Genomic DNA, 99,077 nt, shown 5'->3' on the forward strand with positions numbered 1-99,077 from the left:
CGCTACGAATCAGAAGGGTGGCAGCTATGCGCAGGTTAGTAGACCGGGGTCATTCGAATCCGGCGCGCCCGAAGACGCCCTGCGCATAGCGGCCATCAAGGGCAGGTATAGAAAATACCTGCCTATCAGGAGCGCAAATGCGCTTCGAACAACCTCGGGCTACTAAACCCGATCACTGACCATCAGTGACACGAATCAAGTTAGCGATGCCCCTCAAAGCGCACAAGCCGGCGGATTCTGGAGTAGTTGTAGGCAACGCCGCAAGGCGCTGTAGCCTGTCCTGGATAGTTCAGAAATGTCCCACGGGCAGCGGAGAAAACTCTGATCTGTAGGAGCGAGCTTGCTCCGGGCGGCGCTCCGACGACGGTCGCTAACGATGGCGCGTGTTTCCTGGATGAGCGTGGCGTTCTTTAGTCCATCGCGAGCAGGCTCGCTCCTACAGGGTTCAGCGGTGTGAACACAATGCTTGCCACGCCACCAATCCACTGTAGGAGCGAGCCTGCTCGCGATTGACGGCGCAGCCGTCACGGCTTCAATGGCTCAACCTTACGGGTCAACAACGCCACAAACGCTTTGGCCATCGCCGACTTCTGATCCTTTCGCTGCACCAGCCACACCGCCGACACCGCCTCCGGATCCAGCAACGGTCGATAGACCACACCGTCGATACGCATCCGCTGATAAGACGCCGGCAGCACCGACACACCGAGCCCCGCCGCCACCAACCCGATGATGGTCATCGCCTCGCCGGCCTCCTGGGCGAAGTGTGGGCTGAAGCCGGAGTCCCGGGCCAGGCTGAGCAGCTGCGCATACAGGCCACTGCCGTAGCTGCGTGGAAAAAACACAAAGGGCTCAAGCGCCAGGGCTGACAGGAACAAGCCCTCCTCGCTGCCCTCTACCAACGGATGCTTGGAGCTGAGAACCGCGACCAGCGGCTCGCGCATCAGCTCGACCACACTGAGGCAGTCAGGCAGCCCGAGCGGGCGCATGATGCCGACCTCGATCGATTCGTCCACCAGCGCATCGGCCACTTGGGTGCTGCTCATTTCCCGCAGGTTCAGGTGCACTGCCGGGAAGCGCTGGCGGAAAGAGAAAATCGCCTGGGGAATGGTCGAGTTGAAGGGGGCCGACGAGGTGAAGCCGATTTTCAGCTCACCCAACTCGCCCAATTGCGCTCGTCGCGCGACATCCGCCGCTTTGTCGACCTGCGCCAGCACCAGCCGCGCCTCTCCCAGAAACAGCCGACCGGCCTCGCTCAGCTCGACCCGACGATTGGTACGTTCGAACAGCCGTGCGCCGACTTCCTGTTCCAGCGCCTGAATTTGCTGGCTCAGCGGCGGCTGGGAGATGCCCAGCACCTGTGCGGCGCGGCCGAAGTGCAGTTCTTCGGCGACGGCGATGAAGTAGCGCAGGTGACGCAATTCCATGGAAAACCCCATTAGGTCGTTAAAGCTATCAAACAGGTCGAACAATATATTGGATTGAATCATTAGCCAGCTATATGCTTTTTTCATTGCCTGACCGGCTGCGTCCTCCGAGGTCCAACGTGAAAACTGCTGTCGCCCCACTCGCCCATGAAGTTCCTCCCGCAGCAGCGGACGCTATCGCCGCTGAGCGGGCAGAGATCTACATCGAAAAAGGCACGCCGGCGTTCATGCGCACGGTGCTGGCGTTGTTCTGCGGCGGCTTCGCGACTTTCGCCCTGCTCTACTGCGTGCAGCCGATGATGCCGCTGCTGTCCCACGAGTATTCCATCAACGCGGCACAGAGCAGCCTGATCCTGTCGATCGCCACCGGCATGCTTGCCATCGGCCTGCTGATCACTGGCCCGATTTCCGATCGTATCGGGCGTAAACCGGTGATGGTGGCCGCACTGTTCGCCGCGGCGCTGTGCACCATGGCCAGTGCGATGATGCCGAGCTGGCACGGTGTGCTGCTGATGCGTGCGCTGATTGGATTGTCGTTGAGCGGTCTGGCGGCGGTTGCGATGACGTACTTGAGCGAAGAGATCCACCCACAGCACATCGGCCTCGCCATGGGCTTGTACATCGCTGGCAACGCGATTGGCGGGATGAGCGGACGCTTGATCACCGGGGTATTGATCGACTTCGTCAGCTGGCACACGGCGATGCTGGTGATCGGTGGCCTGGCGCTGATTGCCGCGGCGGTGTTCTGGAAAATCCTCCCGGAATCGCGCAACTTCCGCGCCCGCTCGCTGCACCCGCGCAGCTTGCTCGACGGTTTCACCATGCACTTTCGCGACGCCGGCCTGCCGCTGTTGTTTCTTGAAGCCTTTGTGTTGATGGGCGCGTTCGTCACGCTGTTCAACTACATCGGCTATCGCCTGCTGGCGGCGCCTTACCATATGGAACAGGCCTTCGTCGGGTTGCTGTCGGTGGTGTACCTGTCGGGCATCTACAGCTCAGCGAAAATCGGCTCGCTGGCCGACAAACTCGGTCGCCGCAAAATGCTCTGGAGCACCATCGCGCTGATGATCGGCGGCCTGGCCCTGACGATGTTCACGCCCTTGCCGCTGGTGATCATCGGCATGCTGGTGTTCACCTTCGGCTTCTTCGGTGCCCATTCGGTAGCCAGCAGCTGGATCGGCCGCCGCGCCACCAAGGCCAAGGGGCAGGCGTCGTCGCTCTATCTGTTCGCCTACTACGCTGGGGGAAGCATCGCCGGTACGTCGGGCGGTGTGTTCTGGCATTTGGGCGGATGGAACGGCATAGGCTTGTTCATCGGCGCATTGCTGGTGGTGGCGCTGCTGACGGCGTTGAAACTGGCGAAGTTGCCGCTGTTGCCGGGTACTGCACAGGTTTAGCCATAACGGCACCCTAGCGAGAACCGTGGACCGAGGTACACTGACGGTATTCGTCAGTCTTGGTAAAGGAAAGCCAGAATGCGTCTGGACCGTCTCCACATTCAGAATTTTCGTTGCTACGAGGACGCCACTTTCGACTTTCAACCGGGTTTTAATCTGGTAGTAGGGGTGAATGGGAGTGGTAAGACTTCGTTGCTGCAAGCAGTAGCCCTATGCTTCAGAAACTTCCTTAATTCCATGGGAAAGCAATCTTCGCAAATCCCAGATGAAGATGTACGGTTTGTCATTCAAAAATTCGATGACCGCCTTCGATTTGAGAGAGCTTATCCACTCAATGTTAGTGCAACAGGCACCGCCTTCGGCTTTAAAACCTGGAGCATATCTAAAGATCGCAACGGTGTTTCTGGAAGTTTCGACGTTGAAATCAACATAGCAATCTCTAAACAATTGGAACTTATAGATAACGGAAGCACCGTCGAGCTTCCGTTAATTGCATTGTATCGAGCTGATCGCAGGTGGCTTTCTAGCAAGACCTCTGCTGAGTCCGCCGTCAAGCAACAATCATCACGACTTGATGCATACTTAAACTGGCTTGACGCAGCGGCAAACCTTCAAGAATTTGAAAACTGGATAATCGGTAAAACCTTAGAAAGACTACAGAGAATGTCGCGTTCCGGACCTCGAAAAAATTTCGACGACGAACTGCAATGGGTAAACTCCGCACTAAAAGTTGCACTACCAGAATCGCAGGGCATTGAGTACGACCTAGAACTACGCAACTTAGTCGTAAATATTGAAGGCAAGTCATTCCTCTTTAGTGATTTAAGTGACGGGCAGCGGGGAATGATCGCACTTGTTGCCGATATTGCACGGCGCATGTGCCTTTTGAATCCTCAATTTGGAAGCAAGGTACTAGAGTTGACTAGCGGAATCGTCGTCATAGATGAATTAGACATTCACCTTCACCCAGCATGGCAGCGCAGCATAGTGACGACGCTCAGGAATGCATTTCCTAAAATTCAGTTCGTGGCGGCCAGCCATTCTCCCCAAATCATCGGCAGCCTAAAGCCTGAAGAAGTCATTGTACTGAATGACGGACATTCATCTCACCCGCGCGTCACGTATGGTTTAGACTCAAGCAGCGTGCTTGAGGAGGTCATGGATGTTGCTCAGCGTGAACCCAAAATTGAAGCGTTGCTCTCTGAATTGTTCTCCACTTTGGAGGACAACAATCTCGAAAAAACCAAATCGTTACTCCATACACTCAAAAAAATAGCCCCCGATTTACCTGAGTTTCTAAGAGCCGAAGCCTTGCTTAAGCGCAAGGAGACTATTGGCCGATGAAGCGAGTGATCAAAGGAACTGAGCCAGCTTTATTTACCCAGTGGAAAGCGTTAGCGAATGAAGGTTGGACACCCTCTTACTCGATACTACGTAACCCTGAAAAACAAGCTCTACACGATAGCTTGCTTCGTGAGCAAGGCTATGTTTGTTGTTACTGCGGAAACAAAATTACTCGTGAGTCCAGTCATATAGAGCATTTCCGGCCGCAACATCACTTTGTTCACTTAGATCTTGAGTACACCAACCTTCACGCCTCCTGCCAAGGCGAAACCGAAGATCCAAAACCTGCACATTGCGGGCACAGCAAAGGCAATAAGTTCGACGAAAACTCCAATGTATCTCCTCTGGACGAGGACTGCGAAAGCCGATTCAGGTTTACGTTGATCGGCCGCATAGAGGCAACGGATACCGACAAACCTGCTGAGAACATGATTAACATTCTCGCCCTCGATATCAGTTTTTTGAACAATCGGCGTAAAGAAAAGCTGGAAGGCATCTTCGATAATGAGTTTCTGGCTAGCTTTTCCATAGAAGAACTCGAAGCAATTATTCAACGATACCGCCACCCCCGAGACGGCCAGCATGAAGCTTTCGACCACGTCATTGCTCGCTACGCAGAACAGCTCTTGGGACGCTGATACGCTGAAAACGAATAAAAATAACGTCCGGTATAAACCGGGCGTTCGTTTCATTAAGCAATGATTACTCCGGATTTTTTGTCAACACCTCATGTACTACGACACAACTACCTGAGCACCACCCGTGCCTCCAGGGCATCGTCGCGTTTTTCCAGCGTCAGCGATTGCAACGCGACACCGCTGCGCTCGATCCCATCGAGCCACTGCATCAAGGGCTGCGCATTGCCATTAACGGTCAGGCGCAGCAGATCGCTATCACTCTCCATCTGACGGATTTCCAGCCCCGCCGCCGCGGCGCTTTCACTGATGCGCAGCGATAGCGGTTGATTGGTATCGACGGGGACATGGCGGCGCGGTAAAGCCCGTTGCAGTTGCGCAGCCAGCCCTTTCTGCTGTTGATACTGTCGCTCGACAGTTTCCAGCCGCTGCCGGGTCGGTTCCCAGATCAGGCTGAAAGCCACAACTGCCAGCAAAAAAGCCCCCAATACCTGCAACAACCGTTGTTCGCGCACGGAAATGCGCCGCCATGCCTGCTTCATGCCTCGTCCTCCACGGTGAGGGTGGCGTGCACCCGGTCAGCGGTTTTATTCGCGCTATCGAGCCGCACGGGCATGCCTTGTTGTCGTCCGCGTTCACGCAACTGCTCCAGCTCGGCAAAGCCGCTGGCGGTCAGCTGGATTTTCCAGCCTTCGCCTGTTCGAAACTCGATGCGCTGGACCTCGACCGGACTGGCGCCGATCACCTGGTCAATCAACTGGACCAGCCCTGCAATGCGGGTGTTTTGCGAATCCACAGGCTGGCTTTGCAGGGCCTTGAGTTGCGCTGCCATATCGACGATGCGGCTTTGCTCCGGGTAAAGCGCCTTGAATCGCTGTTCATTCTGGGTGGCGAGGCGGCGGGTTTCGCTGTCGAGGAAGCCGATCCGCATTTCGCTGGCACCCCAGGTCAACAGCGCCAGTATCATCAGCGCCCACCCGCCGGCACGCCAGGGCAGACGCTTGCCGCGCGGGGCGAATGCGCCTTGCAGCAGGTTAATGGCCCGGGTTGGACGGTGGGTCAGGCATTGGTCGATGATGGCGGGGGCCTCACGTTCGTCCAACCATTGCATGTCGTTGGGCAATAACGGGGCGAGCAGCGCCAGGTGGTCTTGCGACAACGCCAGGCGCGCAGGCAAGCCTGCCCCCAACAACCAACGACCGAACCACCATGCACCGCACGGCTGATCGCCGGACAACACATCAGCATCGACGAACACCCCACGCACCTCGATACCCGCCTCGCGCAGCAAGTCGAGCACCGCGGCCAAGCGTTCGCGGCCAATGACCATGACCGGGTAGCAGCCGTCACGATCACGAGCGCCAACGCTCAGATGCACCCTCTCCAGCGCTTCACTCAGTTGATCTTCCACAGCGAAGGCCATGGCCTGGGCTTCGGGCCTGCGTCGCGATGGCCATGGCTCGCTGAGAACCCAACTGCACATTTCCATGGGCAGCAGCATATCAACCGCCTGCCCCTGCAATGCCGAGCCCGCCTGATTCAGTGGCATCGACAGGCGTTGACCGGTTGGCGACCACAGGACGCAGGGCCAGAGGCCCGATGGCGCGTCCTGCCCCTCGGCGGTCAGGTAAAGCCAAGTGTTCATCGCTGCCTCTCGTGGCTATTCAGGGGAAGAAAACGTCGTTGCAGTACCGTCAGTTGTCGGGTCTTGGAGTCGTGCCCGATATCCGTGGCCAGGTGCAGTTCGCGCCCGTCGCGGCTCACCTGCACGCTGATCCGATACCAGCGGCTATGGGTGCCAAGTCCGTGACTGCTCAAGCCCTGCCCGGAGAGCAATGGGTCCTGGGTAAACGCCTGGACACTCGCCCAAGGCGTTTTTGCGGCCTGAATCGCCAGCGCATCGGCGGTCGCGGCGTCCACTTCGCCGAGCGTTCTCAACAGCAGCGCCGGTGCGGTGTTGATGTTCAAGGCGGCGTCGGTGGGCAGCAACGCCACCCAGGGCTCCAGCCGCTGCAGCAAGCGAGCGTCAATGCCGGGCAGCAAGCGCAGCTGGCTGAGTTCCCGCAGCGGCCCGACCTGGCTCAGTTGCACAGGAGGAAGATCGAGCAACTCAAGCAGGCGCGCCCAACGGTTGAGGGTGACCTGATCCACCTGCCCCTGGCGTAACAATGCATTGAGATTGAAGCGCCCGGCGAGGTCATCGATATCGATGCGGATCTGCGCATCTTCAACGTCGAAACCCGGTGCCATGGCCGTCCAGCCTTGAATCCGCTCGACGGGTTTTTTCGCGTCCTGCAACGCGTCGCGCAACAGCAACAACGCCCAGGTTTCCCCGCCCGATGCAAGTTGCCGTAGCTGTATCTGCTGCAACTGTTGCCCACTGCTTTGCAGCGAAAGGTGATGGCTGCGCAACAAGCCACCGGTGATCAGCAGTGCCAGGCTCATGACCAGTAATACACTGATCAACGCAATGCCGCGTTGGTGCCCGTTCATGGCAATGCACCCGGCATTGGCAACACCCGACGGATCGATTCGAAGCGCCCGACAGAGACTTGCACCTCCAGCGCCAAAGGCGCCTTTGCATCCTGCCCTGCCGGCCAAAGGGCGACCCAGCCGGACTGGCTGTCGAACAGCCGCCAGCGCAACTCGCGCACACCTTCCAGCAGTTTTTGACGCTGCACGAACTCCGTACTTTCGCCCTGGCTTTCGCGCCACAGCACACCGTCATCGATTCGATAGGTCAGCGCCTGACGCTCACTGCGCGGTTGGTCCAGAGGATTGCGCCAGTGACTGCGCTGGAACTGCAAAAGCGCCGGTGCGAGCACCATCGGCTGTGCGGTGACGTGCAGCAGATCCCGCTCGATCGCCGCCACGGCCCGTTGCAGGCTCCTCAGTTCTCGTTCGTGAGCCGTCGCGCCCTGTTGCACTCGCAGCACGCTTTCGAACAAACCCCAGCTGGCCAGCCCCAGCACGGCGAAGATGGCCATGGCGATAACCAGTTCCAGCAAGGTGAACCCGCGCTGCTTATTCATGAACCGCAAGTATCCAGCCGCTGGCACGATACAAACCGTGAGCGCTGTCCGCCGGGCTGACCAGAATGTCGACCTGGAGCAAACGCGGATCGCGGGTGGCGCTGATGTGCTGTTGCAGCACCCAGTCGCGCTGATCCATAGACACGATCTGTTGTTGCTGGCCGGCTACCAGGCCGGATTGCAGGCGCAATTCGTTCAACCGGTTGTCCGCCAGCCACGCCGCGAACAGGCGATTCTCAACGGCACCGCGCTGCTTCACCGCATATTGACTGGCCGACAGCACGGCTGCCGCCAATGTCGCGAAGACCGCCAGGGCCACCATGATTTCCAGCAGCGTGAAACCGCCCATGGCGGATCGGGATCGCGGGCTAGCCATCGATCGTCACCTCGCCGAGGCCATCGCCGGACAGGCTCAACCAAGCCCTGTTACCGGACTCGAATGTCAGGGTGAAGGCACTGGTTTCATCGTTGCTGAGTATCAGCAATTGCGGCGGTCCTTCGTCGGCGTCCAGCTCTACCGCATAGCCGTCCTGCTGAAAACGTACTCGCACGCTCAGGGGCCAGCGAGAAAGCGCCGCCACCGGCTCCCACCCGCGCACCTCCTGGCGCATCGCCCGGTAGCCATCGGTACTCAGCCTCAGGCCGTACTCTTGACCTTCGAACACGGCGCGCTGGCGCAACTGATGGACCACCTGCATCATCGCCTCGGCTTCCTGCTTCACCTCCCGCCCCGGACTGCCCCCGCTGGCAAGGCTCACCATGCCCAGCAGAACGCCGACCAGGACCATCACGATCATCAGTTCCAGCAAGGTAAACCCCCGACAGCGGTAGCCCACGGATCAATGGCCCCAATTGCCGATTTCGGCTGCAAACCCTTCGCCGCCCGCTACGCCATCGGCACCCAGGGAATACAGGTCGTAAGTGCCGTCTACCGATCGCACACCCGGATTGAGGTACTGATAAGGCGTGTTCCACGGGTCGACCGGCATGCTCTTGAGGTAACCCTGAGGGTTCCAGCCACGCGCCACGGGCTGTCCGGAGGGTCGTTTGACCAATGCTTCCAGGCCTTGCTGGGTCGAAGGGTAATGGGCGTTGTCGAGACGATACATTTCCAGGGCAGTGGCGATGGCCTGGATATCGATTCTGGCAGCGGTGACCTTGGCTTGATCGGGGCGGCTCATGAACTGCGGCACCACAATGGCCCCCAGCACGCCGATGATGACTACCACCACCATGATTTCGATCAGGGTAAAACCGCGTTGCGCGCGGGAAAGGCTTCTGCGGACAGTTTGCATGGATCAATTCACCAATTGGTTGAGGCTGAGAATCGGCAGCAGGATGGCCATGACGATCAGCAGCACGACGCCGCCCATCAACACCAGCATGGCCGGCTCGAAGAGGCTCACCACCAGTGCAATGCGCGCGGCGAGGCTGCTTTCCTGTTGTTCGGCGGCCCGGGCCAGCATGCGGTCGAGCTCGCCGGCACGTTCGCCGCTGGCGATCATGTGCAGCATCATCGGCGGGATGTCGCCACTCAATTCCAGGCCACGGGTCAGCGTTCCGCCTTCGCGAACGGAACGGGCGACATCGACCATCCGCGCGCGAATGGTCAGGTTGCCGATGACCGCGGCGGCAATTTCCAGCGCGTCCACCAACGGCACGGCACTTTTGCCGAGGATCGCCAGGGTGCTGGCAAACCGCGCGGCTTCCATGGCACGCAGCACTTCGCCGATGACTGGCGCATTCAGCACCCAACGATGCCAGCGCAGGCGCCACTGCGGCTGATGCCAGCTCCAGCGCCACAGGCCGAACAGCATCGCCAGCACGCTCATCAACAACAGGAAATGGTTGCGCAGGCCGTTGCTCACGCCGATCAGCGCCTGGGTCAGCCAGGGCAACGGCTGGCCGCTGTCGACGAAGATCTTCACCACATCCGGCACCACATAGCCGAGCAGAAAACCGACGATTGCTGCGCTGGCCAACATCAGGATCAACGGGTAAACCAGGGCCATCTGGATTTTTTGCCGAGAGGCCTGGCGAGCCTGGGTGTAGGCTGCCAGTTGCTCCAGCACATGACCCAGATGCCCCGAGCGTTCTCCAGCGGCAACGGTGGCGCGGAACAACTCGGGGAAGGCCCGGGGAAATTGTCCCAGCGCCGAGGCCAGGGCGTGGCCTTCCATCACCCGGCTCCTGACCGCCGAGAGCAGGCCCGCGACCTTGCGCTTTGAGCTCTGCTTCGCCACCGCATCGAGCGCTTCCTCAAGGGGCAGTCCGGCCTGAACCAGCGTTGACAGTTGCAAGGTCAGCAGTGCCAGATCAGCCGCACTCAAACGCCCACCACGGGGTTGTTTGCCCGAGCCGTTGCTGACGTTCACTTCGTTCAATGCTCGCGGCCACAAACCACGCTCACGCAACAGCTGCCGCGCATGACGAGGTCCATCGGCCTCCAGTCGCCCCTTGCAGGAGCGTCCCTGGGCGTCGTGGGCGCGGTAGTCGAAGGTCGGCACCGGTCAGTTCTCCTGCGTCACACGCAGCAACTCATCGAGGCTGGTCAATCCTTCCAGAACCCGCTGGCGCCCGTCCTGGAACAGGCTGCGCGAGACCTTGCGCGTTTCGTCGACGAGGATTTGCTCACTGGCACCCTGATGGATCAGCGCCGAGACGGCGGGTGTCACGCTGATCAGTTCGTAAATGCCGATGCGCCCGCGATAGCCGTGCTGGCACTGTTCACAGCCCGAGGCTTTGAACAGGGTGTGCGGCGTGCTCATGTCGAGCCCCAGTCGCTGGCAGGCTGCCGCGGCGGCGATGTACGAAACCTTGCAATGGGGGCACAAGGTGCGCAGCAGTCGCTGGGCCAGAATGCCCACCAGCGAGGACGCCAGCAGATAGGCATCGACACCCATGTCTACCAGCCGCGTGACCGCGCCGGCCGCGCTGTTGGTGTGCAGGGTCGAGAGCACCAGATGCCCGGTCAAGGATGCCTGGACAGCGATTTCGGCGGTTTCGCGGTCGCGGATTTCGCCGACCATCACCACGTCCGGGTCCTGGCGCAAAATCGCCCGCAGGCCCCGGGCAAAGGTCATGTCGACTTTTGGATTGACCGGCATCTGGCCGACACCCGGCAGGTGGTATTCGATCGGGTCTTCGACCGTCAGGATGTTGCGGGTCTGGTCATTCAGACTGCTCAGCGCGGCGTACAGGCTGGTGGTCTTGCCGGAGCCGGTCGGCCCGGTCACCAACAGGATGCCGTGGGGTTTGCCCAACAACTGGCGCAGGGCCCCGAGGGTATCGTCCGGCATGCCCAGCCGATGCAGGTCCAGGCGCCCGGCCTGCTTGTCGAGCAGGCGCAAAACCACCCGTTCACCGTGAGCCGAAGGCAGCGTCGAGACCCTCACATCGACTTCATGCCCGGCCAGGCGCAAGGCCATTCGCCCATCCTGGGGCACGCGTTTTTCCGCGATGTCCAGGCGCGCCATGACCTTGATCCGCGACACCAGCAGCGTCGCCAGTTCGCGCTTGGGCCTGAGCATTTCACGCAGTTGGCCATCCACCCGCATGCGCACCGACAGGTACTGCTCGAAGGTTTCCAGATGCACGTCCGAGGCGTGCTCACGCACCGCTTCACCGAGCAGCGCGTTGATCAGGCGAATGATCGGCGCATCGCCCTGTTGCTCCAGCAGGTCGGCGGTTTGCGGGACCTGATCGACCAGGCTGAGCAAGTCCAGTTCTTCGTCCAGCCCTTGGGCTACCTGCTCCACTGCGCTTTGCCCCTCGCGATAGGCTGCCGCCAGGCGTGAGGCGTATTCTTCGACGTCGACGATGACAAACGGCAGCGTCGGCCCGCACACCCGGCGCGCTTCAGCCAGGGCGGTGAGCGGCGCGTCGTTGCGCAGGACAAGGCGCAGGTCGTCGCCGTCATGCTCCAGCAACACGCCAAAACGCCGGGCGAAGCTGAAGGGTAATTGTTCGCAGAGTTCGCTCATGAATTACTGCGCCTTGCCGCGCAAATCGAACACTGGCGCATCGCTGGCCGGCTCGAACAACCCGCGCGCTTCGGATGGCAGCAACAACGAGTTGTTTTCCCCCGCCCCTGATTTGCTCAAGTCACGCAGCGCGTTGTATCGCTGCTGGCTGACCTGAGACAGGTCCTCCTTGCTGCGCACAATGGTCGGGCGCAAGAACACCATGAGATTGCTTTTGGTCTGGGTGTCGCGGCTCCAGCGGAACAACGCGCCGAGGTAGGGAATGTCTCGCAGCAGCGGCACGCCGCTTTTCTGGGTGCGCACGCTGTCCCTGATCAGGCCGCCGATCACGATGATTTCGCCATCGTCGGCAAGAATGGTGCTTTTGAGCGCTCGCTTGTTGGTGATCAGGTCCGAGGAGTCGATGCCCGACACTGACGGCGCGATGTCCGACACTTCCTGCTCGACCTCCAGGCGCAACGTCGAGCCTTCGTTGATGTAAGGCTTGATTTTCAGGCTGATGCCGACGTCCTTGCGCTCGACGGTGGTGAACGGATTCTCCGCACCGTTGCTGTTGGTGGCGTAGGAGCCGGTCTTGAACGGCACGTTCTGGCCAACGATGATTTCGGCTTCCTGATTGTCCAGGGTCAACAGGCTCGGTGTGGACAGCAGGTTGCTGTGGGTGTTGCTGGCCAGGGCCGAAATCAGCGCGCCGAAACGGTCACCGCCCAATTGCAGGATCGCTCCTTCCGGCGCCGATCTTTTCTCGTCGAACTTCAGCCCGCCGACGATCGGAATGTCGGTGCCGGGAAAGTTGATGAAGCCCTTGGCGTCGCCCGTGTTGAGGTTCCACTGCACGCCGACGGCCTCGGCGATGTCGCCGGAGATTTCGACGATAGCGGCATGGATCAACACCTGGGCCCGTGGCTGGTCCAGCTGACGCACGATGCTTTCGATGGTCCGCACCTGCGCCGGTTCAGCAATCAGCACCAATGCGTTCTGGCTTTCGTCGGCCTTGATCATGAAGCTTGCACCGCCAGACGTGTCCTTGGCGCTGCCGACGGTGGACGCCTGTTTTCTGCCCTGCCCCATCGTCTCCAGAATCTCGGCCAACTGCTTGGCATCGCTGTGCCGCAGGCGAATCACCCGGGCATTGTCGAGCGTCGTGGTGGCCGGTGTATCGAGACTTCGGGCCAATTCGATCAAGCGCTGGCGAACGACCGGCGGGCCAATGAAAATCAGGCGATTGGTCCTGGTGTCAGCCAGTACCTGTATGGCTGATTCGGCATTGCGCTTGCCCATGGAGGCCTCGATCACCGGTGCGACATCGCCCGCCTGGGCATGCTTGAGCTGAACCACCGCGTGCAGGTTGTTCTGACCGGAGTCCAGTTCGCGGATCACCCTGGCGATACGTTTCACATTGGCGGCTGTATCGGTCAACACCAAGGCGTTGGCCGACACCGAAGGGCCGACATAACCATTGGCAGACACCAACGGCCGCACCAGCCCGGCAATATCGGAGGCACTGCTGGTGTTCAAGCCGATGACTTCGGTCACGAACTGCGACGCCGTGGTGGTTTTAACCGTGCCCTGGCCAGCTCGGGTCCTGGCCTCGGCAACCGGGGTGATGAGGATCCGGTCGCCTTCATCGATCACCGTAAAATTGTGGGCGTTGAGCACCGAATAGAACAACCGACGCACCCCTTCACGATCGAGGGCCTGCCGGGACATGACCGTGACTCGACCGGAGACTTTGGGGTCCAGCACCACGGTGGTCCCCAGAATGTTGGAGATCTCTTCGACGATATCGCGCAGCTCTGCGTTGTTCATTGCCAGCTGCCATTTTTCTTCGGCGCCTCGAAGCGTGCCCGGGAAGGCTGCACCCGCCAAAATGGCGAGCACAAGCATGGAGCGCAACCAATGCGCGCCGAAGTAGCTGCTCATGAAATTCATCACTCTGGTTGCCCGGTGAGCGGGCGTAGAAAATGCGTGGTCGTGGTAACCGGTTGAGAATCGACGGATGATTCGAGTCCCTTCAGAAAACGGGCGCCTGAGGGTGCAAACGTCAGCAGCTCTTCTCGCCCCTTGTTCCACAGCGCAACCTGGTGGGTCTCGATACGACGCAGGACGCTGCCGCCAGGCAAGCGCTCACCCACCTGATAGAGACGGGAGCCTTGTGCATTGGCCAGCAGTGCCTTGGATAGTCGGTTGCTGACAAAGCTCGCCTGCAAAGTCAGCGGTTCGGCGCTAGCCTGCGGTGTGGCCTCTGTCGTCAGGCCGAACACGATGGCAATCGATGCCGTTTCGAAGGGCTGACGTTCGAGCGGTCCACGTACGGGCACCATTGCCAAGGTTGCAATGTCAGATGACCGCGAAATCAGATGCTCGCGAAATTCCCTTTCCTGCCACGCCAGAAACACCGCGTAACCCACTGGCAACGCGAGCCAACAAACGCTGCTCAGGCATGCCCGAAAGCGTTGTCTGGAGAATTTCGAAACCTTCATTTTCAACTCGATACTCAACAGAGGCGCCTGGCTTCAGGCGACCTTTTTGGAGTCGCCTGAAGCCAGTTGCGAGGACTTACAACTTGTCCCACGCCATGTGCCAGTGAGCACCGACACCCGGTTCAAAACCGTTGGCAGTCGGGCTGTACTGCTTGCAGAAACCCGACTCGGGGAATGGCTTGCACTCAAAGACTTCGTTGGTCTTCGGTTGCAGCACCTTGGTACCGGCGGTATAGCCGCTGAAGCCTTCAGGGAAGACGAAATCGTATTCGACGCCCGCGCCTTCACCGGTCAGTTGGATGGTCTGGGTGTCCTGACGGGTCGTGCGGCCATCCAGGGTGGTGCCGACCAGGGTCAGGGTGTGTGCACCCGGGTTGCTGCGCACATCCATGGACAGCGTGGTGGAGCCACTGGTCACTTGTGCCGAGGTGGTGCCTACCGGTTTGTTGTTCTGGTCGAACAAGGTGGCTTCGACGTTCATCGGGCGGTTCGCCAGCATGCTGAAGCCGACGTTCGCCCGGCCTTTATCCAGAACGTATTCGGCATGTTGCGAGGACAACGACATGCGCGCAGCAGTGTCTTCCTTCATGTCCAGCTGCACTTCGTAACGGACTACCCCGCTTTCTTTTTGTGCGTAGAGGCTGTTGGTGCCTTTGACCGGCTCGACGTTGCCACTGTCGTCGCGGATACCGGCGCGAACGAGGGTGTGGGTCTGGTTGATTTTTTCGGCCAGCTTGAACGACCAGTTTTGCGGCGTGCCGTCTTCAGCGCTATCGATGCTGATTTCCACGCTGTAGTCCGGGCTCTCGCCATTGGCGGTGAATGCGCGGGCCTTGACCTTGTCGCCCACCAGCAACGCAGTCGATGGCGCAATGCTGCCCACCGAAGACCAGCCGCCCGGCAGCTCAGGTTCGGCCAGGATGTTCACGTCTGCCGCGTTGTAAAACGCTGCATCGGTATCACCGACGGTCCAGATACCCAGGATGACGTGGTGACCGGATTTGTCCGCAGGGATAGTGCAATTGTGTTTGTCGCTGTCGGACGGCAACTTATTACCGCCGTCGACGGTGCAGAACGAGGTACTTTCGAAAGTGGCTCGCTTCAGCGGTTCGTTCGGATTCCAGCCGTTGCGGGTGATGAAGTACTCGTGCTTGGTAGCCGGGTGAGCCGCGGTGTAACGCCATTGGAAATCAATGTTGCGATCCTTGATTTCCGTCAGGTGCCAGCGGGTGGCGGATTGTGCGTCCATGGCGGAGAACAGCGCGTGACCGCCACTGGCAATCTTGCCATCGACCGGGCCCTGCGACGGTGCACCGCCAACGCCGGCCGGAAAGCCCTTGAAGGTTTCACCAACACTCTGTGGCTCGTACTGCGCACCACCGCAGTTGGTGTTCAAGCCTGTCTGACACGCCAATGCACGCGAAGGCGGTACTTCCAGGTAGCCATGGGCGGAAACGGTTTGAGAGGCCAGCATTGCCGATAACAGGATCATCGATGAAGTGCAGGCTGTTAGAGCACTTCTTTTATCAAAGGTAATTTTCATGATGTATTCCAGACTGCTTATCGAAAACAGGGGCGCCTTGTGGGCACCCCTGTTCGCTTCGTGATTGTTCGGCGATACGCCGGACAAGGGCCTGGAACCTTACGGGGATGGAAGAAAGTTCTATGTAGGAGTAATCACCATACGAGGCAGGAACAGTCTCTCCATTCCTCGAACCGACAAAGAAAGAAAACATTCTTACAACTAGGGAGCATTCTCGACTGAGCTTTTAGACGGCACAAAAAAACCTGTCCGGCACGAGGCGGGACAGGCTTTGTGGAAGCGGGAAATCGTTATTCGTGATACTGCGCCGACAGCTCATGTACCGCGCGCAGGAATGCGCCGGCGTGCTCCGGGTCGACTTCCGGCGTGATGCCATGACCGAGGTTGAACACGTGGCCGCTGCCTTTGCCGTAGCTGGCCAGAATACGCCCGACTTCTGCGCGGATGGCTTCCGGTTTAGCGTAGAGCACGGTCGGGTCCATGTTGCCTTGCAAGGCAACCTTGTCGCCGACACGGGCGCGGGCGCTACCAATATCGCAGGTCCAGTCCAGGCCCAGCGCATCTGCGCCAGCCTCGGCAATGCTTTCCAGCCATAGGCCGCCGTTCTTGGTGAACAGGATGACCGGCACCTTGCGGCCTTCGTTCTCGCGAATCAGGCCGCTGACGATTTTGCGCATGTAGGCCAGGGAGAATTCCTGGTACGCCGCCGCCGACAGGTTGCCGCCCCAGGTGTCGAAGATCTGCACCGCTTGCGCGCCGGCCATGATCTGGCCGTTGAGGTAGCTGGTGACCGACTGCGCGAGTTTATCGAGCAGCAGGTGCATGGCTTGCGGGTTGTCGTAGAGCATGGCCTTGGTCTTGCGGAAGTCTTTCGACGAGCCGCCTTCGACCATGTAGGTCGCCAGGGTCCACGGGCTGCCGGAGAAGCCGATCAACGGCACACGGCCGTTCAGTTCGCGGCGGATGGTGCTGACCGCGTCCATCACATAGCCCAGGTCTTTCTGTGGGTCAGGAATCGGCAGGGCTTCGATGTCGGCCAGGGTGCTGATGACTTTCTTGAAGCGCGGACCTTCACCGGTTTCGAAATACAGGCCCTGGCCCATGGCATCGGGGATGGTCAGGATGTCGGAAAAGAGGATCGCCGCATCCAGCTGTGGATAACGGTCGAGCGGTTGCATCGTGACTTCGCAAGCGAACGCCGGGTTCATGCACAGGCTCATGAAGTCGCCGGCTTTGCCACGGCTGGCGCGGTATTCAGGCAGGTAGCGACCGGCCTGACGCATCATCCACACAGGGGTGACGTCTACGGGTTGCTTGAGCAGGGCGCGCAGGAAACGGTCGTTCTTCAGGGCAGTCATGTCGGCATCCGGAAAAAAAGTGAGGGCATTTTCTCAGAGCCGGGAGCAAAAGGCACGGTTGCAGGTCAGCCTTTTGTCTATCGGGTCAATTTGTCGCGGTGGAATGCAGTATTTGACTCACCACAAAACGACTGTGGGAGCGAGCTTGCTCGCGATGAGGGCTTCACATTCAACATCTCTGCTGACTGATCCACCGCTATCGCGAGCAAGCTCGCTCCCACAGGGGGTATTACATTTAGTTCCGGGGCGGGGTTACACGCCCAGGTAATCCAGGATCCCTTCGGCGGCATTACGGCCTTCGAAAATCGCCGTCACCACCAGGTCGGAACCGCGCACCATGTCGCCACCAGCAAAGATTTTCGGATTGCTGGTCTGATGCTTGTACTGACCTTGTTCCGGCGCCACTACGCGGCCCTGGCTGTCGGTCTGGATGCTGAACTGCTCGAACCATGGCGCCGGGCTCGGGCGGAAACCGAAGGCGATGACCACGGCGTCGGCCGGGATGATCTCTTCGGAACCCGGGATCGGTTCAGGGCTGCGACGGCCACGGGCATCCGGTTCGCCGAGACGGGTCTCGACCACCTTCACGCCTTCGACCTTGTCTTCGCCGACGATAGCGATCGGCTGGCGGTTGTAGAGGAATTTCACGCCTTCTTCCTTGGCGTTCTTCACCTCTTTGCGCGAGCCCGGCATGTTCGCTTCGTCCCGACGATAGGCACAGGTCACCGACTTGGCGCCCTGGCGGATCGACGTACGGTTGCAGTCCATCGCCGTGTCGCCGCCGCCCAGGACCACGACCTTCTTGCCTTTCATGTCGACGAAATCTTCCGGCGACTTTTCAAAGCCCAGGTTGCGGTTGACGTTGGCGATCAGGAAGTCGAGCGCGTCGTACACGCCTGGCAGGTCTTCCCCGGCAAAGCCACCCTTCATGTAGGTGTAGGTGCCCATGCCCATGAAGACCGCATCGTATTCTTCGAGCAGTTGCTCCATGGTCACGTCCGTGCCCACCTCGGTGTTGAGGCGGAACTCGATGCCCATGCCGGTGAAGACTTCGCGACGATTGCTCAGCACGGTCTTTTCCAGCTTGAACTCGGGGATGCCGAAGGTCAGCAGACCGCCGATTTCCGGGTTCTTGTCGAACACCACCGGGGTCACGCCGCCGCGCACCAGCACGTCGGCACAACCCAGGCCTGCAGGCCCGGCACCGATGATCGCAACACGCTTGCCGGTCGGCTTGACTTTGGACATGTCCGGGCGCCACCCCATGGCGAATGCGGTGTCGGTGATGTACTTCTCCACCGAACCGATGGTCACCGCGCCAAAGCCGTCGTTGAGGGTGCAGGCACCCTCGCACAGACGATCCTGCGGGCACACCCGGCCGCAGACTTCCGGCAGGGTGTTGGTCTGGTGCGACAGCTCGGCGGCCTGGAGGATGTTGCCCTCGGCCACCAGTTTCAACCAGTTGGGAATGAAGTTGTGCACCGGGCACTTCCATTCGCAATACGGGTTACCACACCCCAGGCAGCGGTGGGCCTGGTCGGCCGACTGCTGGGGTTTGAAGGGTTCGTAGATTTCCACGAACTCTTTCTTGCGTTGACGCAACAGTTTCTTCTTCGGATCCTTGCGCCCGACCTCGATGAACTGGAAGTCATTATTCAGACGTTCAGCCATTTTAAAACCTCATCAAACTCTTCAGGCGCATATCACTGCGGATTGGCACGGGTGCTGGAAAGCAACGATTTCAGGTTGGCAGCCTTGGGCTTGACCAGCCAGAAACGGCGCAAGTAGTCATCGAGGTTTTCGGCGAGTTCACGACCCCACTCGCTGTCGGTTTCCGCGACGTACTCGTTCAGCACGTTTTGCAGGTGACTGCGATAGGCCTCCATCGCCTCACCGCTGATCCGCTGGATTTCCACCAGTTCGTGGTTGACCCGGTCAACGAAGCTGTTGTCCTGGTCGAGCACGTAGGCGAAACCGCCGGTCATGCCAGAGCCGAAGTTGTAACCGGTCTTGCCCAATACGCAGACGAAACCACCCGTCATGTACTCGCAGCAGTGATCGCCAGTGCCTTCCACCACAGTGTGGGCACCGGAGTTACGCACGGCAAAACGCTCGCCCGCGGTGCCGGCGGCGAACAGCTTGCCGCCAGTGGCACCGTACAGGCAGGTGTTGCCGATGATGGCACTGTCCTGGGTGCGGTAGACGCTGCCTTTGGGCGGTACGATCACCAGCTTGCCGCCGGTCATGCCCTTGCCGACGTAGTCGTTGGCGTCGCCTTCCAGGTACATGTTCAGGCCGCCGGCGTTCCACACGCCAAAGCTCTGCCCGGCAGTGCCCTTGAAGCGGAAGGTGATCGGCGCATTGGCCATGCCCTGGTTGCCGTGCTTGCGCGCGATTTCACCGGAGATCCGTGCACCGATGGAACGGTCGCAGTTGCAGATTTCCAGGTCGAACTCGGCACCGCTCAGATCATTGATCGCCGAGGTGGCCATAGCGACCATTTTCTCGGCCAGCAGCCCCTTGTCGAACGGCGGGTTGCGCTCCACGCCACAGAACTGCGGCTTGTCCGCCGGCACGTGATCGCTGCCCAGCAACGGGGTCAGGTCCAGGTGATGTTGCTTGGTGGTCTGACCTTCGAGGATTTCCAGCAGATCGGTACGGCCGATCAACTCTTCGAGGGAACGCACGCCCAGCTTGGCCAGCCACTCACGGGTTTCTTCGGCGACGTAGGTGAAGAAATTCACCACCATGTCGACGGTACCGATGTAGTGATCCTTGCGCAGCTTCTCATTCTGGGTCGCGACGCCGGTGGCGCAGTTGTTCAGGTGGCAGATGCGCAGGTATTTGCAGCCCAGGGCGATCATTGGCGCAGTACCGAAACCGAAGCTTTCAGCGCCGAGAATCGCGGCCTTGATCACGTCGAGACCGGTTTTCAGGCCGCCGTCGGTCTGTACCCGCACTTTGCCGCGCAGGTCGTTGCCACGCAGGGTCTGGTGGGTTTCGGCCAGGCCGAGTTCCCACGGTGCGCCCGCGTATTTGATCGAGGTCAGTGGCGATGCACCGGTACCGCCATCGTAGCCGGAGATGGTGATCAAGTCCGCATAGGCCTTGGCCACACCGGCAGCAATGGTGCCGACGCCCGCTTCTGCCACCAGCTTCACCGAGACCAGCGCCTTCGGGTTGACTTGTTTCAGGTCGAAAATCAGCTGCGACAAGTCTTCGATCGAGTAGATGTCGTGGTGCGGCGGCGGCGAGATCAGGGTCACACCCGGCACTGCGTAACGCAGCTTGGCGATCAGACCGTTGACCTTGCCACCCGGCAACTGACCACCTTCGCCCGGCTTCGCGCCTTGGGCGACCTTGATCTGCAGTACTTCAGCGTTGACCAGGTATTCCGGGGTCACACCGAAACGGCCAGTCGCCACTTGCTTGATTTTCGAGCTCTTGATGGTGCCGTAGCGCGCCGGGTCTTCGCCGCCCTCGCCGGAGTTGGAACGCGCACCGAGGCGGTTCATGGCTTCGGCCAGGGCTTCGTGAGCTTCCGGCGACAGGGCGCCCAGCGAGATGCCGGCGGAGTCGAAGCGCTTGAGCACCGATTCCAGCGGCTCGATTTCGCTCATATCCAATGGAGTATCGAGGGTTTTGACTTTCAGCAGGTCGCGGATCATCGATACCGGGCGTTTGTCCACCAGTGACGTGTATTCCTTGAACTTGCTGTAGTCGCCCTGCTGCACAGCGGCCTGCAGAGTGCTGACCACGTCCGGGTTGTAGGCGTGGTACTCGCCACCGTGGACGAACTTCAGCAGGCCGCCTTGCTGGATCGGCTTGCGCGGGCTCCAGGCTTCGGTGGCCAAAGCTTTCTGCTCGGCTTCGATGTCGACGAAACGCGCACCCTTGATGCGGCTCGGCACGCCACGGAAGCTCAGGTTGCAGACCTCCTCGGACAGGCCGATGGCTTCGAACAACTGCGCACCACGGTACGACGTGATGGTCGAGATACCCATCTTCGACAGGATCTTGAGCAGGCCTTTGGTGATGCCTTTACGGTAGTTCTTGAACACCTCGTAGAGGTCGCCCAGCACTTCACCGGTACGGATCAGGTCGCCGAGCACTTCATAGGCCAGGAATGGGTAAACGGCAGAGGCGCCGAAACCGATCAATACGGCGAAGTGATGCGGATCGCGGGCGGTGGCGGTTTCCACCAGAATGTTGGAGTCGCAACGCAGGCCCTTTTCGGTCAGGCGGTGGTGCACCGCGCCGGTAGCCAGGGACGCGTGGATCGGCAACTTGCCCGGGGCAATGTGACGGTCACTCAGTACGACCTGGGTACGACCGGAGCGCACGGCTTCTTCAGCCTGATCGGCAACATTGCGGATTGCAGCTTCCAGGCCGACGCTTTCGTCGTAGTTGAGGTCGATGATCGCGCGCTCGAAGCCCGGACGATCGAGGTTCATCAGCGAGCGCCACTTGGCCGGGGAAATGACCGGCGAGCTGAGGATCACGCGCGAAGCGTGTTCCGGCGACTCCTGGAAAATGTTGCGCTCGGCACCGAGGCAGATTTCCAGCGACATGACGATGGCTTCACGCAGCGGGTCGATCGGCGGGTTGGTGACCTGCGCGAACTGCTGGCGGAAATAGTCATACGGCGTGCGCACGCGCTGGGACAGCACGGCCATCGGCGTATCGTCGCCCATCGAGCCCACGGCTTCGTAGCCCTGTTCGCCGAGTGGACGCAGCACCTGGTCGCGCTCTTCGAACGTAACCTGGTACATCTTCATGTATTGCTTGAGCTGATCGACGTCGTAGAACGCCGAACCGTGGTCGTTGTCTTCCATGGTCGCCTGGATGCGCAGGGCATTCTTGCGCAGCCATTGCTTGTACGGATGACGGGACTTGAGGCGGTTGTCGATCGCATCGGTGTCGAGGATCTGACCGGTTTCGGTGTCCACGGCAAAGATCTGGCCAGGTCCCACACGGCCCTTGGCGATCACGTCTTCAGGCTGGTAGTTCCAGACACCGATTTCCGAGGCCAGGGTGATGAAGCCGTTCTTGGTGGTGACCCAACGCGCCGGACGCAGACCGTTACGGTCGAGCAGGCACACCGCGTAACGACCGTCGGTCATCACCACGCCGGCCGGGCCGTCCCACGGTTCCATGTGCATCGAGTTGTATTCGTAGAACGCACGCAGATCCGGGTCCATGGTCTCGACGTTCTGCCACGCAGGCGGAATGATCATCCGCACGCCACGGAACAGGTCGATACCACCGGTGACCATCAGCTCGAGCATGTTGTCCATGCTCGAGGAGTCGGAACCGACGCGGTTGACCAGCGGGCCGAGCTCTTCCAGGTCCATCAGATCGTTGCTGAACTTGGTCCGACGGGCCACGGCCCAGTTGCGGTTGCCGGTGATGGTGTTGATCTCGCCGTTGTGCGCCAGGAAGCGGAACGGTTGGGCCAGCGGCCATTTCGGCAGGGTGTTGGTGGAGAAGCGCTGGTGGAACACGCAGATCGAGGTTTGCAGGCGCTTGTCGCTGAGGTCCGGATAGAAGGCGGTCAAGTCCGCCGGCATCATCAGGCCTTTGTAAATGATGGTCTTGTGCGAAAAGCTGCAGACGTAGTGGTCGGTGTCAGCGGCGTTGGCCACGGACGAGCGACGACGGGAGGTGAACAGCTTGACGGCCATGTCCTGATCGCTCAGGCCTTCACCGCCGATGAACACTTGCTCGATCTGCGGCAGGCGCTCAAGGGCCAGGCGGCCGAGGACGCTGGTGTCGATCGGCACTTTGCGCCAGCCGACCAGTTGCAAGCCGGCGGCCAGGATCTCGCGGTTCATGTTCTCGCGAGCAGCTTGGGCTTTGACCGGGTCCTGGTTGAAGAAGACCATGCCCACGGCGTATTGCTTGGGCATTTCGACGCCGAAGGTTTCCTGGGCGATGGCTCGCAGGAACACGTCCGGCTTTTGAATCAGCAGACCGCAACCGTCACCGGTCTTGCCGTCGGCATTAATCCCACCGCGGTGGGTCATGCAGGTCAGGGCCTCGATGGCCGTTTGCAAAAGGGTATGACTGGGCTCGCCCTGCATATGGGCTATCAGGCCGAAACCGCAGTTATCCTTGAATTCATCTGGTTGGTACAGACCTGCTTTCATAGACACTTTCTCACCAGGCTGCCTCTGATCGAGGCAAATTTCTTTTCAATTCAACCACTTGCCATCCGCGCCGAACGCACGCCAGCTTTGCGGAAACAAAAGGGAGGTCATTGTACACACCGACACTTGGCCTCACAAATTTGACGACGAAATGTCGCAAATCTATGTCGCATTTGTGAAAGGTTTAAAGCGATCTGCTGTGCTAGTCAAAACTTTTTTTAATTTTGACCGCTACGACTCAAAAGCTACTATGACGCAGACACCACAAGGCACGCAGCCCGGAAGGCGGCGCGCACTTGTAGAAATTTTGAGGTGCTTGGAGAGGCGGCCTGGGTAAGGCCGCCGAATCTTCAGCGAGTTGTTGCCAGTTCCTGTTGGACGCTGGCGACAGTGCGAGGCCAAGGTTTACCAGCCTGAACCTTCGCTGGCAAGGCCTTGATGGCGGAAACAGCTGCATCACGATTGGCAAAGTTGCCATAGGTGATCACGTAGAGTGGCTTGCCGTTGAGGACTTTCTTGAAGTAACGGTACTCACCGCCCTGCTCCTTGACGAAGCTTTGCGCGCTCGCTTCGGAGCTGGTGCCGAGAATCTGTACCACGTAGTTGCCCGGTGCTTGCCCTGCGTACCAGGTGCCACCAGCCGCCTTGGCCGCCGGAGCCGGAGCCGGTTTCTCGGCAGGCTTGGCTGCAGCAGCAACGGCTGGCTTGGCTGGCGCTGGAGCAGGCTTGGCCACTGGAGCAGGCGCAGGCTTGGCGGTGGCGACCTGAGTCGGCGCAGGGGCAGGCTTGGCGGCTGGCGTCGGCGCTGGACCGGCAGGAACACCCACAGGCGGTGCAGTGGTGGTCACCGTCGGTGGCGTAGCGCTGGAGCCTTCGACCGGCACGCCGTCGTCGCCTTCGGTGATACCACCCGCCGCTTCAGCCAGCGGAGCGCGCATGACCGGCTGCGAATTGCCGACCAACGGCAATGGCATCGGCTGCGTGTTGCCGGCGAATTCGACGGCCGGAGCACCGCCATTCGCTGCTGGCTGACCCTGGCCAAGCGGCAGTTGCGCCTGTTCGTTGGCCGGTGCACCCGTGGTCGGTGCCTTGTTGCGGCCCGGCATCAACCAGGCGGCAGCTACCGCGACCACGACCACGGCGGAAATCGCCAATACGTGTTTTTTCGGCATATTGAACCCCATTTTTGGACGCTTGACCGCTGAGCGGCTGGCGATCATGGCTTCGATCATTGCATCGCGGGCGACCTGATTGATGCTGCCAGGCCAGCCTTCGGAGCTTTCGTGAATATCAGAGATCTGATCTGCGGTGAAAAGTTCGATACCGCGACCAGCGCCTTCGAGCCGCTGTTCCAGATATTCGCGGGTTTCTTCCTCGGTGTAGGGTTGCAGCTCGATGACATGGAAACGTTCTTCCTCGAGATGCAAAGCCTCAAGCTGAGCAATCAGCGAGGTTTCACCGAACAGGAACACATGCGGGCGGCCCTCAGGCGCGCCGGCAGCGAGGATCATCAGCGCCTCAAGGGCGGACTCGTCGAGTTGTTCGGCGTCATCGACCAGCAGATAGACTTCCTGCCCGGTCAGTGCAAGCTGTACCACCTGGGCCAGAATAGCGTCGGCATCAGCTTGGGCGACGTTCAGCGCCTGGGCCACCTGACGCAACACTCCGGCCGCATCGCCGGCGCCACGGGCGGACACCACCAGACTTTGTACCGATTGCTTGTTGGTGCTGGCGACCAGGGCCTGACGCAACAGGGTCTTGCCACTGCCCTCGGGGCCAGTGACCACCAGCAGCAACTGGCTGTAACGCGCCAGGTGATGCAGTTGTCCCAGCACGGGTTTGCGCTGGGCCGGGAAAAATTTGAAGCCAGGCACCCGTGGAGCAAAAGGGTCATGACTCAACTGGTAATGGCCGAGGAAAGCCTCGTCGGCATGCAAACTAGTCATCGTGTTCTTATTAACCTTTAAGCTGGGCCAGGGCGCGGTAGTCTGCCCCCAGCGTGGCCTGTAGAACCTCTTTCGGATAATCGTCGGTCACCACCGCTTCACCCATGTGGCGCAGCAGCACCAGGCGCAAACGACCGTCGATCACTTTTTTATCAATGGACATGTGTTCGAGGAAATCGGCTTCTGTCATCTCTTCTGGCGGTACCACCGGCAGCCCCGCACGCTGGAACAGGCGAATGCCGCGATCGCGCTCTTGTTCGCTGATCCAGCCCAGTCGCGCGGACATTTCCAGCGCCATTACGGTGCCAGCAGCCACAGCTTCACCATGAAGCCATACACCATAGCCCATGTGGGTTTCGATGGCGTGGCCAAAAGTGTGGCCCAGGTTCAACGTGGCACGAACACCGGTCTCTTTCTCATCGGCACCGACCACCGCCGCCTTGGCCGCGCAGGAGCGCTCGATGGCATAAGTCAGGGCTTGTTGATCCAGATTGCGCAGACGGTCGACGTTGTCTTCGAGCCAGGTCAGGAACGGCTCATCGCAGATCAGCCCGTACTTGATGACTTCGGCCAATCCGGCGGACAGCTCGCGCGCCGGCAGGGTATTGAGGCTGGCGGTATCGATCAGCACCACGTTCGGCTGATAGAAGGCGCCGACCATGTTCTTGCCCAGCGGATGGTTGATCCCGGTCTTGCCGCCCACCGAAGAGTCGACCTGTGACAACAGTGTGGTCGGAACCTGGATGAAATCGACGCCGCGCTGGTAGCAGGCGGCGGCAAAGCCGGCCATGTCACCGATCACACCGCCACCGAGGGCGATCACTGTGGTGCGGCGGTCATGCCGGGCAGTCAGCAGGCCGTCGAAAATAAGTTGCAGGGTTTCCCAGGTCTTGAAGGCTTCGCCGTCGGGCAGCACCACGGAAATCACCGAGAACTGCACCAGGCTGCGGGTCAGACGCTCGAGATAGAGCGGCGCAACAGTCTCGTTGGTAATGATCGCTACTTGCCGTCCGCGAATGTGCGGGGCCAGCAGCTCAGGCTGATCCAACAAACCTTCGCCAATATGAATCGGGTAGCTGCGCTCGCCTAGATCGACCTTGAGTGTCTGCATGTGTCCCCACAGTGAAAATGAATCAGGCATCCTGCCCTGAGTTTACGGATATCCACGGCCTCTGCTGGTGTGACGCCGTTCGCAAGCCATCCGCCACAACCTTGAGCGGTCATGGCGCGACGTCGAGGATAGCGCATTTCGCGCGGCGCTTTAACGGGGTGGCAACTGCTGCAAGCGCTCTAGAATGTCGAGTACGACCATTCGTGGCGGGCGCTCATCGGTTTCGACCACCAGGTCGGCAATTTCCCGATAAAGCGGATCGCGGATCGCCAGCAGATCCCGAAGGGTCTTGGCCGGATCGGCAGTACGCAATAATGGCCGATTGCGGTCGCGGGCCGTACGGCCGACCTGCTGCTCGACCGACGCATGCAGATAAACCACCCGCCCACCGGCATGCAGTGCCCGGCGATTGGCTTCGCGCATGACCGCGCCGCCGCCTGTCGCCAGCACCACACCGTCGTAATCGCACAGCTCGGCAATCATTGCCTGTTCGCGATCACGAAAGCCCGGTTCGCCTTCTTTATCGAAGATCCAAGGGATATTGGCGCCCGTGCGCAATTCAATTTCCTTATCGGAATCTTTGAATGGCAGGCGCAGCTCTTTGGCCAGCAACCGGCCGATGGTGCTTTTTCCAGCACCCATCGGTCCAACAAGAATCAAATTTCGCACAGAATCAATGACTCACAGCAATCGCCTGGTTATTCATGATACGCGGAGTGAGGAATACCAACAGCTCGGATTTTTTCTCCGAAACCACATCACGCCGGAAAAGGCGGCCAAGATACGGCACATCGCCAAGAAATGGCACCTTATCTACGACCTTGCTCTGAGTATTTGAGAAAACACCGCCAATGACGATGGTCTCGCCATCGTTGACCAGGACCTTGGCGTTGACTTCGTTTTTCTTGATGGGCGGCACATCCTGGACCTTGTTCAGGAAGTCCGGTTCGTCCTTGGTCACCTTGACCTCCATGATGATCCGGTTGTCGGGCGTGATCTGCGGCGTCACCTCCAGCGACAGCGACGCCTCCTTGAACGACACCGAAGTCGCGCCACTGGAACTGGCTTCCTGATAGGGAATCTCGGTGCCTTTGAGGATTTTTGCGGTTTCCTTGTCGGACGTGACCACCTTGGGTTGCGAGACGATTTCCCCGTTGCCGGTTTTCTCCATGGCCGTCAGCTCCAGATCCAGCAAGACGTTATCGGTGATGAACGCGATGCCGATGCCCGAGGTGTTATTGACCGTGCCCATGTCGACGAACGGTGAGTTGGTGCTGGTACTGCCCGGTGTGCCAATGGTCGATGATCCATTGAGTCCATTACTGACGCCAGAGGTGTTCCAGTTGCCCTTGTTCTGTATCGAGCCACCCCAACGCACCCCGAGGCTTTTGTCATAGTCGACGTTGGCTTCGACAATGCGCGCCTCGATCATCACCTGACGCACCGGGATATCCAGTTGCGTGACGATCCTGCGCAGCTCGTCCAGCCGGTCCTGGGTCTGGTAGGCAATGATGTTGTTGGTGCGCTCATCGACGGTGATCGATCCCCTTTCGTCGGGTTTCGCTTCGGCACTGGTCACCGACTGGAAGAGCTTGGCGATGTCCGCCGCCTTGGCGTAGTTGACCTGCAACAACTCCCGACGCAATGGCGCCAGATCGGCAATCTGCTTCTGTGATTCCAGCTCCTGGCGCTCACGGGCAGCAATTTCATCGGCCGGCGCAACAAGCAGGACATTGCCGACCTTGCGCTTATCCAGCCCCTTGGTTTTCAGCACCAGATCCAGCGCCTGATCCCACGGCACGTTCTGCAAGCGCAAAGTGATGCCACCCTGCACCGTGTCGCTGGCCACCAGATTGAGGTTGGTGAAATCGGCGATCAGTTGCAGCACCGAACGTACATCGATGTCCTGGAAATTCAGCGAAAGCTTCTCGCCGCTGTAGGCCTGTTGCCCGGCATTGCGCTTTTGCAGGTCGTCGACCGTCGCCGGACGAACGCTGACCGTGAGCTTGTTGTCGGTCTGATAGGTCGAGTAATCGAACCTGCCACCGGGCTCAATGCTGATGGTGGCTCGATCGCCGCTGGCGCTGGCGTTGACGAACTGCACTGGCGTGGCGAAATCCTTCACATCCAGACGCACGCGCAACGGCTCAGGCAATCGGGTTTTGGCAAAGCCAACGATGATCTTGCCCTCGCGCTCTTGTATGTCGGGCGCCATCGATGGATCCGACAAGTCGATCACCACGTTGCCTTCACCCTGGGTTCCCCGTTGGAAATCCACCCCCCGAATGGACTTGCCTGCCGGCGCTGCGGCTCTTGCCGGAACCGGTACTGCCGGGGCTACTGGCCTGGATGTCGACGGTTTGACACCCTGCCCGACAACTAACAGCAAATTGTTGCCTTCAATTCGCGAGTCGTATGGGGCCGGCTGGGTCAGGTTGATGATCAATCGCGTACGGTCCCGGTCTTCCACCACCGTTGCACTACGGGCATTTCCACTGCCGAGATCGCGAGTCTTGCTGGCCAGCTGACTGGCGACGCCCGGCAAATCCAAGGCAATCCGGGCCGGAGATTCCGTCGTGTAGCCGTGGGGCACTGGGGGCGGTGCATCGAACGACAACTTCAACTCGACACGGTCACCCGGCAGCGCAGCGACATCCAGCGCCTTGAGATTGACCGCTTGTACCATCGGCGACAACAACGCTATCCATAGCGAAAGGCCAACGGTGGAAAGAATCCTGTTCATTATTGGAGTTCCACTATGAATGCTCTTTCAAAGGAATGGTCCGGGGACGCTCCAGCCACGCGCCCTGACCATCAGGGACAATTTCAACCACATCGACCTGCGAGCCACTGATCGCAACGATCCGTCCATCGTTACGCCCCAGGTAATCGCCGACTTTCAACCGATGGACCCCACCCGCCCCGCGCAGCAAGGCATAGGAGCCCTTTGCACTGGAAAGGGTGCCGACCATTTCAAACTGCTCGATGTTGAAACCTTCGAGGTATTGCTTGACCCGACCAGGGTCGGGCTTGACGTTAGGTGAACCCCGCCGCCGGGCCGCCAGATCAGTGCTGATGTGCGGTGAAAACGGGCTGCGCAGATTCGCCGCGTTGTAAGTGAATGTCGGGTAAGACCGGAATACCGGCGTTGGTTCAATCCTGCCCGGCCCACGCAGGCGCATTTCGTCCATGTACGCGTCCAGATCGTTGTAGTCATCGCCTGCGCCACAACCGGACAGAGCAGACAGCACCACCACTACCGAAAAACGCTGCGCCGGGCTCATTGATGCTGTCCCTTGTCGTTGTAGCGGTAGGTCTTGGCGAGGATGCTCAAGCGCAGTTTCGGACCACCCTGGGGGCTGACGGGGGCAAGGTCGAAATCGTGCAAGGTGACGATTCGCGGCAACCCGGCCACACCACTGACGAAGGTGGCCAGGTCGTGGTAATCGCCAGTGACCGTGATCTGGATCGGCAGTTCGATGTAGAACGGCCGGGCGACCTCCGGCAGCAGCTTGATCTCTTCGAACTCCAGGCCACTGCCCAGACCAGTACGAGTGATGTCTTCCAGCAAGCCGGGCACTTCGGTGTCGCCGGGCAATTGTCGCAGCAGTACGACGAAGGCGTTCTCCATCTCCTTCAGTTGCCGGGTGTAAAGATCCAGATTCGCCGCCTTGCGGGTTTTGTCGGCGAACTGCTCCTTGAGTGTCGACTCCTCCTCGCGCTTGAGATCGAGCTGGCTCTCAAGGTCGCGAGTGGAAAAGTTGTAGCCCAGGGCCAGCACCAGAAGCATGAGCAACCCGGCCACCAGAAACTTGATCGGCGGCGGCCAGGAACCCATGTTGCTGGTATCCAGCTCATTGATGTCGATCTTGCGCAGCCCTTCGAACCATTCGGACGGACTCATTTGCCCTCCTCCGGTGTTGCGGGCTGAGTCTGACGAACGGTCAACTGGAAGACGTTGGCCTGCTCCACCTGGCCGGCAGCTGTGGCCTTGACTTCGGTCAGGTTCGGCGCATCGAACCAGTCTGATGCCTCGAGGTTGCGCATCAAGTCTGAAACACGGTTGTTCGATTGCGCAGCGCCGGTGATGGACAAGGTCTTTGCGGTCATTTTCACTTCGGTGAAATACACGCCGTCGGGCAGTGCTCGCGCCAATTGGTCAAATATTCGCCCGCTGATTTGGCGATTGCCTTGCAGGTCCTGGATGATGCGCATGCGCTCGACCAGTTGCTGACGGCGCGCCTTGAGATCATCGATCTGTTTGATCCGTTCATCGACCACGGCGACTTGCTTGCCGATGTAGTCGTTACGGGCGACTTGCCGGTCGATGGCGCCGCTGATGGCCTGGTTCGCGACCAGCACCGCGCCCATCGTGCCCACCATCACGGCCACCAGGATCAGCAGCAAGCGCTTGCGACGGGCTTCACGCCGCTCCTCGCGCCAGGGTAAAAGATTGATCCGTGCCATCAGTCGAAGCTCCTGAGGGCCAGACCACAGGCGATCATCAACGCCGGGGCATCACTCGCCAGAGCAGCACCATTGACCTTGCTGCCCAGCGTCATTTCGAAAAAAGGATTCGCAACCTGGGTCGGCGTGCCCAATTGCTGCTCGATCAATCGGTCCAGCCCCGGGATCGACGCGGTACCGCCGGCCAACAGGACATGGTCGACGGCGCTGTACTGGCCTGAGGCGAAGAAGAACTGCAACGAGCGCAACACCTGCTGCACCAGCGCCTCTCGAAATGGCTGCAAGACCTCACTGGCATAGTCATCCGGCAGGCCGCCCTTCTTTTGCGCCAGCCCCGCCTGCTCCAGCGTCAGGCCATAGCGACGCTGGATTGCCTCGGTCAATTGCCGACCGCCGAACAATTGTTCGCGGGTGTAGATAATCCGCCCGCTGTGCAGCACGCTCAGGGTGGTCATGGTGGCACCGATATCCACCACTGCGACTGTCGAAGGCTCCCCGGAAACCACGAGTCGGCTGGCCAGCAGTTCGAATGAACGCTCCAGCGCATAAGCCTCGACATCGACCACGCGGGCGGTCAGCCCCGCCAGGGCCAGGGCCGCCTCGCGGACTTCGACGTTTTCCTTGCGGCAAGCGGCGAGCAGCACGTTGACACGTTCAGGATTGCGCCCGGAGGTGCCCTGGACTTCAAAGTCGATCGCGACTTCATCCAGGGGATATGGAATGTACTGATCGGCCTCGATCTTCAGCTGGCTTTCCATCTCGTCCTCGGAAAGACCGGACTCCATCTCGATGGTCTTGGTGATCACCGCCGAGCCCGCCACGGCCACGGCCACGTTCTTGAGGCCGGTTCTGGCCTTGGTCAGCGCGCGGGCGAGGGTCAGCCCCACGCCTTCGAGCTCGGCGATATTCTTTTCGATCACCGCGCCGACCGGCAACGGCTCGACCGCATAGGCCTCGACCCGGAAGCGCTCGCCCTGACGGCTCAACTCCAGAAGCTTCACCGAGGTGGAGCTGATATCGATTCCCAGCAGCGTATTGGATTTTTTGCTGAAGAGTCCTGGCACTACCAATTCCCTATGACTTTCCGTGAGTTACGGACTCTGCAATGTCGATTGCGTTCAATCCACCCGTCTTGACAGCAGCGCCAACCACGCTCCCGAGCAGAAAAAATGCTTATAATGCCCAGCGCTTTTTTTCCGTATTTGCTCAATGCGCGGGTCGTTCTCATTTAGCCTGAACCCTGTTGCCCAATTCATTTTTTGCCCTGGATATCCAAAAGCCTTGATTCGTCTGCTGAAGTTTTTCGGTTGGTCCATCGTCGCGGTTTTCTGCGGACTCCTTCTGGGTCTGAGCGGGGCGTACCTCTACCTTAGTCCCGGGCTGCCGTCCGTGGAGGCACTGAGAAGCATCCAGTTGCAGATCCCTTTGCGGGTCTACAGCAGCGATAACAAGTTGATCGCAGAATTCGGCGAAATGCGCCGTACACCGATCCGTTTCGCCGACATTCCCCCCAATTTCATCAATGCGTTACTAAGTGCTGAAGACGACAATTTCGCCAACCACTACGGCGTCGATCCGAGCAGCCTGATGCGTGCCGCGACCCAGTTGGTCAAAAGCGGACACATCCAGTCCGGCGGCAGCACGATCACCATGCAAGTGGCGAAGAACTTCTTCCTGAGCAGTGAACGCAGCTTTTCGCGCAAGACCACCGAGATCCTGCTGGCCCTGCAGATCGAACGGCAGCTGACCAAGGACGAGATCCTCGAGCTGTACGTCAACAAAATCTATCTGGGTAACCGTGCGTACGGCATCGAGGCGGCAGCACAGGTCTATTACGGCAAATCGATCCGTGATGTCAGCCTGGCGCAGATGGCGATGATTGCCGGCCTGCCCAAGGCACCGTCGCGCTTCAATCCGCTGGCCAACCCGGCGCGCAGCAAGGAGCGTCGCGACTGGATCCTGGGGCGCATGTACAAGCTCGGGAAAATCAGCGAGGCCGACTACACCGCTGCGATCAACGAGCCGTTGAACGCCAGCTATCACGTGCCGACCCCGGAAGTGAACGCCCCGTACATCGCCGAAATGGCCCGCGCCGAAATGGTTGGCCGTTATGGCAGCGACGCGTATACCGAAGGCTTCCGCGTCACCACCACGGTGCCGAGCAACCTCCAGGAACTGGCCAACAGCGCGGTCCATGAAGGTCTGATGACCTACGATCAGCGCCATGGCTATCGCGGACCCGAGTCGCGGCTGCCAGGCAAGACTCGCGAAGCCTGGGCCACCGAGCTGACCAAACAACGCACCATCAGCGGCCTGGAACCGGCCATCGTGACCCTGGTCGATAAGAGCGGCCTGCAAGTGCTGACCCGCACCGGCCAGGAACACGTGAGCTGGGACACCATGAAATGGGCCCGCCCGTTCCTCAATACCAACAGCATGGGCGCCAATCCGAAGCAGCCTTCGGACGTGGCTCAAGTGGGCGATCTGATTCGCGTGCAGCGTCAGCCGGACAACTCGCTGAAGTTCAGCCAGATACCGCAAGCCCAGGGCGCGCTGGTGTCCCTGGACCCGCAGAACGGCGCCATTCGCTCGCTGGTCGGCGGTTTCGCCTTCGAACAGAGCAACTACAATCGCGCACTGCAAGCCAAGCGCCAGCCGGGTTCGAGCTTCAAACCGTTCGTCTACGCCGCCGCACTGGATAGCGGCTACACCGCCTCCAGCCTGGTGAACGACGCACCGATCGTGTTCGTCGACGAGTACCTGGACAAAGTCTGGCGCCCGAAGAACGACACCAATACCTTCCTCGGTCCGATTCGCCTGCGTGAAGCGCTGTACAAGTCGCGCAACCTGGTATCGATCCGCTTGCTGCAAGCGATGGGCGTAGGCAAGACCATCGACTACATCACTCGCTTCGGCTTCAACAAACAGGACCTGCCACCCAACCTGTCCCTGGCGCTGGGCACCGCAACCCTGACGCCTATGGAAATCGCCACTGGCTGGAGCGCCTTCGCCAACGGCGGCTACAAGATCACCCCTTACATCATCGACAAGATCGAAAGCCGCAACGGCGACACACTGTTCGTCGCCAACCCACCAAGCGTGCCTCTGGGCAGCGCAGCCAGCGATGGCATTGCCGCGCCAACCGCCCCTCAAGCCTTCACAGTCAACGCAACGGTGGGCGAAACCCCAGGCACTACGTCGACGCCACAAGCACCCGCCGTGGCTGAACGCATCATTGACGGGCGCACCACGTACATCCTCAACAGCATGCTTGAGGACGTGATCAAGCTCGGCACCGGTCGCCGCGCACTGGCCCTGGGCCGCCCGGACATTGCCGGCAAGACCGGTACGACCAACGAATCCAAGGACGCCTGGTTCTCCGGTTACAACGCCGATTACGTGACGACCGTGTGGACCGGTTTCGATCAACCGGAAAGCCTGGGCCGCAAGGAATTCGGCGGCACGGTCGCGCTACCGATCTGGATGAACTACATGGGCCCCGCGCTCAAAGGCAAACCGCCGCATACGCAGCCGGAGCCGGAAGGCATCCTCAGCCTGCGAGTCGATCCGGTCAGTGGCCGCGCAGCCACCCCGGGCACGCCAGGGGCCTATTTCGAGCTGTTCAAGGCCGAAGATACGCCGCCGTCGATCAACGAGATCAGCAATGGCATGGCACCGGGCAGCCCGCTGCCGGCGGATGAAGCGGCGCCGATCGATTTGTTCTGATCGCCGCAATACTGAAAAGCCCCGTCTTCGAAAGAAGTGCGGGGCTTTTTATTGCGCATCGATTGTTATGTTGCCTGACACGGCCTCTTCGCTGGCAAGCCAGCTCCTACAATGACTGCGCGAACCTGTAGGAGCTGGCTTGCCAGCGAAGAGGCACCAACAGCCAACGCAAAACATCAGGCACAAAAAAACCCCGACTCTCACGAGCCAGGGCTTTTCGTTGAAGCGCTACAACGGCTTAGCCGTTGAACACATCATCCACGCTTTTGAGCGGGTAGTTCTTCGGATACGGCAGGGTTGCCACACCGGTCTCGATGGCGGCTTTAGCCACGGCATCGGAGATCAGGGTGATCAGACGGGCATCCATTGGCTTCGGAATGATGTACTCACGACCGAATTCCAGCTTGATGCCGCCGTAGGCGTCGCACACTTCCTGAGGCACCGGCAGCTTGGCCAGTTCGCGCAGGGCGTTGGCCGCAGCCACTTTCATTTCTTCGTTGATGCGCTTGGCGCGAACGTCCAGGGCACCACGGAAGATGAACGGGAAGCCCAGTACGTTGTTGACCTGGTTCGGGTAGTCGGAACGACCGGTGGCCATGATCACGTCGTTACGGGTGGCGTGCGCCAGTTCCGGGGCGATTTCCGGATCAGGGTTGGAGCAGGCGAACACGATCGGGTTAGGCGCCATCGACAGCAGGCCTTCAGCGCTCAGCAGGTTCGGACCGGACAGGCCTACAAACACGTCAGCGCCTTGCAGAGCGTCAGCCAGGGTGCGCTTGTCGGTCGCGTGAGCGAACACCGCCTTGTACTGGTTCAGGTCGTCACGGCCGGAGTGGATCACGCCGGTACGGTCGACCATGTAGATGTTTTCGATGTTGGCGCCCATGCTCACCAGCAATTTCATGCAGGAGATGGCGGCGGCGCCGGCACCCAGGCAGACGATCTTGGCTTCCGGCAAGGTTTTGCCAGCGATTTCCAGGGCGTTGATCATGCCGGCCGCGGTCACGATAGCGGTGCCGTGCTGGTCATCGTGGAATACCGGGATATCGCACTGCTCGATCAGAGCACGTTCGATTTCAAAGCACTCTGGTGCCTTGATGTCTTCCAGGTTGATGCCACCGAAGGTAATGGAGATACGCTTGACGGTGTCGATGAAGGCTTGCGGGCTTTCGGAGTCGACTTCGATGTCGAAAACGTCGATGCCGGCGAAGCGCTTGAACAGTACGCCTTTACCTTCCATCACTGGCTTGGAGGCCAATGGGCCGAGGTTACCCAGGCCGAGAATCGCGGTGCCATCGGAAATAACTGCAACCAGGTTGCCTTTGCCGGTGTACTTGTAGGCCAGTTCAGGATCGCGGGCGATCTCGCGTACTGGTTCGGCTACGCCCGGGCTGTAGGCCAGCGACAGGTCGCGAGCGGTAGCAGTGGCCTTGGTGAGCTCGACACTCAGCTTCCCTGGACGAGGATTGGCGTGATATTCGAGAGCGGCAGTTTTCAGATCAGACATTTTGGCATTCCGCTTTTTACTGTTGGACAGACTGGTCAGCGAGGATACGCCCCTCGCAAAGTCCCCACAAGACTGACCGGTCACCCCTGTCAAGCGCCCGGCCCTACGACTTTGGGCCAAGAGCCACGGCACACAAGGGTCGGACTGTTCACAATTGACAGAAAAAATGTCTACAATTTTTTATCACTGCGCCGCTTGCAGCATCGCCGGATCGGTCAAGGGCAACATCCAGCGCGCCTGGCCATCCTTGAGACCGCCTTTGCGCGAGCGATCCAGCACCCAGCCGCGCGCCTCGACCTGCTTGCCCTTGAGGCTTTCCAGTGAGCTCACATCGAAACGCCCCAGCAGATTGGGTGCAACGCGCAATACAACCGAATCCTGCAACTCGATCCAAACCCCGCCGCGATTGCGCTGAACCTTGCTCACACGACCGCTGAGCACGGCAAAGCCGGAGGCGCTGATCTGCTCCGCTTTCAGTACAGGTGACTGGCGCCACAACCCGAGCCCGGCCTGACGCGCACTGCGCTCGGCCGCTTGCTGACAGGCGACCAGATCGACATTCGGCGCCACGGCCACCAGAAAGCCCAGGCCTTCGGCGAGCATCTGCGCCTCGAGGTTGGCGCCATTGGCACCGTAGACATGGGCCAGGGTGCGGCCGTAATGGTCCTCGCTTTCTTCGCCAGGCACCAACCCGACCCGTCCGTCACTCGCCGCCACCAGGGCTTCGAGGCGTTTGCGCGCGGCCACGGCAAATGGTTCATCGGAACGGCCCTTCTTGCCCAGCTCCGGCGTGTTCAAGCCGATCATGCGCACGCTGCGGCCATCGCTCAGGCGCAGGGTGTCGCCGTCCACTACCCGCTGCACCGCGACGGACGTCAAGCCGCTGGGTGCCGGGCAAAACGCCTGGGCGCCAGACAGCCAAATCGCGGACACAAAAAAGGCGCCCGCAAGGGACGCCTTTTTTAACTGCAAGGAAAAGCCCATAAGGCTCTTTAACCTTACTCTGCAGCAGCTGGAGCTTTCTTGCCGAAAGCACCGAAACGGTCGGCGAAGCGCTGAACGCGGCCGCCAGTGTCCAGAGTCTTCTGCTTACCGGTGTAGAACGGGTGGCATTCGTTGCAAACGTCGATCGCCAGGGCTTTGCCGAAGGTCGAACGGGTTTCGAACTTGTTGCCGCAGCTGCAGGTAACAGCAACTGCCGGGTATTCTGGATGGATATCAGCTTTCATGGTGTCTTCCTCAGGCTAGCGTGCCGCCACCCAACACTATTGTTGAATACCGCACGTAATTAGGCCGCGGATTCTACCAGACAATCCTGATCACGCAAGCTGTCCCTGAAACCAGTCGTCTGCTAGGCTCCCGGCCCAATACGCGATCCCCTGTAGGAGTGAGCCTGCTCGCGATAGCGGTCTGCCAGTCGCCGCAATGTTGAATGCAAGACCGCTATCGCGAGCAGGCTCACTCCTACAGGTTATATGTCACGCCCCCCTATTGTTTGTTGATCGAGATCCCCCCGCGTGCCCAACGCCATTTTGCGCCTCGCCCTGCCTTCGCCGCTGCGCCGCCTGTTTGACTACCGCGCTCCGGCCGGCGTCCTGCGCGCGCAACTGCACCCCGGCATGCGCCTGCGGGTACCGTTCGGCCGGCGCGAGATGATCGGGATTCTGGTGGAAGTCACCAACACCAGCGAAGTCCCGGCCGAGAAACTAAAGCCGGCCCTGGCCTTGCTCGACGCTACGCCACCACTGCCGCCCGCGCTGTTCAAGCTGTGCCTGTGGACCTCCCAGTATTACCAGCACAGCCTCGGCGACACCTTGAGCTGGGCGCTGCCGGTTTTGCTGCGCCAGGGTGAGCTGGCCGAAGCGCGCCAGGAGCGCTTCTGGTCCGCCGCGCCTGGCGCCAGCCTTGATGATCCGCGCATCGCCCGCGCCCCGCGCCAGCGCGAAGCCCTGGCCACGCTGGCCCAGCATCCCCACGGCGTCGCCCATCAGTTGCTGAGCAAACTGATGCTGAGCAAGGACAGTCTGGATTTACTGCTGGCCAAGGAGCTGGTGCAGGTCGAGATCCGCCGCCACGCCCCGGGCGTACGCCACGAACACTGGCTGGCGCAACCGGAACTGCCGCTGAACCCCGAGCAACGCGCCGCCTATGAGGCGATTCGCGCCGGCTTCGACAGTTATCACGCGTTCCTGCTGGCCGGCGTCACCGGCAGCGGCAAGACCGAAGTCTATTTACAGTTGATCCGCGAAACCCTCGAGGCTGGCAAGCAAGCACTGGTGCTGATCCCGGAAATCAACCTCGGCCCGCAGACCCTGGCGCGCTTCGAACAGCGTTTCAATGCCCGCATTGCGTTGATCCATTCGGCGGTCAATGACCGCGAACGCCTCGAGGCCTGGCTGGCCGCCCGGGACGGTGAGGCCGACATTATTATTGGCACCCGTTCGGCCCTGTTCACACCGATGAAGAACCCCGGCCTGATCATCATCGACGAAGAACACGACGGTTCCTATAAACAGCAGGAAGGCTTGCGCTATCACGCCCGCGATCTGGCGCTGGTGCGGGCGCGACAGGAAAACATCCCGATCGTCCTCGGCTCCGCCACCCCTTCACTGGAAAGCCTGCACAACGCCTACACCGGCCGCTACGGGCTGCTGCGCTTGAACGAGCGCGCCGGCGGTGCCAAACAGCCGCGCTTCCTGCGCCTGGACGTCAAAAGCCGTCCGCTGGACAGCGGCATTTCCGGGCCGATGCAACAGGCCATTGGACAGACCCTGGCTGCCGGGCAGCAGGTACTGGTGTTCCTCAACCGCCGCGGCTTCGCCCCGACCCTGTTGTGCCATGACTGTGGCTGGATGTCCGAGTGCCAGCGTTGCGACGCGCGGATGACCGTGCACCAGCGTCACGGTGAATTGCGCTGCCACCATTGCGGCTACGTCGAGCGTGTGCCGCGCCAGTGCCCCAAGTGCAACAAGGTCGATCTGCGCCCCGTGGGCGCCGGCACCGAACGGGCCGAGGAGCGTCTGGCGATTCTGTTCCCGGACTATCCGGTGCTGCGGGTCGACCGCGACAGCACATCGCGCAAGGACGCGATGAACCAGTTGTTCGCGACCATTCAAAAAGGTCAGCCGTGCATTTTGATCGGCACGCAAATGCTTGCCAAAGGCCACCACTTTCCACGGGTGACGCTGGTGTCGATCCTCGACGCCGACGGCGGCTTGTTCTCCGGCGACTTCCGCGCCAGCGAGCGCATGGCTCAGTTGATCGTGCAGGTCGCCGGCCGCGCAGGCCGCGCCGAAGAGCCGGGTAAAGTGATTATCCAGACGCACCTGGCCGACCACCCACTGCTGGTGCAATTGACCGAGCAAGGCTATTTCGCCTTTGCCGAACAGGCCTTGAGCGAGCGCCGTGCGGCCGGTTTGCCACCGTTTGCGCACCTGGCGCTACTGCGAGCCGAAGCGCACAAACCGGGTCAGGCCGAAGGCTTCCTCGATGAGGCGTGCAGCGAGGCGGAACGCTTGCTGGCCGAGCAGAATCTGACGGGGATCGAGCTATTGGGACCGGTCCCGGCACCGATGGAGCGCCGGGCCGGGCGCTATCGTGCGCAGTTGTTGTTGCAGGCTACGGCGCGAGCCCCTTTGCATCGATTGCTGGCCAGTTGGTTGCTGGTGCTGGAGCAGATGCCGAGCGGGCGGGCGGTGCGCTGGTCTTTGGATGTAGACCCCGTAGATTTGTATTGATTGGAAGATTGCCTTCGCGAGCAGGCTCGCTCCCACAGGAGTTTTGTGTCGATAGCAAAATGTGTGAACACAGCTGAACCATTGTGGGAGCGAGCCTGCTCGCGAAAGCGGCCAAATTGTCACCACACATCCACATCCTGCCTGCTAAGGTTGGCAAGCCCGTCTTCGCAACGGATAATGCCCAGTTTTTCCACCAGCGCATGATGCGCCGCCGCGCCTGCGGTCGAAAGAGAAGACCATGAAAGACACCATTCGCCAGCTGATCCAACAAGCCATCACCCAACTCGTCAACGAAGGTGTGTTGCCTGAAGGCCTGTCGCCGGCGATCCAGGTGGAGAACTCCCGCGACAAGAAAAACGGCGACTTCGCCAGCAACATCGCCATGATGCTGGCCAAGCCGGCCGGCATGAAGCCCCGCGATCTGGCGGAAAAAATCATCGCCGCGCTGCCGGCTGACGAAAACGTCGCCAAGACCGAAATCGCGGGTCCCGGCTTCCTGAACTTCTTCCAGAACACCGATGCCCTGGCGACCCGCCTGGACGCCGCCCTGGCCGACGCCCACATCGGCGTGCGCAAGGCCGGCCCGGTACAGCGCACCGTGGTCGACCTGTCGGCGCCGAACCTGGCCAAAGAAATGCACGTCGGCCACTTGCGTTCGACCATCATCGGCGACGGCGTGGCCCGGGTACTCGAATTCCTCGGCGACACCGTAATCCGTCAGAACCACGTCGGCGACTGGGGCACCCAGTTCGGCATGCTGATGGCTTACCTGCAGGAAAACCCGATCACCAGCGATGAACTGTCGGACCTGGAAAACTTCTACCGTGCCGCCAAGCAACGCTTCGACGAATCCGCAGAGTTCGCCGACCGCGCCCGTGGCCTGGTGGTCAAGCTGCAGGCCGGCGACGCCGATTGCCTGGCACTGTGGACCAAGTTCAAGGACATCTCGCTGTCCCACTGCCAGAAGATCTACGAACTGCTCAACGTCAAACTGACCATGGCCGACGTGATGGGCGAAAGTGCCTACAACGACGACCTGATCAACGTGGTCAACGACTTGAAGGCGGCGGGCATGCTGGTCGAGAGCAACGGCGCCCAGTGCGTGTTCCTCGACGAATTCAAGAATGCCGATGGCGACCCGCTGCCGGTGATCATCGTCAAGGCTGACGGCGGCTACCTCTACGCCACCACCGACCTGGCGGCCGTGCGCTACCGCAGCGGCAAGCTCAAGGCCGATCGTGCGCTGTATTTCGTCGACCAACGCCAGGCCCTGCACTTCCAGCAAGTGTTCGCCGTGGCACGCAAGGCCGGTTTCGTGACCCATCCGATGGAAATGGAACACATGGGCTTCGGCACCATGAACGGCGCTGACGGCCGTCCGTTCAAGACCCGTGACGGCGGCACCGTGAAGCTGATCGATCTGCTGACCGAAGCCCAGGAGCGCGCCTACACCCTGGTCAAGGACAAGAACCCGGAGTTGGCCGAAGCCGAGTTGCGCAACATCGCCAAGGTCGTGGGCATCGGCGCAGTGAAATACGCCGACCTGTCCAAGCACCGCACCAGTGACTACAGCTTCAACTTCGACCTGATGCTCAACTTCGAAGGCAACACCGCGCCGTACCTGCTGTACGCCTACACCCGCGTGGCCGGCGTGTTCCGCAAACTCGGCAAGGACTTCAGCGAAGTCGACGGCCAGATCGTTCTGGAAGCGGCGCACGAACACGAGCTGGCGGCGAAACTCGCGCAGTTCGGTGAAGTCCTGAACAACGTGTCCGAAAAAGGCACCCCGCACATCCTTTGCACTTACCTGTACGACGTCGCGGGCCTGTTCTCCAGCTTCTACGAGAACTGCCCGATCCTCGCCGCCGATACCCCGGCACAAATGCAGAGCCGCCTGCGCCTCGCCGCGCTGACCGGACGCACCCTCAAGCAAGGCCTGGAACTCTTGGGCCTGGAAACTCTGGAGCGTATGTAAGTTGGCTGCCAAGAAAAAACCTGCACCCAAGCGTGGCGCCAGCCGTTACCAAGCTCCTGCAAAGCAACCGATTCCGGGCTGGCTGTGGATGGCGATCGGCCTGACAGTCGGCGCCTTCATCGTATTTCTGATGAAGCTGGAGCCGGGCAAGGGCAGCGACACGGTCAAGCGTGAAAAGGTCGAACAACAGCAACAGCAGAAAGCCAGCAAGATCGCCGAGGCCAACAAGACCCCGCCGAGCCCGACGCAACCGGTGAAGCCAAAGTACGACTTCTACACCTTGCTTCCGGAATCGGAAGTCATCGTGCCTCCGGATGCCGTGCCGGAAAAAACCCTGCCGACGCCACAAGTGCCGGTCATCCCGACCACGCCGGTTACCCCGGCCGAAGCGGCGAAGATCGACACGGCTCGCGCCCAGGCAGCCCTGGCCGGAATCACGCCGCCACCCGCACCTGCGGTCAAGGCCGCGCCTGTGACGAAGTTTTTCCTGCAGGCGGGCTCGTTCCGCAAAGAGACTGATGCAGACAAGGTTCGGGCGCAGATCATCCTGCTGGGCCAGGCTGTAGCGGTTGAATCGGGCACGGTGAAGGATGAAACCTGGTATCGGGTGCTGGTCGGTCCGTTCAGCAATCGCGAACAACTGACCACGGCCCAGAAACAACTGGCGGGTGCGGGCTTTAGCAATCTTTTGTTACAACAACGCCAGAGCCGCTGATCCCGTCAGAACCACCGCGTCATCGTTCTTCGCTGGCAAGCCAGCTCCTACAGAATATTCGACAAACCCTGTAGGAGCTGGCTTGCCAGCGAATGCGCCTGAAAGGGCACTATATCCAGAACTCGATTCACACCATTCGTCCCTCGTCTCGCCCCGCAGTTGAAATCCACTCCAGCACCCCCATATGGATGGGCATAAGGCATTTTCGCCCCGCTGCGTGGAGACTCTTCCCTTGACCACCATCGTTTCAGTTCGCCGCCACGGCAAAGTCGTCATGGGCGGCGACGGCCAGGTTTCCCTTGGTAATACCGTGATGAAAGGCAACGCGAAAAAAGTTCGTCGCCTGTACCACGGCCAGGTCCTCGCCGGTTTTGCCGGTGCCACCGCTGACGCCTTTACCCTCTTCGAACGCTTCGAAGGCCAACTTGAGAAACACCAGGGCCACCTGGTGCGCGCCGCTGTCGAACTCGCCAAAGAATGGCGCACCGACCGCTCCCTGAGCCGCCTCGAAGCCATGCTCGCGGTCGCCAACAAAGACGCCTCCCTGATCATCACCGGCAACGGCGACGTGGTCGAACCTGAAGAGGGCCTGATCGCCATGGGTTCCGGTGGCGCCTACGCCCAGGCCGCCGCCAGCGCGCTGCTGAAAAAGACTGATCTGTCGGCCCGGGAAATCGTCGAAACCGCCCTCGGTATCGCCGGCGACATCTGTGTATTCACCAACCACACCCAGACCATTGAGGAGCAGGACTGCGCCGAGTAAGCCCGTGCAGCCCACCGCACCACGGCTCATTCTTGCTTGAGGTCCACAGAATATTATGTCCATGACTCCCCGTGAAATCGTCCACGAACTCAACCGCCACATCATCGGCCAGGACGATGCCAAGCGCGCCGTCGCCATTGCCCTGCGCAACCGCTGGCGCCGCATGCAGCTGCCTGAAGAGCTGCGCGTTGAAGTAACACCCAAGAACATCCTGATGATCGGCCCGACCGGTGTCGGTAAAACCGAGATCGCCCGACGCCTGGCGAAACTGGCCAACGCACCGTTCATCAAGGTCGAAGCGACCAAGTTCACCGAAGTCGGCTATGTCGGCCGCGACGTCGAATCGATCATTCGTGACCTGGCCGATGCCGCGATCAAGCTGCTGCGCGAGCAGGAAATCGTCAAGGTTCGTCACCGCGCCGAAGATGCAGCAGAAGAGCGCATCCTCGACGCACTGCTGCCACCGGCACGCATGGGCTTCAGTAGTGACGATGCCCCGACTGCCGACTCCAACACCCGTCAGTTGTTCCGCAAGCGCCTGCGCGAAGGTCAGCTGGACGACAAGGAGATCGAAATCGAAGTCGCCGAAATGGCTGGCGTCGATATCTCCGCGCCACCGGGCATGGAAGAGATGACCAACCAGCTGCAAAGCCTGTTCGCCAACATGGGCAAGGGCAAGCACAAGAGCCGCAAGCTCAAGGTCAAGGATGCGCTCAAGCTGGTGCGCGACGAAGAAGCCAGCCGCCTGGTCAACGATGAAGAGTTGAAGGCCAAGGCCCTGGAAGCGGTCGAGCAGCACGGCATCGTGTTCATCGACGAAATCGACAAGGTCGCCAAGCGTGGCAATTCCGGTGGCGTCGATGTGTCCCGCGAAGGGGTGCAGCGCGACTTGCTGCCGCTGATCGAAGGCTGCACCGTCAATACCAAACTGGGCATGGTCAAGACCGACCACATCCTGTTCATTGCTTCCGGTGCGTTCCACCTGAGCAAGCCGAGCGACCTGGTGCCCGAGCTGCAAGGTCGTCTGCCGATTCGTGTCGAACTCAAGGCCCTGAGCCCGGAAGATTTCGAACGCATCCTCAGCGAGCCGCATGCCTCGCTCACCGAGCAATATTGCGCCCTGCTGAAAACCGAAGGCCTGGGCATCGAGTTCCTGCCGAGCGGCATCAAGCGCATCGCGGAGATCGCCTGGCAGGTCAACGAGAAAACCGAAAACATCGGTGCCCGTCGCCTGCACACCCTGCTCGAGCGCCTGCTCGAAGAGGTGTCGTTCAGCGCCGGCGACCTGGCCAGCGTCCATGACGGCAAGGTCATCCAGATCGATGCCGACTATGTCAACAGCCACCTGGGCGAATTGGCGCAGAACGAAGACCTGTCCCGTTATATCCTGTAAGCCATACTTACAGCGATAGATATCCTGTGGGAGCGAGCTTGCTCGCGATGAGGCCATCTCATTCGACATAGATGTTGAATGTGATACCGCTATCGCGAGCGAGCTCGCTCCCACAAGGTTCCGCACAAGACGGAAATCCGGTCATGATCCCCACCGACATCAAGCTGCACAAAGCCTCGAAAACCCTGACGCTCAAATACGCGTCCGGCGAGGAATACACCCTGCCCGCCGAGTTCCTGCGCGTGCACTCTCCTTCCGCCGAGGTCCAGGGCCACGGCAAACCCATCCTGCAATTCGGCAAGATCAACGTAGGCCTGACCAAGGTAGAACCGGCCGGTCAGTACGCACTGAAACTGACCTTCGACGACGGCCACGACAGCGGCTTGTTCACCTGGGAATATCTGTACGAGCTGGGGCGACGTTATGACGCACTCTGGGAAGATTATCTGGCCGAGCTCAAAGCCGCCGGAAAAACCCGCGACCCGAACGAATCCGTCGTCAAGCTGATGCTCTAATCCGAGCCTCTTGCTCTTTAGAGGGCATTTTCTAATTTCATCTGTTTGAATGCTCCGCTTCAGGGCCACCGACTGGCCTGCTTGCGAAAAAAATTAAACTCGGGTAACCAATGGAACTGGCAAGTTCCCTGCAGTGCTCTCTGCATTAAAAAAGCAGCGATGCAGTATTAACGGTCACCCCGAGCAGTAGTACCTGGCATTGGCTGTGTGACTGCACAGCAGGACCCGGTACTCGTCTCAGGACAATGGAGCGTCGTAGATGAGTAAACAGAATAACGATGACTTGAAGTATCAGGCCTCGGAAAACACCTTGGGGCTGAATCCTGTCGTTGGGCTGCGTGGAAAGGATCTACTGGCATCTGCTCGCATGGTACTCAGGCAGGCCATCAGGCAACCCGTGCACAGCGCGAAGCATGTTGCGCATTTCGGCCTTGAACTCAAGAACGTACTGTTCGGCAAATCCGAGCTGCAACCGACCAGCGATGACCGTCGCTTCGCGGATCCGGCCTGGAGCCAGAACCCGCTCTACAAACGTTATCTGCAAACCTACCTGGCGTGGCGCAAGGAACTCCACGCCTGGATCGACGACAGTAACCTGCCAGCCAAGGATGTCAGTCGCGGGCACTTCGTGATCAACCTCATGACCGAAGCTTTCGCGCCGTCCAACACGGCGGCCAACCCCGCGGCGGTCAAGCGTTTCTTCGAAACCGGCGGTAAAAGCCTGCTCGATGGTCTCTCGCACCTGGCCAAGGACCTGGTGCACAACGGCGGCATGCCGAGCCAGGTCAACATGGGCGCCTTCGAGGTCGGCAAGACCCTTGGCGTGACCGAGGGTGCTGTGGTCTTTCGCAACGACGTGCTGGAACTGATCCAGTACAAGCCGATCACCGAGCAGGTGCATGAACGCCCACTGCTGGTGGTACCGCCGCAGATCAACAAGTTCTACGTCTTCGACCTGAGCCCGGACAAGAGCCTGGCGCGGTTCTGTCTGCGCAACAACGTGCAAACCTTCATCGTCAGCTGGCGCAACCCGACCAAGGAGCAGCGTGAGTGGGGCCTGTCGACCTATATCGAAGCGCTCAAGGAAGCGGTCGATGTGGTCACCGCCATTACCGGCAGCAAAGACGTGAACATGCTCGGCGCCTGCTCCGGCGGCATCACCTGCACCGCGCTGCTGGGCCACTACGCGGCAATCGGCGAGAGCAAGGTCAATGCCCTGACCCTGCTGGTCAGCGTGCTCGACACCACTCTGGACAGCGACGTGGCCCTGTTCGTCGACGAGCAAACCCTTGAAGCCGCCAAGCGTCACTCCTACCAGGCCGGCGTCCTCGAAGGCCGCGACATGGCGAAAGTCTTCGCCTGGATGCGCCCCAACGACCTGATCTGGAACTACTGGGTCAACAATTACCTGCTGGGCAATGAACCGCCGGTGTTCGACATTCTGTTCTGGAACAACGACACCACCCGATTACCCGCCGCGTTCCACGGCGACCTGATCGAGATGTTCAAAAGTAACCCGTTGACCCGTGCCGATGCACTGGAAGTGTGCGGCACGCCGATCGACCTGAAGAAAGTCACCGCCGACATCTTCTCGCTGGCCGGCACCAACGACCACATCACCCCGTGGCGTTCCTGCTACAAATCGGCGCAACTGTTCGGCGGCAACGTTGAATTCGTGCTGTCCAGCAGCGGGCACATCCAGAGCATTCTGAACCCGCCGGGCAATCCGAAATCGCGTTACATGACCAGCACCGAAATGCCCGTCAATGCCGATGAATGGCAGGAAGAGTCAACCAAGCATGCCGACTCCTGGTGGCTGCACTGGCAGGCATGGCAGGCACAACGTTCAGGCAACCTGAAAAAAGCTCCGCTGAAACTGGGCAACAAGGCCTATCCAGCGGGTGAAGCGGCGCCAGGCACTTATGTGCATGAGCGGTAACTGACACACCTCGCCCCACACTGTGGGAGCGAGCCTGCTCGCGATGACGGCGATACATTCAGCCATTGTGTTGACTGGCACACCGCAATCGCGAGCAGGCTCGCTCCCACAGGGGATTGGGGATGAAATGGAAAAAGCGACCCACAGGGCCAGAAGCATGCCGCAACCCTTCATATTCCGTACCGTCGATCTGGATGGCCAGACGCTCCGCACGGCGGTACGCCCCGGCAAGCCTCACTTGACGCCCCTGCTGATTTTCAACGGCATCGGCGCCAACCTGGAGCTGGTGTTCCCGTTCATCGCGGCGCTGGATCCGGACCTGGAAGTCATCGCCTTCGACGTACCCGGCGTCGGCGGTTCGTCGACACCAAACCGGCCTTATCGGTTTCCGAGCCTGGCGAAACTCACGGCGCGCATGCTCGACTATCTCGACTACGGGCAGGTCAACGTCATCGGCGTGTCCTGGGGTGGCGCCCTGGCCCAACAATTCGCCTACGACTATCCGGAGCGCTGCAAGAAACTCGTGCTGGCGGCGACGGCGGCGGGAGCGGTGATGGTGCCGGGCAAGCCGAAAGTGCTGTGGATGATGGCCAGCCCGCGACGTTACATCCAGCCATCCCATGTGATCCGCATTGCGCCGATGATCTACGGCGGCTCTTTCCGTCGCGACCCGACGCTGGCCGCGAGCCATGCGGCCAAGGTGCGTTCAGCGGGCAAGCTCGGTTACTACTGGCAGCTGTTCGCCGGCCTCGGCTGGACCAGCATCCACTGGTTGCACAAGATCCGCCAGCCGACCCTGGTACTGGCCGGCGACGATGACCCACTGATCCCGTTGGTCAACATGCGCTTGCTGGCCTGGCGGATTCCCAACGCCCAGTTGCACATCATCGATGACGGGCATCTGTTCCTGATTACCCGGGCCGAAGCGGTGGCCCCGATCATCATGAAATTCCTGGAAGAGGAGCGCCAGCGCGCGGTGATGCATCCGCGTCCAGCGCCATTGGGCGGCTAAAGCGCTGCATCAGCGGTCGGCAGGACGCCGCGCCGCGCAACAACCCGTTACAGCGTCTATGGTGTTCTGGTTCGGTGAATTTGTTTTTTGGCCTGAAGACGAAGGAGTGTTGACTCATGCGCGAGAAACCAGCGAGGGATTCCCTACCGACTCCCGCCGCGTTCATCAATGCACAGAGTGCGATTACCGGCCTGCGCGGCCGGGATCTGTTGTCGACCCTGCGCAGTGTGGCCGCCCACGGCTTGCGCAATCCGGTGCACAGCGCCCGACACGCCCTCAAGCTCGGTGGTCAGCTCGGCCGTGTGCTGCTGGGTGAAACCCTGCACCCGACCAACCCGCAGGACGCTCGCTTCGCCGACCCGGCGTGGAGCCTCAACCCGTTTTATCGCCGCAGCCTGCAGGCCTATTTGAGTTGGCAGAAGCAGGTCAAAAGCTGGATCGACGAGAGCGATATGAGCCCGGACGACCGTGCCCGCGCCCACTTCGCTTTCGCCTTGCTCAACGACGCCGTATCGCCCTCCAACACCCTGCTCAATCCACTGGCGGTCAAGGAACTATTCAATTCCGGCGGTAACAGCCTGGTGCGTGGCATCAGCCATTTAGTGGACGATCTGCTGCACAACGATGGCCTGCCCCGACAAGTCACCAAGCAAGCGTTCGAGGTCGGCAAGACGGTCGCCACCACCAACGGTGCCGTGGTGTTTCGCAACGAACTGCTGGAGTTGATCCAGTACAAGCCGATGAGCGAAAAGCAGTATTCCAAACCCTTGCTGGTGGTACCGCCGCAAATCAACAAGTACTACATCTTCGACCTCAGCCCCCACAACAGCTTCGTCCAGTACGCCCTCAAAAACGGCCTGCAAACCTTCATGATCAGCTGGCGCAACCCGGATGTGCGCCACCGCGAATGGGGACTCTCGACCTACGTGGAAGCCGTGGAAGAAGCCATGAATGTCTGCCGGGCGATCACCGGAGCACGCGAGGTCAACCTGATGGGCGCCTGCGCCGGCGGGCTGACCATCGCCGCGCTGCAAGGCCACTTGCAGGCCAAGCGGCAGCTGCGCAGGGTGTCCAGCGCGACTTACCTGGTGAGCCTGCTCGACAGCCAGCTGGACAGCCCCGCTTCGCTGTTCGCCGACGAACAGACTCTGGAGGCAGCCAAGCGCCGCTCCTATCAGAAAGGTGTGCTGGACGGCCGCGATATGGCCAAAGTCTTCGCCTGGATGCGCCCCAACGATTTGATCTGGAGCTACTTCGTCAACAACTACCTGTTGGGCAAGGAGCCACCGGCGTTCGATATCCTCTACTGGAACAACGACAACACGCGTTTGCCGGCCGCCCTGCATGGCGACCTGCTGGACTTCTTCAAGCACAACCCACTGACCCACCCGGGCGGGCTGGAAGTGTGTGGCACGCCGATCGATTTACAGAAGGTCACCGTCGACAGCTTCAGCGTCGCCGGCATCAACGATCACATCACACCGTGGGATGCGGTGTATCGCTCGACGCTGCTGCTCGGTGGCGAGCGCCGCTTCGTGCTGTCCAACAGCGGTCATGTGCAGAGCATCCTCAACCCGCCGAACAACCCGAAAGCCAACTACGTCGAGAACGGCAAACTGAGCAGCGATCCCCGCGCCTGGTACTACGATGGCAAGCATGTCGACGGCAGTTGGTGGACCCAATGGCTGAGCTGGATTCAGGAACGCTCCGGCGCGCAGAAGGAAACCCACATGGCGCTTGGCAACCAGAACTACCCACCGATGGAGGCAGCACCCGGTACTTACGTGCGCGTGCGCTGACGTTCAACGCGCCGCGGCCTCTGCCGGCCGTGGCAAGACCCGATCAATAAGAAGACTGGATGAAAACCCGCGACCGGATCCTCGAATGTGCCCTGCAGTTGTTCAATCAAAAGGGCGAACCGAATGTCTCCACCATGGAAGTTGCCAATGAAATGGGCATCAGCCCGGGCAACCTCTATTACCACTTCCACGGCAAAGAACCGCTGATTCTCGGGCTGTTCGAGCGCTTTCAGGGCGAACTGGCGCCCTTGCTCGATCCACCGGCCGATGTCGAACTGGCGCCCGAAGATTACTGGCTGTTCCTGCACCTGATCGTCGAGCGCCTGTCCCACTACCGGTTCCTGTTCCAGGATCTGTCGAACCTCGCCGGACGCCTGCCGAAACTGGCCAAGGGCATTCGCAATCTGCTCAATGCACTCAAGCGCACACTGGCATCGCTGCTGGCACGATTACAGGCGCAAGGGCTGCTGGTCAGCGATACCCAGGCATTGGGGCAACTGGTGGAGCAGATCACCCTGACCCTGCTGTTCTCACTGGACTATCAGAGGATTCTCGATCGTGAGGGTGAAGTGAGGCTGGTCGTGTACCAGATCATGATGCTGGTGGCGCCGCACTTGCTGCCGTCGATGAAGGCTGCGACCGAACAGATGGCGATGGAGTATCTGAAGGACCACGAATAACCCTGACACCCACTAACCCTGTGGGAGCGAGCTTGCTCGCGATGAGGCCAGCACATCCAACATTAAAAGTGACTGTAAGGCCGCCATCGCGAGCAAGCTCGCTCCCACAAGGGTACTGCGGTGTTCAATGAATCGCGCACAAACAAAAACGCCCGACCTTCACAGGCCGGGCGTTTTCTTGAGCCCTGAATATCAGGACTGACTGGTTGGCGTCGATGGAGCTGGCGCGGCAGTCGGGGTGACAGCAGGGGTTGGCGCGGCAGCGGAGTTCGATGCGCTGACCGGAGCTGCCGGGGTCGTCGGTTTGGCAGCTGCCACTGCTGGTTTTGGCGCGGCGGCTTTTGGAGCTGCCGGCTTTTTCACTGCAGGTTTTTTCGCCGCAGCAGGTTTGGCTGCTGGCTTGGCAGCAGCGGGTTTTGCCGCAGCCGTTTTAGCGGCTGGTTTGGTTGCTGGCTTCGCCGCTGCAGGTTTTGCAGCAGCGGTTTTAGCAGCAGGCTTGGCCGCCGCTTTTGCCAGTGGCTTGGCAGCAGTTTTGGCTGCTGGCTTGGCGGCAGCAGCCTTGGCAGCAGGTTTGGCCGCCGCGGTTTTCGCCGCAACAGGCGCAACCTTGGCACCCGTGAGTTTTTCGATTTGCTTGGTCAGGGAATCGACCTTGCTGTGCAGTGCCTTGACTTCGTTGCGGCTCGGCACGCCCAGACGCGAAATGGCGCTGTTCAGACGCTTGTCAAAAGCGCCTTCCAGCTCATCCCACTTGCCCAGTGCGCGATCTTTCACACCGCTGATGCGCGATTTGGCCGAGGAAGCAGAGTCCTTGGCGGCGTCGACAGTCTTGCCAACAGCGCTCTTGGTGAGCTTCTCGGCTTTCTCGCCGTCCTTGACCAATGTATCGAAGAGCTTGCTGCCGTCAGTGTCGATCTTCGAGTACACGCCTAAACCAGCCAGCCAGATTTTTCGGGAATATTCTTCAACCTTCCCGATCCACGAGCTGCCTTCTTTTTCGGTTTTCTTTTTAACAGCCATCCCGTTCTCCTTAAGATTTACGCGCGACACGTTCGAGCAATGCCGTCAGCTCATCGAGCTTAGCAGAGAGTGTCTCAACGTCATGTTTAGACGGAATGCCGATACGATTCAAGGCACTTGCGACACGCGTGTCGAACGCCTTCTCGACCTTGTCGAGTTGAACTTCGACACGGCCTTTGAAAGTGCTGACTTCACTCTTGGCTTCATCGATTTCGGCATTGGCCGCTTCCAGTTTTTCGGCGACTACCTTTTTGCCTTTCTTTTCAACAACCTGACCAGCCTTGATCAGTTCTTGAAAGTACTCGCTGCCCTCTTGACCGATCTTGGCGTAGGCACCCAGGCCTGCCAGCCAGATCTTGCGGGCGTAGGATTTGACGTCGCTCGGCGTGCCGGTCGACGGATCGATTTTTTTCTTCAATATAACTTTGGCCATGGTGCACCTCACGCGCAGAAGGTTTGAGGAACCGCCCGGACAAGTGTCGGGCACTGGCACAAAGTAGGGAGAAAAATTAGAAACGGCACCCTAACAAATGACATAAACCGTCGGGCGCGCCACATAAAAATGTAGGAGTGAGCCTGCTCGCGATTGCGGAGTATCAGCCGACATCAATGTTGACTGGTTAACCGCTATCGCGAGCAGGCTCACTCCTACAAGGGATGTGATTTCAATCGGAAATCAGACCAGGACCTTATCCAGCGCCTTTTCGATTTCCGCTTTGATCATGCCGCTCATGGCCGACATCATCAGGCCCAGTTCCACTTCGACGCGAATAGAATCCTCGGCGACATGCACCGCGCCCTTCACACCCGAGCGTTTGAGGTTCAGGGTGTCGCCGGACCACTGCGGCTCCAGGCCATACTGATCGGAAAGTTTCTGCGCCAGCTTGTCGGCCTTCTCGCGAGCCGCTTCCTTACCCAGGCCATGGGCACGTTCAACACTAATACGGGCCATCGAATGACTCCTGCTTTATGAATGCTTTCCCGAGGCATCTTGACCCCTGCTGCGTCAAAACGTCCCGATGGTTACCCATCTTACCTTCAGCCTTGCCAAGACAAAGCATGCCTTGGGGATTAGAATGTCGCGCATTCTCTTTTGGTGACAGCGATATGACTGATCAGCGCAAAGGCAGCGATGCCGAACCCACCACTCACTTCGGCTTCAAAAACGTTCCGGAAAGCCAGAAAGCGGAAAAAGTCGCTGAGGTATTCCACTCGGTAGCCGCCAAGTATGACCTGATGAACGACCTTCTGTCGGGCGGCATGCACCGTCTGTGGAAGCGTTTCGCGATCGAACTGTCGGGCGTGCGCACCGGCAACCGCGTGCTGGATATCGCCGGCGGTACCGGCGACCTGACCCGCAAGTTCTCGCACCTGGTAGGCCCCACCGGCCAGGTCGTGTTGGCCGACATCAACGAGTCCATGCTCAAGGTCGGTCGTGACCGCCTGCTGGACCTCGGTGTGTCCGGCAACGTTGAATTCGTCCAGGCCGATGCGGAAAAGCTGCCGTTCCCGGACAACCATTTCGACTGCGTGACCATCGCCTTCGGCCTGCGCAACGTGACCCACAAGGAAGATGCCCTGCGCTCGATGCTGCGCGTGCTCAAGCCTGGCGGCCGTTTGCTGGTGCTGGAATTCTCCAAGCCGACCAACGCGTTGATGTCCAAGGCCTACGACGCCTACTCGTTCGCCTTCATGCCGCTGATGGGCAAGCTGATCACCAACGACTCGGAAAGCTATCGCTACCTGGCTGAATCGATCCGCATGCACCCGAATCAGGAAACCCTGAAGTCGATGATGGTCGAGGCCGGTTTCGACCGCGTGACCTATCACAACATGACCGCAGGCATCGTCGCCCTGCACCGCGGCATCAAGCCCTGATGCTGCTCGCCGGCCTGCTCGCCAGCGTTGAGCTCGGCCTGAACCGGGTGCTGCGTCTCGACAGCACGGCGCTGCCGCGGCTGGCGCATTTGACCGGCAAAGTGATTGCCGTCGATTGCCGCAGCCCGGCGCTGCAATTGTTCATCCTGCCCAGCGACGAAGGCCTGATGCTCGCCTCCCAGTGGGAAACCGGCGCCGACTGTACCCTGCGTGCACCGGCTTCAAGCCTGCTGAAACTGGCCATGAGCAAGGACAAGACCTCGATCCTGCACAGCCCTGAAGTCGAACTCGACGGCGACAGCGGCGTGCTGCTGGAACTGGCGGCGATCCTCCAGGACCTGGAGCTGGACTGGGAGTACGAACTCGCGCGCGTGCTGGGCCCGGTGACCACGCAACTGGTCGGCGGTCACCTGCGCAGCCGCGCCCGCTGGTATCAGCAAGGCTTTGCCAGCCTGGGCCAGAACCTGGGCGAGTACCTGGCCGAAGAGTCGCGCACCCTGGTCGGTCAGCGCGAAGCCGAAGCCCGATTCAGTGAACTGGACCAGATCAAGCTCGATCTGGAACGTCTCGAGGCGCGTTTCGAGCGCCTTTCCCGATCCCTCGACCCAAGCGATAACGCATGAAGCTGCTTGCCGTCCGCCGTTTGTTGCGCATCCAGCGCGTCGTGATCCGCTACCGCCTCGATGACCTGCTGTTCGCCCTGCCACTGCCCTGGTTCCTGCGGGCGCTGCGTTATGTCCTGCCGTGGCGCTGGTTCCCGCGCAAGACCCTGGACCTGAGCCGTGGCGCACGCTTGCGCCTGGCGTTGCAGGACCTGGGGCCGATTTTCATCAAGTTCGGACAGATCCTGTCCACCCGCCGAGATCTGTTGCCCGAAGACATCGCCGACGAACTGATGAAGCTGCAGGACCGCGTTCCGCCGTTCGACTCGCAAGTGTCGATCAAGCTGATCGAAGAACAACTCGGCAAGAAAATCAGCGAAGTGTTCAGCCGTTTCGATGTCGAACCGCTGGCCTCGGCCTCAGTGGCGCAGGTGCATGCCGCGCAACTGAAAACCGGTGAAGAAGTGGTGGTCAAGGTGATCCGCCCTGGCCTCAAACCGGTGATCGCCCAGGACCTGGCATGGCTGTTCATCCTCGCTCGCGCCGCCGAAAAACTCTCGGCCGATGCGCGCCTGCTGCACCCGGTGGACGTGGTCAGCGATTACGAAAAAACCATCTACGACGAACTCGACCTGCTGCGCGAAGCGGCCAACGCCAGCCAGTTGAAGCGCAATTTCGACGGCTCGCCGCTGCTGTACGTGCCGCAAGTCCATTGGGACTGGTGTCGGCCGAAAGTGCTGGTGATGGAACGCATCTACGGCATTCAGGTTACCGATCTGGCGACCCTGGCCGATCAGCGTACCGACATGAAAATGCTCGCCGAGCGTGGCGTGGAGATTTTCTTCACCCAGGTGTTTCGCGACAGCTTCTTCCACGCCGACATGCACCCGGGCAATATTTTCGTCAGCACCGTGAATCCGTGGAGCCCGCAGTACATCGCCATCGACTGCGGCATCGTCGGCAGCCTGACCCCGGAAGACCAGGATTACCTGGCGCGCAACCTGTTCGCCTTCTTCAAGCGCGATTACCGTCGCGTGGCGCAGTTGCACATCGATTCGGGCTGGGTGCCGGCGGAAACCAAGCTCAACGAATTCGAAGCGGCGATCCGCACGGTGTGCGAGCCGATCTTCGAAAAACCGCTGAAGGATATTTCCTTCGGCCAGGTGCTGATGCGCCTGTTCCAGACCGCGCGCCGCTTCAACATGGAAGTGCAGCCGCAGCTCGTGCTGCTGCAGAAGACCCTGCTGAACATCGAAGGCCTGGGCCGCCAGCTGTACCCGGACCTCGACCTGTGGAACACCGCGCAGCCGTTCCTCGAACGCTGGATGCGCGAGCGGGTCAGTCCCAAAGCCCTGCTCGGCAACGTGCACAGCCAGTTCGAACAGATCCCGCACCTGGCCAACATGGCCCGCGACCTGCTCGAACGCATGTCCCAACCCCACGCCTACGACCCGCCGCCAGCGTGGCATCGACGCCGCGATGACTGGTTCCTGCGCCTGCTCGGCACGGCCCACCTGGCCGGAGGCGCAATCCTTGCCGCTGGCGGCCCGCTGAACCAGTTGGCTTACTGGCCGGCCGGCATCATGATGGCGGTCGGTTTGTATCTGGTCGTGCGCCGATAGCCAGTCGCGCAACACGCTGGCACACTGTTTGGACGCTGCATTGAACGTAGGCCCCCGACTTTGTAGTGCGGGCCCGTATCGGAGTCGTAGATGAAGAATTGGCTGGACGAGATCAAGTGGGACGCTGACGGCCTGGTACCGGCCATTGCCCAGGATCACAAGACCGGGCGCGTCCTGATGATGGCCTGGATGAACCGCGAAGCACTGGAACTGACCGCTGCCGAGAACCGCGCCATTTACTGGTCACGCTCCCGTGGCAAGCTGTGGCGCAAGGGCGAAGAGTCTGGCCATGTGCAAACCCTGCACGAGATGCGCCTGGACTGCGACGCCGATGTCATCATCCTGATGGTCGAGCAGATCGGCGGCATCGCCTGCCATACCGGCCGCCAGAGCTGCTTCTACCGCGTCTTTGAAAACGGCGACTGGACAACGGTCGACCCGGTGCTCAAAGATCCGCACGCCATCTACTGCGCAGGGCATACACATGAGTGACACACTGACCCGTCTGGCCGAAGTACTGGAAGAGCGCAAAGGCGCCGCCGCCGACAGCTCGTATGTCGCCAGCCTGTATCACAAGGGTTTGAACAAGATTCTGGAAAAGGTCGGCGAAGAGTCGGTCGAAACCATCATTGCCGCCAAGGATGCCGCCGTCAGCGGCGACTGCAGCGATGTGATCTACGAAACCGCCGATTTGTGGTTCCACAGCATGGTCATGCTCGCCCAATTGGGGCAGCATCCACAGGCTGTACTCGATGAACTGGACCGTCGCTTCGGTCTCTCCGGACACGCCGAGAAAGCCTCGCGCCCGTCCGCCTGAATAACGATTAGAGAGGAGCAGCAGCATGGGCATTTTTGACTGGAAACACTGGATCGTCATCCTGGTTGTCGTGGTACTGGTGTTCGGCACCAAGAAACTGAAAAACCTCGGCACCGACGTCGGCGAATCGATCAAGGGCTTCAAGAAAGCCATGAACGACGACGAAAAACCGGCCGACCCGAATGCGAACCCGGCCCAACCGGTGCCACCTGTTCAGCCTCAAGCCTCGGTGAACCAGCCGCATACCATCGACGTGCAGGCCCAGAAAGTCGAAGAGCCGATCCGCAAAGACGTGTGAGCACTGACTAATGTTTGGTATCAGCTTCTCTGAACTGCTGCTCGTCGGCCTCGTCGCCCTGCTGGTGCTGGGCCCCGAGCGCTTGCCGGGCGCTGCGCGCACCGCTGGCCTGTGGGTCGGGCGTCTGAAGCGCAGCTTCAACGCAATCAAACAGGAAGTTGAACGTGAAATCGGTGCCGACGAGATTCGTCGGCAACTGCACAACGAGCACATCCTGTCGCTTGAGCAGGAGGCGCGGAAAATCTTCACGCCGACCCAGCAGGAGCCGACGCCGGTGGAGCATGTGGGAGAGCAGACGATTCATGCGCCTGCCGCTGCTGTCGACCCGACACCTGCGCCTGTTGTTGCAGCCACACCCGTTGAACCCGTTACACCTGCGGCTGCGCCCGTTGCGCCGGCCCCTCATGACCCAACACTGCCGCCGCGAGCCCCATGAGCGATCTCCCTGAAAACGACCAGCACATGCCGCTGGTTTCGCACCTCACCGAGTTGCGTACCCGACTGCTGCGCTGCGTAGCGGCGATTTTCATCATCTTCGCCGGCCTGTTTGCCTTCACCCAGCAGATCTACACCTTCGTCTCCACACCGCTGCGCCAGTACCTGCCGGCCGGCGCGACGATGATTGCCACCGACGTGTCGTCGCCGTTCCTCACGCCACTGAAACTGACGATGATGGTCTCGCTGTTCCTGGCGATTCCGGTGATCCTGCATCAGATCTGGGGTTTCATCGCCCCCGGCCTGTACAAGCATGAAAAACGCATTGCCGTGCCCTTGCTGGTCTCCAGCATCTTTTTGTTCTACACCGGCATGGCCTTCGCCTACTTCCTGGTGTTCCCGCTGATCTTCAAGTTCTTCGCCTCCGCCACTCCGGCCGGCGTGGAAATGATGACCGACATTACCAGCTACCTCGACTTCGTCATGACGCTGTTCTTCGCTTTTGGCGTGGCGTTCGAAATCCCGGTGGCCGTGGTGCTGCTGGTGTGGATCGGCGTAGTCGACGTCAAATACCTGAAGAAAATCCGCCCGTACGTGATCATTGGCTGCTTCGTGGTCGGCATGATCCTGACGCCGCCGGACATCTTCTCGCAGACCCTGCTGGCCGTGCCGATGTGGCTGTTGTTCGAGATAGGCATCCTGTTTGGCAGCCTGATCAGCAAACGTGGCGAACATCCGGACGACCAGCCGGCTGACGACCACAACGACCAGCCACCAGCGACTCAACCGTGAACCTGCTGCTGCTCGAAGACGCCGATTTCATTGCGGCCGACCGGGTGATCCTGCGTGATCGCCGGTTGACCCACATGCAGGAAGTCCACCGCTGTGAAGTGGGTGACAGCATGCGCGTCGGGCGGATCGGCGGACTGATGGGCTCGGCCGAAGTGCTGCGCCTGGACGCTGGCGAAGCGGAATTGCGCGTCACCCTCGACCAGCCACCACCAGCCAAGCTGCCATTGACCCTGGTATTGGCCCTGCCACGGCCCAAGATGCTGCGCAGGGTGTTCCAGACCGTGGCGGCCATGGGTGTGCCACGGATCGTGCTGGTCAACAGCTATCGCGTCGAGAAGAGCTTCTGGCAGACCCCGTTCCTGGAGCCCGAGGCGATTCGCGAGCAGTTGATCCTCGGCCTCGAACAGGCACGGGACAGCGTGCTGCCGGAAGTCGTCATCGAGAAGCGCTTCAAACCCTTCGTCGAAGACCGTTTGCCGGCGATCACCGACGGTACCCTCGGCCTGGTGGGGCATCCGGGCAATTACCCACCCTGCCCTCGCGCACTCAGCGAACCGGTGACCCTGGCCATCGGCCCCGAGGGTGGCTGGATTCCCTACGAGATCGACCTGCTGGGCAAGTCCGGCCTGCAACCGGTGCAACTGGGCGAGCGCATTCTGCGGGTCGAAACCGCCGTGACGGCGCTGCTGGCCCGACTTTTCTAATCCCAGACACTTTCCCTTGTGGGAGCGAGCTTGCTCGCGATGACGGTGTATCAGCCACTTCATTGTTGACTGACATGCCGCTATCGCGAGCAAGCTCGCTCCCACAGGTCTGCCATCTGCCCTGGATGATCAGCCACCCGTACTACAGAACCCCGCCCGCCGGCCGATAACCTCCCCATAAAACCAAATTGCGGTCCGGGGAGTTTCAGCATGTATCAATGGCTAGCCGAGAATCTGGGAAACGTCAGCGTCAAACGCAAGCTGGGGATCGGCTTCGGTCTGGTGCTGTTACTGACCTTGCTGATCACCTTCACCGGCTGGAGTGGCCTGAGCGGCGTGACCAGCCGTGGCGATAAACTGGGGTTCATCGCCAGTCTCAACGACCTGACCAAGGACCTGCGCATCGCTCGCCTGGATTACGAGATGCGTCGCGGCGAACAAGGTCCCGGTGCCGTCAACGATCTGTTGGGCAAACTCGAAAGCGGCCTGCAGACCGCCCGCGGCCTGATCGAGCAACCGGCTGATACGGCCATGGTCGATCAACAACTGGCCGCTGTCGCCGAATACCGCCGTGCCTTCAGCGACATGACCCAGGCCGGCGCCCAGCGTGAAGACGCCCGCAGCAAACTCGGCGCCACCGCCGACAATGCCGTGGCTCGCGTCGCCGAAGTGGAAAAATCCATGCTGCAAGGGGACAGCGTGGCGGCGTTCAACAGCGTGACCGACCTGAGCAAACTGATCCAGCAGGCGCGTTTCCAGGTGCGTGGCTACACCTACAGCGGCAAGAGCGAGGCCGAACAACCGGCCCTCGACGCGATCGACAACGCCCTGAAGAACCTCGAGAGCCTGCCGGCCAAACTGCCTGAAGAACACATCGCCAACCTGCAACAGGCGACTGATTCACTGAAGGCCTACCGCGCCGCTGTCAGCCAGTTCCGCGACTCCCAGGGGGCCAGCGCCAAGGCCCTGGCCCGCATGTCTGCCCAAGGCGACATCCTGTCGGGCATGAGCCAGAAACTCACCGTCTCGCAAACCGTCGTGCGTGACACCGACGCCGCCCATGCCAAGAACATGCTGACCCTCGCCACCGTGCTGGCCATCGCTTTCGGCCTGCTGGCCGCTTGGGCGATCACCCGGCAGATCATCATTCCGTTGAACCAGACCCTGGCCGTCGCCGAGCGCGTCGCCAGTGGCGACCTGACCCACAACCTGACGTCGCAGCGCCGCGACGAACTCGGCCAGTTGCAGCGTGCCATGCAGAGCATGACCCAGGGCCTGCGCGAACTGATCGGCGGCATCAGCGATGGCGTCACGCAGATCGCCAGCGCCGCCGAAGAGTTGTCCGCCGTCACCGAGCAGACCAGCGCCGGGGTCAACAGCCAGAAGGTCGAGACCGATCAGGTCGCGACTGCCATGAACGAAATGGCCGCCACCGTGCAGGAAGTCGCGCGCAACGCCGAAGAAGCCTGTGAAGCTGCCGTCGCCGCCGATCAGCAGGCCCGCGAGGGCGACAAAGTGGTGGGTGAAGCCATCGCCCAGATCGAACGCCTGGCCAAGGAAGTCGGCCACTCCACCGCTGCCATGGGCGAACTCAAGCGCGAAAGCGACAAGATCGGCAGCGTGCTCGACGTGATCAAATCCGTGGCCCAGCAAACCAACCTGCTGGCGCTCAACGCGGCGATTGAAGCTGCCCGCGCCGGTGAAGCCGGGCGTGGTTTTGCCGTGGTGGCAGACGAAGTCCGCAGCCTGGCCCAGCGCACCCAGAAGTCCACCGAAGAGATCGAAGAGCTGATCGTCGGCCTGCAAAGCGGCACGCAGCAAGTGGCGACCATCATGGACAACAGCCGCAACCTGACCGACAGCAGTGTCGAACTGACCCGCCGCGCCGGCGGCTCACTGGAAAGCATCACCCGCACCGTCTCGGCGATTCAGGCGATGAACCAGCAGATCGCCGCTGCCGCCGAACAGCAAAGCGCCGTGGCCGAAGAGATCAATCGCAGCGTGCTGAACGTGCGGGATGTGTCGGACCAGACCTCGGCAGCCAGTGAGGAGACCGCAGCCTCCAGCGTTGAGCTGGCGCGACTGGGTACACATTTGCAGATGCTGGTGGGCAGATTCAAGATTTGAGGTGATGCGCATGGCTCGGCCTACTAAAGACCGAGGTGATGCCTTCGCGGGCAGGCCCACACACTGACCTGCTCGACCATAATATCTGTGCCAGGCACTACCCCCTGTGGGAGCGAGCCTGCTCGCGATGGGAGCGACGCGGTATAACTTTTGAAGCCATAAAAAAACCCGCTTTCGCGGGTTTTTTCATTACGCCACCTGAGGCTGCACACTCATCGGCTTGAGCGGCAGCAGCGGTGCATGGGGGTCGGCCTTGACCGACTTGCGCCATGCGCCCAGCCACTCGGCGTGGCCTTCGCTCCAGACCTGCTCATGCAGGCGGGCCAAGGCCACCGGGTCGCTCAGCAGTTGCACACGCTCGTTGTTGGTCAAGCCTTCAGGTCCGGCTTTCATCGCGTGGCGCACCCGCTCGTTGCGCAACCATTCGATCGGCTCGGCCTGACGGTGACGCGAGGTCGCCAGCGAGCACGCCAGGGCGTTCTGCTGTGGATCGACCACCGAACGGACGAAGCCGTCGTTCAGCGCGTGCCAGCGGTTTTCGTGGGTGTACTGGTCGGTGGCCAGCAACGCCTGCGGCGGATTGTATTCCTCAGGGATCAGGAACAGGCTCTCGTCACGGGACTTGAGGCCCAGGCCAACGCGACTGGAGATCACCGACACCGGAATCGACAGCATCAACGAGCCGACGATCGGCACCAGCCACCACAGGAAGCTCGGGTTCAGCCAGATCACCAGCATGGCCCAGAAGAAGCCCAGCAGGGTTTGCGGGCCGTGGCGCTTGACCGCTTCGCTCCACGGCGTGGAGTCGTCGTCACGTTGCGGCGAGTTCCAGGTCGCGGCCCAGCCGAGGAACGCAGCGAGGACAAAACGGGTGTGGAAGATCATCCGCACCGGCGCCAGCAGCATGGAGAACAGCATCTCCAGCAGCATCGACAGGGTCACCTTGAACTTGCCGCCGAACTCTTTCGCACCCTTGGCCCAGATCAGGATGATGCTCAACAGTTTCGGCAGGAACAGCAGCACGATGGTGGTCGAGAACAGCGCAATCGCCTTGTCCGGGTGCCATTGTGGCCACAACGGGTAGAGCTGGCGCGGTTCGAGGAAGTACTGCGGCTCCATCAGCGTGTTGACCGCCAGCAGCGCAGTCGACAACACCAGGAAGAAGAACCACAACGGCGCCGACAGGTAGGACATCACGCCGGTCAGGAACACCGCGCGGTGCACCGGGTGCATGCCCTTGACCAGGAACAGGCGGAAGTTCATCAGGTTGCCGTGGCACCAGCGACGGTCACGCTTGAGTTCGTCCAGCAGGTTCGGCGGCAGTTCTTCATAGCTGCCCGGCAAGTCGTAGGCAATCCACACGCCCCAGCCGGCACGGCGCATCAACGCGGCTTCAACGAAGTCGTGGGACAGGATCGCACCGGAGAACGCGCCTTTACCCGGCAACGGCGCCAGGGCGCAGTGATCGATGAACGGCTTCATGCGGATGATCGCGTTGTGGCCCCAGTAGTGCGACTCGCCCAGCTGCCAGAAGTGCAGGCCGGCGGTGAACAACGGGCCATACACACGAGTGGCGAACTGCTGCATGCGCGCATACAGGGTGTCCATGCCCGACGCCCGTGGCGCGGTCTGGATGATCCCGGCGTCCGGCGTGGCTTCCATCAGGCGCACCAGACTGGTCAGGCACTCGCCGCTCATCACGGAGTCGGCATCGAGTACGACCATGTACTTGTAGTCACCGCCCCAACGACGGCAGAAGTCATCAAGGTTGCCGCTTTTACGTTTTACGCGACGACGACGGCGGCGATAGAAGATCTTGCCGAAGCCCCCGGCTTCGCGGCAGACATCCAGCCAGGCCTGTTGCTCGGCGACACAGATATCGGCGTCATTACTGTCGCTGAGGACGAAGAAGTCGAAGCGGTCCAGGTCACCCGTGGCCGCGACAGACTCGAAAGTCGCGCGCAGACCGGCGAATACCCGTGGCACGTCTTCGTTGCAGATCGGCATCACCAGGGCGGTGCGCGCATCCTTTGGAATCGGCTCATTGCCGGCACTTTTACCGGAGATACGGTATTTATCGTGGCCGGTGAGCAGTTCGAGGAAGCCCATCAGTGCGGTCCAGAAACCAGCCGAGACCCAGCAGAACAGAATCCCGAACAGGATCAGGATGCTGGTCTGCAAGGCATACGGCAGCACTTGCGTGGCGGTTTGCAGCAGCGGTTGGTGCAGCACTTCGTCGAGGTCGACGAACGACCAGCCCTGGTACGGCATGATGCCTTTCATGTACCAGCCGGCGACGATGGTCTGACCGAGCATCAGCAGCAACAGAATGTAGCGACGGATCGAACCCACGGTGCGCCAGCGCGCAGCAGGCAACACCCGCTCGTCCTTCGGCGGCTTCGGCGGGTTGGTACGACCGGTCATCCGACGCCAGCCACGCACCAGAATGTTGGTGCGCCACGGCTCCGGCACGACCTTGGTCCGCCGGATCGGCGGGGTCGCCTTGAGGCAGACCCGGCCGTTGGCGTCGAGCACCAGCATTTCCGCGTCCTGCAGCTCCTCGGCGGTGCTCAGGGTCAAGCGTTTGCCGACCGAAGCCTGGGCGGCTTCGGTCGGGGCATCGAACGTCGATGACGACAGGCGTTCGTGCAATTCGCTGAAAGACTGGCAGCCCGCGAGTTCCGCGCGCTGCTGGTCGGTCATCGGCAGATGCGCCAGATACTCGGAGAGAGTTTCTGGCCGTACTTGAGAGTTACTCATCGGCAGGCAACTGATAGCTCCAGGTTTCGGTCAGGACTTCTTCAGTCGGCGCCGATTCCGGTGTGGCTGGGGCCGCGTCGGCAGCGGCAGGCTGCTTGGCGTCTTGATTGGCCTTGTCCTTGGCATCTGTAACAGGCTTCGCTTCGGCCTGCTTGGCCTCCACTTGCCTGGCTTCCTTGTCTGCTTTCTCCTGTTGCTTGGCGGCAACCTTGTCGGCCTTGGCAACCGACGAGTTCGACGACGGAATCGAAGTCTTGGCCAGGTCCGCAGGCACTATGTTCTGCACCAGCGCGGCACGCATCTCGGTGGACTTGCCCGGATCCTTGATCTTCATCCGCAGGGTCAGGCGCCAGCCCTTGGTTTCAGGGTTGAAGCGCACGCTGTTTTCCACCAGTTCGGCGTTGTCGCCGACGCTGACCTGGCTGCGAACCTCCGCATCGGCGGGCAATGCCGCCAGGGATGGGCCTTCGAAGTCCACCAGGTAGGCAACGCTGCCGTCCGGCTGACGAATCAGGTTGGACTGCTTGACGTCACCAGTGGAGCGCAGGGTCTGTTTGACCCAGGCGCTGTCCGGTGCGTGAATCGCCGCTTCATCCATGGTCCAGTGCATACGATAAGCGACATCGAGCGGCTGGCCAGGTTCCGGCAATTTTTCCGGATTCCAGAAGGCTACGATGTTGTCGTTGGTCTCGTCGGCGGTCGGAATCTCGACCAGGTCGACAGTGCCCTTGCCCCAGTCACCCTTCGGCTCGATCCAGGCGCTTGGGCGCTTGTCGTAGCGATCGTCGAGGTCTTCGTAGTGGCTGAAGTCGCGGCCACGTTGCAGCAGACCGAATCCGCGCGGGTTTTCCACGCTGAAGTTGCTCACGGCCAGGTGTTTCGGGTTGTTCAGCGGACGCCAGATCCACTCGCCGTTGCCGGCATGGATCGCCAGACCACTGGAGTCGTGCAGTTCGCGACGGTAGTTCAGTACCTTCGACGGCTGGTTGGCGCCGAACAGGTACATGCTGGTCAACGGGGCGATACCCAGCTTGCCGACCTTGTCACGCAGGAACATCTTCGCCTTGACGTCGACGATGGTATCGCTGCCCGGACGCAGGATCAGGCGATAGGCACCGGTGGCACGCGGAGAGTCGAGCAGGGCGAAAATCACCAGGTGCTTGTCGCCTGGCGCGGGCTGCTGGATCCAGAATTCGCGGAAACGCGGGAATTCTTCGCCGGACGGCAACGCGGTATCAAGCGCCATGCCGCGAGCGGACAAGCCATAGACGTGACCCTTGCCGACGACGCGGAAGTAGCTCGCGCCGAGCATGGTCATGATTTCGTCTTGCTTGTCGGCCTTGTTGATCGGGTACAGCACACGGAAACCGGCATAACCCAGTTGTTCGGTGGCCTTGGGATCGAACTGCACGTCGCCGAAGTCGAAGCGACTCGGGTCGTACTTGATCTCTTCGACGGTGTTCGCAGTGATTTCGTTGATTTTCACCGGCGTATCGAAATGCATGCCCTGATGATAGAAGGACAGCTTGAACGGTGTCTTCTGGTCAGCCCATTCAGCTTTTTCCGTCAGAAAGCGAATTTTCTGATAGTCCGCGAATTTCATGTCGCGGAACTCGTTCGGCAGGTTACTGCGCGGCGCCTCGTATTTCTGCGCGGCCAGCTCTTTTGCCTTGACCGATACATCATCCAGACTGAATGCCCAAAGCTGGCCGGCGCTGAGCAGGCAGAGCAGTGCAGAGCCCGCTACCAGGGCGCTGCGTAACCGTTTGGCAGACAATTTTGGTGCATTACAGGGACTAACAATCACGAGCAACCCTCGCCGAAAACAGATCAAAAAACCAACGGCCAGTTAAAGGGTCTGCTCGGTGTACGGTATGAAAAAACCGCCCTTGCAAACCACTCTTGCCAAGTTGGCGAGCATTGTTCCGACTCCGCTGGGGCGAAATGATTCCCCAATCGGATCCGGACAATTCTCTACCTAAGTCAAAATGGACCAACGAACGCTGATCCCCGTAGCGCGCGATTATCTAGTAGGCCGCGTTACAACGCATCAGGGGTAACAAAGTATTTATCGCGAAAAAGTCCTGTTTTCAGTCGAATTGAGCGTAAAAACTTGTTTCAAACGCTTTCAGGTCTGTAACAGGAAGGTTACCGGGCCATCATTGACCAGGTGCACCTGCATATCCTCGCCGAATCTACCTGATGCCACAGTGCCATGCACCTGTTTCGCTTTGCTTAATAAATAGTCGAATAGCTCCTCGCCCAGCGCCGGAGGGGCCGCAGTCGAAAAACTCGGACGCAGCCCGTTTTTAGTATCGGCAGCCAGAGTGAACTGAGAGACCAGCAGCAGCCCGCCGCCCACATCCGCCAGGGACAGATTCATCTTGCCCTCAGCGTCACTGAACACCCGATAGTTAAGCAGCTTATTGAGAAGTTTGTCGGCGCTGGCCCGCGTGTCGTCGGGCTCGACGGCTACCAGGACCAGCAATCCCTGATCGACGGCACCTACGACTTCGCCCGCGACCTCGACCCGCGCGCCGCGCACCCGTTGCAACAGGCCCTTCATGCTTCTTCAGGCGGCAGGTCAAGCAGGCGCCGGGCCATCTGATTGGCGGCGCGCACCAGCGCGTCGGTGATGCCCGGTTCGGAAGCGGCATGACCGGCATCGCGGATGACCTGCAGTTCGCTGTTCGGCCAGGCTTGATGCAGTTCCCAGGCGTTATCCAGCGGGCAGATCACGTCATAGCGACCATGGATGATCACGCCGGGCAAATGGGCGATCCTGTCCATGTTGCGGATCAACTGGTTCGGTTCCAGGAAGGCGTGGTTGCTGAAGTAGTGGCATTCGATACGGGCAATCGACAATGCACGTTGTGGCTCGGAGAAGCGATCCACTACCAGCGGGTTAGGACGCAGGGTCGCGGTGCGGCCCTCCCAGGTGGACCAGGCCTTGGCCGCGTGCATCTGGGCAATCTGGTCGTTACCGACCAGACGCTTGTGGAACGCGGTAAGCAAGTCGTTGCGCTCGTCCAGAGGGATGGGCGCGATGTAGTCCTGCCAGTAATCGGGGAACAGGCGGCTGGCGCCGGACTGGTAGAACCATTCGATTTCCTGCGGACGGCAGAGAAAGATCCCGCGCAGGATCAGACCGTGTACACGTTCAGGATGGGTTTGTGCATAGGCCAGCGCCAGGGTCGAACCCCATGAGCCGCCAAAAAGTACCCACTTGTCGATGCCCAAGTGCTGGCGAATCCGCTCAAGGTCGGCGACCAGGTCCCAGGTGGTGTTGTTTTCCAGGCTGGCGTGGGGGGTGGAGCGACCGCAACCGCGCTGATCGAACGTGACAATGCGATAGAGATTGGGATCGAAGAAGCAACGACTCTGGGCATCACATCCGGCACCGGGACCACCATGGATGAACACCACGGGCAAACCTTCCGGTGAACCGCTTTCGTCGACGTACAGGGTGTGGGTCGCATCGACGGCCAGATCGTGCCGGGCGTAGGGTTTGATCTGTGGGTACAAAGTCTGCATTGCGCACTCCGTAAGGGGTCAAGGTCATCCCTGGGGGGACTTCTATTGTTCTGCCGTCCGGCATCATAAACCCGAATTACGTCAATGAGCATGCCCATGCAGAGTCAGAGTCTTGCCGACAGATATCCGAACAAGGTTTCGTACAGCGCATCGACCTCGGCTACCTGCCCGCGGGCTCGCAAACAGCCATGAACCAGACCCTCGCCGACATAGAGCGTGGTAGCCACGCCCGCAGCTTTCAGTCGCCCGGCATACAGCACGCCGTCATCGCGCAACGGGTCGAATTGCGCCACGGCGATCCATGCCGGTGGCAGACCGCTGAAATCCGTGGCGAGCAATGGCATGGCGTAGGCGTTCGGATGGCGGGTGCCTTGCAGGTAGAGCGCGTGATAATAATCGACGTCACTGCTGCCGAGTAACGGCGCGTCGATGCACTCGCTGCGCGACGGCAACCGGTGGTCGCCGCCCAACCCCGGATAGATCAGAACCTGCGCGCACGGCAGCGGCTCGCCGGCATCGCGCAGCGCCAGGCACAACGCCGCCGCGAGGTTGCCACCGGCACTGTCGCCGGCCACCAGCATGCGCGCAGGGTCAAGTTGAAGCGGCCTGGCGAGCAGTGCTCGCCAGACCTTCAGGCAATCATCGAACGCGGCGGGAAACGGATGCTCCGGCGCCCGGCGGTAATCGACGGCGACCACCCGTACACCCAGTGTCGATGCCCATTCGGCGCAAATGAAATCGTGGGAATCGAGGTCCCCCACCACCCAGCCACCGCCATGCAGGTAAACGATGCACGACGCACCACTGGCCGGTGGTTGATAGCAACGAACCGCAACACCGGCCAACTCGAAATCATCCACAGACAACCCGGCGGGGCGTGCCGGGGTAAACGCCCGGCACATCTCGCTGTAGGCCTGGCGCAACCCGGTGATACTGCTGTCGGTGCTGTTGAAGCTGACGGTTTTCTCGACGAAAGCCGTCATTTGCTCGGAAAGCGGGTAAGGAGCCATGAGCCTGGTGCCCGTTCAGGGAGATGTGTGGTGACCACCCTGTGGGAGCGAGCTTGCTCGCGATAGCGGTAGGACATTCAAAATTGATGTCAACTGATACGCCGCCATCGCGAGCAAGCTCGCTCCCACAGGTCTTGCACGGAGCAGACAGGGGTCAGTTCTTCAGGCTGGCCTGAACCGTCGCCACGCCATCCTTGCCATCGACACTGCTGACACCCGCCAGCCAGCGCTGCAAGTCTTCGGGATGGTCACGCAACCATTTTTTCGCGACATCCTGAGCCGTCTGGCGCTCCATGATCGGCACCATCAACTGGCTTTCCTGAGCGGCGCTGAACGTGAGGTTTTCCAGCAGGCGATTGACGTTCGGGCAACGTTGGGCGTAATCCGGCGCGGTTACGGTGGAAACGGTCGCAGCACCTTCATTCGGGCCGTACACGTCTTCACTGCCGGTCAGGTAGGTGATTTTCATGTTGATGTTCATCGGGTGCGGGGTCCAGCCGACGAACACCACGAATTCCTTGCGATTCACCGCCCGCTGCACGGCCGCCAGCATCCCGGCCTCACCGGACTCGATCAGTTTGAAGTCCTTCAGGCCAAAGTGATTGGTTTCGATCATGGTCTTGATCGTGGTGTTGGCGCCACTGCCCGGCTCGATGCCGTAGATCTTGCCGCCGAGCTGATCCTTGAACCTGGCGATGTCGGCGAAGGTTTTCAGTCCGGCCGCTGCCACATAGTCCGGGACCGCGAGGGTGGCCTGGGCATCGGCCAGGCTCGGTTTGTCCATGACCTTGACCTGATTGGCAGCCACGAACGGTGCGATGTTTTTATCCATCGCCGGTTTCCAGTAACCGAGGAAGATGTCCAGGCGCTTGTCGCGGATGCCGGCGAAGATGATTTGCTGCACGGCGCTGGTTTGCCTGCTTTCGTAGCCAAGACCGTTAAGCAGCACATCCGCCATGCCACTGGTGGCGATCACGTCGGTCCAGTTGACCACGCCCATGCGCACGGTTTTGCAGGATGCGTCGTCCGCGGCCATGGCGCCGGCGCTCAACAGAGCGGTGCCGCAGAAGATTGAGAGACAGCGGGTGAACAGACCTTTGGGGCTTGTCATAGAGAGCATTCTCGTGCGGCAGCGGATTATTGTCGGGGCGGTGTCTTTGTGCACCGTGGCCAGAACATTACGCAGCAGACGAGCGGTAGAAGCGACCTGTGGCGACCGTGTTTTGCACGGAGGCGACTCATGTGGGAGCGAGCCTGCTCGCGAAGACGGCGTGTCAGGCAACTTGTATGCTAGCTGACCCACCGCTTTCGCGAGCAGGCTCGCTCCCACAGGGTTATGTGGCGGGGCTCAACGTTTGTAGTGCTTCTCGCCCCAGGCCAGCAACCCTTGCAGCAATTCCTTCAACACCACCCGCGTCGGCTCTGCCAGGTCCGGGCGATAACGGAACGGCTCGAACTCTTCCATGTACGTGCACTGCCCCAGCTCCAGCTGCACGGCGTGGATGTTCTCGACCGGGTTGCCGTAATGGCGGGTGATGTGGCCCCCCTTGAAGCGTCCGTTCAGCACGTGGGTGTAGTTGTCGTGACGCGCGCAGATCACTTCCAGCTGGGTCGCAAGCTGTGGATCGCAACTGGCGCCATTGAAGGTACCAAGGTTGAAGTCCGGCAGTTTGCCGTCGAACAGGTGCGGGATGATCGAGCGGATCGAGTGCGCATCGAACAGCAGCGCGTAGCCGAACTCGGCTTTCAGTCGCGCCAGCTCCTGCTGCAAGGTGCTGTGGTACGGCGTCCAGATCTGTTCCAGGTAAGTCGCACGCTCATCGGCAGAAGGCTCCAACCCTTCGCGGAACAACGGCACGCCATCGAACAGCGTGGCCGGGTACAGGCCGGTGGTCGCGCCCACGTACAGTGGCTTGTCGTCAGATGGACGGTTCAGGTCGATGACGAACCGCGAGTACTCGGCAGCCAGGGTGCTGGCACCCAGCTCCTCGGCGAAATCGTACAGCTGCGGGATGTGCCAGTCGGTGTCCGGCAAACTCTTGGCTTGCGGGATCAACCCGGCCTCGACTGCTGGCGTCAAGCGCACACCAGCGTGGGGCATGCTGATCAGCAGCGGCACGCGGCCTTGTTTGAAGTTCAGAACCTTATCCACAACAGATCTCCTACAGACTTGATTCGACGCCGTGGCGCACGACGCGTTTTTCCAGGTCACCACCCAGCCAGTACGACAGGTCGGCCGGGCGATCGATTTGCCAGGCGACGAAGTCCGCGACCTTGCCGGCCTCCAGCGAACCATGGGTGGCGGCCATGCCCAGTGCGGTGGCAGCGTGAATCGTCGCGCCGGCCAGGGCTTCTTCCGGGGTCATGCGAAAACAGGTGCAAGCCATGTTCAGCATCAGGCGCAACGACAGTCCCGGCGAGGTGCCCGGATTGAGGTCGCTGGCGATGGCGATTTTCACGCCGTGCTTGCGCAGCGCTTCCATCGGCGGCAATTGGGTTTCACGCAGGAAGTAAAAGGCGCCGGGCAACAGCACCGCGACCGTACCGGACTTGGCCATGGCGATGGCGTCGTCCTCGGTCATGAACTCCAGATGATCGGCGGACAACGCGTGGTAACGCGCCGCCAGGCTCGAACCGTGCAGCGACGACAACTGCTCGGCGTGCAGCTTCACCGGCAAGCCCAGTTCCTGGGCGGTGATGAATACACGCTCGACCTGCGCCGGGGAGAACGCCAGGTATTCACAGAAGGCATCCACCGCGTCGACCAGCCCTTCAGCGGCCAGGGCCGGCAGCATTTCGGCGCAGATGTGATCAATGTAGTCATCGGCGCGATCGACGTATTCCGGCGGCAGGGCGTGAGCGGCCAGGCAGGTGCTGCGCACGCTGACCGGCAGTTCGGCGCCGAGGCGACGGGCCACACGCAGCATCTTGCGCTCGTTGGCCAGGTCCAGGCCGTAGCCGGACTTGATTTCGATGCTGGTGACGCCATCGCGCATCAGGCTTTTCAGGCGCTTGGCGGCACTGGCGAACAGTTCATCTTCGCTGGCTGCACGAGTGGCGCGCACGGTGCTGGCGATGCCGCCACCGCTGGCGGCGATTTGCGCGTAGCTGACGCCTTGCAGGCGCTGCTCGAATTCGCCGCTGCGGTTACCGCCGAACACCGTATGGGTATGGCAGTCGATCAGGCCCGGTGTGACCCAGGCTCCGTTCAAATCATTGACGGCCGGATACTCGCCCGCCGGCAATTCACCGCGCGGACCGACCCACTCAATGTGCGCACCTGACGTCACGATGGCCGCGTCCTCGATGATCGAGTAGACGCCTTGTGCCATGGTTGCGACGTGACAGTGTTGCCAGAGAGTTTTCATCCTTGGCCTCCATTAGGTTATCGATGAGAAAAAACAGGGTCCTGTGTCACCAGGGCTGCCTGACCCGCCGCTGGTTTCACCCACGTCAGGTAAGCCAGCACCAGCAACACGATCCAGACCACGCCGACAATCAGCGCTGCCTGGGTGTCCGGGAAATAGCCGAGCACGCCGAAAATGAACAGCATGAAGGCAATCGCCGCCGCCGGCGCATAGGGCCAGAGCGGTACCGGGAATTTCAGTTGTGCAACCTGTTCGGCGCTCATGGACCGGCGCATGGCCACTTGGGTCACCAGAATCATCAGCCAGACCCACACCGTGGCAAAGGTCGCGATGGAAGCGATCAACAGGAACACGTTTTCCGGGATCAGATAGTTCAGCAACACGCCCAGCAACAGCGCGGCACTCATCACCACCACGGTCATCCATGGCACGCCATTGCGCGACAGGCGGGCGAAGCCCTTGGGCGCATGGCCTTGTTGGGCCAGACCGAACATCATGCGGCCAGCGCCGAAGATGTCACTGTTGATCGCCGAAATCGCCGCCGTGATCACCACGATATTGAGGATGGTGGCCGCCGAGCTGATCCCCAGCTTGTCGAAAATCTGCACGAACGGGCTACCCTGGCTGCCGATCTGCTGCCATGGAAAGATCGACATCAGCACCAGCATCGTCAGCACGTAGAACAGCAGGATCCGCAACGGTACGGCATTGATCGCCCGGGGCAGCACGTGCTGCGGGTCCTTGGCTTCACCCGCCGTTACGCCGATGATTTCAATACCGCCAAACGCAAACATCACCACTGCGAACGAAGCAATCAGACCGCCCATGCCATTGGGCATGAAGCCGCCGTGGTTCCAGAGGTTGCTGATGTCGGTCACCTGGCCGGGGGCCGAGCTGATGCCGAACCACATGATGCCGAAACCGCCCAGGATCATCGCGATGATGGCCGCGACCTTGAGCAGCGACAGCCAGAACTCCATTTCACCGAAGACTTTGACGTTGCACAGGTTCAGGCCGCCGACGATGGAAACGACACCCAGCACCCAGATCCAGCGGGAAACCTCCGGGAACCAGAAGCCCATGTAGATACCGAACGCGGTGACATCGGCCATGCCGACGATGACCATTTCGAATGCGTAGGTCCAACCGAGGATGAAGCCCGCCATCGGCCCCAGGTAGGTGCTGGCGTACTGGCCGAAAGAGCCGGCCACCGGGTTGTGCACCGCCATCTCACCGAGGGCGCGCATGACCATGAACACCGCCGCGCCACCAATCAGGTAAGCGAGCAGTACCGCAGGCCCGGCCATTTGAATGGCCGAGGCAGATCCATAAAACAGCCCGGTGCCGATCGCCGACCCCAGCGCCATGAAGCGAATATGTCGGGCAGAGAGCCCGCGTTTCAAACCCTTTTCCGGCTGTTGCATTTCTCGTCCCTAGTTATTGTTATGCGACGCAAAATCGAATCGCGAGCGAGCTCGCTCCCACATAGGATTGCACGAATCCTGTGGGAGCGAGCCTGCTCGCGAAGGGGCCATTACAGGCTAGGCAAAAGCTTGGTCGTGATCAGCTCGTTCAGGCAACGCGAGGCCAACAATTCAGTCGCCGCATTGATGTCCGGCGCGAAGAAGCGGTCTTTCTCATAGAAAGGCACTTCGTTACGCAGAATGGCACGGGCCTTTTCCAGTTTTGGCGAAGTTTTCAGACCGTTGCGCAAATCCAGACCCTGAGCCGCTGCCAGCCATTCTACGGCGAGAATCCCGCGGGTGTTCTCGGCCATTTCCCACAGACGCTTGCCAGCCGCCGGCGCCATCGATACGTGGTCTTCCTGGTTGGCGGAAGTCGGCAGGCTGTCCACCGAATGCGGATGGGACAGGGCCTTGTTCTCGCTGGCCAGTGCCGCTGCGGTCACCTGGGCGATCATGAAGCCGGAGTTCACGCCACCATTGGCCACCAGGAACGGCGGCAGTTGCGACATGTGCTTGTCCATCATCAGCGAGATACGGCGTTCGCTCAGGGAACCGATTTCAGCGATGGCCAGCGCCATGTTGTCAGCGGCCATGGCCACCGGCTCAGCGTGGAAGTTACCACCGGAGATCACATCACCTTCAGCGGCGAACACCAACGGGTTGTCCGATACGGCGTTAGCTTCGATGGCCAACACTTCGGCGGCCTGACGGAACTGGGTCAGGCAGGCGCCCATGACTTGCGGCTGGCAACGCAGGGAGTATGGATCCTGGACCTTTTCGCAGTTTTCATGGGAGTCGGAGACTTCGCTGCGCTCGCCCAACAGATCGCGGTACGCGGCGGCGGCATCGATCTGGCCTTTCTGGCCACGGGCAGCGTGGATGCGTGCGTCGAACGGCGAGCGCGAACCCAGCACCGCTTCAACAGTCAGGCCGCCCAGCGCCAAGGCACCGGCGAACAGGTCTTCACCTTCGAACAGGCCACGCAGGGCAAACGCGGTGGAGACTTGAGTGCCGTTGAGCAGCGCCAAACCTTCTTTGGCAGCCAGGGTCAGCGGAGTCAGACCGGCGACTTTCAGCGCTTCGGTGGCTTCCATCCACTCGCCTTTGTAGCGTGCCTTGCCTTCGCCCAGCAGCACCAGCGACATGTGGGCCAAAGGCGCCAGGTCACCGGAGGCACCGACCGAACCTTTCAATGGAATATGCGGGTAAACCTCGGCGTTGATCAGGGCGATCAGCGCGTCGATCACTACGCGACGGATACCGGAAAAACCACGGCTCAGGCTGTTGACCTTGAGCACCATGATCAGGCGTACCAGCTCGTCGCTGATTGGCTGACCGACACCGGCGGCGTGGGACAGCACCAACGAGCGCTGCAGGTTTTCCAGGTCTTCGCTGGCGATGCGGGTCGAGGCCAGCAGGCCGAAGCCGGTGTTGATGCCGTAAGCGGTGCGGTTCTCGGCGAGGATCTGCTCCACGCAGGCAACGCTGGCTTCGATCTGGGCCGAGGCGCTGTGGTCGAGGGTCAGTTTCACCGGCTGCTGATAGACGTCACGCAGTTGGGCGAGGCTCAGTTGGCCGGGAATCAGGTTTAGCGCAGTCATTTTGTGCTCCTTTTGAGAGTTGTTGTTAACTCACCAGACGCTCCGGAGATGTCCGTTGTCCGTCGCGTCTGCCTTTTAGGGAGCCGCGCCTTGGCACGCTGGTGTTGTGGAAGTCAGTTCAGTTCTGGAAAAGCGTTGTGCAGCAAAATCGGGTCTTTCAATACCGCAGCAGCGGCGGCAATGTCCGGGGCCAACCAACGATCCTGATCGTAGGCCGGAACACGTTCACGCAGCAGGCGCCAGGCCGCATCGGTGCCTGCGCCGAAGCGTTGTTCTTTCAAAAATTCAAACGCCTGGGCCGCCAGCAAATACTCGATGGCAAGGATTTGCGTGCAGTTTTCCAGCGCACGATGCAGCTTCAGCGCGGCGTTGGTGCCCAGGCTCAGGTGATCTTCCTGCAGGCCCGACGTCACGTAGTTATCCAACACTGCCGGTTGCGCCAGTTGACGGTTTTCCGCGCACAGCGAAGCGGCGACGTATTGCACGATCATCATCCCGGAGTTCACACCCGGGTTGGCCACCAGGAAGGCCGGCAGGCCGCTGACGTGCGGGTTGATCAAACGGTCCAGGCGACGTTCGGCGATGGAGCCGATTTCCGCCATGGCAATCGCCAGCAAGTCCGCCGCCATTGCCACGGACTGGCCGTGGGGGTTGGCTTGGGACACCACGCGGTAATTGTCAGCGGTGCCCAGCACCAGCGGATTGTCGGTGGCGCCGTTGAGTTCGGTTTCGATCTGTCTGGTCGCATGCACCAGTTGATCGCGTGCGGCGCCGTGCACCTGCGGAATCGAGCGGATGCTCAGCGCGTCCTGGGTACGAATGCCTTTGCTCTGGGCGATCACTTCGCTGCCGTCGAGCAGTGCGCGCAGGTTGATCCCGACCTGTTGCATGCCCGGGTGCGGTTTGAGCGCGATGATCTCGGCGTCGAAGGCGTCGATTTGCCCGCGTTGGGCTTCGAAGCTCATGGCGCCGATCACGTCGGCCCATTCCAGCAGGCGCGTGGCATCGGCAATGGCCAGGCAGCTCAGGCCAGTCATGCACGGTGTGCCGTTGACCAGGCACAAGCCGTCCTTGGCGCCGAGCTTGACTGGTTGCAGGCCTTCTTCGGCCAGCGCTTGCTGCGCGGAAACGACCTGACCGCGATAGCTGACATTGCCGACGCCCAGCAGCGCGATGCCGATGTGAGCCATGTGGGTCAGGTAGCCCACGGAACCCTGGGACGGCACTTGCGGGGTGATACCACGGTTGAGCAGTGCCAGCAGTGCTTCGACGACCTGACGGTGCAGGCCGGACTTGCCGTGGCTGTAGTTGACGACGGCGGCGCACATGATCGAGCGGGTCTGCTCGTTGGTCAGCGGTGTACCCACGCCGCAAGCGTGGCTGAGCAAGGTGTTGCGCGACAACTGGCTGAGTTGTTCGTCCTGCAGCGAGACGTTGCACAGCGCGCCCAGGCCGGTGTTGATGCCATAAGCACGTTCACCGCTGGTGACGATGCGCTGGACGATGGCCTGCGCGTTTTCGATGCGCGCCCAGATCGGCGCCGACAGCTCAAGCTGTGCGCCATCGCGGGCCACGGCGACCACGTCCTGCCAGGTTACCTGCGCTTGGGTGATAACGATTTTTTCAGCCTGGGACATCTTCAACCTCTGCGTACAAACCTGAATTTTGATGCAGCTTTTCCGGCCTCATCGCGAGCAAGCTCGCTCCCACAGGTTTTGTGAACACCGGGGATCCCCTGTGGGAGCGAGCTTGCTCGCGATGGGGCCAGCACAGCCGGCACAAACCTTTTAAACCACCGCCGCCCGACGCTGCACAAAGCGGTCGACGTACTCATCCGCCGGCGAGTGCAGGATCTCTCTCGGCGTACCGACCTGGATCAGGCGGCCATCCTTGAGGATCGCGATGCGGTTGCCGATGCGCACGGCCTCGTCGAGGTCGTGGGTGATGAAGACGATGGTCTTGTGCAGAGTCTTTTGCAGTTCCAGCAACTGGTCCTGCATCTCCGCGCGGATCAATGGGTCGAGGGCACTGAAGGCTTCGTCCATCAGAATGATGTCGGTGTCCGCCGCCAGGGCACGGGCCAGGCCCACGCGCTGACGCATGCCGCCGGAAAGCTGATGCGGGTATTTGTTTTCGTAGCCCTTGAGGCCCACGGTGTTGATCCAGTGCTGCGCACGCTCGGCGCACATGGCTTTGCTTTCGCCGCGGATTTTCAGGCCGTAGGCGACGTTGTCCAGCACGCTCTTGTGCGGCAACAGGCCGAAGCTCTGGAACACCATGCTGATCTTGCGCCGGCGAAATTCGCGCAGGGCTTCCATGTCGTATTGCAGGATGTCCACGCCGTCCACCAGGATCGCGCCGCTGGTCGGGTCGATCAGGCGGTTGAAGTGGCGCACCAGGGTCGACTTGCCGGAACCCGACAGGCCCATGATCACGAAGATCTCGCCGCTGCCGATGCTCAGCGACAGGTCGTTCACGCCCACCACGCAGCCGGTTTCGGCCAGCACCTGATCCTTGGTCTTGCCTTGGCCGACCATGGCCAGCGCGTCCTTGGAACGGTTGCCGAAAATCTTGAAGACGTTTTTGACTTCGATCTTGCTCACGGTTGCGTTGTTCATTTGCTCACCTCATGCCGTGCGCGACCGTACGCCTGAGTAATGCGGTCGATCACCACAGCCAGAATCACGATCGCCAGACCGGCCTCAAGGCCACGTCCGACGTTGAGGGTCTGAATCCCCACCAGTACGTCTTCACCCAGACCACGGGCACCGATCATCGAGGCGATCACCACCATCGACAGGGCCATCATGGTGGTCTGGTTGATCCCCGCCATGATGCTCGGCAGGGCCAGCGGCAGTTGCACGCCGAACAGTTGCTGCCAGCGGTTGGCACCGAAGGCGTTGATCGCTTCCATCACTTCGCCGTCGACCTGGCGAATGCCCAGATCGGTCAGGCGGATCAGCGGCGGCGCGGCGTAGATCACGGTAGCGAAAATCGCCGGGACCTTGCCCAGGCCGAACAGCATCAGCACCGGAATCAGGTACACGAAGCTCGGCATGGTCTGCATGATGTCCAGCAACGGCATCAGCACCGAACGCAGGCGGTTGCTGCGCGCCGAGAGAATGCCCAGCGGGATGCCGATCAACACCGAAATGATCGTCGCCACCATCATCAGCGCCAGAGTCTGCATCAGCTTGTCCCAGAGGCCGACTGCACCCACCAGGAACAGCAAGCCGACGATGACGGCGGTGGTCACGACTTTACGGGTCGCGTGCCAGGCCACGCCCGCCACGATTGCCAGCATCAGCCACCAGGGCGCTGCACGCAGCAGGCTTTCAAGATTGACGATGGCCCACAACAGGGTATCGGAGATGTGCCGGAACACGTCGCCGTAGTTGGTGACCAGCGAATCGACCCAACCGTTGACCCAGTCGGCGATGGAAAAGGTAAAGCTTTCGGGAAACATAAGAGACTCTCAATCAAGGGGTTGCGATCAAGCATCCGACTGCCGTCGCCGGCAGTCGGAGAAGCCCGACCTACAAGGCCGCGTCGATTTTCTTGGCTGCGTCTTCGCTCACCCATGCGTGCCAGACTTCAGGATGTTCCTTCAGGAAGATCTTGGCCAGTTTTGGTGACTCGATCCGCTCTTTGGTCATGCGCCCCAGGTTCTGGTTCAGCAGGTCGATCGGCACGTTGACCTTTTCCAGCACGGCCACCAGTTCCGGCGCTTCGTCGTGGAAAGTCTTGGACAGGCCGACCTTGATATCCACGGTCTTGTTCACGCCTGGCTTCTCTTCGAGCTTGACCACGTCGACCTGGCCCATCAGCGGCGTTGGCGACCAGTAGTAGAACAGGATCGGCTCGCCACGCTTGTAGCTCGACAGCACGGCGGCATCCAGCGCCGGGCCGGTGCCTGGGCGGAAGTTGGTGTAGGTGCTTTCCAGGCCGTAGCTTTTCAGCATTTCGCTGTTGTCCAGCTCACAGGTCCAACCAGCCGGGCAGTTGTAGAAACGGCCCTTGGACGGCTCTTCGGCGTCCTTGAAGATCGCCGAGTACTTGCCCAGGTCAGCAATGTTTTTCAGGTCCGGCGCCTTGGCTTCGAGCTTGCGCTTGGCGTCGCCTTCGATCACGTAGCGCGGCACGTACCAGCCTTCAATTGCACCAACAACCGGCGCGCCGACACCGACGACCTTGCCGGCCTTCTCGGCCTTGTTCCAGACTTCGCTGCGGCCGACCCACTCCTCGGCAAACACTTGAATATCGTTGCTGCTCAGGGCGTTTTCCATGGTGATGGAGTTACCCGGCAGGCTGTCGGTCTTGCAGTCGTAGCCTTTCTCCAGCACGACTTGCAGCACGTCGGTCAAGAGCATGGCGCTTTCCCAGTTCAGGCCGGCAAATTTCACCGGTTTGCCCGACTCGCACCAACCCGCCGCCTGAGTGGCGCCGGCGCTGGCCAGCAGGCCCATGGAAAGCAATGCGGTCAGCAGGGTCTTGTTCGATTTCATTGTTGTGACGCTCCTAATCATGAGTTGGCTTACGGCAGTCAAGAGGCATCCAGCCCTGTCCACGTCCAATCAGGCCTGCGCCGCAGCGCGACCGGCTCCGCTTTTTTCAGGTTGTACAACACTGTCCTGCTCGACCGGCAGAATCAGATGATCGGGCACTGTGCCGTGCCATTTTTTCGCACACAGGTAATACAGGGCGGCGGGCAGCACCAGACCGATGATCCAGGAAATATCCACATCACCCAGGGCCGCCACCAGCGGACCGGTGTAGAACTTGGTGGAAATGAACGGCAATTGCACCAGCACACCGAACACATAGACGCTGATACCGAGAAGGTTCCAACGACCGTAGCGACCGTTCGGATCGGCCAACGCCGGCACGTCATAGCGCTCGCGAGTAATGCAGTAGTAGTCCACCAGGTTGATCGCGCTCCAGGGCGTGAAGAACGCCAGCAAGAACAGGATGAAGGACTTGAATGCACCGAGGAACGAGTGCTGACCGAGCAACGCCATCAGGGTCGCAGCACCGACGATGACCAGCACGAACACCAGACGCTGCAAGCGCGTTACCTTCAGGTCACCACGGAAACCGCTGATGATGGTCGCAATGCACATGAAGCTGCCGTAGGAGTTCAGCGTGGAGATGGTGACCTTGCCGAACGCGATGCTGAAGTACAGCAGTGCAGCGGTGGCACCGGTACCACCCAGACCAACGATGTAGGCCACTTCGTGGCCGGCGTATTGCCCGTTGGCCGAAGCGGCAGCGAACACGCCGAGGACCATCGCCACCTGTGCACCAATGACCGAACCTGCGCCGGCGGCAAAAAAAGTTTTCACCGAGGAAATCTTGCTCGGCAGATAGCGAGAGTAGTCAGCCACATAAGGGCCGAAGGCGATCTGCCAGGACGCTGCGAGCGACACCGCGAGCAAGAAACTGCTCCAGCTGAAGTGGCGGATTTGCAACAGTGCGCCAACATCAACCTGGCTCATCAGACGGCTGAACAGATAAACAAATGCAATCACGCCAATGACACTGGCAACACGGCCGATCCAATGGATCACCCGATAACCGAGCACCGTGACCAGCACGATGACACTGGCGAAAAGAAGGATACCGACGGTGTCGCTGACGCCAAACAACTGGCCCAGCGCCTGGCCGGACAACACGGTTCCTGTTGCAGTGAAGCCCAGGTACATCAAGCAGACCAGCACGATCGGGATGGCCGCACCGTACACGCCGAACTGTACCCGGCTGGAAATCATCTGCGGCAGGCCAAGCTTGGGGCCTTGCGCCGCATGCAGCGCCATCACGCCGCCACCCAGTAATTGACCGATCAACAGACCGATCAACGACCAGAACACATCACCGCCCAGCACCACGGCCAGGGCCCCGGTGACAATCGCGGTGATTTGCAGGTTGGCACCCATCCACAGGGTGAACTGGCTTAACAGACGACCGTGTCTTTCCGCTTCCGGGATGTAGTCGATCGAGCGCTTCTCGATCAACGGTTTGTTGCCTGCACGTTCGCTGTTAACAGCCATGGGTCAACCTCTGTGGATTGTTCTGGGAATTCACGGTGAAACTGCTTGTGGGCTTTGCTTTCTGTGGGAGCGAGCTTGCTCGCGATTGAGATCTGTCAGTCAGCACAGGTGTTGAATGTGCCAGCGTCATCGCGAGCAAGCTCGCTCCCACAGGTAAAGCGGTACCACAGGTTTTGTGTTATTCGCCGGTAATCATCGGCAGGTTCAGCCCTTGTTCCTTGGCGCAGTCGATGGCGATCTGGTAACCGGCATCGGCGTGACGCATGACACCGGTGGCCGGGTCGTTGTGCAGCACGCGAGCGATACGCTCGGCCGCTTCGTCAGTACCGTCGCAGACAATCACCATGCCCGAGTGCTGGGAAAAGCCCATGCCGACGCCGCCGCCGTGGTGCAGGGACACCCAGGTCGCGCCGCTCGCGGTATTGAGCAGGGCGTTGAGCAGTGGCCAGTCGGACACGGCATCGGAACCGTCCTGCATGGATTCGGTTTCACGGTTAGGGCTGGCAACCGAACCGGAGTCCAGGTGGTCGCGACCGATCACGATCGGCGCGGACAACTCGCCGCTGCGCACCATTTCGTTGAACGCCAGACCCAGCTTGGCACGCAGGCCCAGGCCAACCCAGCAGATACGTGCCGGCAGACCCTGGAAGCTGATGCGCTCGCGGGCCATGTCCAGCCAGTTGTGCAGGTGGGCGTCATCCGGGATCAGCTCTTTGACCTTGGCGTCGGTCTTGTAGATGTCTTCGGCGTTGCCCGACAGTGCAGCCCAACGGAACGGGCCGATGCCACGGCAGAACAACGGACGGATGTAGGCCGGCACGAAGCCCGGGAAGTCGAATGCGTTTTCCACGCCTTCTTCCTGTGCCATCTGACGGATGTTATTGCCGTAGTCGAAGGTCGGCACGCCCATTTTCTGGAAGTCCAGCATCGCCTTGACGTGCACGGCCATCGATTGCTTGGCGGCTTTGATCACAGCGGCCGGCTCGGTCTTGGCGCGAGCGCGGTACTGGTCCCAGGTCCAGCCGGCAGGCAGGTAGCCGTTGAGCGGGTCGTGGGCGCTGGTCTGGTCGGTGACCATGTCCGGGCGCACGCCGCGCTTGACCAGTTCCGGCAGGATTTCTGCCGCGTTACCCAGCAGGGCGATGGAAATCGCTTTGCCTTCGGCGGTGTATTTGGCGATGCGGGCCAGCGCGTCGTCGAGATCGGTAGCCTGCTCATCGACGTAGCGGCTTTTCAGACGGAAATCGATGCTGACCTGCTGGCATTCGATGTTCAGCGAGCAAGCACCAGCCAGGGTCGCGGCCAGAGGCTGAGCGCCACCCATGCCACCGAGGCCTGCGGTCAGGACCCAACGACTTTTCAGGTCATCGTTATAGTGCTGGCGACCGGCTTCGACGAAGGTTTCGTAGGTGCCCTGGACGATGCCCTGGCTGCCGATGTAGATCCAGCTGCCGGCGGTCATCTGGCCGTACATGGCCAGGCCTTTGGCGTCCAGTTCGTTGAAGTGTTCCCAGCTCGCCCAGTGTGGCACCAGGTTGGAGTTGGCGATCAGTACGCGCGGGGCGTTGCTGTGGGTCTTGAACACGCCGACCGGCTTGCCGGACTGCACCAGCAGGGTCTCGTCGTCGTTCAGGTTGGTCAGGCTTTCGACGATCTTGTCGTAGCATTCCCAGTTGCGTGCAGCGCGACCGATACCACCGTAAACCACCAGTTCTTTAGGGTTCTCGGCGACTTCCGGATCGAGGTTGTTCATCAGCATGCGCAGCGGCGCTTCGGTCAGCCAGCTCTTGGCGGTCAGCTTGTTACCGCGTGCAGCACGGATTTCAACGTCACGAAACTTTGTAGGTTTAATGTCAGTCACGAAAAAGACTCCTCAGCAATCAATCCAAACCAACCCAGGCAGTGGGCGAGCAAGCCAATGGGCATCAGTGCACACCGGCGAATCAGTGGACGATGGTTGAGTCCTCGTGACTCATACACATACGTCTTTACTTGTACATACAAGCATATGCAATCAAGCGGCCAACTTGTTGGAGGAGCATTCAAGAAAAATTCTGAAACGGCTGGAGAGCGCCTGGGACAAGGGTTCTGGCGTAGAAGAAATTTTTCGGGAGGATTTTTGTTGCGAGGGGACTTTGTTACTTGAGCGTGGTTTTGCGCCACACTGGGGCGTTCGGTAACAAAGTGGTGCGCTTTCGGGAACGCTGAAAAGCAAAAGATCGCAGCCTTCGGCAGCTCCTACAGGGTGCACACCATCCCATTTAGGAGCTGCCGAAGGCTGCGATCTTTTGAAAATTCAGAATCAGCGAGCGGCCAGCTCAATCACACAGCATGGGCCATTGACGGAGACTTCCAGCAGCCCGGTGTTACCGTCGAGTTGCAGACAATCATGCTGGCCAAGTTGCGAAGCGTTGCTATCGACCGCCACGTCCAGCGCATCGCTGATGCTAAATACCAGCACCGTGCCCGCCGAGCTGAAAAACCGCTGCTCGCCACTCAACCACTGCAACCGCGCACCGTAACGCTGCGGCGCATAAATCAGGTTGAAGTCGCGAATCGGACCGCCGAGCAGTGTGCAGGAAACCTTGCTTTCACCGCTAAAGGCGAACGGGTCCAGCGGTAACAGTGCTCGCGTTTTTTGGCCGTCGACCGTCAGGGTCATACCGTCACCTTGCAACACGGTGATCACCCGCTCATAACCGGCAAAGGTGGAAAACCCACCTGACTCACCGATGTCGGCGATCGACAGGCGCCAGCCAAACCCGTCCAGGCCGGTGCCGGCATCGCGGGTGATTTCTTCGGTGCTACCGCCGCCGTTTTTCCAGGGCATGCTCGGGTAATCAACTGCACGTAAAACTTTCAGACTGCTCATTTATGAAAGCGCCCTTCCAAGCGATGACGAGAACCGGGGTGGATCAAGCGAGCGGCAGTCACCGGCTGACGACCCGACCAGGTGCGGCGGCGAATCAGCAGGCACGGCTCGCCCTTTTCAATCTGCAGCAATTTGCATTCGGATGGCTCGGCCAGGATCGCCTCGACCACATGCTCGCCCTCGGTCAGCGGCGCGACCTGGTTCAGATAGGCGTAGGGCGTTTGCAGGGTGAAGTCCTGTTTGAGGTAGTCCGGCGCCACCAGCGCATTGACGAAACGGTCTTCGATTTGCACCGGAATATCGTTTTCGAAATGCACGATCAGCGAATGGAACACCTTCTGCCCTTCGCGCATGTCCAGGGCCAGGGCGCGCTCGGAGCCAGCGGCTTCTTCTTCAAGGGTGATGACCTTGCAGGTGTGGCGATGACCGCGGGAGGCAATTTCATCGGCGATGTTGTGCACTTCGAACAGCGCGGACTGGCTTTTCGGCTCGGCGACGAACGTACCGACACCTTGCATGCGCACCAGCAGGCCGTCGGCGGTCATCTCGCGCAGGGCGCGGTTGATGGTCATGCGGCTGAAGCCCAACTGGCTGACCAGCTCGCTTTCCGACGGAACGCGGTAGTGCGGCGGCCAGTTTCCACTGTCGATTTGCTGGGTGATCATTTGTTTGACGCGGGCGTACAAGGGCGCCGGACTGTCGCCCATGTTCGCGGCCAACGGAGAGACTGGAGGCGGAGTCGGCACGGTTATTCCTTGGTCGTTTAGTAGATATCACTAGCTTGCCGGAGTTTACCGGGCAGGCAAACGTCTGTATATGTATATACAAATAACACACGATGGGGTGATGAACCATGTCCGCCTTCTTTGCCGAACGCGCGCTGCTGCCTAGTGGATGGGCCAACAATGTACGTCTTGAGGTCAGCGCCGATGGCGTTTTGACCCATATCCAGGCCGATTCCCATGCAGATGGCGCCGAGCGGTTGAGCGGTCCGCTGCTGCCTGGCATGCCGAACCTGCACTCCCACGCCTTCCAGCGGGCCATGGCCGGGCTGGCGGAAGTGGCGGGCAATCCGAATGACAGTTTCTGGACCTGGCGCGATCTGATGTATCGCCTCGTCGGAAAAATCAGCCCGGAACAACTCGGCGTCATCGCCCGCCAGTTGTATATCGAAATGCTCAAGGCCGGTTACACCTCGGTGGCAGAATTTCACTACGTGCATCACGACCTCAATGGTCAGCCTTACGCGGATCCGGCCGAACTGGCCCTGCGCATCAGCCAGGCAGCCAGTTCCGCGGGTATCGGCTTGACCCTGCTGCCGGTGCTCTACAGCCACTCAGGCTTCGGTGGCCAAGCGCCGAACGACGGTCAGCGTCGCTTTATCAACAGCACTGAAAACTACCTCAAGCTGCAATCGCGCCTGCAACCGGTGCTGGCGCAGCAACCGGCGCAGTCGCTCGGCTTGTGTTTCCACTCGCTGCGCGCGGTTACGCCGCAGCAGATCAGCGAAGTGCTGGCCGCCAGCGACAAGCAATGCCCGGTGCACATCCACATCGCCGAGCAGCAGAAAGAAGTCGACGACTGCCTGACCTGGAGCGGTCGTCGTCCGCTGCAATGGCTGTACGAAAACATCGACGTCGACCAGCGCTGGTGCCTGGTCCACGCGACCCACGCCAACCCGGAAGAAGTCACGTCGATGGCCAGGAGTCGCGCCATCGCCGGCCTGTGCCTGACCACCGAAGCCAACCTGGGCGACGGGATTTTCCCGGCGGTGGATTTCCTCGCCCAGGGCGGGCGCATGGGCATCGGTTCCGACAGTCATGTGTCATTGAGCGTGGTGGAAGAATTGCGCTGGCTGGAATACGGCCAGCGTCTGCGCGACCAGCGGCGTAATCGTTTGTATGGCGCGGATCAGCCAATGGTCGGCCGCACGCTGTTCGATGCCGCGCTGGATGGCGGTGCTCAGGCGCTGGGCCAGCCGATTGGCGCACTGGAAGTCGGCAAACGCGCCGACTGGCTGGTGCTCGATGGCAACGATCCGTATCTGGCGACAGCCAATGGTGACGGGATACTCAATCGGTGGCTGTTTGCCGGTGGCGATCGCCAGGTGCGGGATGTGCTGGTGAACGGCCAGTGGGTGGTGCGTGACGGGCGGCATGCTGCCGAGGAAGAAAGCAACCGCGCCTTCACTCAGGTACTGCGCGATCTTCTGAACTAACGCAAAAACCCTGTAGGAGCGAGCCTGCTCGCGATGGTGTGTCAGTCGACATCGTTGTGTCTGATACTCCATCGCGAGCAGGCTCGCTCCTACAGGGTCATGCGTTGTTAGTTGGAGGTCTCGGCCATCTGCTCTTCCGACGCCCGCCAGATCAGTCGCGTGGTGTCGTAACCCTGCTGCCGCGCCTTGCTCAGCAGCTCCTCACGCACCACACCATTCACGTTCGGCGTGCGCGACAACAGCCACAAATACTTCCGGCTCGGATCCCCGACAATGGCGGTCTTGTAGTCATCGCTGACGTACAGCACCCAGTATTCGCCCTTCGCCGTACCCGGGATCAGCCTGGAGAACCAGGTATCGAACTCGATCCACAGCTTGTCGCCCTTGCCGGGCTCCTGCGGATAAGCCGTGCCTTTGACCTCTTCCCATTGCCATTGCGCCGTCAGGCAGCGGTTCAGCACCGCCACGTTACCGTCAGGCTTGAGCGTGTAATGGGCTTCGGATTGCGCACAGTCGCGCTGGAAGTACATCGGCATGCGCGCCAACTCGTACCAGGTGCCCTGGTAGCGCTTGAGATTGACGCTTTTGACAGTCTTTGGGGCCAATGGGTCCTGGCCAGACGTGGCACAGCCGGCCAACAGCAGACCGGCAAAAAGGATGATCAATAACCGCTTCATTATTTTTCTCCCGCGGGCAAACGCCCCGGTTTACTTCAGGCCTTGGCCGGAAAACATCAGCACTTTGTCACCGGCGAACTGCACGCTGATAAAGCTGTTCTTGTCGCCCCAGGTGCAACTGGACATGCCGAGCGCGCCTGAACAATCGGCGGGCTTGCCCAACAGGGTCTCCACATCGGCCTTGGCCATGCCAGCCGAGAGCTTAGAGTAGTTTTCCTGATTGACTTTGCTGCAGGCAGCCAGCAACACGCAAAACGAAAGCAAGGCGATGGAACGCAGCGACATGGTGAAACTCCGGGGGGCGTAGGGGATTGGCATGGCTGCCAAGCTGAAGCTTAGAAGAGAAAACCCCTGTGAGGTTCCGTACCCGGCAGGCTATTTATCGGGCCACTCGTCTACCTTTTGCCGAAAATTAGTCGCTTTCCTTGTTTACCGTGCATTTCGTCATTTTTCACAGAATCCACCTAATCTTTGGCGCCGCTCAGTCGACATAAATGCAACGCAAAGCCACGTCGGTGGCATTTGCTCCCCCATTTTGTAGAACAGCCCCTCTGCGGTAGCTCATCCATGACCAGAAACATGAAGTTCAGCCACAAGATATTGCTGGCTGCCGCCCTCGTGGTAGCCGTCGCATTCGCTTGTTTCATCCTGTTCAACGACTATCGCCAGCGCGAGACCTTGCGCAACAGTACCGAAGCCTCCATGCAGGAACTCGGCAGCCTGACCACCAGCAACATCCAGACCTGGCTGGAAAGCCGCATGCAATTGCTACAGTCGATGGCCCAACAGATCAGCGCCGATGGCAATGCTCCCGCTGGCCTGAAACGGATCATCGACCTGCCTGCTTACACCGGCAACTTCCAGCTGAGTTACTTCGGTGGCGCTGACGGCGTGATGTTCTCGGTCCCGGCGGGCAACCGCGCGGCGGATTACGACCCACGCGCCCGTGGCTGGTACAAGGCGGCCAATAGCGCACAACAGACCATCGTCACCGAACCGTACATTGCCGCATCTTCCGGCAAACTGGTGATCACCGTGGCCACCCCGGTGCAGCACCGGGGCCAGATGATCGGCGTCGCCGGCGCCGACATCGACCTGTCCAGCGTCAGCGCGATCATCAACTCGCTGAACTTCGGCGGTCACGGTCATGCGTTTATCGTCGGTGCCGACGGCAAGATCCTGATTCACCCGGACAGCAAGCTGGTGCTCAAGAACCTGGCCGAGGCCTATCCGAGCGACACGCCCAAAGTCAGCCCGGGCATGAAAGAAGTCGAGATCGACGGCAAGCGTCAGTTCATCTCCTTCACCCACGTCAACGGCGTGCCATCGGCGAACTGGTACGTGGCACTGGTGCTCGATCAGGAAACAGCGTTCTCGATGCTCAGCGAGTTCCGTACCTCGGCGATCATCGCCATGGTGATTGCCATAGTGATCATCATTGCGCTGCTGGGCATGCTGATCAGCCTGCTGATGCAGCCGCTACTGACCATGGGCCGCGCCATGCACGACATCGCCGAAGGCGAAGGTGACCTGACCAAACGCCTGACCATTCACGGCCACGACGAATTCGGCGCGCTGGGGCTGTCGTTCAACCGCTTCGTCGAGCGCATTCATACCTCGATCATCGAAGTGTCCTCGGCCACCGGCCAGGTCAACGAGGTGGCGCTGCGTGTAGTGGCCGCGTCGAATTCGTCGATGTTCAACTCCGACCAGCAAGCCTCGCGCACCAGCAGCGTGGCCGCGGCAATCAACCAGCTCGGTGCCGCCGCCCAGGAAATCGCCCAGAACGCCGCCCTCGCCTCGCAGCATTCCAGCGATGCCCGCAGCCTGGCCGAAGACGGCCAGCAGGTGGTGGATAAAACCATCGCGGCGATGCAGCAGTTGTCGGCCAAGATCAGCGATTCGTGCGGCAACATCGAAACCCTCAACAGCAACACGGTCAACATCGGGCAGATCCTGGAAGTGATTACCAGCATCTCCCAGCAAACCAACTTGCTGGCGCTCAACGCAGCCATTGAAGCAGCGCGTGCCGGTGAGGCCGGGCGTGGTTTCGCGGTGGTGGCCGATGAGGTGCGCAACCTCGCTCACCGCACCCAGGACTCGGCGCAGCAGGTGCAGACGATGATCGAAGAGCTGCAGGTCGGCGCCCGGGCCGCGGTGGGTATCATGACCGACAGCCAGCGTCAGAGCGAAAGCAGCGTCGGCATCGCCAACCAGGCGGGCGAACGCCTGGGCAGCGTGACCCAGCGTATTGGTGAAATCGATGGCATGAACCAGTCGGTCGCCACTGCCACTGAAGAACAGACGGCTGTGGTGGAGTCGATCAACGTCGACATCACCGAGATCAACATGCTGAACCAGGAAGGTGTGGAGAACCTGCAGTCGACCTTGCGTGCGTGCGCCGATCTTGAGCAGCAGGCGGCGCGGTTGAAGCAGTTGGTGGGTAGCTTCAGGATCTGAGGCAACCTCACCGGCCTCATCGCGAGCAAGCTCGCTCCCACAGGAATCTTTGTCGCACCGGAGATCTACTGTGGGAGCGAGCTTGCTCGCGATGGCGGCATCAGCTACAACGAAAAATCAGAACCGAGAGCCCGGCTTCGACAGAAACTCGAGTTCCTCGGCCGTAGACTCCCTTCCCAACACCGCATTGCGATGCGGAAACCGCCCAAACTGCGCAATTACCCTCTGATGCCGCTCGGCATAGTCCAGGTAATCGCTGAACAACGCCCGATCAACCTCCGGCTGCTGCGCCACCAATTCGATATAGCGCGAGACACCTTCGTTCTGCACCGCGAGGTCTTCGCTATGCTCGAACACCAGGTAGATGAACACCCGCTGAATCGGCTGCAACTGCCGGTCGTAATCCGCGGCAATGCCTTGGGCTACCAGCTTCTGCGCCCGGAGATCGCCTGCAAAGGCTTTGGGAGTATCGCGAAAGATCATTCGCGGGATTTGATCGAGCAACAGCACCAGGGCCAGCCAACCTTCGGGATGTTGCATCCACTCGGTCAATCCGCCGGCCAGTGCCTGCTCGGTCAAGTCCCCGAAACGCTCGCGCGCTTCGAGGTCCTGGCTGTCGCGCTTGCCGAACCACAACTTGCGCTTCTGCGCCGCCACTTCCCTCGCTGACCCGGAGCTTGCGAACCACCAATCAAGCAACGGCTGCCAGGGCGCGGTCATGGTTTATTCCTTGTGGTAAGCCGTGACGCGGGCAACTTCTTCTTTCGAACCGAGGAACACCGCAACACGCTGGTGCAGGCCTTCCGGCTGGATGTCGAGGATGCGCTGGTGGCCGTCGGTGGACGCACCGCCCGCCTGTTCCACCAGGAACGACATCGGGTTGGCTTCGTACATCAGGCGCAGTTTGCCCGGCTTCGACGGCTCGCGGCTGTCGCGTGGGTACATGAACAGACCGCCGCGGGTCAGGATACGGTGCACGTCGGCCACCATCGCGGCGACCCAGCGCATGTTGTAGTTCTTTTTCAGCGGACCGGTCTCACCTGCCAGCAATTCGCCGACGTAGCGCTGTACCGGGGCTTCCCAGTGACGCTGGTTGGACGCGTTGATGGCGAATTCCTGGGTGGATTCAGGAATGGTGATGTCTTCGTGGGTCAGGACGAAGCTGCCCATTTCACGGTCCAGGGTGAAGCCTTTCACGCCGTGGCCCAGGGTCAGGATCAGCATGGTCTGTGGACCGTAGATCGCGTAACCGGCGGCCACTTGCTGGGTGCCTGGCTGCAGGAAGGCCTTTTCATTCAAAGGTTCGTTCTGGCTCAGGTATTCGTTCGGGCAACGCAGTACCGAGAAGATGGTGCCGACCGGCGCGTTGATGTCGATGTTCGACGAACCGTCCAGCGGGTCGAATACCAGCAGGTACGCACCTTTCGGGTATTTGCCCGGGATCTGGTAGGCATTGTCCATTTCTTCGGACGCCATACCGGCCAGGTGACCGCCCCATTCGTTGGCTTCGAGCAGGATTTCGTTGGAGATCACGTCGAGCTTCTTCTGCACTTCGCCCTGGACGTTTTCAGTGCCCATGCTGCCCAGAACGCCACCCAGGGCGCCTTTGGACACGGCGTGACTGATCTCCTTACAGGCACGCGCCACCACTTCGATCAGGAAGCGCAGATCGGCAGGAGTGTTGTTGCTGCGGGTCTGCTCAATCAAATAGCGACTCAAGGTAACGCGGGACATGGAAGGCTCCGGAGGAATGGGGGGGCTAAAAACCCGCGCAGTTTAGCGCGAGTCGGGGCGCATTTCCTCCTATCAGACGTGATCGGCCAAAGAGAGTTCATGCGCGGGGATGAGCGTAGTTGGAAATGGGCTGGATGTGAGCCTGGGAACTGCGGTCATTTCGGCATTTTCAGTGACTGGGCGAACGCCATCGCGAGCAAGCTCGCTCCCACAGGGGAATCTCTGCCAGACTCAAAACCTGTGCCCGGCGAAGATCAAATGTGGGAGCGAGCCTGCTCGCGATTGGATGCACAGCACCCACTGTCAGGATTTGGCAGAGGGTTTGCGCAGCAAACTGAACGCCATCGCCGCCAGGAACAAGACACTGAGCAACAATACTGCCCACAAGCCGAACTTCTTCCACTGGATGCCCGTCGTCGCCAGCGTTTTCTCTGTCGATGCATTCGAGACCACCGCCCCGACATCCACCATGGCCCGCCCCAGGGTCGCGAGCTTCGCCGGGCTGTAATCAGGAATCAGCGTCGACAGCGGCAAGCTCGCCGCCTTCGCCGTCGCATTCCCCACGACCAGTGTGTAAGGCCCCGGCCCGCGCGCCAGGAACACCAGTTGCGTGGCACGCACGGCAAACTTCAGCGTCGGCGCCTGATCACCCAGTCCGCCGCCGCGTTCGTCCACGGTCAGTTTCAATTGCTGGACGATTTGCCCTGACAACGGCAATTGGTTTTGCACCACGTCCTCACCGTTCTGGGTCAGGCGATAGAGCAAACCGCTGCCCAACGGCTGCCATGGCAGGCTGCTGTCGCGCCGACCGGCCAGGCTCACCGGCGCCAGGCTGTTGGGCTGGCTCAGCTCGACCTGCACTCGCTCGACATTCAGCCCCATCGGCAACTGCCAGGTGTACTCACCCGCCTTCGTGCTGCTGCCGGCCAATGCCTGGGACCAGACCAACGGCAGCGGCAGGCTGCGCGTACTGGCGCTTTGCAGTTGCGCCGACGTCAGCGTCGGTGCCGAATGCGGTGTAATCCACAGCAAACGCAGGTAGCGCGCCGACTGGCCCGGCAGGTTGACTTCATGCTGCTCGACCCGCTCGTCGGCAAAGGTCAGGCGCGCCACCTGCCCTTCGCCCCAGAACTGCCAATGCTGTAAATCGTCGCTGGCTTCGAGGGTGAAACGCTGGAAGCCGTCGCGCTCGCTGGTCCAGTCGAGAATCAATTGCTGCAACGGCGCCTTGATCGCGGAAGCGTCGAGCAACCAGCCGCGCAACTCCTCCTCACCCACCTCCAGCTGACTGGAGGGCTGCACGTCGACCAACGTGCCGTTGGCGCTCGATTGCACCCGTACGCTCGGCGCGGTTTCAGTGGCGTCCACCGAGTTGTACAACGCAAACCTTTTCACCTCGGTCAAGGTGCGCGTTTCACTGCTCTGCGCCGACTCCCGGGCCAAGGCATAAGCCTGAACATCGCCGACAGCGTTGAACACCCGCAGATCCCTCAGGTCGGCCTGGCGTGCGTTCAGTTGCACGCTCAGGGGCAGCTCAAGGCGATACCAGGGGCCTTCGCCCGATACCGACAAGGGCACTTGGGTGGTGAAATCCGCCGGTTTTTCCTGGGCAACCGCCGACAACACCACACCCATGGCAACAGCGCCCAGCCAACCCAGGTTCAGCTTCTGACTCAAGATGACACTCCTTCGGATTCCGCGAGCGGTTTCCCGGTATCCGGCACAGCGTCGCTGCGCTTGGGCGGCAGCGGGGCGAAATAGCCCACCACCAGCAGCAACACGCCAACTCCGATAAACGACACGATCCGCGCCAGTCCGCCACGATTGCTCAATTCGACAAAAAACAGCTTGGCCACGACCACCCCGATCAAGGCGGCACCGATCAGCCAGACCTCACGGCGGCGACGCAAATGGCCGCCGATCATCAGGCTCAGGGCCATCAGGGTCCAGACGATGGACAGGCCGGCTTGCACCCGCATCGACGCCAGCAACAGATCCAGATCGAACGGCACCCCGCTCCAATGGTGCGCCGTGCGCATCACCAATGCAGTAAAGAACACGAACAGCGAGGCGCCGATGACCCCTTGCGTGGCTTTCGCGGCGTAATCCTTGCGGACCGCCAGTTGTGTCATGGCGCTGCGGGACCAGACATAGACGCCGAACAGCGCGAACAACAGGCCGAGCTCCAGCGGGTTGATCAATGGCACGTAGGGCAGTGGCTCGGCGTTGCCGTCACTGGCGACATTCGCCAGCCAGAACCAGCCGAGCATCAGCAACGCCAGCGGCGCGGCAGCGTATACACGGTATTCCCTCGAATACGCAGAGACCGGCCAAGGCCACGCGCGAGGTGCCGCCATCGACACCAGATACAGACTTGGCAGGATCGCCCAGCCTAACCAGCGCCAGGCGTTGTATTGCTCGGACAACGCCAGCAAGGCGTAACGCAGTTCCAGAGCCAGCACCCCCATCAACAGCCAACAGCCGAGCACATGGGCGACACTCAGCACGCGCGCCGGCAGCATGGGCGCCAGGCGTCGCAGGGACATGAAATGCACAACGAACACGGCGGCCCACGCCAACCAGCCGACGTTGGCCGCCGGGTGATAGCGCGAGTGCCAGGCCGCGAGCAGCACCAACGCTGCAGCGGGAATCAACACCGTGCAGAGCACGCCCAGTGACGGCCAACTCAGGCGCTGTGCCAATACCGTCCACAGCGCGACACTCACGGCAGCCATGCTCAACAAAAAAGTCGCCTGCATCGGCAACGACGCGAAATGCAGCACCTCGATGACCCAGGCCAACGCCCACCAGCCTGCACCCCACACCAGCAACGCCTGGGACAATCGCAACAGACTCAGCCCTTCGAACGCTCCGAGCGAATGACCCATCTGCAAACGCCAGGCCCCGACCATCGCGACCAGCCCCAGCACCAGCGGCGCCCAGAACCCGCCATGGGCCAAGGGGATCACCCCTTCACTGAACTGCGGCCCCGTCGCCAGGAACAGCGCGCCACCCAACAGTTGCACAGCGAGCGCGGTGAACACGAACGTGCGCGATGGCAGGTGCAAGCCAACCCACAACGTCAGCGCCCCGGCCAAGGCCCAACTGATCACCGTGCCGTGACTGAAGAAAAACAGCGGGGCCAGCAAATAGAGAAACGCCAGCCCGAGGCACGCCAAGACTGGCAGGCCTATCAGCTCCCAAGGCCTGATCTGTTCCGGCAAGGCTTTGCGTAACAGGTAGAAGCTGAACAACAATGCGACACCCAACAACAGCGCGCCTAATGGCACCCCGCCGAGCAGGCTGCTCTCGCTGCTGTGCAACTCGCTGAGAAACACCAGCGCCGACCCCAGTTGCAGGAGCAAGGCAAAGGCCCGGGCCAGGGGCCTTTGCTGACGCAGACCGAGCCAGAAGATCCCCGCGCCTTCCACCGCCCACGCCGCCGTCGTCCAGCGCGCATCGAGCCCCAGCGGAATCGCCAGGCTGGCGAAGATCACCCCCAAGGCCAGGCAGGTTTCCCCCAGCAACAGCGTGCGCCCGGCCATCAGCCAACGGGCGAGCCCCATGTAAATCATGCCCAGCGTCAAGGCACTGAACGCCGCAGCGAATTCCAGATGCTGCACCAATGCGAACTGCAAGCCGAAACCCACCAGCGGCGGGCCGAACAGCAGCGTGCCGTCGACGTAGTCACCCTTGCGCGCCGACCACTGCAGCAGCGCTTCGCGATTGCCCTCTGCCGGCGCATCGCTCATCGCCATCAACTTGCGCCGGGCGTACAACAGACCAATGGCCAGGTACATCAGGAAAAACACAATCAGGAACGGCTCGGTGCTCCACAGCAACTCCGGCGAGTAGGAGCGCAGGCCCCAGGCGAAACCAATGCCAAAGGTGCCGGTGAACCCGATGACATTCAACAGCCGCCAGGCCTTGAACCAGGCGATGGCGAGGATGCCGGTGTTTAGCAGGGCAAAGTAGCTGAACAGCGCGACGTGGCTGCCGGCGCCGGTGGAGGCCAGGATGGGCGCGGCGAAGCCACCCAGTGCGGCAGCGGCGGCCAGCCCCAGGGAGTCCTGGGTTATGGCGAGAATCGCCGAACAGATCGTCACCGCCACCAGCAGGCCAAACGCCGCCGAGGGATCGAGCAACGGATGCAGGCGCATCGCGGCAAACACGGTCAGGTACAACACGGCGATCCCGGTGCCTTGCAGAATCAATGCGTAACTGTTGTTGCGTGCTCGTAACCACCAACCCAATCCGAGCAACCCCAAGGCTGCCGCCGCAACGCCTGCGTAGCGCAACTCAAGCGGCACCACCACGCCTTCGGTGGCATAGCGCAGCAGAAAGGCCAGGCCGAGGAACAGCAGCACCACGCCGACCCGCAAGACGGTATTGCCACCGAACAACCAGGCACGGGCGCGGCTGATGGCGCGGTCGATGAGGTGCGGGCCATGCGGGGGGATAGTCGATTGAGCTTCGCGAGCGGTCGGCTCGGGTTTCCAGGCATCGGCGATTTCGCTGGCCGCTGCGGGGATTGGCTCGAGTTCAGGTGGCAGCTCCCAGATCAATTCCGGGGCGCTAGCAGGTGTTTCATCAAGGAGGGCTTCAGGCGATACCAGCGGTTCACGGGTTTGCGGCGCCTTGACGCCTGATGCTTCGAGCAGCGCCAGCCGTTGCTCGACTGCTTGCAGCGCAACCTGTGCCTGTTCCAGCAAGCGCTGCTGCTCGGCTGTCCGAGCGTCCATGCGAGCCATGCGAACGGCCTGGCCGACACCCAATCCGAGTAACGCGCCCAGCAGTGCATCACTGAATGACTCGTCGAGTATCCAGCCGAGCACCAGCCCGATCAGCATGAAAATCCATTGCATGGTCGATATCCCTAAGCAGCCCCATCATGGGGCAAGTCCAAGCGGTACAGCGTCTGATCAGTCTAGTGTGAAAACGCCACAAACCTGTGGGAGCGAGCCTGCTCGCGATGAGGCCATGACATTCAGCATTGATGTTGAATGTGAGTGCGCTATCGCGAGCAGGCTCGCTCCCACAAAGGATAATGGCGCGTTCCAAATCTGGCTGATCCCTACCGCTCGGCAATCCGGCGCCTAGTATATCGATCCGGCCCGGCAACAACCGGGCCTGGCTCGCCGTTCTGGCTGAAAATTACTCCAGTGCCTTCCAGATCTCCGTGGCGTATTCGCGAATGGTCCGGTCCGACGAGAACCAGCCCATCCGCGCCGTGTTCAACACCGCCGAACGCCACCACTGGTTCGAATCGTGCCAAAGGTCTTCGACGCGCATCTGTGCGTTCCAGTACGAGTCGAAGTCGGCGCAGACCAGGAAGCGGTCGTAATCCACCAACGAGTCGATCAGGTTTGTGTAACGGGACGGATCATCCGGCGAGAACACGCCGCTGCGAATCGCTTGCAGCACATCGTTGAGGCGATGGGAGGCGGCAATATCCGGCGCCGCATTGAACTCATGGTTCTGTTTGCGCGCCTCGACCTGCTGTGCGCTGAGACCAAAGATAAACATGTGCTCGGTGCCGATGCGCTCGCTCATTTCCACGTTGGCGCCGTCCAGAGTGCCGATGGTCAGCGCGCCGTTCAGGCCGAATTTCATGTTGCTGGTGCCTGACGCTTCGAAACCGGCGGTGGAGATCTGCTCGGACAAATCCGCCGCCGGGATGATGCTCTCCGCCAGGCTGACGTTGTAGTTGGGCAGGAACACCACTTTGAGCAAACCACGCACGGTCGGGTCGTTGTTCACCACCCGGGCGATGTCGTTGGTCAGTTTGATGATCAGTTTGGCCTGGTGATAACTCGCGGCGGCTTTGCCAGCGAAGATTTTCACCCGTGGCACCCAGTCGACTTCCGGTTCCGCGCGGATCGCCTGGTACAACGCCACGGTGTGCATCAGGTTAAGCAACTGGCGCTTGTATTCGTGGATTCGCTTGACCTGCACGTCGAACATTGCCGACGGGTTGACCGCAACGCCCAGCCGCTCATGAATCAGGTACGCCAGGGCTTTCTTGCTGTGCAGGCGTTGCTCGGCAAACGCCTTGCGGAATGCATTTTTCTCGGCGAACGGTTCGAGGGCGAGCAAACGCTCTTCAGGGTTATCCAGCACTTCAGGCCCGAGGGCATCGACCAGCATCGAGGTCAGCTCGGGGTTGGCCTGGTACAGCCAGCGGCGGAAGGTAATACCGTTGGTCTTGTTGTTGATTCGCTCCGGGTACAGTTTGTGCAGTTCAGAGAACACCGTTTGGCGCATCAGTTGCGTGTGCAACCCGGACACACCGTTGATGCTGTGGGAGCCGAGAAACGCCAGGTTGCCCATGCGCACCCGACGACCGTTGTCTTCCTCGATCAGCGACACCGCACGCAGCACGTCGAAATCGTGGATGCCCTTGGCTCGCAGGGAGTCGATGTGCTGGGCGTTGATCAGGTAAATGATCTGCATGTGCCGCGGCAGCATGCGTTCCATCAAGCCGACCGGCCAGGTTTCCAGCGCTTCGGGCAGCAATGTGTGGTTGGTGTAGGACAGCGTATCGACGGTGACCTGCCACGCCGCATCCCATGCCACGTCATACACGTCGACCAGTTGCCGCATCAGTTCAGCCACGGCAATCGAGGGGTGAGTGTCGTTGAGTTGGATAGAGGCGTGATCGCCCAGGGTCAGCACCGAGGTGTGCATGTTGCGATGGCGGCGCAGCAAGTCCTGCAGGGACGCCGCGACGAAGAAGTATTCCTGGCGCAGGCGCAGCTCCTGGCCGGCCTCGGTACTGTCCGCCGGGTAGAGCACCCGGGAGATACTTTCGGCACGGGCCACTTCGGCCACGGCACCCAGGTGGTCGCCGGCGTTGAAACGTTCCAGGTGAAGTTCTTCCATGGCCCGGGCGCGCCACAAACGCAGCGTGTTGACGCTCGCCCCGCGCCAGCCGACCACCGGCGTGTCATAGGCAATGGCCCGCACGGTTTCCGCCGGGTGCCAGACTTGCCTGGACTTGCCGTTTTCATCGGTCACGGTCTCGACACTGCCGCCAAAGCCGATCGGGTACACCACCTCCGGCCGCTCGAACTCCCACGGGTTGCCGAAATCCAGCCAGTGTTCGGTCTGCTCTTGCTGCCAGCCATCGACAATCGCCTGGCGGAACAACCCGTGCTCATAGCGGATGCCGTAGCCATGACCGGCGATGCCGAGGGTCGACATGCTTTCCAGGAAACACGCCGCCAGACGCCCGAGGCCGCCGTTGCCCAAGGCCGCATCGGGCTCCAGCAAACGGATGCGCTCAAGGTCGACACCGAGTTCGGTCAGGGCTTCGCGGGCCACGTCGAGCAGGCCGAGGTTGCTCAGGCTGTCGAACAGCAGCCGACCGATGAGAAATTCCAGGGAGAGGTAATAGACGCGCTTCTGACCTTTGCGGTAGATCTGCCGCGTATGGTCCATCCAGTGCTCGACCATGTGGTCCCGCGCGGCCAGGGCAATGGCTTCGAACCAGTCATGGTCGAAGGCGTGATCCGGGTCTTTACCCACGGCATAAGTGAGTTTGGTCAAGACGGCGTCGCGGAATGCGGCCACCTCTGCTTCGCGAACAAGTGGTTCTTGAGTCATCGATAGGACCTCGAGCGAGCTTGAAGTTGTCTGAGCCTAGACGGTCTGACAGGCGGTAGAGGCTCTGGTTCGGCAGTTTTTCCAGTTAGTGCGAATCGGCTCGGCAATACATTGTCGTGTACCTGATTCAATGCAGGGGCCGTGCCGGATTAGCGGCTTATCGGCCGGCAGTGAAAAAATCTGGCGAAAGGTTGTTCAAAAATCCACCAGTCCCGGTATTATCGCGCGCCCTGATGCACACGCTGGTAACAAACGATGATGAAGCCGAACCTGATCGCTGCCGCAGAGATCGACCGCCTCGATACCTGGGCCAAGTACTCTGCCCCGATGTGCGGCTCGTGCATGTCCAGCTGCTGCACCCTGCCCGTCGAAGTCAAGATCAAGGACCTGATCCGCATCGGCGTGGTCGATGAATTCGAGCTGGGCGATCCGCCGAAGAACATCGCCAAACGCCTGCAAAAGGAAGGTTTGGTCGAGCGCTTCAACCAGAAGTCAGGAATCTTCACCCTCCAGCGTATGAGCAACAATGATTGCCTGTATCTGGATCGTAAGAGCCGTCTGTGCACTATTTATGAAAAGCGCCCGGATACCTGCCGCAACCACCCGAAAATCGGCCCGCGACCGGGGTTTTGTGCGTACAAGCCAAAGGAAGTGGAGCGCGAGCGTAGTTCGCGGAGTATCGAGCGGTTCTGACACCCCCGGAATTTGCGGTGCTGGTTACTGGCCTCATCGCGAGCAAGCTCGCTCCCACAATGATTTTTGCCGTACACAACTGTTATGTACGACTCAAACCC

The 99,077-nt window shown here is 60.6% G+C and carries 82 protein-coding genes and 2 pseudogenes; 29 read left to right on the forward strand and 55 right to left on the reverse strand.

Features of this window, described 5'->3' with window-relative positions:
- Nucleotides 1–524: 524 nt before the first annotated feature.
- Entirely contained in the window at nucleotides 525–1,427 is a 903-nt protein-coding gene (locus ACM6IK_RS22240; protein ID WP_414876017.1) for a LysR substrate-binding domain-containing protein, read from the reverse strand.
- 119 nt (nucleotides 1,428–1,546) lie between these two features.
- Between ACM6IK_RS22240 and ACM6IK_RS22245 the strand changes: the two genes are divergently transcribed.
- From ACM6IK_RS22245 to ACM6IK_RS22255, 3 genes are all read left to right on the forward strand, one after another.
- Nucleotides 1,547–2,824 carry an MFS transporter gene (locus tag ACM6IK_RS22245; protein WP_414876018.1) on the forward strand — a complete coding sequence of 426 codons (1,278 nt, stop codon included), beginning with the start codon at nucleotides 1,547–1,549 and terminating at the stop codon, nucleotides 2,822–2,824.
- Between the two features lie 78 nt (nucleotides 2,825–2,902).
- Nucleotides 2,903–4,168 carry an AAA family ATPase gene (locus ACM6IK_RS22250; protein ID WP_414876019.1) on the forward strand — a complete coding sequence of 422 codons (1,266 nt, stop codon included), beginning with the start codon at nucleotides 2,903–2,905 and terminating at the stop codon, nucleotides 4,166–4,168.
- The gene (locus ACM6IK_RS22255; protein WP_414876020.1) at nucleotides 4,165–4,806 is read left to right on the forward strand and encodes a retron system putative HNH endonuclease; all 642 of its coding nucleotides are present in this window, start codon (nucleotides 4,165–4,167) and stop codon (nucleotides 4,804–4,806) included. The genes ACM6IK_RS22250 and ACM6IK_RS22255 overlap by 4 nt, the downstream gene beginning before the upstream one ends.
- A gap of 107 nt (nucleotides 4,807–4,913) precedes the next feature.
- On the opposite strand, the gene gspM is transcribed toward ACM6IK_RS22255, so the two are convergent.
- The 23 genes from gspM to ACM6IK_RS22370 all read right to left on the reverse strand — a co-directional run bounded on the left by gspM (nucleotide 4,914) and on the right by ACM6IK_RS22370 (nucleotide 31,939).
- The gene (gene gspM / locus ACM6IK_RS22260; protein ID WP_414876021.1) at nucleotides 4,914–5,345 is read right to left on the reverse strand and encodes a type II secretion system protein GspM; all 432 of its coding nucleotides are present in this window, start codon (nucleotides 5,343–5,345) and stop codon (nucleotides 4,914–4,916) included.
- The gene (gspL, locus tag ACM6IK_RS22265; RefSeq protein ID WP_414876022.1) at nucleotides 5,342–6,448 is read right to left on the reverse strand and encodes a type II secretion system protein GspL; all 1,107 of its coding nucleotides are present in this window, start codon (nucleotides 6,446–6,448) and stop codon (nucleotides 5,342–5,344) included. The genes gspM and gspL overlap by 4 nt, the downstream gene beginning before the upstream one ends.
- The gene (locus ACM6IK_RS22270; RefSeq protein ID WP_414876023.1) at nucleotides 6,445–7,296 is read right to left on the reverse strand and encodes a type II secretion system protein GspK; all 852 of its coding nucleotides are present in this window, start codon (nucleotides 7,294–7,296) and stop codon (nucleotides 6,445–6,447) included. Before ACM6IK_RS22270 ends, gspL begins: the two co-directional genes overlap by 4 nt.
- Nucleotides 7,293–7,835, reverse strand: a complete 543-nt coding sequence (locus ACM6IK_RS22275; RefSeq protein ID WP_414876024.1) for a type II secretion system protein GspJ — start codon at nucleotides 7,833–7,835, stop codon at nucleotides 7,293–7,295. The genes ACM6IK_RS22270 and ACM6IK_RS22275 overlap by 4 nt, the downstream gene beginning before the upstream one ends.
- The gene (gspI, locus tag ACM6IK_RS22280) at nucleotides 7,828–8,211 is read right to left on the reverse strand and encodes a type II secretion system minor pseudopilin GspI (RefSeq protein ID WP_414876025.1); all 384 of its coding nucleotides are present in this window, start codon (nucleotides 8,209–8,211) and stop codon (nucleotides 7,828–7,830) included. The genes ACM6IK_RS22275 and gspI overlap by 8 nt, the downstream gene beginning before the upstream one ends.
- Nucleotides 8,204–8,671, reverse strand: coding sequence for a type II secretion system minor pseudopilin GspH (gspH, locus tag ACM6IK_RS22285; protein ID WP_414876026.1), 468 nt, complete (start codon nucleotides 8,669–8,671; stop codon nucleotides 8,204–8,206). Before gspH ends, gspI begins: the two co-directional genes overlap by 8 nt.
- Nucleotides 8,672–8,674: 3 nt before the next feature.
- Nucleotides 8,675–9,130 (reverse strand): type II secretion system major pseudopilin GspG, encoded by a 456-nt coding sequence (gene gspG / locus ACM6IK_RS22290; protein ID WP_414876027.1) that lies wholly within the window; start codon nucleotides 9,128–9,130, stop codon nucleotides 8,675–8,677.
- A gap of 3 nt (nucleotides 9,131–9,133) precedes the next feature.
- The gene (gene gspF / locus ACM6IK_RS22295) at nucleotides 9,134–10,342 is read right to left on the reverse strand and encodes a type II secretion system inner membrane protein GspF (RefSeq protein WP_414876028.1); all 1,209 of its coding nucleotides are present in this window, start codon (nucleotides 10,340–10,342) and stop codon (nucleotides 9,134–9,136) included.
- A gap of 3 nt (nucleotides 10,343–10,345) precedes the next feature.
- Entirely contained in the window at nucleotides 10,346–11,818 is a 1,473-nt protein-coding gene (gene gspE, locus ACM6IK_RS22300) for a type II secretion system ATPase GspE (RefSeq protein ID WP_414876029.1), read from the reverse strand.
- A 3-nt stretch (nucleotides 11,819–11,821) separates the two neighbouring features.
- The gene (gspD, locus tag ACM6IK_RS22305) at nucleotides 11,822–13,741 is read right to left on the reverse strand and encodes a type II secretion system secretin GspD (RefSeq protein WP_414876030.1); all 1,920 of its coding nucleotides are present in this window, start codon (nucleotides 13,739–13,741) and stop codon (nucleotides 11,822–11,824) included.
- Between the two features lie 8 nt (nucleotides 13,742–13,749).
- Nucleotides 13,750–14,319, reverse strand: a complete 570-nt coding sequence (locus ACM6IK_RS22310) for a type II secretion system protein N (protein ID WP_414876031.1) — start codon at nucleotides 14,317–14,319, stop codon at nucleotides 13,750–13,752.
- 58 nt (nucleotides 14,320–14,377) lie between these two features.
- Nucleotides 14,378–15,844, reverse strand: a complete 1,467-nt coding sequence (gene gbpA / locus ACM6IK_RS22315; protein ID WP_414876032.1) for an N-acetylglucosamine-binding protein GbpA — start codon at nucleotides 15,842–15,844, stop codon at nucleotides 14,378–14,380.
- A 290-nt stretch (nucleotides 15,845–16,134) separates the two neighbouring features.
- The gene (gene hemE, locus ACM6IK_RS22320) at nucleotides 16,135–17,202 is read right to left on the reverse strand and encodes a uroporphyrinogen decarboxylase (RefSeq protein ID WP_414876033.1); all 1,068 of its coding nucleotides are present in this window, start codon (nucleotides 17,200–17,202) and stop codon (nucleotides 16,135–16,137) included.
- Nucleotides 17,203–17,454: 252 nt separating this feature from the next.
- Nucleotides 17,455–18,873 (reverse strand): FAD-dependent oxidoreductase, encoded by a 1,419-nt coding sequence (locus ACM6IK_RS22325; protein ID WP_414876034.1) that lies wholly within the window; start codon nucleotides 18,871–18,873, stop codon nucleotides 17,455–17,457.
- Nucleotides 18,874–18,905: 32 nt separating this feature from the next.
- The gene (gene gltB / locus ACM6IK_RS22330) at nucleotides 18,906–23,351 is read right to left on the reverse strand and encodes a glutamate synthase large subunit (RefSeq protein ID WP_414876035.1); all 4,446 of its coding nucleotides are present in this window, start codon (nucleotides 23,349–23,351) and stop codon (nucleotides 18,906–18,908) included.
- 350 nt (nucleotides 23,352–23,701) lie between these two features.
- On the reverse strand, nucleotides 23,702–25,297 hold the full coding sequence (locus ACM6IK_RS22335; RefSeq protein WP_414876036.1) for an AAA family ATPase: 1,596 nt from the start codon (nucleotides 25,295–25,297) through the stop codon (nucleotides 23,702–23,704).
- 10 nt (nucleotides 25,298–25,307) lie between these two features.
- Entirely contained in the window at nucleotides 25,308–26,408 is a 1,101-nt protein-coding gene (aroB, locus tag ACM6IK_RS22340; protein ID WP_414876037.1) for a 3-dehydroquinate synthase, read from the reverse strand.
- Nucleotides 26,409–26,558: 150 nt separating this feature from the next.
- Nucleotides 26,559–27,077 carry a shikimate kinase AroK gene (aroK, locus tag ACM6IK_RS22345; protein ID WP_015093141.1) on the reverse strand — a complete coding sequence of 173 codons (519 nt, stop codon included), beginning with the start codon at nucleotides 27,075–27,077 and terminating at the stop codon, nucleotides 26,559–26,561.
- 4 nt (nucleotides 27,078–27,081) lie between these two features.
- Nucleotides 27,082–29,151, reverse strand: a complete 2,070-nt coding sequence (gene pilQ / locus ACM6IK_RS22350) for a type IV pilus secretin PilQ (RefSeq protein WP_414876038.1) — start codon at nucleotides 29,149–29,151, stop codon at nucleotides 27,082–27,084.
- 13 nt (nucleotides 29,152–29,164) lie between these two features.
- Nucleotides 29,165–29,692 (reverse strand): pilus assembly protein PilP, encoded by a 528-nt coding sequence (locus ACM6IK_RS22355; RefSeq protein ID WP_414876039.1) that lies wholly within the window; start codon nucleotides 29,690–29,692, stop codon nucleotides 29,165–29,167.
- Entirely contained in the window at nucleotides 29,689–30,312 is a 624-nt protein-coding gene (locus ACM6IK_RS22360; RefSeq protein WP_414876040.1) for a type 4a pilus biogenesis protein PilO, read from the reverse strand. The genes ACM6IK_RS22355 and ACM6IK_RS22360 overlap by 4 nt, the downstream gene beginning before the upstream one ends.
- Nucleotides 30,309–30,875, reverse strand: a complete 567-nt coding sequence (locus ACM6IK_RS22365; RefSeq protein ID WP_108216243.1) for a PilN domain-containing protein — start codon at nucleotides 30,873–30,875, stop codon at nucleotides 30,309–30,311. The genes ACM6IK_RS22360 and ACM6IK_RS22365 overlap by 4 nt, the downstream gene beginning before the upstream one ends.
- Nucleotides 30,875–31,939 (reverse strand): pilus assembly protein PilM, encoded by a 1,065-nt coding sequence (locus tag ACM6IK_RS22370; protein ID WP_414876041.1) that lies wholly within the window; start codon nucleotides 31,937–31,939, stop codon nucleotides 30,875–30,877. The genes ACM6IK_RS22365 and ACM6IK_RS22370 overlap by 1 nt, the downstream gene beginning before the upstream one ends.
- 220 nt (nucleotides 31,940–32,159) lie before the next feature.
- Here ACM6IK_RS22370 and ACM6IK_RS22375 point away from each other — a divergent pair, with 220 nt between their 5' ends.
- Nucleotides 32,160–34,601: a penicillin-binding protein 1A gene (locus ACM6IK_RS22375; RefSeq protein WP_414876084.1), complete on the forward strand. Its 2,442-nt coding sequence runs from the start codon at nucleotides 32,160–32,162 to the stop codon at nucleotides 34,599–34,601.
- Between the two features lie 238 nt (nucleotides 34,602–34,839).
- Here ACM6IK_RS22375 and ACM6IK_RS22380 read toward each other — a convergent pair whose 3' ends face one another.
- The 3 genes from ACM6IK_RS22380 to rpmE form a co-directional block, all read right to left on the reverse strand.
- The gene (locus ACM6IK_RS22380) at nucleotides 34,840–36,108 is read right to left on the reverse strand and encodes a malic enzyme-like NAD(P)-binding protein (RefSeq protein WP_095942355.1); all 1,269 of its coding nucleotides are present in this window, start codon (nucleotides 36,106–36,108) and stop codon (nucleotides 34,840–34,842) included.
- A gap of 183 nt (nucleotides 36,109–36,291) precedes the next feature.
- A complete protein-coding gene (locus ACM6IK_RS22385; protein WP_414876042.1) occupies nucleotides 36,292–37,092 on the reverse strand; it encodes a thermonuclease family protein in 801 nt (266 codons plus the stop codon).
- A gap of 14 nt (nucleotides 37,093–37,106) precedes the next feature.
- Complete coding sequence (rpmE, locus tag ACM6IK_RS22390; RefSeq protein WP_053153366.1) at nucleotides 37,107–37,337, reverse strand: 50S ribosomal protein L31; 231 nt, start codon at nucleotides 37,335–37,337, stop codon at nucleotides 37,107–37,109.
- A 288-nt stretch (nucleotides 37,338–37,625) separates the two neighbouring features.
- On the opposite strand from rpmE, the gene ACM6IK_RS22395 reads away from it, so the two are divergent.
- The 10 genes from ACM6IK_RS22395 (at nucleotide 37,626) to ACM6IK_RS22440 (ending at nucleotide 50,636) form a co-directional block, all read left to right on the forward strand.
- Nucleotides 37,626–39,845 (forward strand): primosomal protein N', encoded by a 2,220-nt coding sequence (locus tag ACM6IK_RS22395; protein WP_414876043.1) that lies wholly within the window; start codon nucleotides 37,626–37,628, stop codon nucleotides 39,843–39,845.
- Between the two features lie 238 nt (nucleotides 39,846–40,083).
- A complete protein-coding gene (gene argS / locus ACM6IK_RS22400; RefSeq protein ID WP_414876044.1) occupies nucleotides 40,084–41,820 on the forward strand; it encodes an arginine--tRNA ligase in 1,737 nt (578 codons plus the stop codon).
- Between the two features lies 1 nt (nucleotide 41,821).
- Complete coding sequence (locus ACM6IK_RS22405) at nucleotides 41,822–42,535, forward strand: SPOR domain-containing protein (protein WP_108216237.1); 714 nt, start codon at nucleotides 41,822–41,824, stop codon at nucleotides 42,533–42,535.
- 232 nt (nucleotides 42,536–42,767) lie between these two features.
- A complete protein-coding gene (gene hslV / locus ACM6IK_RS22410) occupies nucleotides 42,768–43,298 on the forward strand; it encodes an ATP-dependent protease subunit HslV (RefSeq protein ID WP_414876045.1) in 531 nt (176 codons plus the stop codon).
- Nucleotides 43,299–43,353: 55 nt separating this feature from the next.
- On the forward strand, nucleotides 43,354–44,691 hold the full coding sequence (gene hslU, locus ACM6IK_RS22415; protein ID WP_414876046.1) for an HslU--HslV peptidase ATPase subunit: 1,338 nt from the start codon (nucleotides 43,354–43,356) through the stop codon (nucleotides 44,689–44,691).
- Nucleotides 44,692–44,834: 143 nt separating this feature from the next.
- Nucleotides 44,835–45,206: a gamma-butyrobetaine hydroxylase-like domain-containing protein gene (locus ACM6IK_RS22420; RefSeq protein WP_223501798.1), complete on the forward strand. Its 372-nt coding sequence runs from the start codon at nucleotides 44,835–44,837 to the stop codon at nucleotides 45,204–45,206.
- A 259-nt stretch (nucleotides 45,207–45,465) separates the two neighbouring features.
- Nucleotides 45,466–47,145, forward strand: coding sequence for a class II poly(R)-hydroxyalkanoic acid synthase (gene phaC / locus ACM6IK_RS22425; RefSeq protein WP_414876047.1), 1,680 nt, complete (start codon nucleotides 45,466–45,468; stop codon nucleotides 47,143–47,145).
- A 157-nt stretch (nucleotides 47,146–47,302) separates the two neighbouring features.
- Entirely contained in the window at nucleotides 47,303–48,157 is an 855-nt protein-coding gene (gene phaZ, locus ACM6IK_RS22430; RefSeq protein WP_108216233.1) for a poly(3-hydroxyalkanoate) depolymerase, read from the forward strand.
- A 116-nt stretch (nucleotides 48,158–48,273) separates the two neighbouring features.
- The gene (gene phaC, locus ACM6IK_RS22435) at nucleotides 48,274–49,956 is read left to right on the forward strand and encodes a class II poly(R)-hydroxyalkanoic acid synthase (RefSeq protein ID WP_414876048.1); all 1,683 of its coding nucleotides are present in this window, start codon (nucleotides 48,274–48,276) and stop codon (nucleotides 49,954–49,956) included.
- Nucleotides 49,957–50,015: 59 nt separating this feature from the next.
- On the forward strand, nucleotides 50,016–50,636 hold the full coding sequence (locus ACM6IK_RS22440; protein WP_108216231.1) for a TetR/AcrR family transcriptional regulator: 621 nt from the start codon (nucleotides 50,016–50,018) through the stop codon (nucleotides 50,634–50,636).
- A gap of 192 nt (nucleotides 50,637–50,828) precedes the next feature.
- Here ACM6IK_RS22440 and ACM6IK_RS22445 read toward each other — a convergent pair whose 3' ends face one another.
- The 3 genes from ACM6IK_RS22445 to ACM6IK_RS22455 form a co-directional block, all read right to left on the reverse strand.
- Nucleotides 50,829–51,656, reverse strand: a complete 828-nt coding sequence (locus ACM6IK_RS22445; RefSeq protein ID WP_414876049.1) for a phasin family protein — start codon at nucleotides 51,654–51,656, stop codon at nucleotides 50,829–50,831.
- A 10-nt stretch (nucleotides 51,657–51,666) separates the two neighbouring features.
- Nucleotides 51,667–52,089, reverse strand: a complete 423-nt coding sequence (locus ACM6IK_RS22450; protein ID WP_108216229.1) for a phasin family protein — start codon at nucleotides 52,087–52,089, stop codon at nucleotides 51,667–51,669.
- A 243-nt stretch (nucleotides 52,090–52,332) separates the two neighbouring features.
- Nucleotides 52,333–52,608, reverse strand: coding sequence for a polyhydroxyalkanoic acid system family protein (locus tag ACM6IK_RS22455; protein ID WP_108216228.1), 276 nt, complete (start codon nucleotides 52,606–52,608; stop codon nucleotides 52,333–52,335).
- Between the two features lie 155 nt (nucleotides 52,609–52,763).
- Here ACM6IK_RS22455 and ubiE point away from each other — a divergent pair, with 155 nt between their 5' ends.
- The 11 genes and pseudogenes from ubiE (at nucleotide 52,764) to ACM6IK_RS22510 (ending at nucleotide 60,931) form a co-directional block, all read left to right on the forward strand.
- Nucleotides 52,764–53,534, forward strand: a complete 771-nt coding sequence (ubiE, locus tag ACM6IK_RS22460) for a bifunctional demethylmenaquinone methyltransferase/2-methoxy-6-polyprenyl-1,4-benzoquinol methylase UbiE (protein ID WP_008005057.1) — start codon at nucleotides 52,764–52,766, stop codon at nucleotides 53,532–53,534.
- The gene (locus ACM6IK_RS22465; RefSeq protein WP_414876050.1) at nucleotides 53,534–54,157 is read left to right on the forward strand and encodes an SCP2 domain-containing protein; all 624 of its coding nucleotides are present in this window, start codon (nucleotides 53,534–53,536) and stop codon (nucleotides 54,155–54,157) included. Before ubiE ends, ACM6IK_RS22465 begins: the two co-directional genes overlap by 1 nt.
- The gene (gene ubiB, locus ACM6IK_RS22470; RefSeq protein ID WP_414876051.1) at nucleotides 54,154–55,758 is read left to right on the forward strand and encodes a ubiquinone biosynthesis regulatory protein kinase UbiB; all 1,605 of its coding nucleotides are present in this window, start codon (nucleotides 54,154–54,156) and stop codon (nucleotides 55,756–55,758) included. The genes ACM6IK_RS22465 and ubiB overlap by 4 nt, the downstream gene beginning before the upstream one ends.
- 90 nt (nucleotides 55,759–55,848) lie before the next feature.
- The gene (gene hisI / locus ACM6IK_RS22475; RefSeq protein WP_108216225.1) at nucleotides 55,849–56,250 is read left to right on the forward strand and encodes a phosphoribosyl-AMP cyclohydrolase; all 402 of its coding nucleotides are present in this window, start codon (nucleotides 55,849–55,851) and stop codon (nucleotides 56,248–56,250) included.
- On the forward strand, nucleotides 56,243–56,575 hold the full coding sequence (locus ACM6IK_RS22480; RefSeq protein WP_007975564.1) for a phosphoribosyl-ATP diphosphatase: 333 nt from the start codon (nucleotides 56,243–56,245) through the stop codon (nucleotides 56,573–56,575). Before hisI ends, ACM6IK_RS22480 begins: the two co-directional genes overlap by 8 nt.
- A 25-nt stretch (nucleotides 56,576–56,600) precedes the next feature.
- The gene (locus ACM6IK_RS22485) at nucleotides 56,601–56,873 is read left to right on the forward strand and encodes a twin-arginine translocase TatA/TatE family subunit (protein ID WP_108216223.1); all 273 of its coding nucleotides are present in this window, start codon (nucleotides 56,601–56,603) and stop codon (nucleotides 56,871–56,873) included.
- Nucleotides 56,874–56,883: 10 nt separating this feature from the next.
- Entirely contained in the window at nucleotides 56,884–57,309 is a 426-nt protein-coding gene (gene tatB, locus ACM6IK_RS22490) for a Sec-independent protein translocase protein TatB (RefSeq protein ID WP_414876052.1), read from the forward strand.
- Complete coding sequence (gene tatC / locus ACM6IK_RS22495) at nucleotides 57,306–58,100, forward strand: twin-arginine translocase subunit TatC (RefSeq protein ID WP_414876053.1); 795 nt, start codon at nucleotides 57,306–57,308, stop codon at nucleotides 58,098–58,100. Before tatB ends, tatC begins: the two co-directional genes overlap by 4 nt.
- Nucleotides 58,097–58,804, forward strand: coding sequence for a 16S rRNA (uracil(1498)-N(3))-methyltransferase (locus ACM6IK_RS22500; RefSeq protein ID WP_414876054.1), 708 nt, complete (start codon nucleotides 58,097–58,099; stop codon nucleotides 58,802–58,804). Before tatC ends, ACM6IK_RS22500 begins: the two co-directional genes overlap by 4 nt.
- Nucleotides 58,805–59,014: 210 nt before the next feature.
- Nucleotides 59,015–60,076, forward strand: a pseudogene (locus ACM6IK_RS22505) (methyl-accepting chemotaxis protein); the annotation flags it as partial.
- Nucleotides 60,077–60,217: 141 nt separating this feature from the next.
- Complete coding sequence (locus ACM6IK_RS22510) at nucleotides 60,218–60,931, forward strand: methyl-accepting chemotaxis protein (protein WP_414876085.1); 714 nt, start codon at nucleotides 60,218–60,220, stop codon at nucleotides 60,929–60,931.
- Between the two features lie 189 nt (nucleotides 60,932–61,120).
- On the opposite strand, the gene mdoH is transcribed toward ACM6IK_RS22510, so the two are convergent.
- The 18 genes from mdoH to hutC form a co-directional block, all read right to left on the reverse strand.
- The gene (gene mdoH, locus ACM6IK_RS22515) at nucleotides 61,121–63,691 is read right to left on the reverse strand and encodes a glucans biosynthesis glucosyltransferase MdoH (protein ID WP_414876055.1); all 2,571 of its coding nucleotides are present in this window, start codon (nucleotides 63,689–63,691) and stop codon (nucleotides 61,121–61,123) included.
- On the reverse strand, nucleotides 63,684–65,498 hold the full coding sequence (locus tag ACM6IK_RS22520) for a glucan biosynthesis protein G (RefSeq protein WP_414876056.1): 1,815 nt from the start codon (nucleotides 65,496–65,498) through the stop codon (nucleotides 63,684–63,686). Before ACM6IK_RS22520 ends, mdoH begins: the two co-directional genes overlap by 8 nt.
- A 321-nt stretch (nucleotides 65,499–65,819) precedes the next feature.
- A complete protein-coding gene (gene dtd, locus ACM6IK_RS22525; protein WP_414876057.1) occupies nucleotides 65,820–66,257 on the reverse strand; it encodes a D-aminoacyl-tRNA deacylase in 438 nt (145 codons plus the stop codon).
- Nucleotides 66,254–67,225, reverse strand: a complete 972-nt coding sequence (gene pip, locus ACM6IK_RS22530; protein WP_414876058.1) for a prolyl aminopeptidase — start codon at nucleotides 67,223–67,225, stop codon at nucleotides 66,254–66,256. The genes dtd and pip overlap by 4 nt, the downstream gene beginning before the upstream one ends.
- A gap of 104 nt (nucleotides 67,226–67,329) precedes the next feature.
- Nucleotides 67,330–68,235 (reverse strand): alpha/beta hydrolase, encoded by a 906-nt coding sequence (locus ACM6IK_RS22535; protein WP_414876059.1) that lies wholly within the window; start codon nucleotides 68,233–68,235, stop codon nucleotides 67,330–67,332.
- 154 nt (nucleotides 68,236–68,389) lie between these two features.
- Nucleotides 68,390–69,346: a choline ABC transporter substrate-binding protein gene (locus tag ACM6IK_RS22540; RefSeq protein ID WP_414876060.1), complete on the reverse strand. Its 957-nt coding sequence runs from the start codon at nucleotides 69,344–69,346 to the stop codon at nucleotides 68,390–68,392.
- 237 nt (nucleotides 69,347–69,583) lie between these two features.
- Nucleotides 69,584–70,387: an N-formylglutamate deformylase gene (gene hutG, locus ACM6IK_RS22545; protein ID WP_414876061.1), complete on the reverse strand. Its 804-nt coding sequence runs from the start codon at nucleotides 70,385–70,387 to the stop codon at nucleotides 69,584–69,586.
- 10 nt (nucleotides 70,388–70,397) lie between these two features.
- Complete coding sequence (gene hutI, locus ACM6IK_RS22550) at nucleotides 70,398–71,603, reverse strand: imidazolonepropionase (protein WP_414876062.1); 1,206 nt, start codon at nucleotides 71,601–71,603, stop codon at nucleotides 70,398–70,400.
- A 17-nt stretch (nucleotides 71,604–71,620) separates the two neighbouring features.
- On the reverse strand, nucleotides 71,621–73,027 hold the full coding sequence (locus ACM6IK_RS22555; protein ID WP_414876063.1) for an amino acid permease: 1,407 nt from the start codon (nucleotides 73,025–73,027) through the stop codon (nucleotides 71,621–71,623).
- 110 nt (nucleotides 73,028–73,137) lie between these two features.
- The gene (gene hutH / locus ACM6IK_RS22560; RefSeq protein ID WP_414876064.1) at nucleotides 73,138–74,670 is read right to left on the reverse strand and encodes a histidine ammonia-lyase; all 1,533 of its coding nucleotides are present in this window, start codon (nucleotides 74,668–74,670) and stop codon (nucleotides 73,138–73,140) included.
- Nucleotides 74,671–74,783: 113 nt separating this feature from the next.
- Nucleotides 74,784–76,307 (reverse strand): histidine ammonia-lyase, encoded by a 1,524-nt coding sequence (hutH, locus tag ACM6IK_RS22565; protein ID WP_414876065.1) that lies wholly within the window; start codon nucleotides 76,305–76,307, stop codon nucleotides 74,784–74,786.
- 150 nt (nucleotides 76,308–76,457) lie between these two features.
- The gene (locus ACM6IK_RS22570; RefSeq protein WP_414876066.1) at nucleotides 76,458–77,288 is read right to left on the reverse strand and encodes a quaternary amine ABC transporter ATP-binding protein; all 831 of its coding nucleotides are present in this window, start codon (nucleotides 77,286–77,288) and stop codon (nucleotides 76,458–76,460) included.
- Complete coding sequence (locus ACM6IK_RS22575; RefSeq protein WP_103396924.1) at nucleotides 77,285–78,136, reverse strand: ABC transporter permease; 852 nt, start codon at nucleotides 78,134–78,136, stop codon at nucleotides 77,285–77,287. Before ACM6IK_RS22575 ends, ACM6IK_RS22570 begins: the two co-directional genes overlap by 4 nt.
- Nucleotides 78,137–78,206: 70 nt before the next feature.
- Nucleotides 78,207–79,175, reverse strand: a complete 969-nt coding sequence (locus ACM6IK_RS22580) for an ABC transporter substrate-binding protein (RefSeq protein WP_108216208.1) — start codon at nucleotides 79,173–79,175, stop codon at nucleotides 78,207–78,209.
- A 69-nt stretch (nucleotides 79,176–79,244) separates the two neighbouring features.
- Nucleotides 79,245–80,717, reverse strand: coding sequence for a purine-cytosine permease family protein (locus ACM6IK_RS22585; RefSeq protein ID WP_414876067.1), 1,473 nt, complete (start codon nucleotides 80,715–80,717; stop codon nucleotides 79,245–79,247).
- A 178-nt stretch (nucleotides 80,718–80,895) separates the two neighbouring features.
- The gene (gene hutU, locus ACM6IK_RS22590; protein ID WP_414876068.1) at nucleotides 80,896–82,578 is read right to left on the reverse strand and encodes a urocanate hydratase; all 1,683 of its coding nucleotides are present in this window, start codon (nucleotides 82,576–82,578) and stop codon (nucleotides 80,896–80,898) included.
- A 441-nt stretch (nucleotides 82,579–83,019) separates the two neighbouring features.
- Nucleotides 83,020–83,589 carry a HutD family protein gene (locus tag ACM6IK_RS22595; RefSeq protein WP_414876069.1) on the reverse strand — a complete coding sequence of 190 codons (570 nt, stop codon included), beginning with the start codon at nucleotides 83,587–83,589 and terminating at the stop codon, nucleotides 83,020–83,022.
- Nucleotides 83,586–84,296, reverse strand: coding sequence for a histidine utilization repressor (gene hutC, locus ACM6IK_RS22600; RefSeq protein ID WP_162135916.1), 711 nt, complete (start codon nucleotides 84,294–84,296; stop codon nucleotides 83,586–83,588). Before hutC ends, ACM6IK_RS22595 begins: the two co-directional genes overlap by 4 nt.
- 146 nt (nucleotides 84,297–84,442) lie before the next feature.
- On the opposite strand from hutC, the gene ACM6IK_RS22605 reads away from it, so the two are divergent.
- Complete coding sequence (locus ACM6IK_RS22605) at nucleotides 84,443–85,807, forward strand: formimidoylglutamate deiminase (protein ID WP_414876070.1); 1,365 nt, start codon at nucleotides 84,443–84,445, stop codon at nucleotides 85,805–85,807.
- A gap of 107 nt (nucleotides 85,808–85,914) precedes the next feature.
- Here ACM6IK_RS22605 and ACM6IK_RS22610 read toward each other — a convergent pair whose 3' ends face one another.
- Together ACM6IK_RS22610 and ACM6IK_RS22615 are read right to left on the reverse strand one after the other, a co-directional pair.
- The gene (locus ACM6IK_RS22610) at nucleotides 85,915–86,484 is read right to left on the reverse strand and encodes a lipocalin family protein (protein WP_108216202.1); all 570 of its coding nucleotides are present in this window, start codon (nucleotides 86,482–86,484) and stop codon (nucleotides 85,915–85,917) included.
- A 30-nt stretch (nucleotides 86,485–86,514) separates the two neighbouring features.
- Entirely contained in the window at nucleotides 86,515–86,769 is a 255-nt protein-coding gene (locus ACM6IK_RS22615) for a hypothetical protein (protein WP_007975531.1), read from the reverse strand.
- 294 nt (nucleotides 86,770–87,063) lie between these two features.
- Here ACM6IK_RS22615 and ACM6IK_RS22620 point away from each other — a divergent pair.
- Together ACM6IK_RS22620 and ACM6IK_RS22625 are read left to right on the forward strand one after the other, a co-directional pair.
- Nucleotides 87,064–88,086: pseudogene (locus tag ACM6IK_RS22620) on the forward strand (cache domain-containing protein); the annotation flags it as partial.
- A gap of 93 nt (nucleotides 88,087–88,179) precedes the next feature.
- On the forward strand, nucleotides 88,180–88,944 hold the full coding sequence (locus ACM6IK_RS22625; RefSeq protein ID WP_411741915.1) for a methyl-accepting chemotaxis protein: 765 nt from the start codon (nucleotides 88,180–88,182) through the stop codon (nucleotides 88,942–88,944).
- Nucleotides 88,945–89,061: 117 nt separating this feature from the next.
- On the opposite strand, the gene ACM6IK_RS22630 is transcribed toward ACM6IK_RS22625, so the two are convergent.
- From ACM6IK_RS22630 to ACM6IK_RS22650, 5 genes are all read right to left on the reverse strand, one after another.
- Nucleotides 89,062–89,664, reverse strand: a complete 603-nt coding sequence (locus ACM6IK_RS22630; protein ID WP_414876071.1) for a DUF924 family protein — start codon at nucleotides 89,662–89,664, stop codon at nucleotides 89,062–89,064.
- A 3-nt stretch (nucleotides 89,665–89,667) separates the two neighbouring features.
- Nucleotides 89,668–90,678, reverse strand: coding sequence for a class 1 fructose-bisphosphatase (locus ACM6IK_RS22635; protein WP_414876072.1), 1,011 nt, complete (start codon nucleotides 90,676–90,678; stop codon nucleotides 89,668–89,670).
- Nucleotides 90,679–90,981: 303 nt separating this feature from the next.
- Complete coding sequence (locus ACM6IK_RS22640; RefSeq protein WP_414876073.1) at nucleotides 90,982–92,355, reverse strand: DUF3999 domain-containing protein; 1,374 nt, start codon at nucleotides 92,353–92,355, stop codon at nucleotides 90,982–90,984.
- The gene (locus tag ACM6IK_RS22645) at nucleotides 92,352–95,543 is read right to left on the reverse strand and encodes a DUF2339 domain-containing protein (protein ID WP_414876074.1); all 3,192 of its coding nucleotides are present in this window, start codon (nucleotides 95,541–95,543) and stop codon (nucleotides 92,352–92,354) included. The genes ACM6IK_RS22640 and ACM6IK_RS22645 overlap by 4 nt, the downstream gene beginning before the upstream one ends.
- Nucleotides 95,544–95,832: 289 nt before the next feature.
- A complete protein-coding gene (locus ACM6IK_RS22650; RefSeq protein WP_414876075.1) occupies nucleotides 95,833–98,283 on the reverse strand; it encodes a glycogen/starch/alpha-glucan phosphorylase in 2,451 nt (816 codons plus the stop codon).
- Between the two features lie 255 nt (nucleotides 98,284–98,538).
- Between ACM6IK_RS22650 and ACM6IK_RS22655 the strand changes: the two genes are divergently transcribed.
- A complete protein-coding gene (locus ACM6IK_RS22655; RefSeq protein ID WP_414876076.1) occupies nucleotides 98,539–98,976 on the forward strand; it encodes a YkgJ family cysteine cluster protein in 438 nt (145 codons plus the stop codon).
- Nucleotides 98,977–99,077 lie beyond the last annotated feature (101 nt).

Source organism: Pseudomonas sp. IT-196MI5, assembly GCF_949767415.1.
Classification (GTDB): Bacteria; Pseudomonadota; Gammaproteobacteria; order Pseudomonadales; family Pseudomonadaceae; genus Aquipseudomonas.

Coding starts and splice junctions, on each gene's coding strand:
- aroB (WP_414876037.1), bottom strand. CDS start 26,408: ATGCAGACACTCAAGGTCGATCTAGGCGAGCGCAGCTACCCGATTCAT.
- ACM6IK_RS22455 (WP_108216228.1), bottom strand. CDS start 52,608: ATGGCCCGTATTAGTGTTGAACGTGCCCATGGCCTGGGTAAGGAAGCG.
- gltB (WP_414876035.1), bottom strand. CDS start 23,351: ATGAAAGCAGGTCTGTACCAACCAGATGAATTCAAGGATAACTGCGGT.
- tatB (WP_414876052.1), top strand. CDS start 56,884: ATGTTTGGTATCAGCTTCTCTGAACTGCTGCTCGTCGGCCTCGTCGCC.
- gspD (WP_414876030.1), bottom strand. CDS start 13,741: ATGAGCAGCTACTTCGGCGCGCATTGGTTGCGCTCCATGCTTGTGCTC.
- hutI (WP_414876062.1), bottom strand. CDS start 71,603: ATGAAAACTCTCTGGCAACACTGTCACGTCGCAACCATGGCACAAGGC.
- ACM6IK_RS22655 (WP_414876076.1), top strand. CDS start 98,539: ATGATGAAGCCGAACCTGATCGCTGCCGCAGAGATCGACCGCCTCGAT.
- ACM6IK_RS22630 (WP_414876071.1), bottom strand. CDS start 89,664: ATGACCGCGCCCTGGCAGCCGTTGCTTGATTGGTGGTTCGCAAGCTCC.
- ACM6IK_RS22335 (WP_414876036.1), bottom strand. CDS start 25,297: ATGACTAGTTTGCATGCCGACGAGGCTTTCCTCGGCCATTACCAGTTG.
- phaZ (WP_108216233.1), top strand. CDS start 47,303: ATGCCGCAACCCTTCATATTCCGTACCGTCGATCTGGATGGCCAGACG.
- ACM6IK_RS22355 (WP_414876039.1), bottom strand. CDS start 29,692: ATGAGCCCGGCGCAGCGTTTTTCGGTAGTGGTGGTGCTGTCTGCTCTG.
- ACM6IK_RS22625 (WP_411741915.1), top strand. CDS start 88,180: ATGTTCAACTCCGACCAGCAAGCCTCGCGCACCAGCAGCGTGGCCGCG.
- ACM6IK_RS22610 (WP_108216202.1), bottom strand. CDS start 86,484: ATGAAGCGGTTATTGATCATCCTTTTTGCCGGTCTGCTGTTGGCCGGC.
- phaC (WP_414876048.1), top strand. CDS start 48,274: ATGCGCGAGAAACCAGCGAGGGATTCCCTACCGACTCCCGCCGCGTTC.
- ACM6IK_RS22420 (WP_223501798.1), top strand. CDS start 44,835: ATGATCCCCACCGACATCAAGCTGCACAAAGCCTCGAAAACCCTGACG.
- ACM6IK_RS22450 (WP_108216229.1), bottom strand. CDS start 52,089: ATGGCCAAAGTTATATTGAAGAAAAAAATCGATCCGTCGACCGGCACG.
- ACM6IK_RS22635 (WP_414876072.1), bottom strand. CDS start 90,678: ATGTCCCGCGTTACCTTGAGTCGCTATTTGATTGAGCAGACCCGCAGC.
- ACM6IK_RS22510 (WP_414876085.1), top strand. CDS start 60,218: ATGAACGAAATGGCCGCCACCGTGCAGGAAGTCGCGCGCAACGCCGAA.
- phaC (WP_414876047.1), top strand. CDS start 45,466: ATGAGTAAACAGAATAACGATGACTTGAAGTATCAGGCCTCGGAAAAC.
- ACM6IK_RS22380 (WP_095942355.1), bottom strand. CDS start 36,108: ATGTCTGATCTGAAAACTGCCGCTCTCGAATATCACGCCAATCCTCGT.
- ACM6IK_RS22325 (WP_414876034.1), bottom strand. CDS start 18,873: ATGGCTGAACGTCTGAATAATGACTTCCAGTTCATCGAGGTCGGGCGC.
- ACM6IK_RS22385 (WP_414876042.1), bottom strand. CDS start 37,092: ATGGGCTTTTCCTTGCAGTTAAAAAAGGCGTCCCTTGCGGGCGCCTTT.
- ACM6IK_RS22275 (WP_414876024.1), bottom strand. CDS start 7,835: ATGAATAAGCAGCGCGGGTTCACCTTGCTGGAACTGGTTATCGCCATG.
- ACM6IK_RS22575 (WP_103396924.1), bottom strand. CDS start 78,136: ATGTTTCCCGAAAGCTTTACCTTTTCCATCGCCGACTGGGTCAACGGT.
- ACM6IK_RS22255 (WP_414876020.1), top strand. CDS start 4,165: ATGAAGCGAGTGATCAAAGGAACTGAGCCAGCTTTATTTACCCAGTGG.
- gspG (WP_414876027.1), bottom strand. CDS start 9,130: ATGCAAACTGTCCGCAGAAGCCTTTCCCGCGCGCAACGCGGTTTTACC.
- argS (WP_414876044.1), top strand. CDS start 40,084: ATGAAAGACACCATTCGCCAGCTGATCCAACAAGCCATCACCCAACTC.
- ubiE (WP_008005057.1), top strand. CDS start 52,764: ATGACTGATCAGCGCAAAGGCAGCGATGCCGAACCCACCACTCACTTC.
- ACM6IK_RS22240 (WP_414876017.1), bottom strand. CDS start 1,427: ATGGAATTGCGTCACCTGCGCTACTTCATCGCCGTCGCCGAAGAACTG.
- ACM6IK_RS22595 (WP_414876069.1), bottom strand. CDS start 83,589: ATGAGCAGTCTGAAAGTTTTACGTGCAGTTGATTACCCGAGCATGCCC.
- ACM6IK_RS22585 (WP_414876067.1), bottom strand. CDS start 80,717: ATGGCTGTTAACAGCGAACGTGCAGGCAACAAACCGTTGATCGAGAAG.
- ACM6IK_RS22580 (WP_108216208.1), bottom strand. CDS start 79,175: ATGAAATCGAACAAGACCCTGCTGACCGCATTGCTTTCCATGGGCCTG.
- ACM6IK_RS22535 (WP_414876059.1), bottom strand. CDS start 68,235: ATGGCTCCTTACCCGCTTTCCGAGCAAATGACGGCTTTCGTCGAGAAA.
- pip (WP_414876058.1), bottom strand. CDS start 67,225: ATGCAGACTTTGTACCCACAGATCAAACCCTACGCCCGGCACGATCTG.
- dtd (WP_414876057.1), bottom strand. CDS start 66,257: ATGAAGGGCCTGTTGCAACGGGTGCGCGGCGCGCGGGTCGAGGTCGCG.
- ACM6IK_RS22360 (WP_414876040.1), bottom strand. CDS start 30,312: ATGAGTCCGTCCGAATGGTTCGAAGGGCTGCGCAAGATCGACATCAAT.
- ACM6IK_RS22570 (WP_414876066.1), bottom strand. CDS start 77,288: ATGAACAACGCAACCGTGAGCAAGATCGAAGTCAAAAACGTCTTCAAG.
- hisI (WP_108216225.1), top strand. CDS start 55,849: ATGAAGAATTGGCTGGACGAGATCAAGTGGGACGCTGACGGCCTGGTA.
- ACM6IK_RS22540 (WP_414876060.1), bottom strand. CDS start 69,346: ATGACAAGCCCCAAAGGTCTGTTCACCCGCTGTCTCTCAATCTTCTGC.
- ACM6IK_RS22650 (WP_414876075.1), bottom strand. CDS start 98,283: ATGACTCAAGAACCACTTGTTCGCGAAGCAGAGGTGGCCGCATTCCGC.
- ACM6IK_RS22270 (WP_414876023.1), bottom strand. CDS start 7,296: ATGAACGGGCACCAACGCGGCATTGCGTTGATCAGTGTATTACTGGTC.
- pilQ (WP_414876038.1), bottom strand. CDS start 29,151: ATGAACAGGATTCTTTCCACCGTTGGCCTTTCGCTATGGATAGCGTTG.
- hemE (WP_414876033.1), bottom strand. CDS start 17,202: ATGACTGCCCTGAAGAACGACCGTTTCCTGCGCGCCCTGCTCAAGCAA.
- ACM6IK_RS22485 (WP_108216223.1), top strand. CDS start 56,601: ATGGGCATTTTTGACTGGAAACACTGGATCGTCATCCTGGTTGTCGTG.
- ACM6IK_RS22480 (WP_007975564.1), top strand. CDS start 56,243: ATGAGTGACACACTGACCCGTCTGGCCGAAGTACTGGAAGAGCGCAAA.
- ACM6IK_RS22250 (WP_414876019.1), top strand. CDS start 2,903: ATGCGTCTGGACCGTCTCCACATTCAGAATTTTCGTTGCTACGAGGAC.
- gspL (WP_414876022.1), bottom strand. CDS start 6,448: ATGAACACTTGGCTTTACCTGACCGCCGAGGGGCAGGACGCGCCATCG.
- hutH (WP_414876064.1), bottom strand. CDS start 74,670: ATGACTGCGCTAAACCTGATTCCCGGCCAACTGAGCCTCGCCCAACTG.
- ACM6IK_RS22555 (WP_414876063.1), bottom strand. CDS start 73,027: ATGCAACAGCCGGAAAAGGGTTTGAAACGCGGGCTCTCTGCCCGACAT.
- hutH (WP_414876065.1), bottom strand. CDS start 76,307: ATGTCCCAGGCTGAAAAAATCGTTATCACCCAAGCGCAGGTAACCTGG.
- ACM6IK_RS22365 (WP_108216243.1), bottom strand. CDS start 30,875: ATGGCACGGATCAATCTTTTACCCTGGCGCGAGGAGCGGCGTGAAGCC.
- ACM6IK_RS22615 (WP_007975531.1), bottom strand. CDS start 86,769: ATGTCGCTGCGTTCCATCGCCTTGCTTTCGTTTTGCGTGTTGCTGGCT.
- gbpA (WP_414876032.1), bottom strand. CDS start 15,844: ATGAAAATTACCTTTGATAAAAGAAGTGCTCTAACAGCCTGCACTTCA.
- gspE (WP_414876029.1), bottom strand. CDS start 11,818: ATGAGCGAACTCTGCGAACAATTACCCTTCAGCTTCGCCCGGCGTTTT.
- gspI (WP_414876025.1), bottom strand. CDS start 8,211: ATGGCTAGCCCGCGATCCCGATCCGCCATGGGCGGTTTCACGCTGCTG.
- hslU (WP_414876046.1), top strand. CDS start 43,354: ATGTCCATGACTCCCCGTGAAATCGTCCACGAACTCAACCGCCACATC.
- ACM6IK_RS22645 (WP_414876074.1), bottom strand. CDS start 95,543: ATGCAATGGATTTTCATGCTGATCGGGCTGGTGCTCGGCTGGATACTC.
- rpmE (WP_053153366.1), bottom strand. CDS start 37,337: ATGAAAGCTGATATCCATCCAGAATACCCGGCAGTTGCTGTTACCTGC.
- tatC (WP_414876053.1), top strand. CDS start 57,306: ATGAGCGATCTCCCTGAAAACGACCAGCACATGCCGCTGGTTTCGCAC.
- ubiB (WP_414876051.1), top strand. CDS start 54,154: ATGAAGCTGCTTGCCGTCCGCCGTTTGTTGCGCATCCAGCGCGTCGTG.
- gspM (WP_414876021.1), bottom strand. CDS start 5,345: ATGAAGCAGGCATGGCGGCGCATTTCCGTGCGCGAACAACGGTTGTTG.
- ACM6IK_RS22440 (WP_108216231.1), top strand. CDS start 50,016: ATGAAAACCCGCGACCGGATCCTCGAATGTGCCCTGCAGTTGTTCAAT.
- hutC (WP_162135916.1), bottom strand. CDS start 84,296: ATGGGCGACAGTCCGGCGCCCTTGTACGCCCGCGTCAAACAAATGATC.
- ACM6IK_RS22445 (WP_414876049.1), bottom strand. CDS start 51,656: ATGGCTGTTAAAAAGAAAACCGAAAAAGAAGGCAGCTCGTGGATCGGG.
- mdoH (WP_414876055.1), bottom strand. CDS start 63,691: ATGAGTAACTCTCAAGTACGGCCAGAAACTCTCTCCGAGTATCTGGCG.
- ACM6IK_RS22605 (WP_414876070.1), top strand. CDS start 84,443: ATGTCCGCCTTCTTTGCCGAACGCGCGCTGCTGCCTAGTGGATGGGCC.
- ACM6IK_RS22465 (WP_414876050.1), top strand. CDS start 53,534: ATGCTGCTCGCCGGCCTGCTCGCCAGCGTTGAGCTCGGCCTGAACCGG.